This window comes from Nocardia inohanensis NBRC 100128, assembly GCF_001612945.1.
GTDB lineage: Bacteria > Actinomycetota > Actinomycetes > Mycobacteriales > Mycobacteriaceae > Nocardia > Nocardia inohanensis.
On sequence record NZ_BDBK01000007.1, the window covers coordinates 115343 to 229273 of the forward strand.

The window sequence follows — 113931 nt, forward strand, 5'->3', positions numbered from 1 at the left end:
GCGCCGCCGCCACCAGCATGACGCCCAGGATCGGGGTCAGGAAGCCGATGCCGAAGTGCTGGAAGAACCCGTCGAAGGCCTGCATGACACCGGCGGTCAGGCTCAGGTTCTTGGACGGCACCACCCAGCTGATCACCACCGCGGGCACGATGAAGATGGTCAGCACCAGGATCACGGCCAGCAGCATGGCCTTCGGGTACTCCTTGCCCGGATTCTTCAGCGAGGAGACGTGCACTGCGTTCATCTCCATGCCCGCGTAGGACAGGAAGTTGTTGACGATCAGCACCAGGCTGGCGATACCGGTCCAGGCGGGCAGCAGGTGCGCGGAGTCCATCGGCGCGGCCGAGGGATTGCCCTGCGCCAGGAACACCAGGCCCAGCGCCACCAGCAGCGCACCGGGCACCAGCGTGCCGATGATCAAACCCATACTCGACAGTCCCGCAACGGTTTTGGTGCCCTGCGCGGAGACGAACACCGCCGCCCAGTAGATGGTGATGATGACGATGGCCACGTACACCCCGTTGGCGGCCAGCGCGGGGTTGATGATGTAGGCGAAAGTGCTTGCCACATAGGCCAGCAGGCTCGGGTAATAGAAGATGGTCATGGCGAACTGGCACCAGACCGCCAGGAAGCCCATCTGCTTCGAGATGCCCTCGCCCACCCACTTGTACACCCCGCCGCTCCAGCCGGAGGCCAGCTCGGCGGCGACGAACGCGGTCGGCAGCAGGAACAGCAGCGCCGGAATCAGGTAGAGGAACACGCAGGCCAGGCCGTACACGGCCATGGTCGGCGCGGCCCGCAGGCTGGCCACCGAACTGGTGGTCATCAGCGCCAGGGTGATCCAGGAAATGTATTTGGTGGCAGTGGCTTTCGTCGCGGTGGTGGTCATAGCACCGCGGTCCCGGCCGAGAACCCGGGAACCCGGCCGGAAACAGTTCCCGCACCGACGTGTGGCGGCGTGGCGGACATCACCTGCTCTATGACATGCTGATAGCCCATAGAGCTGAATAGTAATCGTTCAGCAACCATCCTTTGATTACGAAACGGTACCTTACCCAACCAGTTTCGAGCCACGGGAAGCTGGTTACCGCCGCACAGCAAACCCTGCTTACGAGACTGGAGGCGCGATGACCGCAGACCCCGGACCAGACGACCTGTTCGCCATGCCCGGCCTCGGTCGAACCGCCCCGAAAGCCGGCTTCCCGGGCCCGGAAATGGCGCCCCAGGTGGCCTACGAGGTGGTGCACGACGAGCTGATGCTCGACGGGGTCGCCCGGATGAACCTGGCGACCTTCTGCACCACCTGGGTCGATGACCAGGCGCGGCGTCTGATGAACGAATCCCTGGACAAGAACATCGTCGACAAGGACGAATACCCGCAGACCGCCGAACTCGAGCAGCGCTGCGTGCGCATGATCGCCGACCTGTGGCACTCCCCCGACCCCGCCAAAGCCGTCGGCACCTCCACCACCGGCTCCAGCGAGGCCGCCATGCTGGCCGGGCTGGCCGCGAAGTGGCGCTGGCGCAAGCGCGGCGGCGTCGGCACCCCCAATTTCGTCTGCGGCCCGGTGCAGGTGTGCTGGGAGAAGTTCGCCCGCTACTTCGAGGTGGAGCTCCGCCAGATCCCGCTGCGCGAGGACCGGCTCACCCTGCACCCGGACGATATCGCCGCCCACTGCGACGAGAACACCATGCTGGTGGTGCCCACCTTCGGGCAGACCTTCACCGGCCTGTTCGAGGACGTGGCCGGCATCCACCAGGCGCTCGACGAGCTGGAGGAGCGGACCGAGCTCAATATCCCCATGCACGTGGACGCGGCCAGCGGCGGCTTCCTCGCCCCGTTCTGCGCACCGGATCTGGTGTGGGACTTCCGGTTACCGCGGGTGAAGTCGATCAACGCCTCGGGGCACAAGACCGGGCTGGCGCCGCTGGGCGTGGGCTGGGCGATCTGGCGCACGCCCGCGGACCTGCCCCGGGAACTCATCTTCGACGTCGACTACCTCGGCGGCTCGATGGCCACCTTCAACCTCAATTTCTCCCGGCCGGGCGGGCAGGCCATCACCCAGTACTACGACTTCATCCGCCTGGGCCGCACCGGCTACACCCGCGTGCAGAGCCGCATCTACGAGGTGGCGCGGCATCTTGCCACCGGTCTGGAGCGGATGGGGCCGTTCGAGCTGATCCACGACGGCGATCCCCGGCAGGGCATCACCGCCGTGTGCTGGCGTCTTAAGCACGAGCAGGTCTACAACCTCTACGACCTGTCGGATCGGCTGCGCAGCCGCGGCTGGCTGATCGCGGCCTACCCGCTGCCCGCCGGCCGCGAGGACGAGACCGTCATGCGCGCGGTGCTGCGGCACGGCTTCACCCACGACATGGCCGACCTGCTGCTCGCCGACGTCCGGCGGTGCATCGCACAGCTGGTGGCGCACCCCCTCGTCACCTCGCTCACGCATGCGGAGGCGGGCGGGTTCCCGCACAACGCGCATGCGGCGGTGCCGTCCGAGCAGGCCGTGCCCGCCGACGCGCAGCCGTGATCAGACGCCGGCCAGACCGACGGTGTCCAGCAGCCAGGCGAACTCGAACGAGATTTCCTTCCACTTCTCGTAGCGGCCGCTCACGCCGCCGTGCCCGGCGCTCATCTCGGTCTTCAAAAGCAGCTGCGAGTCACCGGTTTTGGTGGCGCGCAGTTTCGCCACCCACTTGGCCGGTTCCACGTACAGCACGCGGGTGTCGTTGAGCGAGGTGATGGCCAGGATGGCCGGATAGTTCTTGGCCTCGACGTTCTCGTACGGCGAGTACGACTTCATGTACTCGTAGACTTCCTTGTCCTCCAGCGGATTACCCCACTCCTCCCACTCGGTGACGGTGAGCGGCAGGGACGGATCCAGGATGGAGGTCAGCGGATCCACGAACGGCACATTGGCGATGACGCCCGCGAACAGCTCCGGCGCGAGATTGGCCACCGCGCCCACCAGCAGACCGCCCGCGCTGCCGCCGTCGGCGACCATGCGGTCCGCCGCGGTGACGCCGGTCTCCACCAGATGCCTTGCGCAGGAGACGAAGTCGGTGAAGGTGTTCTTCTTGACCAGCATCTTGCCCTCGTCGTACCAGAGCCGGCCCATCTCGCCGCCGCCGCGCACGTGCGCGACCGCGAAGATCATGCCGCGATCCAGCAGCGACAGCCGCGCCACCGAGAAATACGGGTCGATGCTGGTCTCGTAGGAGCCGTAGCCGTAGAGCAGCAACGGTTTCGGATCGCCGGGCGCGTAGCGCGGACCGGCGGTGGCGGCGCGGCCACCGTCCTTACGCCGCACGATGGAGATGGGAATCCGGGTGCCGTCCGCGGCGGTCGCCCAATCCCGGTGCTGCTCATAGTCGTTCGGGTCGTACCCGCCCAGCACCACGGTTTCCTTGCGCAGCAGCAGTTCCCCGGTGACCGGTACGTAGTCGAAGATCTGCAAGGGGGTCAGGAACGAGGTCAGGCCCATGCGCAGGGTCGGCTGCACCCATTCCGGATTCGACATCAGGCCCGCGTCGAACAGCTCCAGATCGAATTCGATCTCGCGCAGCTCGCCGTAGCCGGTATCGGTCAGCGGCCACACCGCCACCCGGGGCAGGGCATCGCGGCGGTAGCTGAGCACCAGCTTGTCGGAGAAGGCATCGATATCCAGGATGCGGGTGTCGGTGCGGTGCGGCACCAGCAGCGTCTGGTTCGCCGGATCGGCCAGCGGGGCCTCGGCGAGCACGAAGTTGACGGCCTTGACGCCGTCCACCACATCATTGTGCAGGATGAGCAGCTTGTCCTCGCCCGCGATCACCGCGTGCTCGACGCCGTACTCCACGCCCTCGCGGCGCGGCAGCACCACCCGGAATTCGCCTGCCGGATCGTCGGATTCGAGCAGCCAGATCTCGCTGGTCAGCTTGCCGGAGGTCTCGATCAGCAGGAACTTCTCGGAACGGGTGGCGGTGATGCCGACATTGAAGCGCTCGTCGGGCTCGTGGAAGATCTTGACGTCCTCGGACGCCGGCGTGCCCATGCGGTGCCGCCACACGGTGTCGGAGCGCCAGGCGTCGTTGAAGGTCTGATAGAAGACGTAGTCGCCATCCAGCGACCAGGTCGCGCCCGGGGCCACCCCCGGAATCTCGTCGGGCAGCAGCTCGCCGGTCTCCAGGTTCTTGAACCGCAGCAGGTACCGCTCGTCGCCGACGGTATCGACCGAGTAGGCCAGCACGTCGCCGGCGTGGGTCAGCGAGAACGCCCCGACCCCGATGAAATCATGCCCCTCGGCCAGCACGTTCAGATCCAGCAGCACCTGCTCGCCGGGCACCTCGGCATCGGCGTCCAGCACCGGCGGGGTCCAGTCGTCCGGATTCGCGATCGGCGCCCGGCAGGACACCCCGTACTGCTTGCCTTCGAAGCTGCGCGAGTAATACCAGTACTCGCCCATCCGGGTCGGCACCGTCAGATCGGTCTCCTGAGTGCGCGCCTTGATCTCGTCGAAGATCTTCTCCCGCAGCGACTTCAAATGCCCGGTCTGCGCCTCGGTATGGGCGTTCTCCGCCTCCAGATACGCGATGACCTCGGGATTCTCCTTCGCCCGCAGCCATTCGTACTCGTCGACGAAGACATCGCCGTGGTGGACGCGCTCGAACGGCACCCGCTCGGCGATGGGCGGCGCGTCCGTCGCGCCGAGGTCGGAGGTCGCGCTACCGCTGTCAAGAGCCATGCGTCCACGTTAGTGGTGCGCCCCGCGACCACTGCTCAACGGCCCAGCCGGACGCGCGGTTCATCTCGATCTATCGCCGATAACACCTCGGACTTCACCTGCGCCGACGTACGGCCGAGCGAACTAGCGCGCTCGCCGCTCGCGCCCTACCGGCGCGACATGCTGCTGACGGTGCTCGTAGAGATAGAAGACCGCCGCCTTGCGCCGCGCGCACTGGTCGGTCGGGCAACTTCGGTGAATCCGCAGGATGCTGTGAGCGAGCTCCGAGGTGAATCGCTCGGGAACCATCTCACAGCTATCGGAGATGGGGGCTGCTCGCTGTGGGGTCCATGGCGTGCGCACCGTACCTCCTTTCGCTGACACAAGATGGAATATCCGATCCGGACCCCGCACAAACCCTGGCATCATGATTGCGATCCACATCACCGTCCAGTACTGGCAAGCGCACAGGAGTCCGGAGTGGAAGCGAAGAACCGCGAAATCGAAACCGACGCCGTCTGGCGGCGCGGCGACGACAGTGCCGAGGGCGTCGAAATCGCCTTCCTGGCCAGCGGAAATATCGGATTACGGGATTCCCGCAATCCGGATGGGCCGGTCCTGATCTTCACCCCCGGCGAGTGGAAGGCCTTCGTCGCCGGGGCCAAGGACGGCGAATTCAACCGTCCGGGAAGCTGATTCGATTCGCGATCGGGGTTCAGGCCCCGATCGCACCCCCGATGGTCGGCCAGGACGTGTGCAGCGTGTCCTGCCAGTAGGACCAGGAGTGCGTACCCACCACGCTGCGATCGATGCGAGCCGGAATGCCGAGGCTGCTCAAGCGCGCCTCGAACGCAGCGACGCAGGCGTTCACGCCCATCTCGATCGGGCCGCCGAAGAAGATGTTCTCCGGCAGCTGCGGTTTGATCTCCAGTTCGTGCGGGCCGGGCAGGCCGCTGCCGGTGGAGAGGAAGATGGTCTTGCCGCGCAGCGCCTCGGTCAGCACCGCCGGATTGTGCGCGCTCCACGCCGGGTCGGCGGGGCCGCCCCACATATTGAGCGGATTGCCACCGCGATTGGCGACCGAGAAGAAGATGGCCGGCTGCGCGATGGAGGTGTCCGGGCAGGCGCTGTAGCCCGCGACCGCGCGATACAGGGCCGGATGGCGCACCGCCAGGGTGAAGGCCGCGCTGCCGCCCATACTCAGCCCGCCGATGGCGTTCACGCCGTTACCGCTGAAGTAGCCGTCGATGATGGGCGGAAGTTCTTCTGTCAGAAAGGTTTCCCACTTGTAGCGGCCGAAGCGCGGATCGTCGGCCACCCAGTCGGTGTAGTAGCTGGCCTGGCCGCCGATGGGGAGCACCACGTTCACATCGCGGCCCTGGAAGAAGGACTCGGCGTCGGTGGCATTGGTCCAGGTGCTCTGCGTCGCGCCGGGGTCCAGACCGTCCAGCAGGTAGTAGCTGGGGCGGGCGCCGCCGCCGGCCGGGTGCAGTACCTGGACCTGGATGGTGCGGCCCATGGCGGTCGAATCGATGAAGAGCGCCGAGCGGGTGGCGCTGAGGTCGTCGACGCGGACCACCTGTGCCGCCCGCGCGGTTTGCGGAGCTACCACCGCCGGACTCAGCAAACCTGCGGCAACCGCGAAAATCGCTGCGGCAATAACTCTTCTGCGCATGTCCCCACCTCCATCAGCCCACCACAACCGGGTTCAAAAGTAGCTCGAGAGACGCCCGCTACGAGGAAGATTTCGATTTTGGCGTGTCGCTGGCAAACCAAGCGGTTCGGATATGTTAATCCGTTTCGGCTATGACCGGCCGGAGGTTCTGGTGAGCGCGCCCTTGATCGATCCGGCCAGGTAATCGAGATCCTCGCGACGCGGACTGGTCGGTCGGCCACGAAGGCCGAAGCCGTCGCCGGGCGTGCGGGGAATCACGTGCAGATGCACGTGGAAAACCTCCTGCCCGGCCGTCACGCCGTCGGCCAGGAAGAAGTTCACGCCGTCGCAGTTCACCTCGGACTCGCGCAGCGCGGCGGCCAGCTGCTGGCCGACCTGGAACAGTTTGCCGCCGACCGCGGGATCCAGCTCGGCCAGGCTGCGCGCCTGCACCTTCGGAATCACCAGCAGATGGCCGGGCGTGAAGGGCCGAATGTCCATGAACGCCACCACATCCGCGTCCTCGTACACCTTGCTGGAGGGCGCGCGGCCGGCAACGATATCGGCGAAAATCGTGTACGGATCCATGACCGCAGCCTAAATGGCCGCCCGCGAACGCAATTCGCCCCGGCTCGACAGACGAGCCGGGGCGAAGAATACGAGAGGCGCGGTCTCGCTAGAGGATCGGCGAGGGGGTGTAGCGGGCGGCCTCCGGGTTGGCGTCGACCAGCTTCTGCACCTGGGCGATGACATCCCCGGCCTGCGCCTCGGCCGCGCCGATGAAGGCGGAGCGGTCGGCGAGGGCGATATCGAGGGCCTCGCGATCCAGCGGCATGCGGTCGTCGGCGGCCAGGCGATCCAGCAGATCGGGTTCGCGGCCCTGCTCGCGCATGGCCAGCGCCACCGCCACGGCGTGCTCCTTGATGACCTCGTGCGCGGTCTCGCGCCCCACGCCCGCGCGCACGGCCGCCATCAGGATGCGGGTGGTGGCCAGGAACGGCAGGTAGCGGTTGAGTTCGCGGTCGATGACCGCCGGGTACGCGCCGAATTCGGCGAGCACGGTCAGGAAGGTCTCCATCATGCCGTCGATGGCGAAGAAGGCGTCCGGCAGCGCGACCCGGCGCACCACCGAGCAGAACACATCACCCTCGTTCCACTGCGCGCCCGCCAGTTCCGCGGCCATGGAGGCGTAGCCGCGCAGCACCACCTGGAGGCCGTTGACGCGCTCGCACGAACGCGTGTTCATCTTGTGCGGCATCGCCGAGGAGCCGACCTGCCCCGGCTGGAAGCCCTCGGTCACCAGCTCGTGCCCGGCCATCAGCCGAATGGTGTGCGCGAACGACGACGGCCCCGCCCCGACCTGCACCAGCGCGGAGAGCACATCGTGATCCAGCGAACGCGGGTAGATCTGCCCGACGCTGGTGAACACATTGGCAAAACCCAAGTGCCGCGCCACTTTCTGCTCCAGCTGCGCCAGCTTCGCCGCATCGCCGCCGAGCAGATCGAGCATGTCCTGCGCGGTGCCCATCGGCCCCTTGATCCCGCGCAGCGGATACCGGTCGATCAGCTCGCGCAGCCGAGTGAGCGCGATCAGCAACTCGTCCGTCGCCGAAGCGAACCGCTTGCCCAGCGTGGTGGCCTGCGCCGCGACATTGTGCGACCGCCCCGCCATCACCAGCGTCTGATACTCGGCCGCGCGCTCCGCCAACCGCGCCGCGATAGCGACCCCGTGCTCGTACACGTGCTCCAGCGACAGCCGGATCTGCAATTGCTCCACGTTCTCGGTGAGATCGCGCGAAGTCATGCCCTTGTGCACATGCTCATGCCCCGCCAGCGCGTTGAACTCCTCGATCCGCGCCTTCACATCGTGCCGGGTAACCCGCTCCCGCTCGGCGATCGACTTCAGATCAACCTGGTCGACAACCCGCTCATAATCCTCGACCACCCCCGCCGGCACATCGATCCCGAGCTCGGCCTGCGCCCGCAACACCTCCAGCCACAACCGCCGCTCCAGCACGATCTTGTTCTCCGGAGACCACAGATGGACAAGCTCAGGGCTGGCATAGCGAGTGGCGAGGACGTTAGGCACAAAGGTCACGTTTGGCCAGTTTACCGGCGTGATGCTGGTCGCCCGCGAGCGCGGTCGGAGTTCCCCGCCCGCACCCCGAACTCCCTCCCCGCAGACATTTCGGCCGTGCCCCGAACTCCATCCCGTCGGCGGTTTCGAGCGCGCCCCGAACTCCATCCCGGTGGCGGTTTCGAGCGCGCCTCGATCTCCCTTGAAGTCGGCGGCTTCCCGGCGAGCCCCGGCCTTCTCGCTTGGGGTTTCAGGGGCTTGCCCCTGAGGTTCTTCCCTTCCGGGGTTTCAGGGATTTACCCCTGAGAGTCACGAGAGTTGTCTATGCCGGGGGCGCGACGATGTCGATGACCTCGAGCAGGGCGGCGCGGGCGACTCTTCGTGGCTGCGGGTCGAATTCGCAGAGGGCGGTCACCACCGCGCCGTCGACCACGGCAACCAGGCGGCGTATCTGTTCGACCCGAACCACCCGATCGGATCGGCGCAGGACGTCGGCGAGGAGTTCGTCGAGCTGGGCGCGTAGTCGGAGCTGGACCTCGCGTAGTTCGGGGTGGCGGGCCGAGGCTACGGAGCGTTCGTAGCGGGCGATCAGTTGGCCGCGGGCATCGTCGTCGGTGGCATCCGGACCGACCAGCAGGTCCAGAACCAGATCGACGGTCGCGTCGGCGCCGCGCCGGCGATGCGTCACCTCGCCGACCCGCCGCCGCATGGCATCGAGTTCGGCGTTTCCGGAGAACTCGACCGCCCGCGCGATCAAGTCCTCGAGCGATTCGAAGTAGTAGGTCGTGGACGCCAGCGGCAGATCCGCGCGCGTCGCTACCGAGCGATGCCGGACGGCTTCGAAGCCGCCCTCGAGCAACAGCTCGGCGGCCGCTGAAACCAGCGCTTGGCGACGCCGTTCGCCTTTCGGAGTCGTCGCAGTGGTCACCGTGTCATCGTGCCAGTCATCATGAGTTCATCAGTGCCAAATCTGTGCGATCTGTGGTGATTCCACTTCGGATGGGCAAACGGGAGAGCCGTGCGGGAAAGCGGTACTGCTTTTGTACCCCATCGCGGCGCGCCCGTGGGCCACTCCGGAAAGTCTTGGCAGATCACGCCATATAGCGTTCCAACCGGTCGAGTGCCTCCTCGATATCGGCACTCGCGCCGGCGAACGAGAAGCGAACGGTGTGCTGCCCGTTGACCGTATCGAAATCGATGCCCGGCGCCAGCGCGACGCCGGTCCGGTTCAGCACCTCGGTGCACCAGGCCATCGAATCATCGGTCAGGTGCGCGATATCCGCGTAGGCGTAGAACGCGCCGTCGGCCGGGGCCAAGTCGGTGATGCCGAGCTTGGGCAGGCCGGTCAGCAGCAATTGCCGATTCGCCGCATAACGCTGCACATGTCCGTCCAGTTCTTCTTTCGCCTCGGGCCCGAAGGCGTGCACCGCCGCGAACTGGGAAATAGCCGGCGGGCAGACCGTCATGTTCGAAGCCAAGCGCTGCAAAGCGGGCCGCAGGTGCTCCGGGGCGAGCATCCAGCCGAGCCGCCAGCCGGTCATGGAGAAGTATTTCGAAACCGACCCGATAACGACCGAATTTCGTGAAGTCTCCCAAGCGGACGATGTCGGCTCGGCGCTCGTGGAGAACCCGGCGTCGTAGACGATGCCGTGATAGATCTCGTCCGAAATCAGCAGCGTCCCATGCGCATCGCACCAGCGCGCCAGCGCCGCCAACTCCGCGGGCGCGATCATGGTCCCGGTCGGATTGGCCGGGCTCGCCACGATCAGCCCCGCCGGCGGCTCCGGCAGCGCCTCCAGCATGGCCACGGTCGGCTGGAACCGCGTCTCCGGCCCGCAATCCAGTTCGACCACATCGCACCCCAGCGCCGTGAGTGTGTTCCGGTACGCCGGATACCCCGGTCGCGCCACCACCACGGTGTCCCCGGCATCGAACGCCGCCAGGAACAGCAGCGTGAACGCGCCGGAGGATCCGGTCGTCACCACCACGTCCTCGGCGCTCACCCGCACCCCGTAGGTGTCCCGGTGATGCCCCGCGATGGCCTCCCGCAACTCCAGGATTCCGAATGTCTCGGTGTAGCCGAGCAATTCGCTCTCCATTGCCTGCTTGGTTGCCCGCAGGACCGCCCGCGGCGCCGGCGTGGAGGGCTGCCCCGCCGCCAGCACCAGCACATCTCCGTGTGTCCGGGCCCGTTCAGCTGCTGCTTTCCAGACGTCCATCACGTAGAAAGGTGGAATGGCCGACCGGCGAGATTCGATACGCACCCGACAGACGGTAGAGCACCCGCTCCCCCGGCTGTCCGACAATGGTCGCCGGAATGCCTGAGGAGGGGAAAGTGCCGGGGGGACGAATCGACACCGAGGAGGTCTCGGCGGCAGCCGATGCCGAGCCCGTGGACAGCGACGCCACTCCCGGCAACACCGAACTCGAACCCCAGGATCGCGACGCCGGACCGGAGAGCACCGATACCGCTGACGAGCACGACGGGCTGCGGCGAAAGACCGCGACGTACACGCCGGGGGTCCGCTCGCATCTCATGGCTCCGGCGGCGTCCTCGTCGGCGTGGGCCCGTAAGCAGCTCGATCGCGTCGGCGAGGTGTCGGCGAAGGCGGTCGCGGCGGCCCGGGAGCAGGCCCCGATCGTGCGGGACCGGGCGGCCGGGTGGTGGGAACAGCGCCCGCGCTCGCGGGCCGAGGCGGCGGCGCTCGCGAAGCAGGGGCGGGACGAATTCAAGCGGCAGGCGCCGGTCGCCAAGGCGTGGGCGATCAAGCATCGGGTGCTGATCGCCGGGATGACGGCGGTCGTGGTGTTCGCTTCGGCGGACAGCGCGCTGGGGATGATTCCGCTGGACGCGGAGGCGAGTCCCGGTGTGGCGGTGCGGGTTCCGGTTGCACACCCCTTGCAGGTGAACACCACCGCCGGCACGGCCAAGCGCTATCTGGACGCCATCAACAACGGCGAGAAGCTGCGTGAGGCGGCGGTGGTCGCGGCGGCGGCCCGCCAGACCCTGGAACGCGCCAAGGCCGAGGCCGCCGCCGCGGTGGCGGGCGAATACCAGCCGTGGATCTCGGCGACCACCCCGTACCCGGAGGGCACCCTGCCGCCCGGATACGCGCCCGGTGGTTTCGCGCTGCCCGCGAAGGGCGCGTTCACCTCCGGATTCGGTTCGCGCTGGGGCACCTTCCACGCGGGCATCGATATCGCGGGCCCGCTCGGCTCCCCCATCTACGCGGTCGCGGCGGGCACGGTCATCGACGCGGGCCCGGCGCAGGGCTTCGGCCTGTGGGTGCGCATCCGCCACGACGACGGCACCATCTCCGTCTACGGGCACATGTACGACTTCTTCGTCTCGGTCGGCGAACGCGTCCCGGCGGGCATGCAGATCGCCCGCATCGGCAACCGCGGCGACTCCACCGGCCCGCACCTGCATTTCGAGATCATCGTCGGCGGACAGCACGTGGACCCCGCCGCCTGGCTCGCCGCCCGCGGCCTCAGCCTCACCTGACCCCGACCACCGCCCGCACCCCGTCATCCCGAGGGACGAGTGCTCATACACAGAACGCCCGCCCGAGCGTGAAAGCCCGGGCGGGCGTTGAAGTTTCGAAGCCTGGGCTCAGACCGCCGAAGGCACCGTGATGCGGCCCTCGGTGGCGGCGAGCGCGATATCGGTGCGGAAGTGCCCGCCGGGCAGCTTGATTCCAGCGAGCCGGTTGTAGGCGTTCGCGCGCGCCTCGTTCAGATCCGCGCCCTGGCCGACGATGGCGAGCACCCGTCCACCGGCGGAGACCAGCGCACCGTCCTCACGCGCCGCGGTACCGGCGTGCAGCACCTCGGATTCGGTTCCGGTGCCGGAGGATTCGGCCCCGGTGATGACATCCCCGGAGCGCGGCCGCGCCGGATAGTTCTCGGCGGCGAGCACCACGGTGACGGCCGAGCCGTCCTTCCAGCGCGGCGGGTCCACCTGGTCCAGGGTGCCGGTGGCGGTGGCGTAGAGCAGCTCCCCGAGCGGGCTGTCCAGCATGGCCAGCACCGCTTGGGTCTCGGGATCGCCGAAGCGGCAATTGAATTCGACGACGGCGGGCCCGTTCTGCCCGACCGCGAGCCCGGCGTAGAGCAGCCCGGAGAACGGCACGCCCTGCCGGACCATCTCGGCCGCAACGGGTTTCACCACATCGTCGACGATGGCGTCCAGGGTTTCCTGCGGCAGCCACGGCAGCGGGGTGTACGCGCCCATGCCGCCGGTGTTCGGCCCGGTATCACCGTCGCCGACCCGCTTGTGATCCTGCGCGGGCAGCAGCGGCACCACGGTCTCACCGTCGACGAGGCAGAACAGCGACACCTCGGGACCGTCGAGGAAGGATTCCAGCAGCACCGGGTGCCCGTTCTCCAGCAGTTCGGCGCCGTGATCGCGCGCGACCGACCGGTCGGCGGTGACGACCACGCCCTTGCCCGCGGCCAGCCCGTCGTCCTTGACCACCCAGGTGGGCCCGAAGCGATCCAGCGCGGCATCGAGTTCGCCCGGATGATCCACGATCTCGCTGTGCGCGGTCTTGACCCCGGCCGCGTTCATGATGTCCTTGGCGAACGCCTTGGAGCCTTCGATGCGGGCGGCGGCCGCGGACGGCCCGAACGCCGGAATCCCGGCGGCCCGCACCGCGTCCGCCACGCCGAGCACCAGCGGCACCTCGGGCCCGATCACCACCAGATCGGCCTCCAGCTCCCGCGCCAGCGCGGTCACCTCCTCACCCGAGGAGGCATCCACCGGACGCACCTCGGCATGCTGGGCGATGCCGGCATTGCCGGGGGCGGCGTAGACCGCGGTCACCGCCGGGTCCTTGCGCAGGGCAAGAACGAGGGCATGTTCACGGGCTCCGGAACCGATCACGAGTACGCGCACGGCTGACAGCTTAGAGGGATGATGGACGGTGACCGCCGTCACCCACCACCACTGTGAGGATGTACCGGAGCATGGGTCTCATCGACGGATTGATGGGCAATGCGGGACGTATCGATCCCGCCGAAGCCCAAGGCGAATACGGCAAGCTGCTCGGCCAGGGCGAACAGATCTACGCGGCCTACCTGCTGATCCGCGACGCCATCCTGTTCACCAACCGCAGACTGATCATGGTCGACAAACAGGGCGTCACCGGCCGCAAGGTCAGCTACCACTCCATCCCCTACCGCGCGATCACCCACTTCTCGGTGGAGACCGCCGGCACCTTCGACCTGGACGCCGAACTCGCCATCTGGATCTCGGGCAATCACGAACCGATCAGCAAACGCTTCAACCGCCAGGTCGACATCTACGAAGTGCAGGGCATCTTGTCCCACTTCGTAGCCGTGTGAACGACAATCGGTCGTCGCGCGGGGCGACAACCGATTTCGAACGACCGGGGTAACTCACCGGGTACGACCACAATCGGTTCGGCCGGAACCGCCGGCACGCGTTGCCAACCGGTAACGGCTCTCTGCCGCGCGCAGAGGTTCGGGGAGGCGGGGGAGCGTAATGTCCGGGCTATGGCTTCCGTATTCTCCGCAATCATCAACGGCCAGCTGCCCGGCCGATTCGTTTGGGAGGATGACGAATTCGTCGCCTTCCTGACCATCGCACCCGTCACGCAGGGCCACACGCTGGTGGTGCCGCGCCAGGAGATCGATCAATGGCAGGACGTCGAGCCCGCCACCTTCGCCCGCATGACCGCCCTGGCACAGAAGATCGGCCAGGCGGTGCGGGCGGCCTGGGACGCGCCGCGCGCGGGCCTGCTGGTCGCCGGCCTGGAGGTGCCGCATCTGCACCTGCACGTCTTCCCGGCCTTCGAGCTCGGTGACTTCGATATCACCGGCGCGGACCCGGAACCGAGCAAGGAATCGCTCGACGAGGCGCAGGCCAAGATCAAACAGGCGCTGCGTGATCTGGGTTATGGCGCGAACGTTCCGGACTGAGCTCGACCGGCCCGTCCACGTCCCCGCGCGGTAGCCGGACGGTGAAGGTGGTGCCCACCCCGGGCGTGCTCGCCACCGTCACCGTCCCGCCGTGCGCGGCCACCAGGGCGGCCACGATCGACAGCCCCAGCCCGGTGCCGCCGCGCTCACGGCTGCGGGATTTGTCGGTCCGATAGAACCTTTCGAAGACCCGCTCGGCCTGTTCGGGCTCCAGCCCGGGGCCGGTATCCACCACCCGCAGCCACACCTCGTCGTCGGCGGGGCGCAGCCGCACCGTCACCGAGGCTTCGGGCGGGGTGTGCACCAGCGCGTTGTTGAGCAGGTTGGCCAGGATCTGGCGCAGCCGCACCTCGTCGCCGAGGATCTCCAAAGTGCCCGTGCCGGAATCGATTTCCAGCCCGATCGGCCGATGCGCCTCCGGATGCTGGGCCGCCGCCACCGCCCGCGCGCTGTGCACGGCATCGCTGGCCAGCGCCAGCAGATCCACCGGCCGCCGCTCCACCGGCCGTTGCGCGTCCAGCCGGGCCAGCATGAGCAGGTCCTCGACCAGCAACCCCATTCGGTTGGCTTCGCGTTCGATGCGATCCATCAGCATCGCCGGATCCGTGATGGCCCCTTGCCGATACAGCTCCGAGAACCCCTTGATGGTGGTCAGCGGCGTCCGCAGTTCATGGCTGGCGTCGGCCACGAACCGCCGCATCTTGGCCTCGGAGCGCCGCGCCGCCTCCTCGGAGGCCTCGGTGGCGGCGAACGCCTGCTGGATCTGGGTCAGCATGGTGTTGAGCGAGCGCGAGAGGTGATCGACCTCGGTATCGGTGCCGCGCACCGGGACTCGCCGATGCAGATCCCCGCCCGCGATGGCCGCCGCCGTCTCCTCCACCTTGCGCAGCGGCCGCAGGCTGCGCCGGATGACCAGCCGCGCCACCGCCGCCAGCACCGCCAGCACGATAGCCCCGATCACCACTTGCAGCGCGATCAGCCGATCCAGGATCGAGTAGGTCTCGTCCATCCGCAGCGCGACCGTGGTGGTGCCGAATTGGTTGCCCACCCGCACGATTCGCCACTGCTCCCCCGAATCGCCCACCGAGCCGACGGTGACCGGCCGATGCCCGAGATCCTCCGGCACCGCGGGTTTCAGCATGGTCGGCGAGAGCACCAGGGTCTCCTGGCCGCTCGAATCCACCACGCGCACATAGAAGAGATGCGGCGGCCGCTCCTGGGCCGGCGGCCGCGGCAGCGGTTCCGGCCGGGGCGCACCGGGTTTCGCCCAGCTCTCGGCCGCCCCGTACAGCTGCGCGTCGATCCGCCCGATCAGCACATTGCGCATCAGCGAGGTCACCACCAGCCCGGAGATGAGCATGCCGAGCGCGGTCAGCGAGACCAGCGCCACCATGAGCGTGGTGCGCAGCGGCACCGCCGCGAGCCGTGCCGCCACCCGGCGCCGGACGGTGCGCGCGGCGATCACTTGGCGCCCGAGCCGCCGCGCGGTTCCCGCATCACGTAGCCGACCCCGCGCAGGGTGTGGATGAGCCGTTCGGGCCCGGTATCGACCTTCTTGCGCAGATACGACACGTAGGTCTCCACCACCCCGACCTCACCGCCGAAGTCATAGCGCCACACGTGATCCAGAATGCGCGGCTTGCTCAGCACGGTGCCCGCGTTGACCATGAAATACCGCAGCAGCGTGAACTCGGTCGGCGAGAGCGGCACCGCCTCCCCCGCCTTCCACACCTCGTGCGTGTCGTCGTCCAGCTCGATATCGGCGAACTTGATCCGCGAGGTCTTCTGCTCCGGCACCGCCCGCCCGGCCCGCCGCAGGATCACCCGCAGCCGCGCCACCACCTCTTCCAGACTGAACGGCTTGGTCACGTAGTCGTCGGCCCCGAGCGTCAGCCCCGTGATCTTGTCCTCGACATCGTCCCGCGCGGTCAGGAACAACACCGGCGCATCGATCCCATCGGCCCGCAGCCGCCGCAGCAACCCGAACCCGTCCATCCCCGGCATCATCACGTCCACGATCAGCGCATCCGGCCGGAACGCCCGCGCTTTGTCCAGCCCCTCGGTCCCGCTCCCCGCGGTGGCGATCTCGAACCCCTGATACCGCAGGCTGACCGACAACAACTCCAGAATCATGGGCTCGTCATCGACGACCAGCACCTTCGCTTCGGGTTCACGCTGTCCGGGCACACCTGTCATGACAACATCCTCCGGCCGACCGCGCCGATTTCCCTGAACGTTCCCTGCGAGTTCCCTGGGAAGGGCCGGAAACGACGAACGCCTCCCCACGACCGGCAGAAGTCGCGGGGAGGCGGAGGAGAGCCCCCTGTCAGGATTGAACTGACGACCTTTCGCTTACAAGGCGAGTGCTCTACCACTGAGCTAAGGAGGCGGGTAGCGGAAGCATCATAACCAGGTGGGCCGGCTGCGCGGAAAAGCCGGCGTCCCAGTTGGTTCCGAGTACAGCCCGAGGGCAGATCCTTATGCGGCCGAGGGACTCTCGGCCGCATCAGGAAAACCGTTCCCGTGCCGTATCGGGGCTAACCGCGGTCGATCAGGACTGAGCCGCCTGACGAGCCGCGTCATCGGCGGCCATGGCATCGCGAAGGCTCTTGGGACGCATGTCCGTCCAGTTCTTCTCGACGTATTCGACGCAAGCCGCACGGCTGTCCTCGCCGAACACGACTCGCCACCCGGCCGGGACCTCGGCGAAGGCCGGCCACAGCGAATGCTGTTCCTCGTCGTTGACCAGGACGAAGAACCGGCCGTCTTCGTCGTCGAAAGGATTGGTGCTCATTTCACCTCACTGGATACTGGCGCTGTGTACGGGAACGCTGACGGATCGTAACTCCGCCCGGTGTGACCACGAGCATCGTACGAACCCCCGACGTTGATTCGACCCTAGCAAGGAGGGTGTTACGGCTGGGCGGTTACCTTCATGCCCCGGCGAAGAATTCCAGCAGGACCTTGTTGACCGCCTCGGGGCGTTCCAGGTATCCGAAATGGCCCGCATCAGGGATTTCCTGGTAGCGAGCGCCCGGAATCACCTCCGCGACCTCGCGAGACAGGTAGGGCGGGATCATCCGGTCGTCGGCGAAGCCCATGGACAGGCAGGGCACCCTGATCTGCCGATACGCGGCCAAACGGTCGAAATCATGATCCATGCGCCGCTGCGCGCGTACGCCGGGCGAGACCGGGCCGCCGGTGAACTCGAACAGGTCCAGCCAGTCGCGCGCGGCGTTGGTGTCGGCCAGGGTCGCCGGCGACAGGTTCATGATCGCGGTGAGCGCGGCGTCGTACTTGGCGGGCAGCCGGGTCCCGGCGGCGTCCAGTTCGTGTTCGCCCAGCGACAGCGTCTTCTGGAACTGGTCGAGGCGTCCGTGCCCGGCCATGAAGACGGCCTTGCGGACCAGGTCGGGGCGGGCCAGCGCGAGCTCCTGGGCGACCCGCGAGCCCATCGACTGGCCGACCACCAGGGCCGGTCCCTCACCGAGGAATTCGATCAGCGCGGCGGTGTCGCGCACCAGATCGTCGATGGTCATTCCGCCCGCGGCCTCGTAGGAGGGCGCGATGCCGCGATTGTCGAAGGTGCACACCCGGTATCCGGCGGCCACCAGCGCGGGCACCTGGTGCAGTTCCCACACCCGGCCCGGGCTGCCGGTGCCCATGATCATGACGACCAGCGGGCCCCCGCCCTTGACGTCGGTGCCCTTGGCCCGGTCACCCTTGACCTGGTAGTTCAGTGAGATTCCGTTCACCGTGGCCAACGGCATGCGTACAACCCCTTCATCGGATGAATCGACTTCAGCTTCGTCCACCGTATAGCCATTCGGCTCCGGAACGTTTCGCGGTGCGGCCCGCCCCGGGGGGTCGAGCTTGTATTCCGTTTGGGGCTCGAGCTACACCGACCGGACAGCCCCGCCGAGCCGGACAGATACGATGGACGTCATTCCGAGGCAGATTTCCCGAGAGGACATGATGATGGCCGCGAAGACCGGCGCGAACGACATCGCGGACGACGATCTGGAACCGCTCGCCGATGAAACCGCTCGTCAGGCCCAGCGCGTGGTAGCCGCCTACGCGACCGACGCCGACGAATGCCGCATGTTGCTCTCCATGCTGGGCATCGGGCCCAACGCGCGAGGCGAATGACCCGTGAACCCGGATAGCTCCGGCTCCGGTTTCGTCGTCGTCGCCAATCGGCTGCCGGTGGACCTGGAGCGACTACCCGACGGTACGACCCGCTGGAAGCGCAGCCCCGGCGGCTTGGTGACCGCCTTGGAACCGGTGCTGCGCAACAACAAAGGCGCATGGGTCGGCTGGGCGGGCGTACCCGATATGGATCTCGACCCGATCGTCGAGGACGGCCTGGAGTTGCATCCGGTGCCGTTGTCGGCCGACGAGGTCGCCGACTACTACGAAGGCTTCTCCAACGCCACGCTGTGGCCGCTCTATCACGACGTGATCGTGCGCCCGGTCTACGACCGCAATTGGTGGCAGGCGTATGTGCAGGTGAACCGCCGTTTCGCCGAGTACACCGCCAAGGTCGCCGCCGAGGGCGCGACGGTCTGGGTGCAGGACTACCAGTTGCAGCTGGTGCCCAAGATGCTGCGCATGCTGCGCCCGGATCTGACCATCGGATTCTTCCTGCACATTCCGTTCCCGCCGGTGGAACTGTTCATGCAGATGCCTTGGCGCACCGAGATCGTCGAGGGCCTGCTGGGCGCGGATCTGATCGGCTTCCATCTGCCCGGCGGTGCGCAGAACTTCCTGTATCTGGCCAGACGGCTTGCCGGACAACCGACTTCACGCGGCAATGTCGGCGTGCGCTCGAAACTCGGTGTGGTGCAGGTGGGTTTCCGCACCGTGCGGGTGGGCGCCTTCCCGATCTCGATCACCTCGACCGAGCTGGACGAGTACTCCCGGCAGCGCAATGTCCGGGAGCGGGCCGCGAAAATCCGTGCGGAACTGGGCAATCCGAAGAACATCCTGCTCGGCGTCGACCGCCTGGACTACACCAAGGGCATCGACATCCGGCTGGCCGCCCTGGAGGAACTCCTCCACGAAGGCCGGTTGGACCCCGAGGAGACGGTCATGGTCCAGCTGGCCACGCCCAGCCGGGAACGCGTCGAGTCCTACATCCAGATGCGCGGCGATATCGAACGCCAGGTGGGCCGGATCAACGGTGAGTTCTCCCGGGTCGGTTATCCGGTGGTGCACTACCTGCACCGCCCGATCCCGCGCGATGAACTGATCTCGTTCTTCGTGGCCGCCGACGTCATGGTCGTGACGCCGCTGCGGGACGGCATGAACCTGGTGGCCAAGGAGTACGTGGCCTGCCAGGGCGGCCTCACCGGCGCCCTGGTGCTGAGCGAATTCACCGGCGCCGCAGCCGAATTGCGCCAGTCCTATCTGTGCAACCCGCACGACCTGGAGAGCGTGAAGGAAGCCCTGGTGGCGGCGCTCGAGGATGACCGGGACACCCGCCGGCGCCGCATGCGCTCCATGCGCCGCCAGGTCCTGACCCACGATGTGGACCGCTGGGCCCGGGCCTTCCTGGACGCCCTCGCCCAGGACCGGGTGGCGGGCAGCGCCCTGCTCACCGACGACGACGTCGACCCGGGCCTGCGCCGCTAATTCCCCACGGCCGCTTCGAAATCGAACCGCACCCCGGTGAGCCGCTCGGACTCTGCCCAGAGCCGAGCGGCGAGCTCGGGGTCGCGGGCGGCCGCCGGCGGTTCCTCGAACACCGGAAAACCCTTCCACCGCCCCGTAGGACCGACGAACTCCCCACCGCGCACCTCCGGATCCACTGCGGCCCGCAGCGTCGGCAGCGCACCCATCTCGGTGGTCTGCTTGAACGGATCGATCACGAACCGCAGGGGCGACCGCGCCGCGCGCCGGAACACCGGTCCGAGGCTCTGATCGAAATCCGACTGCGCCACCCCCGGCCGCGCGGCCACCGACACCAGCGCGGTGCCGATCCCGTTGAGCCGCCGCTGCATTTCGAGCACGCACATCAGATTCGCCAGCTTCGACTGCGCGTAGGCGGTCAGCGCCCGATAGCGCCGCCGCTCGTAGAACAGGTCGTCCAGCTCCAATCCGGAGTTGCGCCATCCGGACGCGTTGCTGCTCACCGACACGATCCGCCCGGCGGGAGCGGCGAGCAGCCGGTCCAGCAGCAGGCCCGTGAACGCGAACGGACCGAGATGGTTGGTGGCGATGGTGGTTTCGAAGCCGTCCTCGGTCCGGCTGGGTCGCGCGCAGGCCGTTCCCGCATTGTTGATCAGCAGGTCGATGGAGCCGTATAGCTCCCGAAGCTCCTGGGCGGCAAGGCGTACCGACGCCATGGACGCGAGATCCAGTCGAACCACCCGTAATTCGGCTTCGGGCGCACTCCGCCGTATCGCTTCCGCTACGCCGCTTGCCTTCTCGACATTGCGACAGGCGAGCACGACGCGCGCCCCGTGTTCGGCGAGCAGCCGCGCGGTGGGTATTCCGATGCCGGCGCTCGCCCCCGTCACGACGGCCGTGCGGCCGCTCAGATCCGGGATGACTGCCACGGTCCACGATGTCGTTCGCTGTGCCACATCGGCCATTCTGGTTCGCCCGCCGCCGATCCGCGCGCTGGAAAACGCAAAAGGCGCACAGCATTCCGCTGTGCGCCCCCGGTGACGGACCCGATCAGATCGGGTTGACGTCCGCGACCAGCCAGCGGCTGCCCTGCTTCTCCAGCGACACCTTCAGGCGGCTCTGGATGTAGGAGCCGGTGGCGGGATCCTTGCCCACGCTCTTCTGGTTGAGGAAGACCATCACGTCGGCCTTGTCCGCGCTCGCCGACAGCACGCCGGTGGCCTGAATATTGGCGGTGACGACCAGCTCTTTCTCCTTGGCGGACTTGGAGATGTTCTCCGAGACCACCTTGTTCCAGTCCTGCTTGAAGTCCGGCGTCATATCGTCGGTGACCTTGGCCATCTGCTGATCGACCGACTGGTAGCTGTAGCCGAACATGCCGTCCACGGCCCGGCGGGCCACCACCACGGAATCGTCACGGGCGGACTCGGATTGGCGTTCCTGCCAGGCCAGGTAGCCGGTCACGCCGGCGGCGGTGAGGCTGGCGACCAGCAGCACCGCGGCGCCGATCAGCACATACAGATCGATCTTGCGCTTCACAGCACCATCTCCATTCCGGTGACCGAGAGCTTGTCGCCGTCCTTGGCGATGGTCACCCGGAAGCGGTACTGGCGCTGCTGTTCGCCCTGCACGCCGGTGTTGGTGAGCAGCTGCTTCACGCCGACCAGCACGATGGCGGAGTGATCGTCCGAGCTCTCCAGCGCGGCGCCGACGACTTCACCCTTGACCTTGACCTGGGCCTTCTGGATGAGTTCGGCGAAACCGTCCTTGCGCTTGGCCAGGTCGGCGGCGAAGTCGCCCGAGGTGACCTCGAGCGCCTTGGCGAAATCCGCGCCCGCGGTATCGCCGTTGACATTGACGATGGTCGTCATGGCCTTGGACGCGAACTGCACGTACTCGGTGCGCTGCGCCTCCAGGTCGGCGGCCTGATTGCGTTCGTGGACAAAGAATCCGGTCGCGGCCAGCGCCACCACGGCCAGCACCGCGCACGCCGTCGCGAGCACCTGCATCCACCGGGAACCGGAAGCCGAAGCGACTGCGGGCGCTTCGGTTTCCTCGGCTTCGGCGGCTTCGGCGGCGTCCCCGGCTGCCGCGGGGGCCTTCTCGAGCTTGACGGTCTCAGCCGCCGCGTCCTCATGCTGCGGCGTTGCCGCCTCCGCGGTGGCCGCCACATCGGCCGCCGCGGATTCGGTAGCGGCCGGGGCCTTCTCGGCCACCGGCACCACGGTGTCGAGCACCGGTGAGGTGGTACCCCCCTCTTCCGGCGGCGGTCCTTCCGAACGCACCGCGCGCCGCCGAGTACGGGTTGTCACCCCACTGGTTTCGCTCATTTCATCTGCTCCTGAACCATTGCCGTCAAACTTGCCGGGACCACTCCGGACCCGTCCGGACCGATATTGCCCATCCGGTACGTGCGGTTGTCCGGTCCGAGCACGGTCCCGGTCTTGGGATCGTACGACCGGGTTTCCAGCGATGCGGGTTGTGTCCCACTGGCCGCTCCGGAGGTCCCTCCGGAGTTAGCGCCCGGGTTGCTCGATGCGGCACCGGGGGCGTCCTTCTGGAAGGGTAGCGGCATATCGCCCTCGGGAACATAGCCGTTCGGGTCGCGGCACAGCTCCGGGGTGGGCGCGCGCCGGCCCGGGTACTCCATGCAGGGCGTATTGCGGATACCGCGCACCGCGTAGGGCGCGTTCTGCGGGGCCTTGCAGTAGAGATTGTCCGGGGTCGCCGGGGCATCGCGCATGGACGCGTCGCGCCGGTCGTTCGGCGAGAGGAAGCCGACGGTGCAACCGACCGGATCGTTCAGCGAGACCATGAAGTCCACCATGGCGCCGTATTCGATGGGCCCGCCCGTGGCCGCGGTCAGCAGCCCCGCGATCAACGGCGGGAACACCACGAGCAGCTGTTCGATGCTGGGGTTGTAGATCGAGCTGACCTGCCCCACGCTCACCAGATTGCGGGCCAGCAGCGGCAGCGTCGGCTGCAAGTCCTGGAACAGCTGGGTGGCGGTGGCGGCGGTGCCGGGCGTCTTGCGCACGACATTGCGCAGCGCCGGATCATGTTCGCGCAGTTGATCGGTGAGCGTCGCCAGGTCCGCGGTCCAGCTGCGGATGTTCGCGTCGGACTGCACCTGGGTGTCGAGCAGCGGGCCGATCTTCTCGATCAGATCCTTGGTGGCCTGGGTGTTGTTCTTGGCCTCCTGCACCAGCAGGCTCGCCGAGTCCAGGAACCGCTGGAGGTCCGGCCCGGCGCCGTTGAACGCCTTGAAGGCATCGTCGATGACCTGGCGCAGTTTGGTGTCCGCGACGCTGTTGAGCAGCCGGTCGGTCTGATCGAGCAGGGTGCCGACATCCTGCGGCAGCTTGGTGCGCTCGACCTCGATCACCGATCCGCCGGAGAGGTTGCCGCCCTTGGGATTCTCGGCCGGGACCAGGTCCACGTACTGCTCGCCGACGGCCGACACGCTGCGCACCCAGGCGTCGACATCCTTGGGAATCTTGTAGTCGCTGTCGATGACGAGCTCGGCGTCGACGCCCTTCGGGGTCAGCCGGACCTCTTTCACCTTGCCCACATTGGTGCCGCGGAAGGCGACATTGGCGTGCTCGTAGAGTCCGCCGGTGGCGGCCAGCTTCACGGTCACGTCGTAGACGCCCACCCCGAAGGCCGCCGGAAGTTGCACGTAGACAACGGTCATCACGGTCAGGCCGATGACGGTCAGCACGGAGAAGATTGCCAGCTGGATCTTGACGAACTTGGTGAGTTTCACTGTCCACTCCCTTGCGGCACGGTGATGCCCGGGATGGCGGGCAGGCCGGGCACCGCCCCGACGCCGGGCAGGGTCGGCGTACCGGCCGAATTGGGCTGGAACGGAGCGGTTCTCGGGTCGACGGGCGCGCCGTCGGTGCCGCCGATCTGCCCCACCACGCCTTCCACGCCGGTGCCGCGCGGACCGAGCGCGGTGCCGGTGAAGAGGTTCTTCTGGAGGCGGGCCACGGTGAGGTCGTAGACGATCTTGACGTTCAGGTAGTCGCCGCGCACCGCGCCGTCCAGCGAATGCATCGGGAACGGGAAGGTGAGCAGCATGCCCAGCGCCAGGGTCAGATTGCTGCCCGTATTGGCGATCTGCTCCAGGGTCGGCCACAGGTTGGCCAGGTTCTGCTTCAGCGCGCCGTTGTCGTCGGCGACGAACTTCGACACCACATCGCTCAGGCTCGCCAGCGAGGTCAGCGCATTGGTGATGTTCTCGCGCCGGTCCGCCAGCACGGTCAGCGCCGGATGGATATTGTCGATGGCCGAGGCCAGTTTGTCCTGCTGCTGCGCCAGGATCCCGGAGAACCGGTCCAGCCCGCCCATCGCGGCGATGATGTCCTTGGTCTGCCCATCGAGGGTGGTGACCAGGGAGTTCAACTGCGGCAACAGATCCCGGATGGCATCGGTGCGCCCGCTGAACGCCTTGTTCAGCTCGCCGGTGATGTTCTCCAGCTGGCTGATGCCGCCGCCGTTGAGCACCACCGACAGCGAGGAGAGCGTCTGCTCGGTGGTCGGGTAGGCCCCGGCCCGCTCCAGTGGAATGGTGTCCCCGGCCTTCAGCTCGCCGGTGGCCGGCGTGTCCGCGGGCGCGGCCAGTTCCAGGTGATTGGAGCCGAGCAGCGAGGTCTGGCCGATCTTGGCGGTGGCATTGGCGGGCAGCTTGACGCCCTTCTCCAGGCTCACGGTGACCAGCGCGTGCCAGCCCTCGACATCGATCCCGGAGACGGTGCCGACGGTGACGTCGTTGACGCGAACCGGCGAATTACGGGTCAGCGTGGTGACATTCGGCATCTGGATCTTGACTTCCCAAGCGCCGTCGCCGGTTCCGGCCGCACCGGGCAGGGGCAGGGAGTTGAGCCCGTCCCATTCACAGCCGGTGGTGCCGAGCGCGATGGCCACGCCGATCGCCAGTCCGGCGACCCGCTTGCGTCCCCCTACGGTTCTCATTTGTTGCCTCCCGGAACCGCCAGGTCCGCAAGGGATCCCGGCACGCTGACCTGTCCGGCCCGCTGCGCGAGCTCCGGGGTCGAGTAGGTGATCTGGTCGGGGGTCGCCCCCGCGGCGGTGGCGGGACTCAGCATGAACGGCAGGTAGTTCATGGTCATGTTGGAGAGCGCGGGCCCGAGGGTCTGCGCGCACAGGTCGGCCGACTTGTCCGAGGATTCCCGGGCCGCCGCCCGCACCGAACCGCACAGGAAGCTCAGCGGATCGGCGAAGTTGGTGAGCACCGGGTAGCCGGTGAGGCTGCCGGTATTGGGCTTGTAGAGCTGGTAGAAGTTCACCAGCGCGGTGGGGCCGGAGTGCAGCAGGCGCTCCAGCTGCGGCCGCTTCTCCACCAGGATGCCGGTGACGTCGGTGAGCTTTTGCAGGTCCTCGGTGAGCGCGCCGCCGCGGCTGTCGATGAAGCGCTTGACGTCGTCGACCGCGATATCCAGATTGTCCAGTCCCGCACCGAGATCGGCGGAGACGTTGGCCAGCACATTGGCGACCGAGGCCAGCTTGCCGCCGAAGCTCACGATCTGGTCGTTGCTCTTGGAGAGCACGTCCACGAACTGCTGGAGATTGCGGATGGTGGCGAACAGGTCGGTGCGGCCGTCCGAGAGCGTCCCGAGGGCGGCGGAGAGTTCCTTCAGCGTCGAGCGGAAGGCCTCACCGTTACCGTCGAGGTTGTTCGCGGCGGTGTCGACGAAGCGCCCGAACGAGCCCTGCTGGTCCTGGCCCACCGGGCCGAGAGTGGTTGCCAGCTTGGAGAGTTCGGCCTTGATGTCGTCCCACTCCACCGGAATGGCGGTGCGCTCGATGGGAATCGAGCCGCCGTCGTTCAGCTTGGCGCCGCCGGTGTAGGCCGGAGCCAGCTGGATGAAGCGCGCGGACACCAGCGACGGCGAGATGATCACGGCCTTGGCGTCGGCGGGCACGTCGATGCCGCGGTCCAGGGGCATCTTGACGGTGACCCGGTCCTTGCCCGGTTCCACCGAGTCGATCTTGCCGACCTTCACCCCGAGGATCCGGATGTCGTCGCCGGCGTACAGGCCGCTGGTCGAGGGGAAGTAGGCGGTCACCTGCTTGGTGCCGACCTTGGTCGCCGCGGAGTAGCCGACCGCGACCAGGATCGCGATCAGGGCCAGCGCGATGCCGATCTTGGCGCCGCGGGGCAGTTTTCCGAGGTTCGTTCGCACGGCGTTCATTTCTGCGGTCCGACCTTTCCCTGGGAGAGGCCGAGGGTGCTCAGCATGTTCTTCAGCGCGTCCGGCACGTTCTCCGGCCAGACCATGGCATCGACCAGCACCTCCAGTGACGAGGAGGAGAAGTTGGAGATGTAGGCCTGGAAGTAGGGGCCGGAGCCGACCTGTTCACCCAGCGCGCCCGCGTACGGGCCCACCGCGTCGAGCGCTTCCTTGAGGTCCTGCTGGTTGCGCTGCAAGATGCCCAGCACCGAATTCAGCTTGTCCAGAGTCGGTTTCAGCTCGGCCTCGTTGTCGTTGACGAAACCGGTGAGCTGCTTGGCCAGCCCGTTCACGTAGACGATGAGCTGGCTGAGCGCGGCCTTGCGGGCATCCAGCTCGGTGAAGAGCGAATTGCCGTCCACCAGCAGCGAATTGACCTTGGCGGCCCGGTCCGAGAGCACATGGGTGACGCCCTGCGCCTTGCTCAGCAGATCGGTCAGCGCCTGATCGCGGGTGTTGATGCTGCGCGAGAGCGCCGAAATGCCGTCCAGCGCATTGCGCAAGGGCGCGGGGGTGTCGGCGAAGGTCGCCGACAAGGTGTCCAGGGTCTTGTTGACCTGGTCCATGTCCAGGTCCTTGACCGTGTTGGACAGATCGCCGAGCGCGTCGTTGAGCGAGTACGGAGAGGTGGTGCGCTCCAGCGGAATCGGATCGTTCTTGGTGAGCGTCCCGCCGCCGTCCGGAGTCACCTCCATCGACTTGCGGCCCAGCACCGTATTGGTCTTGATGGCCGCGGAGGTCTTGGTGCCCAGCGGAATCGACTCGTCGAGGGTGAAGCGCACCTTCACCTTCGCGCCGTCCAGCTTCACCTCGTCTACGCGACCGGACTTCACGCCGGCGACCTGCACGTTGTCGCCGGCGACCAGGCCGCCGGCATCGGCGAAGTAGGCGATGTACTCGGCGCCGGAGCGCACGAACGGGAGCCGATCGAATTGCAGGGAGGCCAGCGAGACGGTCACGGCCAGCACGATGCCGAGGACGCCGATATTGGCCGTGGACAAACGGTTCGTCTTCATGACTACTTGGCGCACCTTCCGTAACCCATCTGACCACCGGGGGTGCTGACCAGGAGCGGCTTACCGTCGGGGCCGTCGATCATGATGTCGGTGCCGCAGACGTAGATGTTCAGGAACGAGCCGTAGGAGCCGATGCGGACCAGCTTCCGGTAGGACTCGGGCAGGTTCTGGATCAGCCACTCCAGCTCGTCGCCCTGATCGTCGAGAGCCGTTGCGGTGCGGCCCAATTGCTGCACGGTGCTCTTCAGATCCGGCCGGGCCGCCTGCAACAGCGCGGTGAGATCGCCGGTGGCGCCGGAGATCCGGGGAATCGCGTCGCCGATCGGGTCCTTGTCGGCGGCCAGGCCGCTGACCAGGCGCTGCAATTCGTCCAGCGTGGTGCCGAAGGCTTCGTCCCGCTCGTCGATGGTGCCGAGCACCGTCTTCAGGTTCTCGATCACGCTGCCGATCAAGGCATCTCGTTCGGCCAGGGTCTTGCCGAAGGAACCGCCGCTGTTCAGCAGCGACACCAGCGTGCCGCCCTGCCCCTGGAACACCTGCATCAACGCCTCGGTGAGATCGTTGACCTGGGTCGGATCCAGACCGCGCAGCAGCGGTTTGAACCCGCCCAGCAGCATGTCCAGATCCAGTGCGGGCTTGGTGTTGTTCGTGTCGAGGGTGCCGCCGGACTTCAGGGTCTTGGTGTCACCCGAGCCCTCCATCAGCTCCAGATACCGGTCCCCGACCAGGTTCTCGTAGCGGATGGTGGCCTTGGTGCTGGTGTAGAGCGTGTACTTGCGGTCCACGTCGAAGTCGACGTGCGCCAGCTTGTCCTTGCCCACGTAGACCTTGTTGACCGTGCCGACCGGCACCCCGGCGATGCGCACCTTGGACCCGGGCAGCATGCCCGAGGAGTTGGTGAACACCGCGTGGTAGCCGTTCTCGCGGGAGAACCGCATCTGGCTGAAGATCACCCCGAGCATGGCCAGCACGAGCACCATGACGAGGGTGAACAGACCGAGCTTGACGGTCACCGCACGCGGTTTGAACTTCACTTCTTCACCCCCGGGATGCCGCCGAACAGCCACTCGAACACATTCGAATTGAAGTGCGGGACGGTAACCGGCTGGAAGACCGTGCCCTCGGAGGTGTCGGTGACGTAGTACTTGGCGTTCTGGCCGGGCACATTGTCGAGCACGCCGGTGCAGTTCGGGCCGCCGGTGGCATTCACCTTCGGCAGATCCTGCGGGTACTTGTACGGTTCGCCGCCGGGCATGACGCCGGCGTTCATCGTGACCGCGGGGTACCGGCCGCCGAAGATGTCGTCCACGATCGGCATATTCGAGCCCAGGCCGACGATGGTGCAGAAGATGGCGGAACGGTATTCGTACAGCGTGCCCGTGGTCGGCTTCAGCAGATTGAGCGCCTGCGCCAGCGGCGCACCGGTCTCGTTCAGGATCGGCGTGGCCGTGTTCGACAACCCGGTCAGCTCCAGCAGCATGCTGTCCAGCTGCCGCTGCTCGGCCACCAGGGTGGCCGCGGTGACCTGGGCATTGTCGGTGGTACGCAGTAGATCCGGCACGGTGTCGGCGTAGGTGCCGGTGACGGCGGTGGTCTTGCGCAGATCGTCTTGCAGGGTGGGCAGGCTCGGGTTGATCTCGCGCAGCATCTCGTCGGCGTTCACCAGCGTCTGGCCGAGCTGATCACCACGGCCCTGGAGCGCCGAACCCAGCGCGGTCAGGGTGGCGTTCAGCTTCTCCGGCTCGACCTTGGCGAGCACATCGCCCAGGTGCTGGAAGATGGTGTTGAACTCGACGGTCACCGCGGCGGCCTGCACGGTCGAACCCGCGTGCAGCGAATCCTTCGAGGCGTTTTCCGGCGCAACGAAATTGATGTACTTGGCGCCGAACACGGTGGTGGATCGGATATCCACCACGGCGTTGGCCGGCACCATCTTCAATTTGTCGGGGTCGAGCGCCAATTCGATATTCGCGCCCTGGGAAGTATTGGTAATTCCCGAGACTTTCCCGATTTCGACGCCCCGGATCTTCACCTTGGCGTCGGGGTCCAGCACCAGGCCGCTGCGCGGGGCCGCGACGGTCACCTTGACGGTGTTCTCGAAACCGCCGGCGAACATCACCAGGCAGATCGCCACGGCGCCGACCAGGCCCAGCACCAGGCCGAGCCCGGCCAGCTTGACGACCCAGCCCTGTTCGAGAGTTCGCTTGGGCCTTGGTTTTTGCGCGAAGGCCGGGCCGATCTGGCCCGGGCCCATGTCACTTGAAGTCACCAGTCGCCGCCCTACCCGGAGAGATGGAAATTGCCGGAGGTGCCGTAGATGGCCAGCGAGATCAGCAAGGTCACCATGACGACCGCGATCAGAGAGGCGCGCACCGCGTTGCCGACGGCCTCACCGACGCCGACGGGGCCGCCGGCGGCGTGGTAGCCGTAATAGGTGTGGATCGCCATGACGGCCAGCGCCATGAAGATGGCCTGACCGAACGACCACAGGATGTCGCTGGGGATCAGGAAGGTCTCGAAGTAGTGGTCGTACACACCGGCCGACTGACCGTAGATGCCCACTGTCGCAAAGCGACTCGCCAGGAAGGAGGCGATCACCGCGAGCGAGTACAGCGGGATGACCGCGATCATGCCCGCCAGGATGCGGGTGCCGACCAGGAACGGCACCGGCCGGATGGCCATCACCTCGAGGGCGTCGATCTCTTCGGAGACGCGCATGGCGCCCAATTGTGCCGTCGTACCGGCGCCGAGCGTGGCCGCCAGGCCGATGCCCGAGATAACCGGCGCGGCGATGCGGACGTTGATGAAGGCGGCGAAGAAGCCGGTGAGGGCCTCGACGCCGATATTGCCGAGCGAGCTGTAGCCCTGCACGGCGATGGTGCTGCCGGCTGCCAGGGTGAGGAAGCAGACGATCACGACGGTGCCGCCGATGACCGCGAGAGCGCCTGTGCCCATGGAGATCTCGGCGATCAGCCGGATGGTCTCGGTGCGGTAGTGCACCAGCGCCTTGGGCACCGAGGCGATCGACTGCGCGTAGAAGACCGCGTGCTTGCCGATCGAGTCCAGGCGGTCCGAGAAGCGTTGAAAACGCCGGGTCACCTTGGGGAAACGAGATTGGATCACGAATGCCATCTGATCACCGCGCCGTGAACTTGATACTGATGGCGGTGACCACGACATTGATGACGAACAGGGCCATGAAGGCGAAGACGACGGTCTGGTTCACCGCGTCGCCGACGCTCTTGGGCCCGCCCTTGACGTTCAGGCCCAGGTAACAGGCGACGAGTCCGGCGACGAGTCCGAACAGCATGGCCTTGACCTCGGAGAAGACCACCTCGGGCAGATGGGTCAGCAGCGTGATGCCGTTGACGAAGGCGCCCGGGTTCACGTCCTGCAAGAAGACCGAGAACAGGAACCCGCCCAGGATGCCGATGGTGGAGACGAGGCCGTTGAGCATGGCCGCCACGAACATGGAGGCGAGCACGCGGGGAACCACCAGGCGGTGCACCGGGTCGATACCCAGCACGCGCATGGCGTCGATCTCTTCGCGGATGGTGCGCGCGCCGAGGTCGGCGCAGATGGCGGTGGCGCCCGCGCCGGCGACGATGAGCACGGTGACCATCGGGCCGATCTGGGTGATGGAGCCGAAGGCCGCGCCCGCGCCCGAGAGGTCCGCTGCGCCGATTTCGCGGAGCAGGATGTTGAGGGTGAAGCTCACCAGCACGGTGAACGGAATCGCGACCATGAGTGTCGGAAACATGGACACCCGTGCGATGAACCAAGCCTGATCGATGAATTCCCGTCGCTGAAACGGGGGCCGTACCGCGGCGCGAGCGACATCGCCGGCGAGTTCGAAGAACCCTCCGACCGCCCGCAGCGGTACGGCAAGGACTTCATTCATTCCCGCTATTCCTCCTGCCCCTGCCTAGCTATAGCACCCGAGATCAGAATGTGATCTCGGTCCCGCTCCAAGATTAGAACACGTTCTCGTGCCATCCGGGAAGGGTTCGATAGTTTTGAACAGGGAATCTTTCTGAACTTTTGACCAGTTTCCAGAACGTGTTCACCCCAGAAGCAGCGTCAGACCGGTGCCACCTTTGTGAGCCGCCACACATAGTTGATCCCCATTCCTACCAACGATCGACCGCTTGATCAACCGCAGGGGCGGGGGCACGCGCCCCCACCGACTGAAGTTAGGACGAACTAACCGAGATCCATCAGCGATGACGCGGAAAACGTGGCAGCCGAAGGACGTTCGGCGAAATAACCACCCAGCGATGCGGCCAGACCCTCGCGGGACCATTCACCCTCGGTGTCGAAACGCTGCTCGACCACCGGGGCGGCCATCAAAGCCACCATCGGACCATAGACGACGAAGAGCTGTCCGTTGATCGACTCGGCCGCAGGCGAGGCCAAATATCCCACCAAGTGGGCGACATGGTCGGGCGAGAGTGGATCGATGCCGTCCTCGGGGGCGGCCGAGAAGACCTTCTCGGTCATGGCGGTGCGGGCGCGCGGGCAGATGGCGTTGGCGCGCACGCCGAAACGCGACAGGGCGCGCGAGGCCGACAGGGTCAGCGCGGTGATACCGGCTTTGGCGGCACCGTAATTGGCCTGCCCCTCGGGACCGAGCAGACCCGCCTCGGAGGAGGTGTTGACGATGCGGCCGTAGACCGGGCCGTCGGCCGCCTTGGACTTGCCCCGCCAGTAGGCGCCCGCATTGCGGGTCAGCAGGAAGTGGCCGCGCAGGTGCACGGCGATCACCGCGTCGAAGTCCTCGTCGGACATGTTGAACAGCATCTTGTCCCGGGTGATCCCGGCATTGTTGACCACGATGTCCAAGCGGTCGAAGGTGTTCTCGGCGGCGGAGATCAGGGCGTCGGCGGTGGATCGCTCGGCAATGCTGCCGGCCACGAATTCGGCCTTCACGCCCAGCTCGCGAATATCGGCGAGGGTTGCGGAGACCGCGTCGTTCTCGGCAAGGTCGTTGACGATGACCGAGGCGCCGGCCCGGGCCAGTTCGAGGGCTTCGGCCCGGCCCAGCCCGGCGCCCGCGCCGGTGACGATCGCTACCCGGCCGGCAAGACTTACATCAGAATCGCTCACCGGCCCGACTCTAGAACGTGTTACACCCAGCGAGCAAGGCTGGCGTCAGACGATCTTCAAAGCCGCCTTCGGGCACTGGAGCACGGCATCGCGGACATCGTCCTCGAGTTCGGCCGGGACCTCCTGGCCGATGATGTGCAATTGGTCGTCATCATCGAGTTCGAACACGTCGGGGGCGTATCCGACACAGATTCCGTTCGCCTCGCACTGGTCGAGATCGACGGTGACCTTCATAGCTGACTCCTTAACCACAGGTGTTGGCCAACCCTAACAAGCGGAGGCCGCACCGGATAGGAAGTCAACCCTCATTTGCTGGCCATACTGGAACATGTTTCACCTGCTGTGTCATGATCGGCTGAACCGAGAAACGAAGGCTTGAGGTACTGCTATGCGGATCGCATACACGCCGCAACAGGAACAGCTGCGTGCTGAGCTGCGTGACTATTTCGCCAAACTGATCACTCCCGAACGGCGGCAGGCGCTTTCGGCCCAGACCGGTGAGTACGGCGAGGGCAATGTCTACCGTGAGGTCGTCGCGGAAATGGGGCGCGACGGCTGGCTCGCGCTCGGCTGGCCGAAAGAGTACGGCGGCCAGGATCGTTCGACCATGGATCAGCTGATCTTCACCGACGAGGCCGCCGTCGCGGGCGCCCCGGTGCCGTTCCTGACCATCAACTCGGTGGCGCCGACGATCATGCACTACGGCACCGAGGAGCAGAAGCAGTTCTTCCTGCCCAAGATCGCCGCGGGTGAATTGCACTTCGCCATCGGTTATTCCGAGCCGGGCGCGGGCACCGACCTGGCCTCGCTGCGCACCTCCGCGGTGCGCGACGGCGACGAGTGGGTGATCAACGGGCAGAAGATGTGGACCTCGCTGATCGCCTACGCCGACTACGTGTGGCTGGCCGCGCGCACCGATCCGAATGCCAAGAAGCACAAGGGCATTTCGATGTTCATCATGCCGACCACGGCCGCGGGCTTCTCCTGGACCCCGGTGCACACCATGGCCGGTCCGGATACCTCCGCCACCTACTACCAGGACGTGCGGGTCAAGCACTCCGACATGGTGGGGCCGGAGAACGGCGGCTGGTCGCTGGTCACCAACCAGCTCAATCACGAGCGGGTCGCGCTGACCTCGTCCGCGCCGCTGGCGCTGGCGGTCGCGCAGACCACCGAGTGGGCGCGCAATACCAAGACCGCCAACGGTTCCCGGGTCATCGATCAGGAATGGGTGCAGATCGCGCTGGCGAAGATCCACTCCAAGGTTGAGTACCTGAAGCTGCTGAACTGGGAGGTGGCCTCGCGCGCCGACGCCGGCGGGGATGCCGCGCCCCGCCCGTGGGATGCCTCCACCTGCAAGGTGTTCGGCACCGAGCTGGCCACCGAGGCCTACCGCACCCTGATGGAGATCCTGGGACCGCAGGCGTACCTGCGCCAGGATTCCGCGGGCGCACAGCTGCGGGGCCGGCTCGAGCGCATGCACCGCGCCTGCCTGATCCTCACCTTCGGCGGCGGCACCAACGAGGTGCAGCGCGACATCATCGCGATGACCGCCCTCAAGCAGCCCGCCGCGGCGCGCTGATCGAAAGCGGGTACACATCATGGATTTCACTCTCACCGAGGCCCAGCAGGATCTGGCGCGCCTCACCGCCGAAGTGACCGGCAAGCTGGTCACCGCCGATCGTCTGCGCGAACTCGACAAGAACACCGCGGCCGACGGTAACCCCACCGTCCGCTTCGACGCCCCGCTGTGGGCCTCGCTCGCCGAGACCGGCGTACTGGCCGCCGCGCTCCCGGAAACCGTGGGCGGCAGCGACTTCGGCGTGCTCGAACAAGCCGCCATCCTGCGCGAACTCGGCAAGTCCGTGGCGGCCGTGCCGTACCTGTGGTCGATCGTGCTGGGCGCGGGCGCGCTGGCGAAGTTCGGTTCCGAAGCCCAGCGGGCGCTGGCCGGTCAGGCCGCCACCGGCTCGGTCATCCTCACCGCGGCGCTGGCCGAGGAGCGCAACTGGGAGCCGGCCAAGCCGGTCACCACCGCCGCCGACGAGAACGGCTGGCGCGTCACCGGTCTCAAGACCACCGTGCCGTTCGCGGCACAGGCGTCGCGAATCCTGGTCCCCGCCACCGTCGATGGCGTGCCCGCGGTCTTCCTGGTCGATCCGTCGGACGCCACCGTGCGCGTCCAGGACCAGATCGTCACCGACCGCTCCCCCGAGGCCGAGATCGAATTCGCCGGCGCCCCGGCCGAATTGGTCGGCACCGTGGAGCAGGGCGCGGAGATCCTGACCTGGCTGCTCGAGCACGCCTGGCTCGGCCTGGCCGCCACCCAGCTCGGCACCCTGGAGAAGGGGCTCGAACTGGTCGCCGACTACGCCCGCGAACGCGAGCAGTTCAATCGCAAGATCGGCAGCTTCCAGGCCGTGGCGCAGCGCCTGGCCGACGCCTACATCGACATTCAGGGTGTGCGCCTGGCCGTCCAGCAGGCGGCTTGGCGTCTCGCGGAGGGCCTGCCCGCCGCCAACGAGGTCCACACCGCCAAGTACTGGGCCGCCGAAGCCGGTCACCGCGTCGCCCACACCGTGGTGCACGTGCACGGCGGTGTCGGCATCGACCGCGACCACATCGTCAACCAGTACTTCACCGCCGCCAAGCACAACGAGTTCGCGCTCGGCGGAGCGACCGATCACCTGCGCGCCCTGGGCGCGAGCTTCGCCGTCCAATGACCTGACGAAAGCAGCGGCGGTGGCACATAATGTGCCACCGCCGCTTTGCTTTTCGACAGCTGTCGCGCCGCTCTCAGGGCACCAGCGGCCCGGCGAGTACGCGCTCGCCTGCCGCGCGGTCGCCCTCCCAGGAGAGGGTCGGGTCGGTGGCGGGCTTGCGGCCCCAGAGGGCGAGCAGTACATCCGAGGCGGTGCCGGCGATCTCGGCGACCGGTTCGCCCGGGCCGTAGGTCCAGCCCGGGCCGGTGTCGGTGGCGCGGACCCGCAGCGCCACCTCGGGTTCGACGGCCAGGCCGCGCTGAACCATGCGCGGGGCGAAGAGTTCGAAGACCTCGGTGATGCCGTCGGCGGCCAGATCCACGTCGAACGGGTAGGGATAGCCGAGCGCGTTCTGTGCGTCCCACAGGTGCATGAGGGTCTCCTGGGCGCGGCGGCGACGCCAGAATCCGACGTTGCGCGGCATCGACCGGGTGAAGGTCCAGGCCGGGGTCTCGGGATCGGCCGACAGCGAGGTCACGATGGCGTCGGCCGTCGCGTCGAACCAGGCGCGCAGCTCGACCGGATCCTTGGGCGCGGGATCGCCCTGGTAATCGCCGCGATCCTCGGCGACCGCCGTCACCACCCACAGATTGCCCTGGCCGACATGGTCGACCAGGTCGTAGAAGGTCCAGTCGCCACAGGAGACCACCGGCGCGGCCAGCGCGACGCCGGGGGTGATGAGTTCGCCGAAAGCGGTCAGCTTGTCGCGGAGTACGGCCAGGAAATCCATGGGGTCACGGTAACCGCTCAGGAGTCGATCTCGCGTGCGGACAGCGCGCGATCATGGACCGGGTCGGGGTGATCGGGGGCGGGTTCGAGCTCACGCAGCAGGCGATCACCGAGGGCGCTGCGGCGGATGTCGTGGCCGAGGACGGCGGCGGCGCGGTAATGGACGCGATTGCGCAGTACCCGGCGCACGGCGCGGGCGATGCGTTCTGGGGATGCGGTGCGGGGCAGCGCGATTCCGGCCTTGCGCGCGTGCACGCGGGCGGCATTGTCGGCGTGATCGCGGCCGTGCGGGAGGATGACCACCGGCAGGTCGTTGGCGAACGCCTTCATCAGGGTGCCGTGACCGCCGTGGGTGATCACCAGGCTGGCGTGGCGCATGACGCGCTGATGCGCGGCGGCCGGAAGGATGGCGACGTTCGGGGCACCGCGCAGTGCGGCCGGCTCGACGGCGGGACCGGTGGTCACCACGCCCCGCACGGGTAGCAGGGCGAGGGCGTCGACAATGCGTTGCAGACAGTCGGTTTGGCGTTGGCCGGTGGTGGAGAGCGAAACCAGGATCAGCGGTTCGCCGCCGTCCGGGACCGCCCACTCGGCCTCCCGGGTCCAGTGCGGATCGTCCAGGACCGGACCCACCCAGCGCACGCCGTCCGGTTGCTCGCCCAGGAAATCGAAAGCGGCGCTGGACAATACGAGCTGCCGATGGGCCAGGCCGACCTGATCCCGATAGTGCGCGAGCCGTTCCAGGCCGAATCCGGCGCGCAGCGCATTGAGCTGCGGCAACAACTCCTGATCCCAGCGACGCTGCACCACGCCGCCGACCACCCGATCACGCAGGCGGCCGACCGGCCCCGACGCCTGCCCGAAGCCGGTGCCCGGCGGCGGCGCGCCCTCCAGCGGCAGCGGGTAGATGCCGGGGATCAGCACCACGAACGGCACCCCGCACGCCTGCGCGGCGACCATGGCTCCGAAGGCGAAGTACGAGGTCAACACCAAATCCGGCCGGTCGGAATCGATTTCGTCGGCGGTATCGCGGGCGAATCCCACCCCGGCCCGCGACCGCAGCCGGGCCCCCGTCGCCGCCACCTCGGCGGTCAAGGATTCCTCGGCGAGCACCGTCACCCGGTGGCCGCGTTCCACGAGCCGGCGCACCACGCCGAGCTCCGCCGGCACGGTTCCGCCGCTTCCGGTGAGGGCGACCAGGTAGCTGTTCATCGGGCACCTCCTGTCCGCCACTCTGTCACGACCGGCCCACCGCCGACTTCCCGATCACCAAATGAGGTGTCAGGAGGCGCCGGCCATGCCCCACCGATGAGTTTTCCGCGGCCGCCACGTCCCCACCTACGACACCTAAAGACACGCGATGGTTCGCGGATGGAAGGACGAGGCGCGATGGCCAGCAAAATGATCTTCATCAATCTCCCGGTCTCCGACCTGGAGCGCTCCAAGACCTTCTACGAATCGCTGGGCTGGCAGGTCAACCAGGACTTCACCGACTGCAATGCCGCCTGCATCGTGGTCGACGACAATATCTGCCTCATGCTGCTGACCAAGGATTTCTTCACTACCTTCGGCTCCCGTCCGATCGGCGATACGGTCGGCGCCGTGAACAGCCTCTACGCGATCGCGCTGGGCAGCGCGAACGAGGTGGACGAACTCGCCGACGCCGCCATCCGCGCCGGGGGCTCGGAAGAGGTGAACGCGGAGAAGCGAATCCAGGAGGAACAGGTCGGCATGCACGGCCGCACCTTCCTCGATCCGGACGGCCACCAGTGGGAGCCGTTCTACATGGCCTATCCCGCCTGAGCTCACCATCGCCACCCCGAGGTCCGGAAATTCGAACGGCCCGCGGGGTTTTCACCCGCGGGCCGTTCGCATGCATCGTCGCGCTGCGCCGGTACCACCCCGGCGCATCCACCTGCGCGGCGACCTGGTCTAGTCCCGCAGCTCCGGCGCGAGGCCGAAGAGCGGGAACAGCTTTTCGGTGTCGAGGAAGAAGTTGAGACCGGAGATCCGGTCGCCGTCCAGCTCGAGCACGGTGACGGACCACGGCACGTACACGCCCGGCTCGTTCGCGCTGGGCTTGTAGTGGCCGAAGGCCGGCATCCCGTTGGCACCGAGGGGAACCATACGCGAATCCTTGCAGGCCGAACCCGTACCCAGCATGAACTCGGCGACATTCTCGGGGCCGGAGATCCAGAGCGCGAACGGCGGCATGGACAGCGCCACATCGGCTTTCAGCAGCTGGGTGAGGGTGCCCATGTCATAGGCCTCGAAGGCTTTGACGAAGTCGTCGACGAGTTTGCGCTGCTGCTCGTTGGTTTCGTCGAAGGTGTCCGAAACCGTGGACACCTCCTGGACTTTCGACATGGTGGCGCGGGCGCGCTGCAACGCGCTGTTCACCGACGCCGGGGAGACGCTGAGCATCTCCGCGGTCTCGCTGGCCGAGAAGCGCAGTACTTCGCGCATGATCAGGATGGCGCGCTGGCTGGCGGGCAGATGCTGCACGGCGGCGACGAAGGCCAGCCGCAGCGTGTCCTTGGCGCTGGCGGCCTCGGCCGGGTCGGCGCCGAAGGCCAGGGCGTTCGGAATCGGCTCCACCCAAACGTAATCCGGCTCGGGGGCGGGCAGCGTCGAATCCGGTGTGGAGGGACCGCCCAGGTCCATGGGTCTGGCTCTGCGCTGCGGACCGTCCAGCATGTCCAGGCAGACATTGGTGGCGATCTTGTACAGCCAGGACCGGAGGCTGGACCGGCCCTCGAAGGCGTCGTAGGACTTCCAGGCGCGGGTGAAGGTCTCCTGCACCGCGTCCTCGGCCTCGAAGGAGGAGCCGAGCATGCGGTAGGCGTAAGCGCACAGCTCGCGCCGGTGTCCCTCGAAGGACCGCAGTACCTCGTCGGTGATGGCGGTGGAGCCTGCCTTTTCGCTCATGCCGAACACTCTTCCACACCCCACCGACAAGAATCAGCACTCCGAAAAGCCTTGTGCCCGCCTGTTTCGCAACAGGCGGGCACAAGATTCACACGAGCCCCCTGCGTTCGCGCGTACCTACCCGCGCGAGCGCCCGGAGGGGTCTACTTGGAGGAAACCTGCGCGTGGTTGTCGGCCTCGCGCTCCTGGGTCTGCGCCAGCGCCCACTTGTAGTCGGGCTTGCCGGCGGGCGAGCGCTTGATCTCGTCCACGTACCACAGGCTGCGCGGCATCTTGTACGACGAGATCTCCTGAACCAGCGTGGGGCGCAGCTCTTCCAGCGTCGGGCGGGCCCCGTCGCGGCAGTGCACCACGGCCACCACGCGCTGTCCCCAGCGCTCGTCCGGCACGCCGACGACCAGCGCGTCGAAGACCTCCGGATGCGCCTTGAGCGCGCCCTCGACCTCTTCGGGGTAGATCTTCTCGCCGCCGGAGTTGATGGAGACCGACCCGCGGCCGAGCATGGTCACGGTGCCGTCCTCCTCCACGCGGGCGTAGTCGCCCGGGATGGAGTAGCGAACCCCGTTGAAGGTCTTGAAGGTCGCCGCGGTCTTGACCGGGTCGTTGTAGTAGCCGACCGGGATATTGCCGGTGCGCGCCAGCATGCCGACCTGGCCGGAACCGGCCGCGATCTCGTTGCCCTCCTCGTCGATGACCTTGGTCGAGGCATCGATCTTCACCCGCGGGCCGCCGGTGTGGGTGGCGCCCTTGGTGGCCACGGCCAGACCGCCGAAGCCGGTCTCCGAGGAGCCGATGGAATCGGTGATGAGCGCGTTCGGGAAGCGCTCGATGAACTCGTCCTTCAGCGCGGGCGAGAACAGCGCGGCGCTGGAGGCCAGCACCCACAGCGTCGAATGCTGGTACGGCGCACCGGTTTCCGGGTTGCCCTCGTGCAGCGCGTCCAGCATCGGCCGGGCCATGGCATCGCCGGTAATGAAGATCATGTTCACGCCGTGCTTCTCGATGGCCTGCCACACGCCGTGCCCGGAGAACTCCGGCAGCATGACCGCCTTGCCGCCGTCGAACAGCGAGTGCAGGGTCGCGGTGAAGGAGCCACCGTGGATCAGCGGCGGGATCGGGTAGCGGGTCATCGGCGAGTTGCCGGAGGCGCCGCCCTTGGACTGCTCCCACTCGTCCTGGATGAATTCGCCGGTGTAGAAGTTGATGCCGCCGCCGAGCACGCGCCACCAGTCCTCCTGCCGCCACATGACGCCCTTGGGCAGGCCGGTGGTGCCGCCGGTGTAGATCATCATGATGTCGTCGGCGGAGCGCTCCTCGAAGTCGCGCTCACCGTGAGTGGAGGCGATGGCCGCCTCGTACTCCACCGCGCCGGCGGGGGCCGCGAGATCGGTGCCGTCCTCGACGGTGATCACGGTCTTGATGGCCGCGACGTTCGGCAGCACATTGCCGACCTTGTCGCTGTAGCGGCGCTCGTGAATGAGAGCAACCATGTCCGAGTTCTCGAAGATGTATTGCAACTCGTTCTCGACGTAACGGTAGTTGACGTTGATCATCACCGCGCGCGCCTTGAAGATCGCGACCATGGACTCCACGGCCTCGATGGTGTTGCGGGAGTACACGCCGACCTTGTCGCCCGGCTTCACACCCTGTTCTTGCAGGTAGTGCGCAAGACGGTTGGCCCGGTCCTCCAGTTCGGCATAGGTCACCGAACGAGTGTCATCGGCCAGCGCGACACGTTCGGGCATGAGGTCGATGGTGTGCTCGACAAGATCCGCAATGTTGTAGCTCACAGGATCAAAATAGAACGTGTTCTTGTGTGTGACAAGCCACAAATTTTTCTTGGTCGATCGACCGGATGTGTCCCCCGCCACAGATTACGGCGACTTACGCCGAATTGGAATAGCCGGGAAAGACCGCGCCCCACCGAACGGGACCCGCCCTTCCCGGCCATGCCGCCCGTGGCGTATCGCGCGGGCGGAATCTAGAACAAGTTCTACGACTCGATCAGCGGCCGGAGGCGCTCGAACTGGGCCACGTCCCGGACCCCGACCAGCAACATGGTCACACCGGCCTGCTCCCAGACCTTCAGCTGCTCACGCACGTGCGCCTCGTCGCCGATGATCGTCGTATCCAGGATCAGCTCATCCGGAACCGCGGCCGCCGCGGCGTCCTTCTGGCCGCTGCGGAACTTCCGGGTGATCTCGTCGACCGCGTCGCCGTAGCCCATTCGCCGGTAGACCTGGGCATGGAAATTCAATTCCTCCGCACCCATGCCGCCGATGTAGAGAGCCATGAACGGGCGCAGCCGATCCAATTCGGCCTTCGTGTCGTCGGTGAGGATCACCTGCGCGGTGGCCGCGATCTCGAAGTCCTCGCGCGAGCGCCGCGCGCCCGGCTTCGCGAAGCCCTCGTCGAGCCACTCGTTGTACATGTCCGCCAGCCGCGGGGTGTAGTAGATCGCCAGCCAGCCGTCGGCGATCTCGGCGGTCAGCGCGACATTCTTCGGACCCTCCGCACCGAGCCAGATCGGCAGGTCGGAGCGGAGCGGATGGGTGATGGACTTGAGCGGCTTGCCCAGACCGGTCGCCCCGGAACCGTTGTAGGGCAATGGGAAATGCGGGCCGTCGCTGGTCACCTTGCCCTCGCGCGCCAGCACCTGCCGCACGATCGAGACGTATTCGCGAGTACGGGCCAGGGGCTTGGCGAACGGCTGGCCGTACCAGCCCTCCACCACCTGCGGACCGGAGACGCCGAGCCCGAGAATGTGCCGCCCGCCACTGAGATGGTCGATGGTCAGCGCGGCCATCGCGGTCGCGGTCGGGGTGCGCGCGGACAGCTGCACGACCGAAGTCCCGAGCCGCACCCGCGAGGTGTCGGATCCGTACCAAGCCAGCGGAGTGAAGGCGTCCGAACCCCACGATTCGGCGGTGAACACGGCGTCGAAGCCGACTTCCTCGGCGGCCAGCACCAGTTCGCGCGTATTGGCGGGCGGCTGCGCGCCCCAATATCCGAGTTGCAACCCAAAGCGCATGTTCGGTTCCCTTCCGACTTGGGCTCTTGCACCCATCTTTAGAACCTGTTCTACTCGATCTCGTGACTCTGGGGAACACCGAAGTACTGTCCGCACCGCTGCGGATGCAATTCGATTACACCCGCTCCACCGGTCCGACCATCGGCCGCTTCCTCACGGGGTTGCGCAATGGCAAGGTCATCGGTGTGCGGGGTTCCGACGGGCGCGTGATCGTGCCCCCGGCCGAATTCGATCCGAAGACAGCGGAACCACTCACCGATTTCGTCGACGTCTCGGACGTGGGCACGGTGCAGAGCTGGAGCTGGGTGGCCGAGCCGCTGCCGAACCAGCCCTTCGACCGTCCCTTCGCCTACGCGCTGATCAAGCTCGACGGCGCGGACACCGCGCTGCTGCACGCCGTGGACGTGGCCTCGCCGGCCGACATCTCGACCGGGCTGCGGGTCCGGGCGCGCTGGGCCGGTGAGCGCACCGGCGACATCCACGACATCGTCGCCTTCGAGCCGGGCGAAACCTCCACCGCGCCCGCGCCTTCCGAGGACGAGGGCGAGCAGGTGACCGGCATCATCACGCCGGTCGATCTGTCGTTCAAGCACACCGCGGCCCCGCAGGAGGGCGAATTCCTCAAGGCCATCATGGAGGGCCGCCTGCTGGGCGCGCGCGCCAAGATGGACGGCAAGGTGTACTTCCCGCCGCGCGGCGCCGACCCGCGCACCGGCGAGCCGACCGACGACTACGTCGAGGTGTCCGACAAGGGCATCGTGACCACCTTCTGCATCGTGAACGTGCCGTTCATGGGTCAGCGCCTCAAGCCGCCCTACGTGGCCGCCTATGTCCTGCTGGACGGCACCGACATCCCGTTCCTGCACCTGGTGCTGGGCGTGGACGCGAGCGAGGTCCGGATGGGCATGCGCGTCGAAGCGGTCTGGAAGCCGCGCGAGGAGTGGGGCCTGTCGATGGCCAATATCGACCACTTCAAGCCCACCGGCGAACCCGACGCCGACTACGACTCGTTCGCGCACCACCTGTAGAGAGGCGCTGGATTACCTTGAGTAACAACGCAACCGACATCGCGGTGGTGGGGTTCGCCCACGCACCGCACGTGCCGGAGACCTTCGGCACCACCAACGGCGTCGAGATGCTCGCGCCCTGCTTCACCGAGCTGTACGCGAACCTCGGCATCACCAAGTCCGACATCGGCTTCTGGTGCTCGGGCTCCTCGGATTACCTTGCCGGACGCGCCTTCTCGTTCATCTCGGCGATCGACTCGATCGGCGCGGTGCCGCCGATCAACGAATCGCACGTGGAGATGGACGCGGCCTGGGCCCTGTACGAGGCGTGGGTGAAACTGCGCTCCGGACAGGCCGAGACCGCGCTGGTGTACGGCTTCGGCAAGGCCTCGGCCGGCACCCTGCGCCAGGTGCTGACCTTGCAGACCGATCCGTACCTGGTCGCGCCGCTGGGCCCGGACGCGGTGTCGATGGCCGGACTTCAGGCCCGGGCGGGCCTGGACGCCGGTAAGTGGACCGAGGCGGATATGGCAGCGGTGGCCGCGCGGAGCACCGGTGTGGATGTCGAAAAGCTTTTGGGCGCGGAGTATGTCGCCGAGCCGTTCCGGGCGCACGATATCGCCCCCATCACCGATGGCGCGGCCGCGATCGTACTGGCCGTGGGCGACCGCGCCCGCGAGCTGACCGAGCGCCCGGCCTGGCTGACCGGTATGGCGCATTACATCGACACCCCCATCCTGGGCGCTCGCGACCTGACCGTCTCGGACTCCACCTCACGCGCCGCCAAGGCCGTATTGAACGGTGCCGCGGCCGATTTCGACGTCGCCGAGCTGCACGCGCAGTACAGCCACGAGGAGTTGATCCTCAAGGAGGCCATCGGGCTGAACGGGAACACCCGGATCAATCCGTCGGGTGGTCCGCTGTCGGGCAATCCGATGTTCGCCGCCGGTCTGGAGCGCATCGGCTTCGCCGCCCGTGAAATCTTCAATGGCTCCGCGAATCGCGCACTGGCCCATGCCAGTTCCGGTCCGGCGTTGCAGCAGAACCTGGTCGCCACCCTGGAGGCACGCTCATGAGTTTCCCCGCCGCGGTGCTCGGCACCGGACAGACCCACCACGTGACCAAGCGGTCGGACGTGTCCATGGCGGGCATGTGCCGCGAGGCCATCGATCGCGCGCTCGCCGATTCCGGCCTGACCATGGCCGATATCGACGCCGTGGTGATCGGTAAGGCCCCCGACTTCTTCGAGGGCTCCATGATGCCGGAGCTGTTCCTCGCGGATGCGCTGGGCGCCACCGGGAAACCGCTGCTGCGCGTGCACACCGCCGGATCGGTGGGCGGCTCCACCGCCGTCGTGGCCGCCAATCAGGTGCAGGCCGGCGTGCACGGCAAGGTGCTCGCCATCGCCTGGGAGAAGCAGTCCGAGTCCAACGCCATGTGGGCGCTGTCGAATCCGGTGCCCTTCACCATGCCGGTCGGTGCGGGCGCGGGCGGCTACTTCGCCCCGCACGTGCGCGCCTACATCCGCCGGGCCAATGCCCCGCTGCACATCGGGGCCATGGTCGCGGTGAAGGATCGCAAGAACGGCGCGCGCAATCCCTTCGCGCACCTGCAACAGCCGGACATCACCATGGAATCGGTGATGGCGTCCCAAATGCTCTGGGACCCCATTCGTTTCGACGAGACCTGCCCGTCCTCGGACGGCGCCTGCGCCATCGTGATCGGCGACGAAGCCTCGGCGAAAGCCGCCACGGCACAGGGCAAGAAGGTCGCTTGGGTGCACGGCACCGCCATGCGCACCGAGCCGCTGGCCTACGCGGGCCGCGATCAGGTGAATCCGAAGGCCGGTCAGGCCGCCGCCGCCGCGCTGTGGCAGCAGGCCGGGATCACCAACCCCCTGGAAGAGATCGACGCGGCCGAGATCTACGTCCCGTTCTCCTGGTTCGAGCCGATGTGGCTGGAGAACCTGGGCTTCATGCCCGAGGGCGAGGGCTGGAAGCTGACCGATGCGGGCGAAACCGCCATCGGCGGAAAGCTTCCGGTGAATCCCTCCGGTGGCGTGCTCTCCTCCAACCCGATCGGCGCGTCGGGCATGATCCGCTTCGCCGAGGCCGCCAAGCAGGTCATGGGCCGCGCGGGCGACTACCAGGTGGAGAACGCCAAGAAAGCCTTCGGGCACGCGTACGGCGGTGGCTCGCAGTACTTCTCGATGTGGGTCGTCGGAAGCGAGCAGCCGTGAGCGACGAACATCCGGCCAAGGTAGCGGGTTTCGCCTCACAGGCGGCGGTACGGGCCAAGGACAAGGACGCGTGGGTGGCATTGTTCGCCGCCGACGGCATCGTGGAGGATCCGGTCGGGCCGTCCTTCTTCGATCCCGACGGCAAGGGGCATCGCGGTGCGGAGGCCATCGCGGCGTTCTGGGACAAGGCGATCGCGCCGACGGAGAACATCGATTTCCTGTTCGAGGATTCCTTCGCCTGCGGTAACGAGGTGGCCTTCACCGGTCGCATTCGCACCACCATGGGCGGGCACATCGTGGACGCGGAAGGCGTATTCACTTACAAGGTGGACGAGGCCGGGAAAATCCTTGCCCTGCGCGCTTTCTGGGAAACCGAGCGGGCCATGAAGACCTTGAAACCTGCCTGATTTTCGGCGACCACCGGATATTCGGACATACGTCCAGAATCGTCACGTGGCGGGAAAAACGCAGCGGGTGAACGGTATACCGTTCACCCGCTGGTTTTGTTTCCGGGTCAGTGCTTGACCGGGCAGCCCTGGTAATCGACCTTCAATTCCTTGACGCCGTTCAGCCAGCCCGAACGCAGCCGCTTCGGATCACCCAGCTTGGCGATATCCGGCATATGGTCGGCGATGGCATTGAAGATGATCTCGATCTCCAGCCGCGCCAGGTTCGCGCCGATGCAGTAGTGCGCGCCGGTGCCGCCGAAAGACAAGTGCGGGTTGGGATCCCGCGTGATGTCGAAGGTGTAGGGGTCCTCGAAGACGTCCTCGTCGAAGTTGGCCGAGCGGTAGGCCAGCAGCACCCGCTGCCCCTTCTTGATCTCGACGCCGCCCAGCTCCACATCCTCGAGCGCGGTGCGCTGGAAGCTGCTCACCGGGGTGGCCCAGCGAATGATCTCGTCGGCCGCGGTCTTGGGCCGCTGCGCCTTGTAGAGCTCCCACTGCTCCGGATGCTCCATGAACGCGATCATGCCGTGCGTGGTGGCATTGCGGGTGGTCTCGTTGCCGGCCACCGCCAGCATCATGACGAAGAAGCCGAATTCCTCGGGGGACAACGACTCTCCGTCGATATCGGCCTGGACCAGCGTGGTCACGATGTCCGACGCCGGGCAGGCCCGCCGCGCCTCGGCCATCTGGTAGGCGTAGCCGAGGATCTCCATCGACGCCGTCATCGGATCCACATCGGATTCCGGATCGTCGTAGCTGGTCATCTCGTTGGACCAGCGGAACAACTTCATCCGATCCTCTTGCGGCACACCGATCAATTCGGCGATGGCCTGCAAGGGCAGCTCGCTCGCGACCTGCACCACGAAGTCGCCGGTGCCACCCTCGACCGCGGCCTTCACGATCTTCTCGGCGCGCGCGGTGAGTTCGGCTCGCAGACCGTTGATCACGCGCGGGGTGAAGCCCTTGGAGATCAGTTTGCGCAGCTTGGTGTGCTCCGGCGCATCCTTGTTGAGCAGCACGAAGCGCTGCATCTCGATCTGCTCGCGGGTGATGTCGTCATTGAAACGCGGGATGGCCGTGTTCTCGTAGGTCGAGAAGACGTCGTCGCGCCGGGAGACTTCCTTCACATCCGCGTGCTTGCTCACCACCCAGAAACCGTCGTCGGCGAACCCGCCGACCTCCGGAGACTTGGGGTTCCACCAGATCGGCGCGGCCTTGCGGAGCTCGGCGAACTCCGCGGCGGGCACGCGCTCCGCCCAGATATCGGGATCCGTGACGTCGAAACCATCCGGCACATTGGGCCGGGCGTGGGTATCCACCACCAGCAGTCTCCTTTGACCAACTGAAACACGTTCTACCGTTATTGAAGCACAGGGGGTACAACAAGAGAAGGGACTAGGTACGAAGGCCGGAACAGGCCTACGTTACCCGTAGAGAACTTGTTGCAGTTCAGCTCCGGAAGGAAAGAAATGGGTACACCCGTCATCGTCGAGGCCGCGCGCACCCCGATCGGCAAGCGCAACGGCTGGCTGGCCGGCCTGCACGCCGCCGAGCTGCTCGGGGCGGCCCAGAAGGGCGTGCTCGAACGCGCCGAACTCGACCCCATGCTGGTCGAGCAGGTCGTCGGCGGCTGCGTCATGCAGGTCGGCGAGCAGAGCAACAATGTCACCCGCACCGCGTGGCTGCACGCGGGTCTGCCGTGGCAGGCCGGCGCGGTCACCATCGACAATCAGTGCGGTTCGGCGCAGCAGGCCGCGGGCCTGGTCGCGGGCCTGATCTCCACCGGCGCAATCGAAGTCGGCCTGGCGTGCGGCATCGAATCGATGAGCCACGTGCCGCTGGGCGCGAACGTCGGCACCCACGCCGGGCCGCGCCGGCCCGCGTCGTGGGACATCGATATGCCCAACCAGTTCGAGGCGGCGGAGCGAATTGCCAAGCGGCGCGGCATCACTCGCGATGACGTCGAGGAATTGGGCGAGCGTTCGCAGCGCCTGGCCGCACAGGCTTGGGCCGAAGGCCGCTTCGATCGCGAGGTGCTGACCATCGTGAACGCGCCGCAGGTCGACAAGGAGGGGAACCTCACCGGCGAGTTCGCCGACATCAACAAGGACCAGGGTCTGCGCGCCACCACCCGCGAGGCGCTGGCGAAGCTGAAGCCGGTGCTGGAGGGCGGAATTCACACCGCGGGCACCTCCTCGCAGATCTCCGACGGTGCGGCGGCGGTGCTGCTGATGGACGAAAAGGCCGCGCAGCGACAGGGTTTGAAGCCGCGCGCCCGGATCGTGTCGCAGTGCCTGGTCGGCGGCGAGCCGGAATACCACCTGGACGGTCCGGTTCAGGCGTGCCAGCGGCTGCTCGAGCGCAGCGGAATGACCATGTCGGACATCGACTTGTTCGAGATCAACGAGGCTTTCGCGTCCGTGGTGCTGTCGTGGGCCTCGGTGCACAAGCCGGACTTCGATCGGGTGAACGTGAACGGCGGCGCCATCGCGCTCGGCCATCCGGTCGGCAGCACCGGATCCCGGCTCATCACAACGGCTTTGCACGAACTGGAACGTTCCGACAAGTCCACGGCGATGATCCTGATGTGCTGCGGTGGCGCACTCGCCACCGGCACCATCATCGAGAGGATCTAGTCCACAATCGAATTCGGCCAAGGTTGAACGTTCATCTTCGGGTACCCCGAAACGTGGCGTACGCCACACAATCCCAGGTACAGACAAGAAGATGAGACGTCAGCTATCTTATGGCTACCCGTGGCCCGTCCGGGAAGACCCTTGCGACGGGCCAGAACCGGGGCTCTTAAGCCCTCCGCAAGAACCATGGGGGTGGCCCGCAAACGCCCAAGCCACGGCGGGTTCGCCGGATCACCGTCTAGAAGCTTCAAGGAAATCGCGAATCAGGCGTAGGTTTTCAGTTACTGAGCCGCTAATATCAATGATACGTATCCGAGATAACGACTGTTAGTACAGCGAAGGGAATTGGGCGGCTCACAATGGCTGATTTCGCGGCGCGGCTGAACAAGCTGTTCGAAACCGTGCATCCCCCCGGGGCGTAAGCCGCACACGAACGCAGAGGTGGCGGCCGCCTTGACGGCATCCGGCCATCCGATCTCGAAACCGTATCTGTCGCAGTTGCGGTCGGGACAGCGCACGAATCCGTCCGATGAGACGGTGGCTGCGCTGGCGAAGTTCTTCAAGGTCAAACCGGACTACTTCTTCAACGACATCTATGCGGCGAAGATCGATCACGATCTCGAGCTGCTGTCCCAGCTGCAGGGCTATGGACTTCGTCGGTTGTCGAGCAGGGCGTTCGACCTGTCCGAAGAATCTCAGAATCTGCTTACCTCCATGGCGGAGAAGTTGCGGGCAAGCGAAGGTTTGCCCGAAATTCCTCCAGACGGCACGGAATAGGCCCTGTCACAGCGCAACACAGTGCAGCCAGCTCGGAGGCCGCACTGTGTTGGTTTGTAACAGGGAATGCTCCAGGTCGTACCAAGGGCGATGCGGGGGCGCTGGTTGCAGGCCAGCGCCACTGTTTCACAAGATCTAGTACGCCTCGCCGGACCATTCGGTTCGAGTGAAGAGTGTTGCACCGGTCTCAGGGCGCTGAGGCCATGTGGCGTAGACCCCTGCGCTGGTGCAATATGCACAAACCTGGCATAACGATGCTTGCGTCCAGCAAAGCATTCAAACCAGTCTTTTTGTGCACTATGTCGTTTTGTGCGTTGTGAGCGTTTCGCCCCCATTGCACCAACCTCGACAAGCAAAGTCCCCTGCGCGTACATCGAGTGTGCCGAGACGAAACTTCGGATACGTTGTCTCGGCACGAATGCTCGCGAACAGGTCAATCAGTACGGCGACCGATTCGATGACGGATCTACCGACCGATACAAATTGACCCATGGAATGTCGCAATAGGGACCGTAGGCGTGAATGTGCCGCGGCGGACCACCCGCCGCGGCACATTCTTGTGCGGAAACTACCTTGTGCCCGATTTATCGCGCTGAAGAACTACTCGCCGCCGGCGAACCGCTCACGGCCTTCGCATCGAAGGCCCGGGCAATGGCTTGGACCCAGCCGCGCGGGCCCACGCCCGGCGGCGGCGAGATCCAGCGCGGGTCGATCACCACGTCCCCGAACGGGTTTCGGGCCCACTCGGCCACCCGTTCGGCCCGCGGAGCCACCTCGTCCGGCGGTTTGGTGGCATCGGTGAGTTCGATGCCGAAGGTGGCCAGGTCCACGCCGCCGCCGGATTGCAGGTAGAGCGCGTCCATGATCTGGGCGACCTGGTCGGAGGCCTTGAGCTGGGTGCCGGTACCGGTCTGATCCTTGGCCACCACTTCGGGGAAGCGGGCGATCAGCACCCGGTGCAGGGTGCGAATCTGCCGCAGCAGCAGGCGAGCTCGCGCCCACAGCTCGATCACGATCCAGACCGCACCGATCGCGATGAGCAGGCTCGACAGCGACCAGAGCGGCCAGAACCAGTCGCCTTTACCGGGTTCGGCCATGGGCTGATGCTGGAAGGCGCGGCGGATGGAGAGCGTCGAAAGTAGACCGACCAGAAGCGTTCCCGTGCTGTAGATCGCGATACCGCGACCCAGCGTCGTCCAGTCCAGGTTCCGCACCCCGGTGACGACGATGAAGACGCACTCCAGCACCACCACCAGCCAGCCGAAGGTGACCGACCAGAGCAGGGTCGCCAGCATGGCGATCGCGCCGACCGCGTAGATGGCCCAGGCGATCTGCCGCAGGTTCCGGCGGGAGACCACCGGCCAGGCGGCCGCGGCCACCACGGATGTCGCGGTTCCGAACAGAATCCACGCGGCGACGGTCAGCCGGTCCGACAACCACATGCCGCGTATCCCGTTGGGCACCAGATGATCCACTGCCACACCGATTTCCGGTACCGCCAAGGTCGCCGTGGCGGCCACGGCAACCACCGCGAACAGGATCGCCACCCGGGCCGTGGTCGCCGGTTTCACCAGCACCCGGCCCACTCGGGCACCGGCGGCCATCCAGACCAACAGGGCCGTCAACCAGAAGGTCATGCTGCGTCCTCTCGCGGATGCCCGAGGGGCGCTCCGTGGTTACGCACGCTGCCTCCTCCGCGCCCTGACTCGGTCATCCGAGCGCCTCATCGAATCGAAGGACCGAGACGCCGGCGCCCCGGTTGCTGAACACGCGCAGGCGCGTCATGAGCATGCTGGCGAAGGTCTCCGCCTCCCATTCGGCCTGCTCGTCCTCACCGAGATCCACCGCCGTCTGATGCGCACGTTGGCTGAGCATGTAGGCGATGAGATCGTCGTCGGCCTCCAGCACCACCTCGGCCGCCGCCTCCCCCGGATGATCGAAGACGATGTGGCCCAGCTCGTGCGCCAGCGTGTGGTCGCGGCTCGGCAGCGCCGCGGCCAGCACGATCACATCCTTCTCCGGATAGCTGCGGCGCTGACCGCAGACGCCGGGACCCAGTTGGGCACTGGCGATTTCGATGGGGCGGCGGCGCTCGGCGGAGATCGCGTGCACCACATCGTCCAGGGTGGTGGCGTCGAAGTCGGCGGCCACCGCGCACACCGCGTCCACCGCCGCCGCCACCCGGCGATAGGACCCGATGCTATGGCTCTGCGCCCGGCTCTCGGTCATCGTGGTCCCCTCACACCCTCGGTCCGAAGAACGCGGCCCGGGCGGCATCGATCCGCCCCTGCGCCGCCGACGCGCTCTGGAAGCTGACCGCGCCCGAACCCGCGCCCGCCAGGGTGAGCGCGATCAGGCCGCCGATCACCGAGAGCACCTTGATGGGCGGCAGCGGGGAGTTGGCCGAGGTGGGGCGCACCTGCGGACTCGGTTGCGCCAGTGCGGGAACCGGAGCGGGCGGGGGCGGAGGCGGCGGGGCCGCGGCGGGCGCCGGCTCCGGTTCGACCACCGCGGGCGCGACCACGGGGGCGACAACCGCCGGAGCCTGCGGGGCGGCCGGAGCCTGCGGAATCTCGATAGGCACCGACGGCGCCTCGGGTGCCGGCGCCGGGAGCGGAATCAGCAGCAAGAGCAGCGGAGAAGCACACAGCGCGGCGGAACCCGTTGCGGCGGAACCGACCCCGGCCGAGCCCACCGCAGCCGAACCGAGCGCCCCCGAACCCGTTGCCGCCGAACCGACTCCGGCCGAACCGACGGCCGCCGAGCCCACACCGGTCGAGCCGGTGGCGGCCGAACCGGCGCCGGCGGAACCGGCGCCCGAGCCCGCACCCGCCGAACCGGCAGCCGAACCCACTGCCGCCGAACCGATTCCAGCGGATCCGACAGCAGCCGAACCGGTGCAGAAGGCCAGCAGACCGGCGGAGCCGGTGGCGGCCGAGCCGACGGCGGCGGAACCGACAGCAGCGGAGCCGGTACCGAGCAGCGTCGCGAGCAGGCCGACACCGGATCCGGTGGCAGCCGAACCCACGGCGGCGGAACCGGTTCCGAGCAGCAGCGGGAGGCCGACGCCGGCGGAACCGACGGCAGAACCCGTGCCCGCGCCCGCGGAACCGACTGCGGCCGAACCAGTGCCCAGAATTGTGCCGACCCCGACGCCTGCGGAACCCACTGCGGCAGAACCCGTTCCGCCCGCGGCCGAACCGACGCCCAGCGCGGCCGAGCCGGTGCCGAGCACAGCGGAGCCGGTAGCGGCACCGGCGGAACCGACAGCAGCGGAACCGGTACCGGCGGCGGCCGATCCGGTAGCGCCCAGGATCAGTCCGAGGGCACCGAGGCCCGCTCCGGCGGAACCCGTACCGGCGGAACCGACTCCGGCCGAACCGACACCCGCGGAACCGACTCCGGCCGAACCGACACCAGCGGAACCGGCGGCGGCGGAACCCGCTGCGGCCGAACCGGCTGCGGGGAGGCCGAACAATACGGCCAGCAGATCTTGGGGTCCGGCAACGGGATTCACGGCGGCGGGGCTCGCCGCGCCGGCGCTCACCCCTGCGGGATTCCCCGAAGAGGGGCTCGTGCCGGCGGGGTCGGAACCGGGCGCCACCACGGGTTGGGGCTGTGCGGTCTGCTGCGACTGGCCGGTCCGCGGCTGGGGCACGACGGGTTCCTGGCCGGCGGGGACCGGGTCGAGGTCGATCCCATTGGGCTGCGCGAGCGCGGCAACCGGCCCGAGCAGCGCTGTACCGGCGACAGCCGCTATCGCTGCCACCAGGCGCATTGCACGACCAACGATCATGCGCCAGCCATCCCCTCATCGATACTGCGCAGTCGGCTTGTCTCCCGCACGCGGTCGGTGCGGGTAAGAGCACGCGGCCACCCCGTTAGCCGGGCCTTTGCGGAACGCGGTCATCGTACAAGGGAGTACGACACCCCGCACAAGTCCCGAATGCATTAGGGGCCGAGACAAACCGTACGCCTGCGCATCTCCCCATGTGGGGAATATCAGCAAGCGGCCCAGGCCAATTGGGTTCGGAGGGCACTTTCAGGGGGCCTCACAACCCCGGTTCGACGGCCGTGAGGCGCGAGCGAACAAGGGCAACAAGGGCAATTCAGACCTATGGGACAGCAAATCCCCTGCTCACCTCGGGTGAGCGCACGCTTCAGCAAACCAAGTGGTTTGCATCACTTCGCGATACGCGGAGCTATGGCATCGACGAAGGCGGCCTCGGTCGCGGCGGGGCCCGGACCCAGGTTGATGTGAGAGCCATCACTCCACTGCCCGAGGGTCGAATACGGGTCCCCGCCGAGCGGATCCACCGAATACTCGAGGGTGTAGTACCGGCACTCCCCCGCCTCCGGCGGCACCACGAAAGCCGCGAAATACGCCTCCGGCGGGGACGTCGGCTCCGGCAAGGTCACCAGCACGATCTTGATGCCGTCGCGTTCGATCAGCTTGCCGCTCAACCCCGTGGGCGCCAGGCGATCCGCATCGGGCAGGGTGGAGCCGAGCCCGTTCCACCAATCGGTGAGCGCCGCGGTCCAATTGTCCGCCGCCACCCGTTTCACCAGCTCCGCACCACGCGAACGCGCCATGTGCGCCAACAACCGGTGCGCGAATTGGTAGTGCTGTGCCCGCGCCATCCGAAACCTCGTTCCACTCGGCCGATCAACTTCACCGCCGAACCTACCCCGGGCACGGCGACTCGCGCCGCACCCGCACACGGCCGCAACCCCGGGTGGGTACCGGTGAGGAAACAGCCGGTGAACAGCGGATTACCTACTCCGCAAACAAAAATCGCCGACACCCGAGGGTGTCGGCGAAGCTCGCGGAGTGGAACTCAGGCGCCGTAGACCGGCTCCGGGGTGACGGCCTTGGCCAGCAGATCGCGCATGACCGGGCCCAGCTCGGCCGGCTCCCAGCGGGCGCCGCGATCGACCGAGACGCCGTGCCGCCAGCCGTCGGCCACCGTCACCTTGCCGCCCTCGACCTCGAACATGCGGCCGGTGACGCCGGCCGAATCAGCGCTGCCCAGCCAGACCACCAGCGGAGAGACGTTCTCCGGGGCCATGGCGTCGAAGCCGTCCTCGGGAGCGGCCATCATGTCGGCGAAGACGGTCTCGGTCATGCGGGTGCGCGCGGCCGGGGCGATGGCATTGACGGTGATGCCGTAGCGGGCGAACTCGGCCGACGCGGTCAGGGTCAGGCCCGCGATGCCGGACTTGGCGGCGGAGTAGTTGCCCTGGCCGACCGAACCCAGCAGGCCCGCACCGGAACTGGTGTTGATGATGCGCGCGTCCGGGGTGCGGCCCGCCTTGGCCTCGTTGCGCCAGTACTCGGCGGCGTGCCGCATGGGGGCGAAGTGGCCCTTGAGGTGGACCTTGATGACGGCGTCCCACTCGTCCTCGCCGAGGTTGACCAGCATGCGGTCACGGACGATACCGGCATTGTTGACCAGGATGTCCAGACGGCCGAAAGTCGCTACGGCAGTGGAGATCAGGCGGCGGGCGCCCTCCCAGTCGGAGACGTCGTCGCCGTTCACGACGGCTTCGCCGCCGAGGGCCTTGATCTCCTCGACGACCTGGGCGGCCGGGGAATCGGGGCTGGGAGCGCCGTCGAGCTCCGCACCCAGGTCGTTCACCACGACCTTGGCGCCGGCGGCCGCGAAAGCGAGAGCATGCGCACGACCGATGCCGCGACCGGCGCCGGTCACGATGGCGACGCGGCCTTCGCAGATCTTGTTGTCAGTCATATCGATTACCTCGCTGGAGTGTGGAAAGGGATTGTGGGGAGAGGCCGCGAAGCCGAGGCCGCCACGCCCGGAAGGAGCAGGGCCGGGGCCGGGCTAGTGGCCCGAGACCGCCGGGACATCGGCGGTGGAGGCTTGGAGGAAGGCGGGCTTTTCACCGCCGCCGTGCACCAGAAGCGAACTGCCGGTGATGTATTCGGCCAGCGGGGAAGCCAGGAAGGCGGCGGTACGGCCGATGTCCTCCGGGACGGCCATCCGCTGCATGGGAACAGTGCCGGCGACAGCCGCGATGCCGTCTTCGTCGCCGTAGTGCAGGTGCGAGGACTCGGTGTTGACCAGGCCGACGATCACCGAGTTCATCCGGACCTTGGGAGCCCATTCGACGGCGAGCGACGAAACCAGGCTGTCCACACCGGCTTTCGCGGCCCCGTAGGCGGCGGTGCCGGGCGACGGGCGGTGACCCGAGACGCTGGAGATCATCACGATCGAGCCGCCCTGCTCCTGCTGCTGCATCACCTCGTTGGCGACCTGCGAAACGAGCAGGGGCGCCAGCAGATTCAGCTGCACGATCTTGGCGTGGAAGTTGGCGCTGGCATCGGCGGCCAGGGCGAACGGCGCACCGCCCGCGTTGTTCACCACGGTGTCGAGCCGCCCGTACTTCGCCACGATCGCGTCGATCAAGCCGCGCACCGATTCGGGGTCCCGCACATCGCACGGCAGGAAGTCGATACCGCGCCCGTTCGACTCGACCGGAACATCGGCCGGACGGCGCGCGCAGGCGACCACGGTCGCGCCCGCGTCCAGGAAAACGCGGGAGATACCGGCCCCGACGCCCCGGACGCCACCGGTGACCAGGACGACCGAGCCGGAGAGGTTCACTTCGATTGCCACCGTGCTAACCTACCAAGCACTTGCTTGTTTTGCCAACGATGGGCTCTGCCCGCTTAAGGACACGCGATGGGGATCATCCGCCACACCGAAACCGAGGGCGTCGAAGTCGTCACTGTCGACTACCCCCCGGTCAACGCTCTGCCCTCCGACGGCTGGTTCGCCCTGGCCGACGCCGTCCGGGAAGCCGGGCGCGATCCCGAGACCCGCGTCGTCGTGCTGCGCGCCGAGGGGCGCGGGTTCAACGCGGGTGTGGATATCAAGGAGATGAACGCGGACGTCGGGCACACCAAGCTCATCCGCGCCAACCACGGCTGCTTCGAAGCCTTCGCCGCGGTCTACGACTGCCAGGTCCCGGTGGTCACCGCGGTCAACGGCTTCTGCCTCGGCGGCGGCATCGGCCTGGTCGGCAACTCCGATGTGATCGTCGCCTCCGACGACGCCACCTTCGGCCTGCCCGAGGTCGATCGCGGGGCGCTCGGCGCGGCCACCCATCTGGCGCGGCTGGTTCCCCAGCACCTGATGCGGACCATGTTCTACACCGCGGGCACGCTCACCGCGCAGCAGCTGCACCACTACGGTTCGGTGTTCAAGGTGGTGCCGCGCGCCGAACTCGACGCCGCCGCAATGGAAGTCGCCAAGAACATCGCGAACAAGGACGGCCGCGTCATCCGCGCCGCCAAGAAGGCTTTGAACGGCATCGACGTGCAGGACGTGCACCGGTCCTACCGCTTCGAGCAGGGCTTCACCATGGAGCTCAACCTCGCGGGCGTGGCCGACGAGATTCGCGCGCGCTTCGACGATGACATCGCGGCGCAGAAGAAGGAGAAGTAGAAGCCATGCGCGACAAGCGGATGACGCTCGACGAGATCGTCGGCGAACTGCGGAGCGGAATGACCATCGGGCTCGGCGGCTGGGGTTCCCGGCGCAAGCCGATGGCGCTGGTGCGGGCCATTCTGCGTTCGGACATCACGGATTTGACGGTCGTCACCTACGGCGGGCCGGACCTGGGGCTGCTCTGCTCGGCGGGCAAGGTGCGAAAGGCGTACTACGGCTTCGTATCCCTGGATTCCGCGCCGTTCTACGACCCGTGGTTCGCCAAGGCACGCACCGAGGGCCGGATCACCGTGCGTGAGATGGACGAGGGCATGGTGAAGTGCGGGCTCCAAGCCGCCGCCGCGCGCCTGCCGTTCCTGCCCATCCGCGCCGGATTGGGTTCTGCCGTAATCGATTTCTGGGAGGGCGAGCTGAAGACCGTGCAGTCGCCGTACCCGACCGAGGGCAAGACCGAGACCCTGGTCGCCATGCCGGCGCTGGATCTGGACGCCGCCTTCGTGCACCTGGATCTGGGCGACAAGCACGGCAATGCCGCCTACACCGGCGTCGATCCCTACTTCGATGACCTGTACGCCCTGGCCGCCGAGAAGCGCTACCTGTCGGTGGACAAGCTGGTCGAGACCGAGGAACTGGTGAAAGCCGTTCCGCACCAGTCGATCATCCTCAATCGCATGATGGTCGACGGCGTGGTCGAGGCCCCGGGTGGCGCGCACTTCACCTTCTCCGGGTCCTACGGGCGCGACGAGAAGTTCCAGCGCCACTACGTCGAGGCCGCCAAGACGCCCGAGTCGTGGGCCGAGTTCAAGGCGCGCTACCTGGATGTGTCCGAGGACGAGTACCAGGCCGCCGTTCGCGCGTTCGCCGAGGAGCAGAAGTAATGAGCGACACCACCACCATCACTCGCGCGGAGATCTGCGTGGTCGCCGCGGCCGAAATCTTCCGTGGCGCAGGCGAGATCATGGCCAGCCCGATGTCGACCGTCACCACCATCGGTGCGCGGCTGGCACGGCTGACCTTCGAACCTGACCTGCTGCTCTCCGACGGTGAAGCGCTGTTCTTCGCCGAGGTCCCGCCGATCGGCGGCAAGGCCCCGATCGAGGGCTGGATTCCGTTCTCCAAGGTCTTCGATGTGGTCGCCTCGGGTCGCCGGCACGTGGTCATGGGCGCGAACCAGCTGGACCGCTTCGGTAATCAGAACCTGTCGGCGTTCGGGCCTTTGCAGCAGCCGACCCGGCAGATGTTCGGGGTGCGCGGTGCGCCGGGCAACACCATCAACCACGCCACCAGCTACTTCGTGCCCAAGCACAACAAGCGGGTGTTCGTGGATCAGGTCGACATCGTCTCCGGAATCGGTTATGACAAGGTCGATCCCGAGAACCCGGCCTACCGGTTCCACCACCTGCATCGCGTGGTGTCGAACCTGGGCGTGTTCGACTACAACGGGCCGGACCACACCATGCGCGCGCTGTCGCTGCACCCGGGTGTGAGTGCCGACGAGGTCGCGGAGAACACCTCCTTCGAGATCGCCGGGCTGGCCGACGCGGGCGAGACCCGTCTGCCCACCGAGGAAGAGCTCACCATCATCCGGACCGTGTTGGATCCCAAGGGCTTCCGGGAGAAGGAAGTGCAGGCATGAGCGCGCAGCGGCTCCGGACTCCGCTGACCGAACTGGTCGGCATCGAGCATCCGATCGTGCAGACCGGCATGGGCTGGGTCGCCGGTCCGGGTCTGGTCGCGGCCACCGCCAACGCGGGCGGCCTCGGCATTCTGGCGTCGGCCACCATGAACCTCGACGAGCTCGAGGTGGCCATCGCCAAGACGAAAGCCAAGACGGACAAGCCCTTCGGCGTGAACATCCGCGCCGACCTGTCCGACGCCCCCGACCGGATCGAGATGATGATCCGCGAGGGCGTGAAGGTGGCGTCGTTCGCGCTGGCCCCCAAGAAGGAGCTCATCGCGCGCCTCAAGGACAACGGCGTAGTCGTGATGCCGTCCATCGGCGCGGCCAAGCACGCGGTCAAGGTCGCCTCCTGGGGCGCGGACGCCGTGATCGTGCAGGGCGGTGAAGGCGGCGGCCACACCGGTTCGGTCGCCACCACGCTGCTGCTGCCCTCGGTGCTCGATGCCGTGGACATCCCGGTCGTGGCCGGCGGCGGCTTCTTCGACGGCCGTGGCCTCGCCGCAGCGCTGTCCTACGGGGCGGCCGGCGTGGCCATGGGCACCCGCTTCCTGCTCACCCAGGACAGCTCGGTGCCGGAGTCGGTCAAGCAGGAGTACCTCAAGCGCGGACTCCAGGACACCGTCGTCTCCAGGAAGGTCGACGGCATGCCGCATCGCGTGCTGAACACCGAACTGGTCGACAAGCTGGAGCATTCCGGCCCGGCCCGCGGCTTCCTCGCGGCGGCCACCAATGCCGTCAAGTTCAAGAACATGACCGGCATGAAGTGGACGACCATCATGAAGGAGGGCCTGAACACGCGTAAGCACAAGGGCCTCACCTGGTCCCAGGTCATCATGGGCGCCAACACCCCCATGCTGCTGAAAGCCGGTCTGGTGGACGGCAATACGCAAGCCGGTGTGCTCGCCTCCGGCCAGGTCGCCGGCATCATCGACGACCTGCCGACCGTGGCCGACCTGATCGACAGCATCATCACCGATGCCGTCCTGCGCATCGACAGCCTGGCCCAGTACAAGGTGACCGACTCCGCCACCGCCTGACCTGCCCCGCCCCGAGCGCTGCGGACCGTACGCCCCGCAGCGCCCCGGACTGCGCGTCCCGACACAATCGGCCGCGCAACCCAGCGGATCCGGCCGAAATCCCGGATCCGTCTGCGCGACCGCCGAACCCCCGGTCGCGCACGAGCCGCCCCCGGATCCTCTCGCCCGGGGGCGGTTTTCGTACGTTCGCAGCCAGGTATCCAGCCCGAAAGCTGGGACCAGGACGAGGAATGGCTGGCCGACCCACACGATGTGGAGTTGGCCGTCGAGGTGATCTCGAAGTTCGGGCGCGCGGGAATTGTGCGTGACGGGAAAGCGGTGGGCTGCGACCATGTGGCCATGGGGAATGTCTTGATTGTCGGGGATATTCATGGGAACACCTCGCATGCGCTGAGCCTGATTCAGGTCGCGGTGCGGCAGGAGTGCGCCAAGGTGTTCGCCGTGGGGGATTTCGGGGCCTGGGAGCATATGCACTCGGGGCGGCGGTACTTCGATGTGGTGAACAAGGCCGCGAAGAAGGCGGGGGTGACCGTGTATTTCCTGGACGGGAACCATGACAAGAGCTCGCTGGTGCACGAGTTGTACGGGCAGCAGCGGGATGACGAAGGGTTCCTGATCTGCCGGAAGTTCCTGCGGTTCGCGCCGCGCGGGCATCGATGGGAGTGGGAGGGCACCACTTTCGCGGCCTTCGGCGGGGCGCGGTCCACCGACAAGGGGTGGCGGCTGGCCCGGGAGGCGCGCAAGCAGGAGCAGAGCGCGAAGCGGGCCTACGGGTCGGGGCGCAAGCGGATGAGCGCGGGCACGCTGTGGTTTCCCGAGGAGGAGATGACCGATGCGGAGCTGGACGCGCTGCTGATCGCGGACAGCTCGCCGGTGGATGTGCTGCTCTCGCATGACAAGCCGCGCGCCAGCACGCCGAAGTTCAATCGGAAGAGCAAGCCCGAGTGCTTCCCGAACCAGGATCGGATTCAGACCGTGCTGGAGACGCTGCGGCCGGGGCTGCACGTGCACGGGCATCTGCACTACCGGTACACCGAGATGCTGCCGTGCGGGGACGGGCAGTGGACCCGGGTGGAGGGCCTGGCCGCCGATCCGGAGGCGTCCTCGCATCCGGCGTACAGCAGCGACCAGGCTTGGCTGGTTTTGCCGCTGCCCTACGCCGCCGCGGCCGGCGAGCTGGTGAGCGAACCGGCGGCGGGCTGAATCACGGCTTGGCGCTGGGCTCGTCGTAGGAGGAGGTGCCTTCGTCCAGCAGCGGCTCCTCCGCCTTGAAATGGGCCGGCGCGAACAAGCGCAGCACGTGGTAGCCGGTGATGACGACCAGCGTGCCCAGGGCGATACCGCTGAGGGTGAAGGTGTCGGTGAACTTCATGCTCACATTGCCGATGCCGATGATCAGGCCCGCGGCCGCCGGGACCAGGTTCAGCGGATTGCGCAGGTCCACTCCGGCATTCGTCCAGATCTGCGCGCCGAGCAGGCCGATCATGCCGTACAGGATGACGGTGATGCCGCCGAGCACACCGCCCGGAATGGCGGCGACGATCGCGCCGAACTTCGGGCACAGACCGAACAGCAGCGCGAAACCGGCTGCGGCCCAATAGGCGGCGGTCGAGTAGACGCGGGTGGCGGCCATGACCCCGATGTTCTCGGAGTAGGTGGTGTTGGGCGGGCCGCCGACGGCGGTCGACAGCATGGATCCCACACCGTCCGCGGCGATGGCGGTGCCCAGCTTGTCGTCCAGATTGCGCCCGGTCATTTCGCCGACCGCCTTCACGTGGCCCGCGTTCTCGGCGACGAGAGCGATCACCACCGGCAGGGCGACCAGCATCGCCGACCATTCGAAGGACGGGGCGTGCAAGTGCGGCAGGCCGATCCAATCCGCCTTGCCGACGGCCGAAAGGTCCAGCCGCCAGTGCTCGGTCACCGTCCCGCTGCCATCGGCGGAATGGATCTTGCCGAACACCCGGTCCAGCACCCACGACAGCCCGTACCCGAAGATCAGGCCCAGGAAAATCGCTATGCGAGAGAAGAATCCGCGCAACCCGACCACAGCGAGCCCCGTGAACAGCATGACCAGCAGGGCCGTCCACTGATCCTGCGGCCAGTAGGTGGAGGCGGTCACCGGGGCCAGGTTGAATCCGATCAGCATGACCACCGCGCCGGTGACCACCGGCGGCATAGCCGCGTGAATGATTCGCGCCCCGAACTTCTGCACCGCCAGGCCGATCAGGAACAGCACCGCGCCGACCGCGAGGCAGGCTCCGGTAACCGTCGCGCTACTGCCGCCCTGCGCCCGGATCACCGCCGCCACGCCGACGAACGAGAGCGAACAGCCGAGGTAGCTCGGCACCCGCCCCTTGGTCGCCAGCAGGAAAACGACGGTCGCGACACCCGACATCATGATGGCCAGGTTGGGGTCCAAGCCCATCAGCACCGGCGCGACGAAACTCGCACCGAACATGGCAACGACGTGCTGCGCCCCCAGTCCGATGGTGCGCGGCCAGGTCAGCCGCTCGTCCGGGGTGACGACCACGCCCGGGGCGGGCGTGCGCCCGTCCCCGCCGTGTAGCTTCCAGCGGACACCCAGATCCATATCAGCCCGCTTTCTCATGAGTTCGGGAAACGATCCCGGACATCGTAGTTCGAGCAAACCCCCGGCTCCGCACTCCCGCGCTCCGAACCGCGCGGCCGATTCACGACCTCTCGTACCGTGCCCGGACCTCCCGCGGAAACGCGTACGGATTCGGCTCGGGACCCTCGTCGGAGTCAACCGGCTCGGCACCGGACGCGTACGACCGGCTCGAGCGAGCGGCGCCTTCGTCCCGGGCGAGAAAGCGGCGGATGGTGGCCGCGACGGCCGGATCAGCGGTGAAGTCGCCGCGTAGTTCCGCCTCGCGCGCCGCGACCTCGGCCAGGGCGCGCTGGTGTGCCGTCGAAATGACCTGCGCCAGTGCCGCATCCGGCAGGGACAGGGCGGTGATGCGGCCGTCTGCCGCCACTTCGACCCGCACACCGGAGGCGGACACGGTGGCGCGCAGCCCCGCTACGAGGTCTTGCAGACGCCGTGCCCGCGCCCCGATCTCGGCCAGATCCGCTTCCCCCGATATCCCCATATCCCGAGGTTACGAACGGACAGGCCGGGTCGCACCGAGTCGGCGACCTCGCGCGACCCGGGCCACCGGCGTGGCGCGGGTCCGGCTAGCCCGGCAGCACGCGGATGCGCTGCATCATGTCGTGGTCGGCGTGGTCGAGATTGTGGCAGTGCCAGACGTACCCGCGGATTTCACCGTGGCCGGACATGGCTTCGGCGGAGTGCGAAACCGTCAGCGGGGCATCGGGGTCGAAGCCCAATTCCGCGACGGACGGCCAGTGCACGATGATCCGGGTAATGGTGTCGGTCGGGCATTCGACGGTGTCTTTCCAGCCGTATTCCCAGGGCGGGGGGAGCTGTTGCGGCGTGAAGGCGTAGGCGTCCGCCGATGGGGCCCAACGGGTTCCGTAGGCGGGCGGGTAATTGTTTGCCCAATACAGCGAGGTGAGGATGGGCTGGCGGCCCAGGACGCGCAGGCGGGCCAGGTGGATGTGGATGGGGTGATCGAAAGGGGTGGTGTTGACGATGTCCCACTGTTCGACGGTGCCGGCTCGGGCGAAATCGATGTCGTCGCTGAGGAATGCGAGATTGTTGAGGGACATGAGGGTCGGGAAGACAGCCGCGGTACGGGAGTCGTCATTGAGCCCGATCAGGGTCATGGTGCGAACCGGGCCGGGCGGGTAGACCGGATCCAGCGGCGGCGGCAGTCCGGGGCCGCCGCGCAAGCGGTCCGGGACGGCGGCGGGCGGGCCGTCGCCCTGTACCGAGAAGCGCATGATGCGGCGGAGTTCGGGGGCCATGAAGACGGTGTTGCCGAGGTCGTTCTTGGCGGTGTTGATCAGCTCCAGCTGGGCGCCGTCGCCGAGGAAGCGGAAATCGACCAGGAGGTCGACTCTTTCGCCGGGGCTGACCCGGATGGAGGGAGTGGGGACCGGGGCGTCCAGCAGGCCCAGGTCACCGCCGATCGCGTAGAACGGCATGCCGTTGTCGAACTCGAAAATGTATGGGCGGGAATTGGATCCGTTGAGGACCCGAAAACGGTAGACGGTGCGGCGTACCGGGAGATAAGGCCAGACCTTGCCGTTGACGCAGCAGACGTCACCGAATTGACCGGATTGGTTGTAGCCCTCCGGAATATAGGTGGCCGTCATCGGCTGGACGGTGCCGTCGGGGTTGAACGTGCGGTCTTGCACGATCAGCGCTATCTCGAACTCCCCGGCGGGTAGACCGAGGGGATTGTCGGCCGCCCCGGTGTCGAAATCGTCTCGCACGTAATACATTCCGGCCAGCCCGGCTTGAATGTTCAGCCGGGTGATGCCCATGGCGTGGTCGTGATACCAGAGGGTGGCGGCTTCCTGGCGGTTGCCGTATTCGTAGTGCGCGTGGCCGCCGTTGCGGAAGGCGATGAGCGGATGGCCGTCGGAGTCGGGCGAGTTCTCGCCGCCGTGCAGGTGGACGGTGAAGCGCGGATCGGTGCGATCCAGTTCGGTGACGCCGTGCATGGTCAGATCGATGTGCGGGGCGAGGGGGTGTGCGCCGAGTTCGTTGCGGAAGGTGATGCGGGCGGATTGCCCTTGCCGCGCTTCGAGATTCGGCCCCAGTACGGGTTGCCCGAAGCCCCAGGTGCGGGTCTCGGGCAGGTCCCGATGGTATTTGTGCATGCCCGCCATCGCGGCCAATTCTCCTGCCGCAGCCCGGGTTTCGATGATCGGCAGCTCGTCCACGAACGGCGCCAGCACCGGTGAGTGATAGTTCAGCGGCGTGATTGGTGGCGGATCGATGGGCGGAACCGGCAGGGGGAAGGGCGGCAGCGGGGAGGGATCGGCGAAGGCTTTCGCGCCGACGCCGAGCCCGAACGCGGCGAGGGCTCCCAGCAGGAACCCTCGCCTCGGCAGGTTCTCGCCCATGATCTTGCTGATTCTCCATGGGGAATCAGCGGGGGCCGGGAGCTCTCGCCGTTTCGTTATAGAAATGGTCCATTGACCTGAAATGGCTTCAGGTCAACGGCAACTCAGCCCAGGCGCTCGATAATGGTGACGTTCGCGGTGCCGCCGCCCTCGCAGATGGTGAGCAGGCCGTAGCGGCCGTTGACCCGCTCCAGCTCATTGAGCAGCGAGGCGAACAGCTTGGCCCCGGTCGCGCCCAGCGGGTGGCCGAGCGCGATGGCGCCGCCGTTGCGGTTGACCTTCTCCGGGTCCGCGCCGGTCTCCTTGATCCAGGCCAGCACCACCGACGCGAAGGCCTCGTTGATCTCGATGACATCGATATCGTCGATGGTCAGGCCGGTCTTCTCCAGCGCCCACTTGGTGGCCGGAATCGGCGCGGTGAGCATGTAGATCGGGTCCGCGCCGCGCGCGCTCACGTGGTGGATGCGGGCGCGCGGGGTCAGCCCGTACTCGGCGACCGCCCAGTCCGAGGCGAGCAGGGTGGCCGACGCGCCGTCGGAGATCTGCGAGGCCAGTGCCGCGGTGATGCTGCTGCCCGGGGCCAGCGGCTGCAATCCGGCCATCTTCTCCAGGGTGGTCTCGCGCGGGCCCTCGTCGATCCAGAAATCGCCGACCGGCACGATCTCGCTGTCGAACTTGCCCTCCACGATGGCCTTGCGGGCGCGCTCGTGCGAACGCAGCGCCCACTCCTCCATATCGCGGCGCGAGATGCCCCACTTCTCGGCGATCATGTGCGCCGAATTGAACTGCGTCACTTCACCGGTGCCGTACCGGTGATCCCAGCCCTGCGCGCCCACGAACGGGGAATCGAAGCCGTACTGCTGACCCGCCAGCATGGCCGCCGAGATCGGGATGGCGCTCATGTTCTGCACGCCGCCCGCCACGATCACCTCGTTGGTGCCCGCCATGATGGCCTGCGCGCCGAAGCTGATGGCCTGCTGCGAGGAGCCGCACTGCCGGTCCACGGTCACGCCCGGCACGTGCTCGGGATACCCGGCCGCCAGCCACGCGGTGCGCGCGATATTGCCGGCCTGCGGTCCGATGGTGTCGCAGCAGCCGAACACCACGTCCTCGACGAACTGCGGGTCGAGCTGGGTGCGGCCCATCAGGCCGTTCAGCGCCGCCGCGCCCAGATCGGCCGGGTGCACGCCGGCGAGCGAGCCGCCGCGCTTGCCGACGGGGGTGCGCACGGAGTCGATCACGTACGCCTCCCGCATGGGCGCGTATTGGCGGCGGGACGGTGCAGACATTCTGAACTCCTACTGCTGAGCTGGAACTATGCGTGCTGTTCGGGATTGACGAGACCGTCGAGCACGATGGTGAGGTATTGCTTGGCGAGGCTGTCCACGGTGATGCGGCCGCCGGGCTGGTACCAGCGCACCGACACCCAGACGGTGTCGCGCAGGAACCGGTAGGCCAGTTCGATATCCATCTCGGGACGGAAGCTGCCGTCTTCGACGCCGGTGGTGAGCACCTGGTGCCAGAGTTCGCGGAACTCCTTGTTGTACTCGTCGATATAGCCGAATCGCGGTGTGCCGCTGAGGCGTTTGGCCTCGGCCTGGTAGATGGCGACGGCGGCGTGGAAGCGGTCGAAGGATTCGTAGGACGCGATCACCAGGGCTTCGAGGGTGTCGCGGGCGGGGAGCCCGGCGCCGACGATCTCGCGGTAGCGGCCGAAGAGGTCGTCGAGGAAGCCGCGGAGGATTTCGTCCACCATGGCTTCCTTGGAATCGAAGTGGTGATAGAGGGACCCGGATAGAATCCCGGCGGCGTCGGCAATGTCTCGAACCGTGGTCGCGCGCAGTCCTCGCTCGGCGAAGAGGTTGGCGGCAAGACCGAGCAGCTCGTTACGACGTGCTGATTTCGTCGGGTCTGGTGAGGTCACTCCGCCAATATACAACCAAGCATTTGCTTGGTCCACCAAGGTTCCCGTTCAGCGCACGGAATATCGGAGCGGCGAGGACACCGACAGGTCCGCGAGCAGGCGATCGCAGATGATGATCGGGGAGACGCCCGCTCGCGCCATCCGGGCCACCAGCGCCAATCTTCGCTCCGGACTGTCCCATTCGACGGTCAGCGGATCGCGGCCCGGTCCGGCGTCCACGGTCGCCATCACGCGCGGTGGTCCGCCGTCGTCGTTGGGTTCCTCGATTATTTTGAGCACCATCCCGCGCTGCCATGCCCGATATGTCTCCATATCCGCACCGACCACCAATTTGTCGGTGGCATCGCACAACCCCTTGGCTATGTTGTCGGCGAAGGTGAGGCGGTCGGCGTGCTGACGCTGGCTGGCTCGGACGACTTCGAGGAGATCCGCCCGTACTTCGCACAACAGCGCCGTGCGTTTGCGACGGCGCTGTTGTACTTCGGTATCGAGGTAGCCGACCTCGCGGGACAAACCCAGGCGGCGGGCCCGGTCACGATCGCGGATCATGTCGCGGCGCAGCGCTCCGCGCGGATCGCGGGCCACGTCGCTTTCGTCCACCACATGCTGTTCGAGGATCTGCGCCGCGCGCATGGCGGTGGCGCACTCGGAATCGTGGTCGAGCAGCTCGGCACCCAGGGTCAATGCCGCCATGACGGCATTGTCGAGTCTTCGCCGCGCGAGAACTACCTCGCGCACCAGCTCGAGTTCGAATTCCTCGAGGGCTTGATGTTCGGGGGTTGTTTGTTGATGGCGATCCGGACCCATGGGTCGCGCCCTTCGACTATGCGGAACCGGCCTAAACCAGGATTGCACAAGCACGCCACCGCCGCGCCAGCCATTTTTGCTCTCGGGCAAAAATAACCACTGCCGCGCCCCCTGGGGAACGCGGCAGTGAGAAAAACTGCGACCGGGCGACACAGCTTTTCGCTTTGCCCGAACGCTCTAATTCAATTGTGCGAGTGCAATTTCGAGTCAGGCGCGCTGACTGGAAATCGACACCACCTCACCGGTCAGGTAGGTGGTGTAGTCGCTCGCCAGCATGGCGATGGTCGCGGCGACCTCCCACGGCTCGGCCGCGCGGCCGAACGCCTCGCCGGCGGCCAGGCGATCGAGGAGATCGGCGGAGGTGACCTTGTCCAGGAAGGCGTGCCGGGCGATGGACGGGGCGACGGCATTGATGCGCACGCCGTACTCGGCGGCCTCCACCGCACTGCACCGGGTCAGCGCCATGACGCCCGCCTTGGCCGCGGCGTAGTGAGCCTGGCCGTGCTGGGCGCGCCAGCCGAGGACCGAGGCGTTGTTGACGATGACGCCGCCGTGGCCGGCCTCGCGGAAGTACTTGAGCACGGCGCGGGTGGCGCGGAAGGTGCCGTTCAGGGTGATGTCGAGGACCTTGTCCCACTGCTCGTCGGTCATGTCGACGACGGGCACCTCGCCGCCCAGCCCGGCATTGTTGACCATGATGTCGATGCGGCCCAGCGCGGCGACGGCCCCGGTGATCAAAGCGTCGACCTGCTCGGTGGAGCTGACGTCACACGGCACGGAAGCGATTCGGCGGTCCGGGAATTCGGCCTTCAGCGCCTCTTCGGTCTCCTTCAGCCGACGCTCGTGCCAGTCGGAGACGACGACATCGGCGCCCTCGGAGAGCAGCCGGCGCGCGGTGGCCGAACCGATGCCGGTACCGGCGGCCGCGGTGACGACCGCGGTCTTGCCCGCGAGCAGGTTGTGGCCGCCGACGATTTCGGGGGCGATGGACAGATCACTCACGGTCGAGCCTCTCGGGGAAGTCCGAGCACCCGCTCGGAGATGATGTTGCGCTGCACTTCGTTCGAGCCGCCGTAGATGGTGTCGGCCCGGCTGAAGAGGAACAGCCTTTGCCAGGCATTGAGATCGTCGTCCGCGGCGTCGGCGATGAGGCCGGGCGCGCCGAGCACATCCATGGCCAGCTCGCCCAGATCGCGATGCCAGTTGGCCCAGAGCAGTTTGGTGACCGATGCCTGACCGGCGGCGGTGCGGGCATCGACGGAGGCTCCGTCGTGACCGGATTCCAGGGTGCGCAGCACGTGCGCGCGCAGCACCCGCAGGCCGACCCACGCCTGGTCCAGGCGGGCGGCGATGACCGGATCGTCGATGGCGCCGTTGTCGCGGGCGACGACCTCGAGATCGGCGAGCTCCCGCGCGTAGCGGATCTGCTGGCCGACGGTGGAGATGCCACGCTCGAAGGTGAGCGTGCCCATGGCGACCTTCCAGCCGTCACCGGGCTGCCCGACCACGAGATCGGCTGCGGTGCGGGCGTTCTCGAAGAACACCTCGTTGAACTCCGCGGTGCCGGTGAGCTGGACGATGGGCCGCACCTCGACGCCCGGCTGCTTCATGGGAACCAGCAGGTAGGACAGGCCGTGATGGCGGCTGGAGCCCTTCTCGGTGCGGGCGACCACGAAGCACCAGTCGGACAGGTGCGCGAGGGAGGTCCAGACCTTCTGGCCGTTGATGACCCATTCGTCGCCGTCGAGGTAGGCGGAGGTCTGGACGGCGGCGAGGTCGGAGCCCGCGCCCGGTTCGGAGTAACCCTGGCACCAGAGTTCGGTGACATTGCGGATGCCCGGGAGGAAGCGCTGCTTCTGTTCCTCGGTGCCGAAGGCGATGACGGTCGGGCCGAGCAGTTCCTCACCGAGGTGCGAAACCCGGCTCGGCGCATCGGCCTTGGCGTACTCCTCGTGGAAGATGACCTGCTGCGCCAGCGTCGCGTCGCGGCCGCCCCACTCCTTGGGCCAGCCCAGACAGGTCAGACCGGCGGCGGCCAGGGCGCGGTCCCATTCGAGACGCTCCTCGAAGGCCTCGTGCTCGCGCCCGGGACCACCCAGACCGCGCAGCTCGCGGAACTGGCCGTTCAGGTTCTCGGCCAGCCAATCCCGCACTTCCGCGCGGAACTCGGCGTCTGCACGGGGCTCTGTCCCGGTGGCCGGTTCGGGGGTCTGGATCATGCTCACGTCCGTAGAGTAACCTACCAAGCACTTGCTTTGTTAGACCCATTCCCGGACGGCAGGAACACCCGTGACATCTCCTCCGCAGACCACACCGCTCGCCCTACACGCGGCCGCGGCCACCCATGGTGACGCCGCCGCTGTCGGCGATGGTGATGTCCGTCTGAGCTGGTCGCAACTGCTGGACTCGGTCCGTGAGACTGCGCGTGCGCTGCTGGCGCGCGGTATTCAGCGGGGCGACCGCATCGGCATCTGGGCTCCCAATACCCATCACTGGGTGACGGCGGTGCTCGCGACGCACTATGTCGGGGCGGCCATCGTTCCTTTGAATACGCGGTACGTCGCGGACGAGGCGGCCGATGTGCTGTCGCGAGTGGATGCCAAGGCGCTGTTCATCGCGGGCACCTTCCTCGGGCGCGACCGGTTGAGCGAATTGCGGGCGGCGGCACCGGAACTCGGGATCGAGACGGTCATCGTGATTCCGTCCGAGGTCGAGGAGCCGGTGGCCGATGCCATCGTGTGGTCCGAGCTCGCCAAGCTGGCCGAAGCGGTCAGCGTGGAAGACGTTGTGGCGCGGGCCGAATCGGTGTCGCCGGAGGACCTGTCCGACATTCTCTTCACCTCCGGGACCACCGGGCGCAGCAAGGGCACGCTGATCGCGCATCGGCAGGCCCTCGCCGGTGCGCGGGCGTGGGCCGAATGCGCGACGCTGAACGCGAGCGACCGGTACCTGGTGGTGCCGCCGTTCTTCCACAACTTCGGTTACAAGGCGGGCATTCTCGCGTGCCTGGTGACCGGTGCGAGCATCATTCCGCAGGCCACCTTCGATGTGCCGGAGACCATGCGGCTCGTTCACGACGAGGGCATCACCGTGCTGACCGGGCCGCCGACGATCTATCAGACGATCCTGGAGCATCCGGCGCGGCACGATGCCGATCTGTCGTCGCTGCGGGTCGCGGTCACCGGTGCGGCCACGGTGCCGGTCGTGCTCATCGAAAGAATGCGCGGTGAACTGCAATTCGATGTGGTGCTGACCGCGTACGGGCTGTCGGAGTCCGGTGGGTTCGGGACCATGTGCCGGCCCGAGGACGACGCGGAGACCATCGCCAACACCTGCGGGCGGGCGATCGGTGACTTCGAGATCAAGCTGGCCGACAATGGCGAGCTGCTGATCCGCGGGTCGCAGGTGATGCTGGGCTACCTCGACGATCCGCAGGCCACCGCGGACACCATCGACAAGGATGGCTGGCTGCACACCGGTGACGTCGCGATCATCGATGAGCGCGGGTATCTGAAGATCACCGACCGGCTCAAGGACATGTACATCTCCGGCGGGTTCAATGTGTACCCGGCCGAGGTGGAGCAGGCCCTGGCCCGGCTCGAAGGCGTCGCCGAGACCGCCGTCATCGGGATCGAGGACGAGCGCATGGGCGAGGTCGGCAAGGCGTTCGTGGTGCGCAAGCCGGGTTCCGATTTGACCGTCGAAGATGTTGTGGCGCATGCCAAGACGCTGCTCGCCAACTTCAAGGTGCCGCGCTTCGTGGAGTTCCGCGACGCGCTGCCCTACAGCGCCGCCGGGAAGGTACTCAAGCGGCAACTACGTGAGGAGAAGGCGTGAGCGCCCACGTGAGTGGAAATTCGACACCGGAACTGGGACCCGTTCCCGATGAGGGCGAGGTCGTCCTCTACGAGAAGCGCGGACCGATCGCGGTCGTCACGCTGAACCGTCCGGATTACCGGAACGCGCAGAACTCGGTCATGACCTACGCACTCGATGCCGCCTTCACGCGGGCGGTCGAGGATGCCGAGGTCAAGGTCATTGTATTGGCCGGGGCCGGAAAGCATTTCAGCGCCGGACACGATATCGGGACGCCGGGGCGCGATCACCACATCTCGTACGAGAACAAGGCCGCGCTGTGGTGGGACCATGTGGACCGGCCGGGCGGTGACCAGCGGTTCGCGCGCGAATCAGAGGTGTACCTGGGTATGTGCCGGCGCTGGCGGGAGATCCCCAAGCCGACCATCGCCATGGTGCAGGGCGCGTGCATCGCCGGTGCGTTGATGCTGGCCTGGTCCTGCGACATGATCGTCGCCTCCGAGGACGCGTTCTTCTCCGATCCGGTTGTGCGGATGGGCATTCCGGGCGTCGAGTACTTCGCGCACCCGTGGGTGCTGGGGCCGCGCCGCGCCAAGGAGATCCTGTTCACCGGTGAACGCTTCACCGCCGCACAGGCTTACGAGTGGGGCATGCTGAACCGCGTTGTGCCGCGCGAAGAATTGGAATCGCACACCATGGCGCTCGCCGAGAAGATCTCGGAGATGCCGCAATTCGGGTTGGCGCTGACCAAGAAGGCAGTCAACCAGTGCGAGGACCTGATGGGTATGCGCGCCGGCATGGATTCGGTGTTCGGGCTGCACCATTTCGCGCACGCGCACAATGCCGAGGTCGGAGCGGACTCGCTGGGCGGGATGAACGCCAAGTCCATGAAAGCCGCCGCGGCGAGCCGCGAATCGAGTGCAGCGACAGATATGAACGGGGCGAAGTAAGTGGATCTCGAATTCGACGCCAAGACCGAGGAATTCCGCCGCGAGGTGCGGGAATTCCTGGCCGCCAATGTGCCCGCCGAACCGCTGCCGTCCATGGACACCAAGGAAGGCTTCGAGGCGCACCGGGCGTGGGAGGCCAAGCTGGCCGAGGCCCGATTGTCCTGTGTGGCATGGCCCGCCGAGTACGGCGGCCGTGACGCCTCGCTGACCGAGTGGGTCATCTTCGAGGAGGAGTACTACGCGGCCGGTGCGCCGGGCCGGGTCTCCCAGAACGGCATCTTCCTGCTCGCGCCGACGCTGTTCGAGCACGCCACCCCGGAGCAGCTGGCGCGGTTCCTGCCGAGAATGGCGCGCGCCGACGACATCTGGGCGCAGGCGTGGTCCGAGCCGGAGGCCGGCTCCGATCTGGCCGGTATCCGCTCGACCGCCAAGCGCACCGAGGGCGGCTGGCTGCTCAACGGGCAGAAGACCTGGAGCTCGCGAGCCTCGTTCGCGGACTGGGGATTCGGGCTGTTCCGCAGCGATCCGGAGGCCGAGCGCCATCGCGGCCTCACCTACGTGATGTTCCCGCTCACCGCGGCAGGCGTCACCGTGCGCCCGATCCCGCAGCTGGACGGCGAGCCGGGTTTCGCGGAGATCTTCCTCGACAATGTGTTCGTGCCCGACTCCGATGTGATCGGCGAGGCCAATAACGGCTGGAAGGTCGCGATGGCGACCTCCAGCAACGAGCGCGGGCTCTCACTGCGCTCCCCCGGCCGGTTCAATGCCACCGTCGCCAAGCTCATCGAGCTGTGGAAGTCGGCGGCAGCCGAAACCGACACCGCCGTCAGCGATCGCGTCGTCGACGCCTGGGTCGGAGCCGAAGCGTACCGCCTCAACACCTGGGCCACCGTCACCCGCCTGGCCGAAGGCGGCCAGCTGGGCGCGGAATCCTCGGTGAACAAGGTGTTCTGGTCCGAACTGGACATCGCCATGCACGAAACCGCGCTGGATCTGCACGGTGCCGCCGCCGAACAGGAGTCCGCCTGGACCGACGGCTTCCTGTTCTCGCTGGCCGGCCCGATCTACGCGGGCACCAACGAGATTCAGCGCAATATCATCGCCGAACGCCTGCTCGGCCTGCCGCGGTAGAGGGAGACGACATGCGATTCGCATTGACCGCAGAACAGAACGACTTCGCCGCCAGCCTGCGCAAAATGGCTGAGTCCGCCAAGACCCCGGGCGTCGTCCGGGCTTGGGGCGCAGGTGATTCGGCCGCCGGGCGCGCGCTGATCGGCCAGCTGGCCGAAGCGGGCGCGCTGGGCCTGACCATCACCGAGGAGAACGGCGGCTTCGGCGCGGGCCCCGTCGAACTCATCGTGGCCTTCACCGAGATCGGCCGCGCCGCCGTGCCCGGCCCGCTGGTGGAGACCGCCGCCGTCATTCCGGCCCTGCTGCAAGCCCTTCCGGCCGCGGACCTCGCGGCCGAATGGCTCCCGGCCTTCGCCGAGGGGGCCAAGCTCGGCACGATCGCGCTGACCGCCGCCGGTGGTTCCGCCGCGGGGACGATCGCGGGTGGCGCCGCCCCGCTCGCCCTCGACGCCGACCAGGCGGACCTGGTGCTCGTCGCCGCGGGCGACAGCATCGCCACCGCCACCGCCGGTGACCTGGTCAAGTCCGTGGACGCGGCTCGCCGCCTGTACACCGTCGCCCCCGGCGACGTGCTCGCCGAGGGCGAAGGCGTAGCCGAGGCGATCGAAACCGCTTTCGACACCGGCGCTCTCGCGGCGGCAGCCCAGCTGCTCGGCGCGGGCCGTTCGCTACTCGACATCAGCGTCGAGTACGTCAAGCAGCGCCAGCAATTCGGCACCCCGATCGGCCGCTACCAGTCGATCAAACATCACCTGGCCAATGTCTCCATCGCTTTGGAAATGGCCCAGCCGCTGCTCTACCGCGCCGCCCTCACCCTCGAAGGCGACGCCGACCGGCAAACCCGCGCCCGCGACGTCTCCGCAGCCAAGCTGGCCTGCGGCGAAGCGGCGTACCAAGCGGCCCGCATCGCCCTCCAGGTACACGGCGCGATCGGCTACACCGCAGAATGCGACCTGTCCCTGTGGCTGACCAAGGTCACCGCACTGCGCTCGGCCTGGGGCACCCCGGCCGAGCACCGCGCCCGCATCGCCACCGCCCTGCGCGCCGGTAACGTGGCATGAGCATCTCGGCGGCCGGAGCGACCCGCAGGCTCGAACTCTCCTGCGCCGATGGTGAATTCACGCAGGTCTTCGCACGAGCCGTACACACGCTGCGCGCGCTCGGCAAAGCCAACGGTCTGACCGGCCGCCGGGAAGCCGGAATTTCGAGCGCTGCCGAGGGTCCCGCCGGGGCGCCGGTGCGTAGCGCCGACAATCTCTCAATCGCGCCGGATCCGTTGACCGCGCACCACTTCGATACGACGGGAGCGAATGCGTGAGCATCACCGCCGAACAGCAGGAACTCGCCACCACGGTGCGCGCGGTGCTGGCCAAGCACGGGGACAGCGCTGCCATGCGGCGTGGGCTGGAAGCCGAGCGCGGGTATGACGAGCAGCTGTGGAAGTTGCTCTGTGAGCAGGTCGGGGTGGCGGCGCTGGCTGTTCCGGAGGAATTCGGTGGGGTCGGAGTCGGGCTGACCGAATCGCTGCTGGTGGTCGAGGAGCTCGGGCGCACGCTGGCGGCTCCGCCCATGCTGGGATCGGCCGTCCTGGGTGTGCAGGCGTTGCTGCTGGCGGGGAATGCCGAGGCCAATGCGCGGCTGCTGCCGGAGGTGGCCGAAGGCGCTCGCACGCTCGCGCTGTGCTGGGCCGGGGTGCGCGGCTGGGATTCCTTCGGAGTCGCCGCCGCGGGCGAAACCCTTTCCGGCTCGGCGCATTACGTCATCGACGGGGCGCACGCGGACACACTGCTGGTACTGACCGAGGCGGGGCTGTTCGAGGTCGATGGTGATGCCGCGGGCGTCACCCGCACCACGGTGGTCACGCAGGACCCGACTCGGCGGCTGGCGCGGATCGACTTCGAGAACGCGGCCGGCCGGCCGCTCGGCGCGCTCGACGTCACTCGCCTGCGTGAAATCGCTTGGGCCGCACTGGTCGCCGAGCAGCTCGGGGCGGCCGAGCAGTGCCTCGACATGACCGTCGAGTACTCGAAATCGCGGGTGCAGTTCGGGCGGCCGATCGGCAGCTTCCAGGCCCTCAAGCACCGCATGGCCGATATGTACGTGCTGGTGGAGTCCACGCGTTCCATTGCCTACCTGGCCATTTCGGGTTTGGCGGCGGGCCATGTGGATCCGATCGACATCGCCTCGGCTCGGCTGCACGCCATCGAGACCTTCAATTCGGTGGTGTCGGAGACCGTGCAGATGCACGGCGGCATCGCCATCACCTGGGAGCATGACGCGCACCTGTTCTTCAAGCGCGCCCACGCCGACGCACAGCTGTTCGGCACCCCGGCCCGGCCGCTGGCTCGCCCGGCCTAGGGTACGAAGTTCCTGGCGACGGGAGTCCGGCAAACCGCCGGGCTCCCGTTTCTCATTGCCGGGCAACGGGCTTGCTCATACCTTGGGGAACATCGTGACCTGGGGAGGGCGGGCCTATGAGTACCTCGAGCGAAGAGATTCGCAAACTCATCACCCGCATGATCGTGCTGATCGTCGAAGCGCAGCGCCGGCCATAGCTCAGCCGGAGTGCTGCGCGATGTGCTCGCGATAGACGTGATAAGCCGGTTTGGGCGTGTAATCGTCACGCATGAGCCCGAATTGGTGGAACAGCCCCGGATTCGCGGAGTCCGCGTCGCGCAGCGAGAAGTGGTGATAGGCGCCGAGGCCGTGCTGCTCGACCACCTCCAGAATGCCCGCCAGCACCTCGGCCTGCCGGGCTTCGCGCCGGTCCGGGCCGGTGGGCCAGCCGTTCTCGGTGATATGCAACGGAATATCCACCGGCAGACCGGCATTGGTGAGCAGCTCCCGGTGCATGCCCAGCAGCCAGGACAGCGCGGCAGCGGGGTCCTCGGCGGGCATGAAAACATCGGGGAAGGCATCGAGGCCGATGTAGTCGAGAGCGGCCACGAACGACGGCCCACCCTCGGTAACCAGGTCCTGGACGAACGACGCACCGGGACCGAAGAGCGGTGTCGTATTGAACCCGACCTGGAACCCTGCCCCGAAACCGGGCGACCAGGTCGAGTTTGCGCCCCGCGTGCGCATAGCGTCCGAAGTCCGCCGGCGTGACGGTGAACTCCTCCCCCGGATCCTTGAACGCGGTGTACGCCCGCACCACCGTGACGCCCAGATCGTCCAGCGCCGCTTCGATACTCGCCGGATCATCCGGTTTCCCGGTAGCCAATCCACCGACATCGTTACCCGAGATACCGCCGGGATAGATACCGAATTCGGTCATCTTTCCCAGATTAGTGGTGCAGCACCTCGACCTCGCGGACCGGGGGTTTGCGGCCGAAGCGCTTGCGCAGCGGGTAGATCGCGGCCACGAACAGCAGGCTGACGGTGGAGGCGATGAGCTGGTTGCGTTGGTCGGGGTTGCGGGCCATGGCGATGAAGACCGTGAAGATGGCGATGATGACGGCCCAGCTCAGGTAGGGGTAGCCCCACATGCGGTAGGTGAGGGCGGAGGGGTCCTCGCGGCGCAGGCGGGCGCGTAGCCGGAGCTGGGAGGCCATGATCGCGACGTAGACGAAGGCCAGCACCACGCCGATGGAGTTGACCAGGAAGGTGAAGACCTCGTCGGGGGAGACGTAGGAGGCGATGACCGCGCCCCAGGCCGCGATGGTGCCGAGCAGCACGGCCCGGGCGGGGACGCCGCGCTTGTTGACCTTCACCAGTGCGGCCGGGGCGTCGCCGTCCCGGGTCAGCACGTAGAGCATGCGCGAGGAGACATAGATGGCCGAGTTCAGCACGGACAGCACCGCGGTGAGGATGACGACCTGCATGATGGTGCCCGCCGCGGGCACGCCCATCCGGTCCAGGGCGCTCACGAACGGGCTCTTCAGCACCTGCGCGTCGTTCCACGGCAGGATGGTCACCACCAGGAAGATCGAGGCCACGTAGAACAGGCCGACCCGCCAGAGCACATTGTTGGTGGCGCGCGCCACGGCCTGCCCGGGCTCCTTGGATTCGGCGGCCGCGACGGTCACGATCTCGGTGCCGCCGAAGGCGAACATGACCACCACGATGGCCGAGAAGATGCCCGCGATGCCGTTGGGCGCGAACCCGCCGTGACCGGTCAGATTGTGGAATCCGGCCTCCGCGTCCGGCCACAGCCCGAAGATCCAGGCCAGGCCGAGCGCCAGGAAGATGACGATGGCCACGACCTTGATCGAGGCGAACCAGAACTCGAACTCGCCGAAGGACCGGACGGACACCAGATTGACCGCGGTCATGACGATCAGCAGCCCGGCCGAGAGCATCCACTGCGGCAGGTCGATCCAGCCGGCCAGGATCGCCGCGCCCGCGACCGCCTCCGCGCCGACCAGGATGACGTAGAGGTACCAGTACAGCCAGCCGATGGTGAACCCGGCGAACGGCCCGAGCGCCATGCGGGAGTACTCGGCCAGCGAACCGGCGACCGGGCGGGCCACCACCATTTCGCCGAGCGCGCGCATGACGCACAGCACCAGCAATCCGGCGGCAGCGTAGGACAGGATCGCCGCGGGTCCGGCGGTGCCGATCACCGACCCGGAGCCGACGAACAGCCCCGCGCCGATCGCGCCGCCGATGGCCAGCATCGTCATATGACGCCGTCGCAGTCCGGTCCGCAGTCCCTGCTGCTCGACGGTGCCGGTTTCCGACATCTGACCACCTTCAGGTTTGTTGCTCGAGTGTTGCCAGCCCACCATATCCAGGCAGGTCAGCGGGTAGAAATCGCAGGTGTGCATGACTGCCCGGGCGGAACCGGCCGCACCGCGAATTCCGTTCCCGGACTGCCCCTTCCAGGCGGGAGTACCGTCGGGAGGTATGACCGAATCGAACCCCGGATTCCAGGCACGGGTCGAACCATGCGCCAAACGGGTACGCGTCTACCTGGGCGGTCACCTGGCCGCCGACTCGCTCCGACCGCGTCTGGTGTGGGAGCACCCGTACTACCCGACCTACTTTCTGCCCGCCGGCGATGTGCGCGCCAAGCTCGAACCGACCGGTCGCCCGCACGACTCGGCCGTCTTCGGCCAGGGCCTCGAATTCGATGTGGTGGTCGGTGACGTGGTCGCCCAGGGCGCGGCCGTGCGCTATCTCGAATCCGCCGTCGAAGAGGTGCGCGATCTGGTCCGGCTGAAGTTCGACGCCATGGACGAATGGTTCGAGGAGGACGAGCCCATCTACGTCCACCCGCGCGATCCCTACAGCCGGGTCGACATCCTCGGCAGCTCCCGGCACATCCGGATCGAGCTGCACGGGCAGACCCTCGCCGACTCGCACAACCCGCGCATCCTGTTCGAGACCGGTCTGCCGCCCCGCTACTACCTGCCGCTCACCGATGTCCGGCTGGACCTGCTGCGCCCTTCGGACACCAAGACGCAGTGCCCCTACAAGGGCACCGCCGAGTACTGGAACGTTCAGGTAGGCGAAGACGAGTACCCGGATCTGGTGTGGATCTACCGGACCCCGCTGCCCGAGAGCCAGAAGATCGCGGGCATGGCGTGCTTCTACAACGAGAAGCTCGACATCTATGTGGACGGCGAGCTACAGGAACGCCCGCACTCGCCGTTCAACTGAATCGGCTACTCCCCCAATATCTCCGACACCAGGCGCGGCAACGCCACCCCGATCGGATCGCGAACCACCTCGGCGGCGTACACGTCGTACGGGGTGGGTTCGGCGTTGATCACCACCAGATCGGCGCCGGCGTCCACGGCCACCGCGCACATGGAGGCGGCCGGCTCCACCTGAAGCGACGAGCCGACCGCGATGAACAGCGCGCTGGTCTCGGCGATATCGATTGCCGCGCGGATGGATTCGGGTCGCAGCTGCTGACCGAACATGATCACCCCGGCCTTCAGGATGCCGCCGCACTCGGGGCAGTCCGGATCGGGTTCACCGGCGGCCACCCGCTCCAGCGTGAGCTGCATCGAGGTCGTGAAATCGCAGTCGATGCAGACGACTTCGAACATATTGCCGTGGATCTCCACCACCGGGTCCGAGCCGGCCCGCTGATGCAGCCGGTCGATGTTCTGGGTGATGATCCCGACTTGCCGCCCCGCCCCGGCCAGCCGTACCAGCGCCTGGTGCGCCGCGTTCGGCACCGCCCGCCACGCCGGATTGTCCCGCCGCGCCAGCCAGGCCCGCCGCCGTAACTCCGGGTCGGCCACATAGTTCTGGTAGGTGGAGAGTAGTTCCGCGATCGGGTCCTCGGTCCACACTCCGCGCGGCCCACGGAAATCCGGGATGCCGGAATCGGTGGAGATGCCCGCTCCCGTGAGCACTCCGATCGGACCTTTGCGCGCACGCCAATCCGTCATTCGCCCCAGCCTAATCCGGATCAGACCGCGATGACCGCTGGTTTTTCCTCGGCCCTCCGGTATTGCCCAGGGGCCAGCCCGTATTCGCGCTTGAACGCCTTGGCGAACGCGAATTCCGACTGGTACCCGACCTTTCGGGCCACCCCGGCCAGCGGCGTATCGGTCTCCCGCAGCAGGCGCGCGGCGGTGAGCATGCGCCAGCGGGTGACATACGACAGCGGCGGCTCACCCACCGTGGCGGTGAACCGGCGGGCCAGGGTCGCCCGCGAAACCCCCGCCACCGCACTGAGTTCCGGCACCGTCCACGCCCGTTCCGGAGCATCGTGGATGGCCCGCAGCGCCACCGCGACGGCGGGATCGGTGAAGACGCCGGCCCACCCGGTCTGCGTGCCGGCCTGCTCGTCGAACCAGGCCCGCAGCAGGAACAGCAGCATGGTGTCGAGCAGCGCGGGAATCGCCGCGTCGGCGCCCGGGCGCGGTTCGGCGATCTCCCCCGCGAGCAGGTCCACGGCCGCGCGCAGCGCCGGATGCCGGCCGGGACGCGCTGGGAGATGGATGAATTCGGGCAGTTCGTCCAGGAGGGGATGGCTGCGCTGGCGGCCGAGTTCGTAGGCCCCGCACACCAGCACGGTCCGCACCCCCGGCCCGACGATCTCCCGCGGCTCGCCGGGCTGGGCCAGCTCGGTGATCGGCGTGCCGAGTTGATCGACGATCTCGTGGTCGGCTCCGCGCGGCATGAACAGCACATCCCCGGCTCCGAGCGCGATCGGCTCGCCTTCCCGCGGCAGCACCCAGCACGAACCTTGGAGCACCACATGGAAACTCGCCCCCGGCACCCGCGGATAACGCCGTCCCCACGGCGCGTGCCGCACGAACAGCCCCGAGGCGGGATTGCCGGTACGGATGGCGGCGATGGTCTCGCTGAGGATGTCCACCCCATCACCATAACGCTCCGGCTATGAGCGTCTCGGACATGCCGACCGGAGGTGGGCGCGTGCACCGGCCCGGATCCGGCCGTACGGTGAGAACGTGAGCGACAAACGACCCGAGCTGGCCGAGCAATTGGATCTGCTACCGCATCCGGAGGGCGGCTGGTATCGCGAAACCTGGCGCAGCGCGGTCGAGTTCGAGCCGAAGGGCTACGACGGATCGCGCGCGAGTGCGACGGCGATCTATTTCCTGCTGCTGCCGGGTGAGGAGTCCGCACCGCATACGGTGAAATCGGACGAATTGTGGTTGTGGCATCGGGGTGGTCCCCTGCTGCTGAACATCGGGGGTGAGGAGGTCGTCCTCGGACCCGATGTCGCGCAGGGGCAACGGCCCCAGGCGGTGGTCCCCGGTGGGGTGAGCCAGGCCGCCCGCCCGGCGGGCGACGACTACGTCTTGGTGAGTTGTGTCGTCGCACCGGGATTCGACTTCGCCGACTTCGGTTTCGATTGAGCCGGAACCGCGGCTAGTCGTCTATTTCGAGCAGCCCCTCGGCCAGTGCGTGGTCGATGGTCTTCTCGAGATTGGGGCAGGAGTCGGGCTTGCCGAAGACCGGTCCGGCCTCGGCCATCTTGGCGAAGACCGGGCAGTGGTCGGCCGGATTGACCGTCCACTGCACCGTCCGCTGCTGATTGCTGTGCTTGCGCACCAGCACCTCGGTGCCGCACGTGAGGCACGCCAGCGGAGTCAGGCCCGACTCCATGTAGTGGGCTTTGTCGATCACCGTCTGGGCGCGCACCTGCTCGCGCTGTTCCGGACGGTCCGCGAAGTCCGGTGCTTTCGCCCAGCTGGTCATCAGACGCTCGCCTCCTCCGAATCGGCTGCGGCAGCGGCGGCTTCGTCCGCTTCCCGCTTCTTGCGCAGATTCTCCTCCACCTCGAGACCCCAGGCCTCATTGGCCTTGGAGGTATCGATTTCGAATTCGAAGCGCTGCACCGACTTCGGGTCGATATCCGCGACATCCACGTAGAACTGGTCGTACCAGCGGCGCAGCTGGTAGACCGGGCCGTCCTCTTCGGTGAGCAGCGGGTTGTCGATCTTGGACTTGTGTTTCCAGATCTCGACGTCCTGGAGGAAGCCCTCGCTGACGCCCTCGGTCATCTTCTTCGCGAACCCTTCGGCCTGCTCCTCCGGCAGCCCCTTCGGCTTCTGAAGGGACACGCCCCACTGCAACACGAAGGAGTTCTGCGTGACCGGGTAGTGGCAGTTGATCAGGACCGTCTTGACCTCGAAGCCGCTGTAGATATTGAGCAGCGGGTTGATCATGTACGACGGGCCGAAGTACGACGCCTCGGACTTGAGCAGCACATCGATGCCCATCTTGGCGGCGTTGCCCATATCCGGGCGCGCCTTGGTCTCCAAGTACTGGGTGGCGATGTGGCCCTCGAGCACGTTCTTGAAGTACGTCGGGAAGGCGTAGTGGATGTAGAAGAAGTGCGCCATGTCCACGACGTTGTCGATGATCTCGCGGCAGTTGGAGCCTTCGATCAGCATCGAGTGCCAGGTCCAGTCGGTCCAGCCCTCGTTCAACGTCTCCGAGCCGCTGCCGTCCTCGTTGGTGAACGGACCCTCGATGTAGGGGATGGTCACCTCGTCCGGCGGCGGATTGCCCTCGTGGTCGTGCCAGACGAAGAGCTGGCCGTTGCGCTCGAGGGTGGTCCAGGCGCGGGTGCGGGCGAGCGGGGGCACGCGGCGCGCGTACGGGATGCCGGTGCACTTGCCGTCGCCGCCCCAGCGCCAATCGTGGAACGGGCACGCGATGGAGTCGCCCTTGACCTCGCCCATGGAGAGGTCGCCGCCCAGGTGACGGCAGTAGGAGTCGAGTACCTTCAGCTCGTCTTTGCTGTTCTTGAAAACAACGAGCTTGGTGCCGAAGACGTTGACCGAGTGCGGCTTTCCGTCGCGGAAGGTCTTCGCGAGACCCAGGCAGTGCCAGCCCCGGGCATATCGCGTGGGCATGGCGCCCACATCGATCTCACGGACCTTTCCGCGGGGCCCCTGCGGGGTTGTAGCCATCGTTCTCCTCCTCTGGAAGTACTAGAACACGTTACAAAATTGCTCGGCCAAGCGCCAGCGATACGCCCAACTACCAGGATGGGGTCGGTCTGAGCTGCGTTTGAACAGCGTTCTCGACAGGAATAAGAACGTGTTCTACTCTCAGGGGCAAACGTGAACCGCTTCCCGAGCAATCGGGAACACACGCAGGCAGGAGCATCTGGCGAGATGACGCAAGAAGTAGTTGAGCGGGTCGAGGCGCTGCTGCCCACCCTCCGCGAACGTGCCCAAGAAGCCGAGGACCTGCGCCGACTCCCCGAAGAGACGGTCAAGGACCTACAGGAGACCGGGTTCTTCAAACTGCTGCAACCGCGCCAGTGGGGCGGCCACGCCGCCGATCCGGTCGTCTTCTACGACACCGTCCGCAAGATCGCGAGCGCGTGCGGCTCCACCGGCTGGGTCTCCGGCATCATCGGCGTCCACAACTGGCACCTGGCGCTGTTCGATCAGCGTGCGCAGGAAGAGGTCTGGGGCGAGGACACCGACGTCCGCATCTCCTCGTCGTACGCGCCGATGGGCGCCGGCGTGGTGACCGAGGACGCCGACGGTTACCTCGTCAACGGCAAGTGGGCCTGGTCCTCCGGCTCCGATCACGCCACCTGGGTGGTGGTGGGCGGTCCGGTGATCAAGAACGGCAAGCCGGTCGACTTCGGCTCGTTCCTCATCCCCCGCACCGAGTACAAGATCGATGACGTGTGGAACGTGGTCGGGCTGCGCGGCACCGGCTCCAACACCGTCGTCGTCGAGAACGTCTTCGTGCCCCGCCACCGCTTCCTCAGCTTCCGCGCCATGAGCGAGCTGAGCGCTCCGGGCCTGGAGCAGAACACCGACCCGGTCTACAAGATGCCGTGGGGCACCATCCATCCCACCACCATCTCGACCCCGATCGTGGGCATGGCCTACGGCGCGCTCGAGGCGCACATCGAGCACCAGGGCAAGCGCGTACGCGCCGCCTACGCCGGTGAGAACGCCAAGGACGATCCGTTCGGCAAGGTCCGCATCGCCGAGGCCGCCAGCGATATCGACGCCGCCTGGCGTCAACTGTCGGGCAACGTGGCCGACGAATACGCCTACCTCGTCGCGGGCAAGGACGTTCCGTTCGAGGTGCGGGCCGCCGCGCGCCGCGACCAGGTGCGCGCGACCGGCCGCGCCATCGCCTCGGTCGACCGGCTCTTCGAGGCCGCCGGCGCCACCGCGCTGACCAATGGCACTCCGTTGCAGCGCTTCTGGCGGGACGCGCACGCCGGCCGCGTGCACGCCGCCAACGATGCCGAACGCGCGTACGTCATGTACGGCACGCACGCGTTCGGTCTCCCTATCACCGACACGATGGTGTAATCCATGACCGCAGTGGAAGAAATCACCTACGAGTCCACGTCGCGGTTCGCGCAGGTGCGGCCGGACCTGAAGCTGCACTATCACGAGGCGGGCGTCGGCAACGGCCCCACCATCGTGCTGCTGCACGGCGGCGGTCCGGGCGCGTCCTCGTGGTCGAACTTCGCGAAGAACATTCCGGTGCTGGCCAAGGACTTTCACGTGCTGGCCGTCGATCAGCCCGGGTTCGGCCAGTCGGACAAGCCGACCGAGCATCCGCAGTACTTCGTGCACAGTTCGTCGGCGCTGAAGGATCTGCTGGATCACCTCGAGATCACCGAACGCGTGCACCTGCTGGGCAATTCGCTCGGCGGCGGCGCGGCCACCCGGTTCGCCCTGGACTACCCGGATCGCGCGGGCAAGCTGGTGCTGATGGGTCCCGGCGGGTTGTCCACCAACCTGTTCGCGCCCGATCCCACCGAGGGCGTGAAGCTGTTGTCCAAGTTCAACTTCGAACCGACGAAGGAGAACCTGGAGGCGTTCCTGCGCATCATGGTGTTCGATCAGAAGCTGATCACGCCGGAGCTGGTCGAGGAGCGGTTCGCCTCGGCGTCGCAGCCGGAGTCGCTGGCCGCCACCCGCGCCATGGGCAAATCGTTCGCGGGCGCGGACTTCGCCAAGGGCATGATCTGGCGCGATGCCTTCAAGCTGCGGCAGCCGGTGCTGATGATCTGGGGCCGCGAAGATCGGGTGAACCCGATCGACGGCGCGCTCGTAGCCTTGAAGATGGTCCCGCGCGTGCAGTTGCATGTCTTCGGCGGTTGCGGGCACTGGGCGCAGTTGGAGAAGTTCGACGAATTCAACCGCCTGGCAACGGACTTCCTGCTCGGCGTCAAGGAGAAGTAAGCATGGGGATCAAAGCCCTCGGCTACATGCGCATCGAGGCCACCGATATGGCGGCCTGGCGCGAATACGGGCTCAAAGTGCTCGGCATGATGGAGGGCTCGGGGAACAATCCCGACGCGCTCTACCTGCGCATGGACGACTTCGCGGCCCGCCTGGTGATCGTGCCGGGCGAGAAGGACCGGCTGCTGGTCTCCGGCTGGGAGGTCACCGATGCGCCTGCGCTGCAAGATCTTCGGGACGCGCTGTCCAAGGCCGGGGTCGCCTTCGTCGAGGGCACCAAGGAGGAGAAGCTCGAGCGGCGCGTCGAGGGCCTGATCCGCTTCGACGATCCCTCCGGCAACACCCTCGAGGCGTTCCACGGTGCGCAGTACCTGGGCCGCCGCTTCGTCAGCCCCTACGGCCACAAGTTCGTCACCGCCGAACAGGGCCTCGGCCACGTCGTGCTCACCTGCACCGATGATGCCGCGGCACAGGCGTTCTACCAGGACGTGCTCGGCTTCCGCCTGCGCGATTCCATGCGCCTGCCCCCGCAGATGGTGGGGCGTCCCGCCGACGGTGACCCGGCCTGGCTGCGCTTCTACGGCTGCAACCCGCGCCATCACGCGCTGGCGTTCCTGCCGCTGCCCAATCCGACCGGCATCGTGCACCTGATGGTCGAGGTGGAGAACTCCGACGACGTCGGGCTCTGCCTGGATCGCGCCAACCGCAAGAAGGTCAAGATGTCGGCCACCCTGGGTCGCCACATCAACGACAAGATGCTCTCCTTCTACATGAAGACGCCGGGCGGATTCGATATCGAATTCGGTTGCGAGGGCCTCGAAGTCGAGGACGAGTCCTGGATCGCCCGCGAATCCACCGCGGTCAGCCTGTGGGGCCACGACTTCACCGTCGGATTCAAGTAAGCGAGCGACAGGGTGGACATGACCACTGACGAATACCCCGCCATCGACGGACGGCAGTTCCGGAATGTGCTGGGCAGCTTCTGCACCGGCATCACCGTGATCACCACCTTCGACGACGATGCCGAGGGCGGCCCCGCCCCCATCGGCTTCGCCTGCCAGTCCTTCGCCGCCCTGTCCCTCGATCCCCCGCTGGTCCTCTTCTGCCCCACCAAAGCCTCGCGCTCCTGGGCGGCCATCGAGAAGTCCGGCATGTTCTGCGTCAATATCCTCGCCGAGGAACAACAGCCCGTCTGCGCCCGCTTCGGCTCCCGCGAACCCGACAAGTTCGCCGGCGTCCCCTGGCACACAACGGATCTGAAGCTCCCGGTCCTGGACGGCGCGTTGGCCACACTCCAGTGCAAAGTGGACAACGTGCTGGACGGGGGCGACCACTACATAGTGGTCGGCCGCGTCCTGGCCCTGTCGGAGTCCACGGGCTCCGACAGGCCACTCCTCTTCTACCGCGGCCAATACACCGCCATCGAACCCGAGAAGTCCACCCCGGCGCCCTGGCGAGCCGACCTCGAACACTTCCTCACCACAACCACCCTCGACACCTGGTTGTAGACGAACTACGAAGGCCCCCGCGTAATCCGCAGGGGGCCTTCGTCATTCGCGGGGTCAGGCCGCGGTGCGGGCTTGGCGGCGGTATTGGCCGGGGGCTTGGCCGTATTCGCGTTTGAAGGCCTTGCCGAAGGCGAACTCGGAGCTGTAACCGGCTCGGGCGGCTACCTTTTCGATGGGCAGGTCGTCTTCGCGCAGGAGGCGGGCGGCGGTGGTGAGACGCCAGCGGGTGAGGTAGGCGAGTGGGGGTTCGCCGACCATGGTGGTGAATTTGCGGGCGAAAGCGGCTCGGGACAGGCCCGCGTGGTCGGCCAGGGATTGGACGGTCCAGGCGGCGGCGGGGTCGGTGTGCATGGCTTGCAGGGCCGGGGCGACGGCCGGATCGCGCAGGGCCGCAGCCCATCCCACTGCTTCCGATTGCGGCTGGTCTTCTATCCAGGCTCGGAGGATGTAGAGCAGGAGGGAGTCGATGAGGGCGGGGACTATGCCGTGGGAGCCGATGCGGGGGTTGTCGAGTTCGGCGGCCAGGAGTTGGACGGCGGCATTGAGTTCGGGGTGGCGGCCGTGGCGGGCGGGGAGGTGGATCACCTCGGGGAGCTGGCGGAGCAGGGGGTGGGGGCGTTTGCCGTCGAGGTGGTAGTTGCCGCAGAGCAGGGCGGCGGTGGGCGGACCCGCCACGCCCATGCGCAGCACACCGATCGGCGGGCACACGATGTACTGGTCGGGGCGGGGGTCGGCGGCCGGTGTGTCGGGATGGTCCGCCAGCACATGCCCCGCTCCATGGCGCACGAACACCAGGTCGCCCTGGCCGAGCGGAATCGGCTCGGCATCCGCGGCGGGATAGAACCAGCAATTCCCGTGCAGCACAATGTGAAAGCCCGCGCCGAGGACGTCCGGCAGGCGCATCGCCCATGGCGCACGCCCCTCGGTGCGCACCGAATGCGGTGCGCCGGTGCGCATGGAGGCCAGGGCCTCGCTGAGGACGTCCATCGCGGCTCTCCTTCGTTTCGATATCAGTCGACGGTGAGTACAACCTTGCCGACCGTCTGCCCGGAGGCAACCAGGTCGTGCGCCTTGCCCGCTTCGGTCAACGGCAGCGTCTCGGCAATGGTCGGACGCAGTTTGCCCGCCTCCACCAATTCCGTGATCGCTTCCAGCGCAGCGTAATCCGGTTCCACCGAGACTCCGGCGAAGCGGCGGCCGGCGGCCTGCACGGCTGCGGCGGCTTCGGGGTTCGCGTGCTCGAGAATGCTCACCAGCACCCCACCGGGCTTGAGCACCAGTACATTTCGTGCGGCGTCGGCGACCGAGTCGAAGACGATATCGACATCCCGCACCGCCTCGGTGAAATCCGTGGTGCGGTAATCGATCACCTCGTCCGCACCGAGGCTCTTCACGAAATCATGCTTGGCGGCACTGGCCAGCGCGATCACGTACGCGCCCCGCGCCTTGGCGATCTGCACGGCCAGATGACCGACCCCACCCGCGGCGCGATGGATGAGAACCCGATCCCCCTCCTGCACCCCGGCGCGATCGACCAGCCCCTGCCAGGCGGTGAGCACCGCCAGCGGAAGCGCGGCGGCTTCGACGTGGCTGAGCGACTTGGGCTTCCGCGCCACCTGACGCGACGGCGTCGCCACGTACTCGGCGTAACCGGTCGCGGCGCGCGGGAAGAACGGCATCCCGTACACCTCCTCGCCGACCTCGTACCGCGCCCCCGGACCGACCTCCTCGACCACACCGGAGATATCCCAGCCGACACCGAACGGCGGCTGACCGAGCAGCGGGAAGGCGCCCGAACGAACCGCCACGTCGACCGGGTTCACCGCGCTGGCATGCACCCGCACGAGTACCTCACCGGAGCGCAGTTCGGGCTTCTCGACCTCGACCACCTCGAGGACCTCGGGACCACCGAAGGACTTCTGGATTACCGCACGCATCGTCTTCTCCTCCTGAACGCTGTGTCGCCGGTTGCTCTGTCGAACCGAACAAGGACAACGTTAGGCAGTATCAGCAAGACGATGAATAGCTTACAGTCTCCTGTTTTTATCCATGCGTATACATCGGAAGACTGGTTCGGAAACGACGCTGGGCCGCGACCGATCGCGGTCGCGGCCCAGCGGGTCGTGCGAGGTCAGCTGTAGGTGAGGACCACGTCGGCCAGGACGGGAGCGTCGTCGCGCTCGACGGCGGTGACGGCGATGCGGAGTTCGCCGTCCTGCTGCCAGATGCGGGAGCGGAGGGTCTCGCCCGGGTAGAGGACGCCGGCGAAGCGGGTGCGGATGCCCTTGACGCGGGCGGCATCGGAGCCGAGGACGGTGTCGGTGGCGGCCTTGCAGACCAGGCCGTAGGTGCCCAGGCCGTGCATGATCGGGTTGGGGAAGCCGGCGTTGCGGGCGAATTCGGGATCCGAGTGCAGGGGGTTGCGGTCGCCGCACATGCGGTACAGCAGGGCCTGCTGCGGCAGCGTCGGCGTCAGCACCTCGAAATCCGGTGCGCGGTCGGGGAGTTCGGTTTTGGAACTGGGGCCGCGGTCGCCGCCGAAGCCGCCTTCGCCCTTGGCGAAGATGGAAGAGCGTGCGGTCCAGAGGAGTTCGCCGTCGGAGCTGGTGGCGGTGTGCTCCTGCCAGATGACGGCGGCGGAGCCCTTGTCCCAGATCTCGCTGATGCGGCGTTCGAAGGTGGCCTTGCCGGAGGCGGGGATCGGACGGTGGACGACGATCTCCTGGCTGCCGTGCACGACCTTGGCCAGGTCGATGTCGATGCCGGGGAACTGCACCTTGGGCGGCTCGGTCTCGTGGAAGAACGGGGCGACGGTGGCGAAGGTGGGCAGCACCTGCGGTTCGCGGTCATCGAGGTAGCGCAGTTCGGCCGGGTCGGTCCAGCGCGCGCCCGCACCCAGGGCGAGGTGGTAGTGCTGCACATCGGTTGGCGTCCAGCTGAATTCGACGGACGGCAGCTGTGCGCCGAGCGCGATATTCGGATCGATGGCCATGAAGTCTCCTCGTGATCGGTGGGCGCTCACCCTCCGCGTGAATCCGGGTCCGATGGTGCGGCGCGCACCCGGTTCCGATGGTGCGGCGTGCCGCGGGGCCCGCGCAAGCAGCGCGTCCGCTCGGCGGGACGGCCCGCCGGACAACCACGGCGGGCGGTGGGAACAGGGGATCCCACCGCCCCCGTGCAGTGTGATTATTCAGTTGAGCTCGCGGCACCGGGTGAGAGATCCGATGACGCGAGGGGTGGGTTGGGCGCGGGCTCGACGTGACCCGGACTCGCGCCCAACCCGATCCTGAACCGGGTTGGGACGGTTCAGGAGGCTTTCTCGGCGACCGGCGCGCTGTTCTTCGCCTTGGCGGCGATATCCAGCGCGGCCAGGTAGCCGAAGGTGATGGCGGGTCCGATGGTCGCGCCGGGCCCGGCGTAGGTGTGCCCCATGACCGGCGACGAGTTGTTGCCCGCCGCGTACAGCCCCTCGATAACCGACCCGTCGGCCCGCAGCACGCGCGCGTCGTTGTCGGTGACCAGGCCACCCTTGGTGCCGAGGTCGCCGGGGACCATCTTGACCGCATAGAACGGGCCGACCTCGAGCTTGTTCAGGCACGGGTTCGGCTTGATGGTCGGGTCGCCGTAGTACCGGTCGTAGGCGCTGTCGCCGCGCTTGTAGTCGAGGTCCTTGCCGGTCTCGGCGAACCCGTTGAAGCGCTCGATGGTGGCGGCCAGGTTATCGGCCGGCACACCGATCTTCTCGGCCAGTTCGGCCGCGGTGGGGGCGACGACGATCAGGTCGTTTTCCATCCAGCGGGACGGAATCCGCTGGCCAGGCTGCAAACCGGCGAAGATGTAGCGACTCCGGTAGCGATTGTCGAAGACGAGCCAGCACGGCACGTTCTCGCCCGGACCCTCACCCTGCCCGTACTCGCCGCCGTACATGGTGTGCACAGCTTCCACGTAAGGAGCGGACTCATTACCGAATCGCTCGCCCTGCGTGTTGATCATGATGCTGCCGGGCAGATTACGTTCCGCGAGCGCGAACCACGGCTTGCCCTCACCCTTGAACGTGGTGGGTCCCCACCAGGCGTCCTCCATGAAGTCGAGGTCCGCCCCGACCGCGATGCCGGCCTGGATGCCGTCGCCCTCATTGGCTTTGGCGCCGGTGGTCCACTCGGTGGTGATGGGCTCGCGCTGGTACTTGTGCCGCATTTCGGCGTTGTGCTCGAATCCGCCGGCGGCCAGGATCACGCCGTGCTTGGCGGTGAACCGCACGGTCTCGCCCTCGTGGGTGGCTTCGACGCCGGTGACCACACCGTCCTCGACGATCAGCCCGGTGAGCGGAGTGTTCAGCAGCACCGGCACATTCGCGTCCATGAGCCCCTTGCGCATGCCCGCGATGATCGCCTGACCCATGCCGACCAGGGCCTTACCGGTCACCTTGCCCCACGCCCAGCGGGTGCCGACGCGCAGTACGCGGGCCATGCCGGAGGGGTGGCGGCGAATCAGGTTGAGCTTCTTGAAGTCGGCCTGGGTGACGACCACGTTCAGCGGCGCCTTGGAGTAGGGGGGTTCCAGCTTGAACCGCTCGTCGCCGAGGATCTTGGTGTTGAAGGGCTTGGGTTCGCAGCTGCGGCCGTCCGCCTTGCCGCCCGGTGCCTCCGGGTAGTAGTCGGAGTAGCCCGGCACCCAGGTCATCTTCAGCGGCGAGTGCTCCAGCACGAAGTCGAACGCCTCGGCCCCGCGATCGAGGTAGGTGTCGATCTTCTCCTTGGGCACCACGTCGCCGATGATGCTGTACAGGTAGGTGCGCGCCTCGTCGAGGTCGTCGCCGCGGCCCGCGGCCTTGAGCACTTTGTTTCCGGGAATCCAGACGCCACCACCCGAGCGCGCGGTAGAACCGCCGTAATGAGCGGCCTTTTCGATGAGCACCGTGCGGAGACCGCGGTGCGCGGCGGCGAGGGCGGCGGTCATACCGGCGGCACCGCTGCCGACCACCACCACGTCGTAATCCCGATCAGTCATGTAGAACACGTTATAGAATCAATCCTGGTTTGGTCTATGTTGGTCTGGCAGATGGGACTGCTGAAGCGATGTTCTTCACAAAAACTCGTTTCAGTTTCTAGTCTCGTAAGGTCGTGGCCACCGGCCGGTACCCCCGATGAGAGGAACACAGCGTGCTGACCGACGCGCTACGGAAGGAACTGGCGGAAGAACTAGCCGTCGCAGAGCGGGATCGCGTTGCCCTCGACCCACTGGTCGCACGGCATCCGGACATCGATGTGGTCGATGCCTACGAGATCCAGCTGATCAATATGCGCCGGCGGTTCGCGGGCGGCGCCAAAGTCGTAGGCCACAAGGTCGGGCTTTCGTCCAAGGCCATGCAGCAGATGATGGGCGTCGACGAACCGGACTACGGGCATCTGCTCGCGGAAATGGAAGTCCACGAAGACGTTCCGGTCGATACCGCCAAGTACCTGTACCCGCGCGTCGAGGTCGAGGTCGGCTTCATCCTGGGCGCGGACCTGCCGGGCGAGGACTGCACCGAAGAAGACGTGCTGAAAGCGACCGTGGCATACGCGCCTTCGATCGAGTTGATCGATACCCGGATCAAGGACTGGAAGATCGGCCTCTGCGACACCATCGCCGATAACGCCTCCTCCGCCGGGTTCGTCCTCGGGAAGCAGCGCGTCGCGCCGGATCAGTTGGATATCAAGGCGATCGACGCGGTGCTGACCCGCAACGGCGAGGTCATCGCCGAGGGCCGTTCCGATGCCGTGCTGGGCGATCCCACGATCGCCGTGGCGTGGCTGGCCCGCAAGGTCGCCTCGTTCGGCGTGCGGCTCAAGGCGGGCGACATCATCCTGCCCGGATCCTGCACCCGCGCCATCGACGCCCGTCCGGGTGACGAGTTCATCGCCGAGTTCACCGGGCTCGGCAACGTCCACCTGTCTTTCAGCTGAGCTCACCGAGTAGGAGAAAGCCGTGACCGCAAGCAAAGTCACCGCCGCGATCGTCGGGTCCGGCAATATCAGTACCGATCTGCTGTACAAGCTGCTGCGTTCGGACAAGATCGAACCGCGCTGGATGATCGGTATCGATCCGGACTCCGAGGGGCTCAAGCGCGCCCGGGGCCTGGGCCTGGAAACCTCCGCCGAAGGCGCGGATTGGCTACTGGCACTTGACGAGAAGCCGGATCTGCTGTTCGAGGCCACCTCGGCGTATGTGCACCGGGCGTACGCGCCCAAGTACGCGGAGGCGGGTATCCGCGCCGTCGACCTCACCCCCGCCGCTGTCGGCCCCGCCGTCATTCCGCCGGTGAACCTGGATTCGCTGTCCGACGCTCCGAACGTCAACATGATCACCTGTGGTGGTCAGGCGACGATCCCGATGGTAGCCGCCGTGTCGCGGGTCGTCCCGGTCGAGTACGCCGAGATCGTGGCGTCGGTGTCTTCCGAGTCCGCCGGACCCGGAACCCGCGCCAATATCGACGAATTCACCAAGACCACCTCCAAAGGCGTTGAGACCATCGGCGGTGCCAAGCGCGGCAAGGCCATCATCATCCTGAACCCGGCCGAGCCGCCGATGATCATGCGCGACACCATCTTCTGCGCCATCCCCGAGGATGCCGATCACGATGCCATCGCCGACTCCATCTACCGCATGGAGAAGTCGATCCAGGAGTACGTGCCCGGCTACCGCCTGCTCAACGAGCCGCAGTTCGACGAGCCGTCGGTGATCTCCGGTGGCATGGCGAAGGTTTCGATCTTCGTCGAGGTCGAGGGCGCCGGCGACTTCCTGCCCCCGTACGCGGGCAACCTCGACATCATGACGGCCGCCGCCACCAAGGTCGGCGACGTGATGGCGTCCCAGATCCTCTCGACTCGGGTGTAAGGAGTTCCGACAGTGAGCAATCCGAACGTTCTCAAGAAGTTCTCGGCGGATCTCGACATCCGCGTCACCGACACGTCGCTGCGTGACGGTTCGCACCACAAGCGCCACCAGTTCACCGTGAACGAGGTGCGTGACATCGTGGCCGCCCTCGACGCGTCCGGCGTGCCGGTCCTGGAGGTCACCCACGGCGACGGCCTCGGCGGTTCCTCGTTCAACTACGGGTTCTCCAAAACCCCGGAGCAGGAACTGATCAAGGTCGCGGCCGAGACCGCCAAGCAGGCCAAGATCGCCTTCTTGATGCTGCCCGGCGTGGGCGTCAAGGAAGACATCAAGATCTCGCAGGACAATGGCGCGAGCATCTGCCGCATCGCCACCCACTGCACCGAGGCCGACGTCTCCATCCAGCACTTCGGGCTCGCCCGCGACCTGGGCCTGGAGACTGTGGGCTTCCTGATGATGGCGCACTCCACCACCCCGGAGAAGCTGGCCAAGCAGGCGCGCATCATGGCCGACGCCGGCTGCCAGTGCGTGTACGTCGTGGACTCCGCGGGCGCCCTTGTGCTGGAGCAGGTTTCGGACCGCGTCTCCGCGCTGGTCGCCGAACTCGGCGACGACGCGCAGGTCGGCTTCCACGGCCACGAGAACCTCGGCCTGGCCGTGGCCAACTCGGTGTACGCGGTGCGCGCGGGCGCCACCCAGATCGACGGCAGCGCACGCCGTTTCGGCGCGGGCGCGGGCAACCTGCCCGTCGAAGCCTTCATCGGCGTCTGCGACAAACTCGACATCAAGACCGGCGTCGATTTCTTCGCCGTCACCGATGCCGCGGAAGACGTTGTCCGCCCGGCCATGCCGTCCGAATGCCTGCTGGACCGTCAGGCCCTCATGATGGGCTACGCGGGCGTGTACTCCTCCTTCCTGCGCCACGCCGAACGCCAGGCCGAGCGCTACGGCGTCTCGGCGGCCGAGATGCTCGTTCGCGCCGGTCAGCGCAAGCTCGTCGGCGGCCAGGAGGATCAGCTCATCGATATCGCCCTGGAACTCCAGCGGGAGCAGCAGACCGTCACCGCCTGAGCTCGGAGGGACAACCGTCTCCGGGGGTGACAAAGCTGGGCCGCGACCGATCAGGTCGCGGCCCAGTCCCGTTCCCGCACCGCGAGTTCCGGTGATCGGCTGGCCGGCATGGAGCGGCGGGGCGTTGCCGTCAGGCGGGTGTGGTCACGGACGGGATCGCCGCTGATACACGGAGCCGGCGATGCGGGTGGAGGCATCCGGAGTGCATGCCGGGGTGGCGGAGGGCCGGCGCCGGGGCGAGGGCGCGCCTCCCGTCGGCGGTGTCGAGGGTCGCGTATTCGAGGACGGCGACCAGGTCTTCCCGCTCGAGTTCGGGATGGTCGGCGAGGATCTCGGCGGGCGGGATGCCCGCCGCTAGCAGGCCGAGCAGCAGATCCACCGGGAAGCGGCGACCGCGCAGGACCGGGACGCCGTGGCAGATGGTCGGGTCTTGGGTAATGCGGTCCAGATAGGCCATGTAGGAAACGGTACGAGGCGACTGTGATCCGGCGGTGTGGCGTGTTTGGCGGGGTTCTGTGGATTGCCGGACCAACCGGTTCGACCCGATAGCCCCCGGGTAGCTCCGCGCGGCCGGTGCGCCGGATGTGGCAGAGTCGGGCATATGGACGAAAACGTGCGCATGTACGGCGCGGACTGGTGCGGCGACTGCCGTCGCGCGAAGACGTGGCTACGCGAGCAGGGCGTGGCGTTCACCGAGATCGACGTGGAGCACGACGAGGTCGCGCGCAACGAGGCGATCCGGCTCGCGGGCGGGCGCAAGAACATCCCGGTGGTCGTGGTGCCGAGCGGGGCGGTGCTCGTGGAGCCCACCAATTCGGAGCTGGCGGCGGCGCTCGGGCGCTGATCGGACGGCTATCGCGTGCGACCGGTCCGATGCGGCTAGTTGCGCGCTGAGACTCGCCCGCGGTTCTCGCGGGCGAATTGGCCCGGGGACTGGCCCTTCCAAGAGCGGAAGGCGGAGGTGAAGGCGGAGACGCTGGCGTAGCCGAGGCGGGTCGCGGCCTGTTCCACCGTCATTCCGGTGGTCAGGAGTTCCTCGGCGAGCAAACCGACTGTCTCGGTTGCCAGTTCGCGAAATGTGGTGCCCTCGTCGGCGAGGCGGCGGCGCAGGGTGCGGACGCTGACATCGAGGTCGGAGGCGACGCGGGATTGATCGGCCACGCCGCCGTTGCTGATCAGCAGCTGGCGGACGCGACCGGCCAGGCCCTGCCGGCGTTTGCGGCGCTGCATCAGGTCCGCGCATTGCTGTTCATAGAAGCGGGCGGTGGCCGAATTGGCCTGCGGCAGCGGCATTTCCTGGAAGCTGAGCGGACCGGTCACGACCGAGCGGGGTGCGTTGAAGACGACCTCCTCGACGCCGAGCATGGCGCCGAACATCTCGTAGACCGGATGCGGCGGGAAGGCCACCGCGACCCGGCTGAGCGGGGTGCGTACGGGCAGCACGTCCTGCTGGATGGTCCAGATGGCCGCCACATCGCGTTCGACCGCGAAGCGGCGCAGGTGGGCGGGTACGGCGCTGTCGTCGCGCACGATGGAGGCTTCCGTACCGTCGATGACCAGTTGATGGCGCGCCACGGTGAAGGTGAGATCGGCGTAGCGCAGCGCCAGGTCGACCGCCTCGCGCACGGTGGGGCAGCTCATCAGCGCGAAGCCGAGGACGCCCAGACTCGGTGGGTGACAGAGCAATCCGGCCATCAGGCCCATGCCGGGTTCGTCGCCGACGCCGGTCACCACATTGTGCATGAGGGCCAGTTCCTGGCTCATGGTGATCTCGGCGGTCGAGTCCAATAGGTCCGATTCGCGAATTCCGGTCCGGCGCAGCATATCCGCCCGCTCCAGGCCGCGGCCGATGGCGAACTCGACCAGCAGCGCCGCACTGGTGATGGAGCGCAGTTGGCCCTGCCCATCGGTCACCCTACGAATCGTCGCAAACTTTCGGCGTGATCGGAGCGGAACCAGCAGGTAAGTTGCTGAAAGAGGCCGAAATTCATCTGTTTCTGACCGATTCGGTACTGGCACAAGTAACACCGAAAGCCGTACGGTGAATATCTAGCGAACCATTACTACCGATTGACGACGGAGAAGGTGAGCCAATGGCCGGCTGGCAAGTGTTCACGGCCACTCTCGCAATGCTGACGGTCACCGCTGCGGTGCTGCTGAGCTTGCATCACTACCCACATCGCATTCCGGACGACAGACTGTCCGTGGACCGGATACGCGAGCGAATCAACAACGAGCACAACATTTCCCCCGATCCGGTGATCGCCTCCTCGGCGTGGTCCCATGTGGCGCCGGATCACCCGCTCGGGGTGCAGGAGGCCCACCGGACCATGCAGCAGCATCGCCGCTGTGTGGTGACGGAGTGCGCACGCAAGGCTGCGGCCTTCAAAGTGCTGATCGACGCCGGGCGAATCAAACCGACCAGAATGCCACCGGCGCTTCAGTAGCGGGTTCCCCCGCCCGCAGGGGTTTCGGGGGCTCGGGCCCCGAAACCACGGCAATGCCCGGACCTTTGGTTCGGGCATTCCGGGCAATTCAGCCAAAGGCGCACGCGGGCCGAGTCGTTCAGTAGCCGGTGAGATAGTCCGCGGGCACCGCCGCGACCAGCCAGACGCCGTTCGTGCTCACCCGGAATTCGTGTCCGTCGCGGTGCATAGCCGCGGCGTCCACGGTGAGAATCACCGGCTTGCCGCGCCGCGCGCCCACCTTGGTCGCGGTCTCGATATCCGCCGAGAGGTGAACGGCATGCCGGGCCATGGGTTTCAGGCCCTCCGCGGCGATGGCGGGCAGCACCGCGGCGACCGTGCCGTGATAGAGCACATCCGGCGGCACGGTGACCGCGTACTCGAGCTCGACCGCCACCGTATGCCCTTGGCTGGCACGGATTCTGGTCCGGGTGCCGTCGAACTCGAAGCGGCGCTTGTTGTTCCGCGCCACCACCTCGTCCAGTTCGGCGGGCGTGACCCGGCGGCCGTGGCTGTCCAGCGCGGCCAGCAGCTCGCTGACCGGCACCCAGCCCGCGGCATCGAGCGCGATGCCGATCTCCTCCGGCGCGTGACGCAGATGCCGCGACAACCGCTTCGAGGTGCGCACCAACTGCTTCTCGTCCATGCCGACAGTGAACCAGGACGGGCACCGGGCCGGAAGAGATTATTCGGCGAGCCCGCGAATTACCGAGGCGTACAGCAGGATCACCGCGATCGGCGCGGCGATCGGCAGCCAGGCCAGGCCGGTGGGCAGCAGGGTGGCGGCGCCGGCGGCCACGGTGAAGACCAGCGCGCCCGCCACGGACGGGATGGTGGTCGGCACCACGCCGATCGGGGCCGAAACCGTGGCCGTATTCAGCAGGTAGGTGGTGGCGACCAGGCCGATGGATCCCGCCACCAGCGCCCCGGTGTCCACGAAGGCCAGCACGGCCAGCGCCACCAGCACCGCGCCGACCGCGGCGATCCGCCAGCGCCAGCCCAGTACGGCCAGGATCAGCACCGGGGCGGCCGCCCACGGCTGCACCAGGGCCACGGCCAAGGCCAGCAGCAGGCCGGCGAGCACGGCGAGGAATCTGGTCATCGGCGCACCCGCACGGTCCGGCGATGCTCGGGCACCAGGCGCATGGCCTGATCCAGCCGGGTGTCTTCGGGCCAGGAGACGATATCCACGCCGACGGTCCCCATATCGCGATACATGGACGCCCGCTCCAGCTGCCACATGCGGGCCAGGGTCGGGTCGAGCTCGGTGAAGGGCGGGCCGCGCAGCACATCCACCACCACGACCACGTGACCGCGCTTGCGCAGATCGATGAGCGAGAGCGCGAACTGGGTGTCGAGCAGCGTGGAGAAGGCCACCACCACCGCGCCGATCGGCACCGCCGCGTGCGGGGCCAGCGTGCCGGAGGTGTCGATGTGCTCGTCGCCGACATCGAGCACGGTGTCGACGATGCGGTAGAACTGGCGGCGGCCGATGTCCGGGCGCAGCCAGCGCGGCGAACGGCCCAGGCAGACCACCGCCGTCCGATCCCCGGATTGCAGCGCGGACTGGGCCACCTGAGCGGCGCCGCGCACCGAACGCTCCAGGGCATCGGTGGCCGGACCGGGGGCTTGCAGCGAAGTGTCCACCAGCACAACCACATCCGCCGCACGGTTGGTGAACCGCTCGGTGACGAACAACCGTCCGCGCCGGGCGCTCACCGCCCAGTTCACGGTGCGCAGTTGATCGCCGGGCGCATAGGCGCGCACATCCGCGAACTCCACGCCGGGACCGTGCCGCCGGGTCAGATGCGCGCCGATGCGTTCCGGAAGTTCGGTGCGCGGCAGGCGCATTCGCTGCGGATCGGTGATCGGGTACACGTACACCTCACCCGCGGGCAACCGCACCGACGCCACCGCCAGCCCGGCCGGGCTCAAGGCCGTCACCCGCAGCGGAATCGGATACCGGCCCCACCGATCCGCCGACAGCGACAGCCGCAGCCCGGCGGGCGCGGACCCGGAATCGATCGTCTCCTCGACCCGTAAATCCATGCCCGGCACCGATTCCTGATGCAGCCGCAGCAGCGCGTGCCCACTCTCCACATACGCGGCCGCGTTCAGCTCCACCTCTTCGGTCTCGAAACACCGCAGCACGCCCGCGCCGTCCACCTGAATCTTGGTGCGCGACATCTGCAATGGCGCGGTCGCCAGCACCCCGAGCATCGGCGCGGCGAAAACCACCAGCTGCCACTGCGCCAGCAAAACCGCCAGCACCAGCGCCGGCGCCGACACGGCCGCCAGCATGAACACCAATGGCGCCGGCCGCCACCGCAATTCGGCCTCGGACGCCGTCGTCGTATCGCGATGTCTCATGCGTGCCTCACCGAACACCCTCGACAGACGGGGAGCGGCGGGGGCTGGTGGTGCGGCATGACTCGGCTCACGCGGTGGTGGCGCGCGGGACCGGGAGGCGGCGCAGCAGTTCGGAGATCACGTCCTCGCCGCGGATACGGCGGACCCACATTTCCGGGCGGAGGGTGATGCGGTGCGCCATGGCGGAGACCGCGAGGGCCTTCACGTCTTCGGGGACTACGAAGTCGCGGCCGTTGAGAAGCGCCCGGGCGCGGGCCATTTGGACCAGGTCGAGTTCGGCGCGGGGACTCGCGCCCACCTCGACCTGGGGGTGGCCGCGGGTGGCGGCGGCGAGCGAGACGACGTAACCGACGACATCGGGGTGGACGGTGACGAACTCGACGCTCTGGCGCATCTCCAGCAGGCCCTCGGCGTCCACCACCTGGCCGACCTGAGCGGGGGTGGAACCGCGTTCCAGGCGGCGGCGGATCATGTTCATCTCATCGGATTCCGAGAGATAGCCCAGGCGCAGCTGCATGGCGAAACGGTCCAGCTGGGCCTCCGGCAGCGGGTAGGTGCCCTCGTATTCGATGGGGTTGTCGGTGGCGAAGACGATGAAAGGGTCCGGGAGCGGGAAGGTTTCACCGTCGATGGACACCTGCCCCTCGGCCATCGCCTCCAGCAGCGCGGCCTGGGTCTTGGGCGGGGTGCGGTTCACCTCGTCGGCCAGCAGCATGTTCGTGAACACCGGACCGCGCCGGAAACTGAAACGGCCCGAATGCATGTCGTAGATGGTGGAGCCGATCAGATCGGCGGGCAGCAGGTCCGGCGTGAACTGCACGCGGGTGAAGTTCAGCCCGAGCGCCGCCGCGAACGAGCGCGCGATCAGGGTTTTACCCAAGCCGGGCAGGTCCTCGATCAGAATGTGCCCGCCGGACAGCACCGAGATCATGATGAGTTGCAGTTCGTCCCGCTTGCCCACCACCACCCGGCCCACCTCGCGGAGCACGGCGTCGGTGCGCTTGACGGTCACGTCCATCGGTGAAGTCATTTCTCAAATCCCGGTGTCGAAGTCACATGGTCTGGAGGCGGCGCAGGATCTCGTCCAGCGCCGCCCGCCCGGGCGCGCGGTTGACGGTATCGCGCAGGGCCGAATTCGCCGGATCCACCCAGCGCCATAATTCCGGCCCGAATTGCAGCTGCCCGGCGATCTCCAGCGCTCGCCGGTTCTTGGCCATGCGATGGCCGCTGGTCAGCTCGAATTCCTTGGCCAGCAGGGGGCGTAGATGGCGGTCCCAGTCCGCGCGGGTGCCCTCGGAGCGGTCGGCGAGCATGGTGGCGCGGGCCTGCCAGCGGGTCAGCATCTCGGCGGGGCCGTTGTCGATCTCGTTGTCGGCGGGTGAGACCTCCAGCCGCCGGGTGCGTTCCACCAGCGACCAGATCAGCAGGGCCAGCGCGCCGGCCACCGGAATCGCGGTCACCATGAGCAGGCTGTCGCGCCGATTGCCGACCGCCAGCAGTTCGAGGAATCCGGCCAGGATCAGCGCGCCCACCACGATCGCGACGCGGTTCATCGCCGGACCTCCGTCCGGTAGCGGGAAAGGCGCGGTGCGCCAAGGGTTTTCATACCGCCTGCCGTTGCAGATCGGCCAGCACGATGCGGAGCAGCTGCTCGGCTCGCATACGCTGCCACTCCAGCATGGCGTGCGGGCTGAACCGCGCCTCCTCGAACAGCGCCACCAGCTCCCGCGCCGAGGCATCGTGCAGGAAGCCGCGGTCGAAGGCGCGCGCCAGCACTTCCGAGGGGGTGTCGGAGATCAGCGGGGCCACCTCCCGCGCCGTCGCCAGACCGCTCTCCATCGCCACATAGCAGGCGATGATGGCGGTGCGCGGGTCCTGACCGGGCGCGATCATGGCCGCCAGGCCCATCGCCGCCACCTTGGCCAGCGATACCGCCTCCTTCGGGGTGGGCGGCGCGTTCGGGGTCCGGGCCAGCGGCACCCGGCGGCTGGAGCCCAGCGCGACCACCACCAGTCCGGCCATGGCCACCGCCACCAGCAGCCCCGCGCCGATCGCCACCAGCAAGAGCGCGGTGCCGCTCAGCGCGGGCGCGGAGATCGGATCAGCGGGCGGCGCAGGCGGTTCCACCGTCTCGACCACGGACGTGGACGGCGCCCGGGTGGGCGTGGACTCCGCCGACTCCTCACGCCCCGGCCCCACCAGATACACCGACACGATCGCGGTGGCCAGCAAAGCCACGGCGGCCGCGCCGATGAGCAGCAGCAAACCGAGCGCACCGAACCGAACCGAGCGCTTGTCCGGATCCCGTTCCGGTTCCGGCATCGACAACGGCAGCCGATGCTGGCTGTTGATCACCCCCGCGGCCAGGATCACGATCGACACCAGCAGCAGCACCGGCATGAGCGCGATGGTCACCGCCGACGGCGGATGCGGCGAGGTCGGACCCCCGGTCCCCGGAATATGCCCGCGCAGAGCGACGACCGCCAGCACCAGCAGCGCGATCAACCCGATCGCGCGCGTAGCCACCGTCCCCGCCCCAGTCATATTCACCCCCAACCGGAGTCCAGCAGAAAATCAGGCACATAGTTACATGCCGAGCGGTCCGTCGGGCCGGTTTCACAAACACCGAAGTCATACGCTTCCAGCATGAATCGCCGCCCCGCACGCGGGCAACCGTTCAGCCGCCGAACGCCAGAGTGAGAGCGACCGGCAGGCGAACGCATTCCGCGCGTGCTGCGCCGCGGGGTCGCGCTGGGAAGCTCAGGCGCTGCGGCGGACCCGAGCGCGCAGGCGGTTGAGTGGGGACACCGCGAGGGTAGGTGCGGGGTCCGGCTGCGGCACCGGGCGGCCGGCGCTGGTGGCGAGGGTCGGGTAGGTGAGTGCGGGTGCGGGGGTGCGGGGTTCGATGAGGCGGCCGAGGGCGCGGAAGTCCCAGCCGGCGGCGAGCCAGGGGTCCGGGGTGAGGGTGTTGCGGGCGTCGAGGATTACGCGGCCGCGGGCTACCGTGCGGAGGAAGACCGGGTCCAGGTCGCGGAATTCGCTCCACTCGGTGAGGTGCAGGACGATGTCGGCCTCGTGGAGAGCGGCGGCGGGGGTGGCGGCGTAGGTGAGCTGGGGGGCTACGGCGCGGGCGGTTTCGGTGGCGGCGGGGTCGAAGACCGCTACCTCGAGACCGGCGGCGTGCAGGCGGGTGGCCACGTCCAGGGCCGGGGAGTCGCGGACGTCGTCGGAGAGGGGTTTGAAGGCCGCGCCGAGGATGCCGACGCGGGCGGGGCTGAAGCTTGCCGGGCCGTCCGCATCGGAGGACGATGCGCCGGCTGGGTAGAGCGCGCCGGTGGTGAGGGATCCATTGGCGCGCAGGATGTTCAAGGTCTGGCTGACCACGCGATCGCGGCGGCGCAGGTTGACGGCGTCGATATCGCGGAGGAAGGCGACGGAGTCGTCGGCGCCGAGTTCACCGGCGCGGGCGATCAAGGCGCGGATGTCCTTGGGGAGGCAGCCGCCGCCGTAACCCAGTCCGGCGCCGAGGAATTTGCGGCCGATGCGATCGTCGTGACCGAGTGCGTCGGCCAGCTGGGTGACGTCGGCTCCGGTCAGTTCGCACAGTTCCGCCATCGCGTTGATGAACGAAATCTTCGTGGCGAGAAAGGCATTGGCCGAGACTTTGATCAGTTCGGCGGTGGGCAGGTTGGTCACCACCACCGGCGACCCGGCCGCGATCGGGGTCGAATAGACCTGGCGCAGCGCCCATTCCGCGTCCGGGCTGGTGACGCCGAAGACCAGGCGATTCGGGTGCAGGGTGTCGTAGACGGCGTGCCCCTCGCGCAGGAACTCCGGATTCCAGGCCAGATCGACCGAAATGCCCTCGGGCGCGAGCTCGGCGATGCGAGCGGTGAGCGCCTCGGCGGTGCCGACCGGCACCGTGGACTTGCCGACGATGAGACAGTTGCGGGTCAGGTGCGGCACCAAGCCGTCCAGCACCGAGTACAGCTGCGACAGGTCGGCCGCGCCGTTCGGGGTGGGAGGCGTTCCCACGCAGAGGAAATGGACGTCGGCGAAGCGTGCGGCCTCGGCGAGCGAGGTGCCGAAGCGCAGCCGGCCGCCGGCGACGTGACCGGCCAGCAGCTCCGGCAGCCCGGGTTCGTGGAACGGCACCCGGCCGGCGGACAAGGCCGCCGCCTTCTCCGGATTGTTGTCCACGCCGAGCACTTCGAAGCCCAGTTCGGCCATGCCCGCGGCATGGGTGGCGCCCAGATATCCGGTGCCGATGACGGAGATGCGGAGCATCACGATGCCTCCTTGGTGCGCGGGAGCTCACCCGGAACCGGGTGCAGCCGTTCCGCGATCACCTCGCGGTAGTGGCGGACGAGCAGATCGTTGACGGCCGCCCAGGAGCGGGATTGAACACTGCGCTGGGCGATATCGGCGGTCTGCTCGCGCAGCTGCCGGTCCTCGACCAGGCGGCGCACCAGCGTCACCATGGCCTCGGCATCGCCCGGGGGGTAAAGGAATCCGGCGCCGGGCGCGACCACGTCGATCGGCCCGCCGGAGCGGGGCGCGACCACGGGCACGCCGGAGGCCAGGGCCTCCTGCGCTGCCTGGCAATAGGTTTCGTGTCGTCCGGTGTGCACGAAGACATCGAGCGAGGCGTAGGCCGCACCCAGCTCCGCACCGTGCAGCACTCCGAGGAACGCCGCATCCGGCAGCAGCTTGCGCAGCCGCTTCTCCTCCGGCCCGCCGCCGACGATGACCAGGCGGATGCCCGGCACGTCCCGCAGGTGGGCGAGGAGTTCGAGTTCCTTCTCCGGCGCCAAGCGGCCGATGTAGCCGATCAGCGTTTCACCGTTGGGGGCCAGGCGTTTTCGCAGTTCCTCCGACCGCCGGAACGGCCCGAACTGTTGCAGGTCCACCCCGCGCGGCCAGCGCGCCAGCCCGGGCACGCCCATCAGCTCCAGCTGCCGCAGGCTCGCGGTGGACGGGGCCAGGGTGCGATCGACCTGTAAATGAATGCGCCGGGTGAGTGCGGCCATGGTCCGCACCCCACCCGGCAGGTCGTAGCGCTCCGCGAAACCGACCAGATCGGTTTGGTAGATGGCCACCGTCGGAACATCCAGCTCCGCCGCCACTCTCGCGGCTTGATAACCCAGCGTCGCGGGTGAGGCGATGTGCACGACATCGGGCCGGAACTCCCGCATGATCCTGCGGAGCCGCCGCCGGGTCTCGAGCCCGATCCGGAAGTCCCGATAGAACGGCAAGCGCGCCCCGCGCACCACGTGCACCCGGAAGCCGGCGTACCTGGCGGGCCCGGTGGGGGCCATCAACTCGGCTTCGTGCCCCTTGGCCGCGAGATGGTCCAGCACCCGCCGCACCGAATTGGTGACGCCATTGACCTGGGGAAGAAAGGATTCGGCGACGACCAGCACCCGCAATCGGGTGCCGGGGACGCTCGCATCGCGCGGCCCGGAACCCCGTGCCCACTCGGGTTCGCCTGCCTTGTCGAGGTTTCGCATCGGTTCCCCTCCGGTTCGGTGCTACCTCCTCCCTGCACGGTAGAAAGCGGCCCGCAACACCCGACCGCGTCCGTGTGGACGGCAAATGAATCTCGCGCGTCGATCAAGTCGGCGCGTTCACACACCTGTCGCTCACCGGACGCCCGGAGCTATCCGACCGGTTCGGTGCGCCGCACCCGCAGTTCGCCGAGTCGGCTCAGCGTGCGGTACAGATCCGGCACCCGCCGCACCTCTTTGCCCAGTTCGTCACGGCTGCGCTCGGCCCAGATCGAGAGTTCCAGGTCCGCGTCGTAGAGCACGTCCACGAGGTTCACGAAACGCATGACCCAATCCGGGGGCACGGTGGTGAGGTCCGGAACGCCGCACACGGTCCAGCGCCGGTATTCGCCGAGCAGGGCCAGGAAGTCGGCCGCCGACACCGGGATTCCGCAGATCTCGGCGAAATCGACGGTCAATTCGCCGTTCCCGGCCGCGCGGGCGTACATGAGCCGGTGCGCGATCGGCACCTCGGCGCGGCCGCGGACCGGGCACTCGCCGACCGTGTACTCCCCCGCCGCGAATCCGGTGTGGCGACCGTGAATCTCGCGGTAGTCGAGTGGTCCGTCGACGGCCACCACCTCCAGATGCGCGACGATCTCGGCGATGGCGGGCTCGAACATGGGGTGGAACAACGGGTTCGGCAGCAGCTGCTCCGGCGGGTAGTTCGAGGTCACCACCAGCGTGATGCGCCGGGCGAAGAGCCGATCCAGCAGCCGCTCCACCAGCCGTGCGTCCCCGGCGTCATGCACGTGGAATTCGTCGAAGCAGAGCAGTTCGGCATCGCCCAGCAGCGCGTCGGCCGAGGCATCGATGGAGCCGTATTCGTGCACGCCCGCGTTCAATCGGGCGAAGAAGCCGTGGAAGTGGAAGCGCCGCTTGCGCTTCGACGGCACGGCCGCGAAGAACCGATCCATCAGCATGGTCTTGCCCCGCCCCGGTCCGCCGTAGAGGTACAGCCCGCGCGGCCGCCGCCACCGCTTGCCCACCCGCCCCGCGATCTCGGCCAGCCGGTCCGCGGCCGCCTGCTGGTCCGCGTCGAGCACCACGGCCTGCGTATCCATGACCAACCTCCCGCCGTCTCTACATCCGTAGAGCTTCCTCTATAGTTGTAGAGGATTTCGCAGCCGCAAAGGAACAAAGGTGACCACTCTTACACCGGACCGCCGCACCCTGATCGTCGAGTGCGCCATCGATCTGATTGCCGCCCAAGGACTCCGGGCGCTCACCCACCGCGCCCTCGACACCGCCCTGGATCTCCCCGCGGGCTCGACGTCCTATTACTTCCGCACCAAACGCGCCCTCATCGAAGCCGTGGTCGATCGCATAGCCACCCGCTCGCGCACCGATTTCGCCGCCGCCCAGGCCGACGGCACCACCCCACCTCCCACCGGCCTCGAACCCCGCGAAATCGCACAGGGCATGGCGGTCTGGCTGGATCGCCTACTGGCGCAACGCCGCAACCACCTGATCGCCCGTCACGCCCTCATCGTCGAACTGCTCGCCGATCCGGACCTGCACGCAAAGCTCGTCGGCTGCCTGTTCTCCCACCGGCACGCCACCGACCTGTTCCGCGCCCTGAAGTCCTCCGACCCGGAGACGGCGGCGGCCGACCTCATAGCGGTCATCGAAGGTCTGATCTTCGATCGATTCGCCGGAGCCAGAACGACTCTCGCGCCCGGCACCGCCACCAGCGTCGCTCAGCTGGCGGCAGTGCTCACCGCCCAGCTCGGACCCGCTTCGTAAGCTCCTGCGAGATCCTGACATCCGGCCACGGCGGCCGCTTCAATACCGCCGCCGTCGCGAACGCCGCCGCCACGAACCCGGTCAGCACCCCGATGATCGCCACCCGCCCGGCGTCCACCGCCGACTCGAACTGGACCTCACCCCCGTGCACCACGAACACCCCGATCGGCCGCTGCCCCAGCAACCCGCTCGCGGTGACCGTGATGATGACCGTCCCATCCGCCGTCTCGTGCGGCTCGCTGAACGCCATCCCCCCACCGACCACCGGATACTCACGCAATCGACTCGGCAGTTTCATGCCCGGCCCTCCCGACCTAGTCCTGCGGCCCAATCTACGCCGCCGCACCGACGCCACTCGTGAATTCCGTTTCAGGCCATGCCATCAAGGAATATCCGGACACAGTGTCCAGTTGATCCCGGCATGGTCACCACATCCGAAATCGGCATCGTCTTCGGCAGCCTCACGCCTCCCGAAGCGCTTCCCGGCGGCGCCGCTCTCGCCGAACGGCTCGGCTTCGGCGCACTCTGGTTCTCCGAGGACTGCTTCTTCACCGGCGGCCTCTCGGGCCTCACCCAGCTCCTCGCCGCCACCGAGACGATCCCCGCGGGCCTCGGCCTTGCGGGCATCATGACCCGGCATCCCGCGATCCTCGCCATGGAGGTCTCGGCTCTCGCCCGCACCTATCCCGGCCGGGTCCGCGCCGGAATCGGCCTCGGCAATACCGGCTGGCTCGACCAGATGGGACTGCGCCCCGACCGCCCGCTCACCGCACTCGCCGAAACCACCGACGCCCTGCGAGACCTGCTGAGCGGCAAAACGGTCAACCGCAAGACCACCGCCCACACCTTCAACGACATCCGCTTGGACTTCCCACCCGATCGAACCCCGGAAATCTGGCTCGGAGCGGTGAACCCCCGCGCACTGCGGCTGGCAGGCGAAAAAGCCGACGGCATCCTGCTTTCCGCCCTGACAGGCACCTCCTACCTACACTGGGCGCGGACCCTGCTACCCATCCCCGCCCCGCCGATCACCGCCTTCGCCCTGACCGCCATCGACGACGACCCGGCCGCCGCACGCGAGGCCGTACGACCTGCCGTCAGCTTCTTCCTACAGGCCGAAGCCCACACCGCACTCGTCGGAAAATCCCACCACGGCACCGCGGTTCGCGCCCGCCTGGCCACCCTCGCCCCCGGCGAACCGCTCCCCATCGAAGACCCCTGGATCGACGAGTACGCCATCGCCGGCACCCCAGCCCAAGTCCGCGCGAAACTCCGCGGCCTCCTCGACGCCGGCGCCACCTCGATCGCCCTCTGGCTCTTCCCACCCGACCGCCAACCGGAACAACTGCACCGACTGGCAACCGAGGTCCTCGACACGTAGAACGCCCCGATCCGCGTCGTGACCGATCCGATCTCGGTCCGGTGCCGGTATTCAGTCCGCCTGCGGCACGAGCACGACTTTGCCGGTGACAGTGCGGGATTCGGCCAGGGTCAGGGCCTCGCCGGCCGCGGTGAGTGGGAAACGAGCCGCGATCTGGGCGTGCAGGGCGCCGCTCGCGGCCAGGTCCAGGACCGCGGTCAGATCGGTGGCCAGGCGGGTGCGGAACGCGGCGAGGCGGCGACGGTCCGCCCAGATGTTGTAGAAGTGCGCGGAACGCTTGTTGGGCAAGGCATTCCAGAGCGTCAAGCGGGCGAAGAGAGTCAGGACCGGGAGGCGGGAGTTGCCTGCTTCGTTCTTGGTGGAGGCGCTGCCGTAGGCGATGAGGGTGCCGCCGGGAGCCAGCAGGCGGAAGGAGTCGACGATGCCGGGGCCGCCGACGTGGTCGAAGACCGCGTCCACGCCGTTCGGGGCGAGGGCGCGGACCTGGGCGGTGACGTCGCCGCGGTAGTCGACCGGGGTCGCGCCGAGGGCGGCGACGGCTTCGGCATTGCGGGCCGAGGCGGTGCCGATCACCTGGACACCGGCCAGGCGGGCCAGCTGGACCAGGGTCGAGCCCACGCCCCCGTTCGCGCCGTGCACCAGGATGGTCTGCCCGGCACGGACTTTCGCGTAGCGGTGGAGCATCTGCCAGGCGGTGATGCCGTTGACGACGAAGGTTTCGGCGGCTGCCGGATCCAGGCCCTCGGGGATCGGGACCAGGTCGGCGGCGTCGAGGAGGACGCGGGTGGCCCAGCCGCCGGTCTTGGTGAGGGCGGCGACGCGGCGGCCGCGGAGGGCGGGATCGGTTCCGGGGCCGAGGGATTCGACGGTGCCGACCAGGTCGTAGCCGGGGACGAAGGGGAAGGCGGGCTGGTCGTAGTACTTGCCGCGGCGCATCTGCTGTTCGGCGAAGGAGACGCCGGTGGCCTCGACTCGGACGATGGCTTGGCCCGTGCCGGGCTCCGGCAGTTCGCGCTGGGTGGTGCGCAGTTCGTGCGGTTCGACCAGGCCGGGGAGCACGATCTCGGTGGTGGTGGACATGATTGCCTCTGTTCGGTGAGTGAGTGACTACTCAGTCACTAGATGGGTGAAAGAAAGGCCCCGGGGCTCGGGGCCGAGTGAAATCAAGCAGAAGGTAGCGAGGACTCGACGCTCGCTTGCGGCGGAACACTTTCGCCCGCAGGCACTTCCGGGTAGTGGCGGATTCCGGCGGTGAGCACCGTCGCCCAGCCGCCTTCGTCGCCGTCGAGCCCGAGGGTGGTGATGAGATGGCACAGCTGGCCGTAGGCCATGAAGCGCTGCACCGCTTCGTCCGACCCACCCGAACGGGTCTTGGCGTAGTCGGTGACCCGGGCCAGCCCACGCCGGACCGCAGCGCCGATATCCGCGATCTCGGCCGCCGACTGGGCGTGCACCTGGAGCATGAGCAGCCGCTTGTCGGCGATGAGTTCGGCGTACGCCCCGCCCATTTCGTGCAGGATCGCCTCCGGCTCCGCGCCCGCCACCCGTGCGGCTCCGGCAGCGAGGGACCGCTCCACTAGTTCGAAGCAGCGGTCGAGGGCGGCCACGAACAACTCCACCTTGCTCGGGAACAGCTTGAACACGTACGCGGTGGAGATGCCGGCGCTGGTGGCGACGGCGGTGGTCGGCGTGCCATGGTACCCGGTCCGGGCGAACTCGGTGATCGCCGCATCGACTACCGCTTCGCGTCGAACATCCGAGGTAGAGAGGGTGACCCCGCGCTTTGCCATGTGAGTGACTGTACACTCACTCTCATCGGCGCGGCAATCCCCGGGATGTGAAACATCCCCGAGCGCGGTCCGAAGCGCTCGGGGATGTCGGCGAATCACATTGCGGGTGAAACTAGTTCGAGGTCAGCACCAGACCCGAGGTCGGCACGCCGGTACCGGCGGTGACCACGATGTTCTCCAGGCCCTCGACCTGGTTCACCGAGGTGCCGCGAATCTGGCGGACGCCCTCGGCAATGCCGTTCATGCCGTGGATGTACGCCTCGCCGAGCTGACCACCGTGGGTGTTCAACGGCAGCTTGCCGCCGATCTCGATGGCCCCGTCCTTGATGAAGTCCTTGGCCTCGCCGCGACCGCAGAAGCCCAGTTCCTCGAGCTGCATGAGCACGAAGGGGGTGAAGTGGTCGTACAGGATGGCGGCTTGCATATCGGCCGGGGTGAGCCCGCTCTGCGCCCAGAGCTGGTCGCCGACCAGGCCCATTTCCGGCAGGCCGCTCATGCCGTCGCGGTAGTAGCTGGTCATGACGTACTGGTCCGCGCCGGATCCCTGTGCGGCACCGGCGATCAGCGCCGCCTTGTTCGGCAGATCCTGGGCCCGCTCGGCACTGGTGACCACGATGGCCACGCCGCCGTCGGTCTCCTGGCAGCAATCCAGCAGGTGCAGCGGTTCGGCGATCCACCGGGAAGCCTGATGCTCTTCGAGGGTGATCGGCTTGCCGTAGAAGTGCGCGGCCGGATTCACCGCGGCGTGCTTGCGATCGGCGACCGCGATCCGGCCGAAATCCTCACTGCGCGCGCCGTATACGTGCATGTAGCGCCGCGCCACCATGGCGACCTGCGCGGCGGGGGTGCCGAGGCCGTGGGTGTAGGAGAAGGCATTGTCGACGCCCGAGGAGCTCGGATTGCCGGTGGCGAGATGAGTTGCGAACTGGCCGAAGCGATTTCCGGAGCGCTCGTTGAACGCGCGGTACGCCACCACGACATCCGCGACGCCGGTCGCGACGGCCATGGCGGCCTGCTGCACCGTGGCCGCGGCCGCACCGCCACCGAACGGGATGTTGGAGAAGAACTTCAGGCTCGGAATACCCGCGGCCCGGGCCACGGCGGCCTGGGTGTTGGTGTCCATGGTGAAGGTCGTCAGACCGTCCACATCGGCCGGAGTCAGCCCCGCGTCGGCCAGCGCCGCGGTCACCGCCTCCGCGGCCAAACGCAATTCACTGCGCCCGGAGTCCTTGGAGAAATCGGTCGCGCCGATGCCGACGATGGCGGCCTGGCGGCTGAGTCCCGTCACTTGCGGTCCTCCTGAAGAGAGATAACGGCTTTCGCCACGATGTGATCGCCGAGGCTGTCCTTGCCGGTGACCTGGATGGTGACGTCGGATCCCTCGATCTCGGTCACGGTGCCTGACAGGGTCAGCGTGTCGCCGGCGTACAGCGGCACGCCCAGACGCAGCGAGATCGCCTTCACCCGTGCGGCCGGACCGGCCCAATCGGTGACGAAGCGCTGCACCAGACCGGTGTCGGTGAGGATATTGACGAAGATGTCCTTGGACCCGCGCGCCACCGCCTTGTCGCGGTCGTGGTGCACGTCCTGGAAGTCGCGGGTGGCCAGCGCCGAGGCGATGATGAAGGTCGGATCGGCGTGAATCGCCAACTCCGGCAATACGGTTCCGACGGCGACGGTGGCCGGTTCGATGGTGGAGGTCATCGGGCAGCCTTCCAATAGGGCACGGTGTTGTCGTCGTCGATCTTCAGGAAGGCGGCCTCGACCGGCAGCCCGATCTCGACGTCAGCCGGGTCGATGCCGGTCAGCTCACCGAGCATGCGGACGCCTTCCTCCAGCTCGACCAGCGCGATCACATACGGCAGCTGCCGCCCCGGCACCTTGGGCGCGTGATGCACCACGAAGCTGAAGACGGTGCCGCGCCCGGAGGCCACGACGTAATCGCTCTGCTCCGAATGGTCCTTCCACAGCGCCGGCACCGGCGGATGCTGAAGCGAACCGTCGGGCCGCCGCTGAATCCGCAGCTCGCCGAGTTTGGTTCCCTCCCAGAAGAATTCGGTGTCCTTGGAGACGGTCGGACGGACCCGCTTGGCCAGATCCTCCGCCGAAACCTCGCCGGATTCCTTGGGAGCAGCGGTTTTTCCGGTTCCGGGCGCGAACTTCAGCATCCGGAACTTCATCTCGGTGACGAGCTCGTCGCCGACGTACCAGTTGGTGAGGTAGGTGGTGAACCAGCCGTCCCCGAGTCCGGTCTTCTTGGGCCCCACGATGTCACCGATGCTGGTGCGCACCGTCACCTGCTCACCGAGCTCCAGGTACCGGTGGTAGACCTGATCGCAGTTGGTGGCCACCACCGAGGTGAACCCGGCCGCGTCGAACAGCTCGTTGGTGCGGGTCATCGGGTCGTCGTCGGCGCGCACGCCGCCCAGCCCCAGCATGGTCCACACCTGCGCCATGGCCGGCGGCGCCACGATCCCGGGATGCCCGGCGGACTTGGCGGCGGCCTCGTCCACGTAGATCGGGTTGGCGTCGCCCATCGCCTCGACCCAGTTGTTGATCATGGGCTGATTGATCGGATCCCGCCCCGCGCGCGGCGCGGACTCCCCGTCGGCCTTGATCTTCTCCAGGCCCGCGCGGATCTCGTCGGCCGTGAAACTCGTTGTCACGCTGAAACTCCTATCGCGGCACGCGCGGGAGACGAAGGCCCATCTGGGCGATCAGCTCGCGCATGATCTCGTTGACGCCGCCGCCGAAGGTCACCACCAGGTTCTGCTTGGTGCGGCGATCCAGCCACACCAGCAGTTCGGCGGTGGCCGGATCGGCGGGATCGCCGTAGCGGCCCACGATCTCCTCGGCCAAGCGGCCGGCCTCCTGCAACGCCTCGGTGGAGAACACCTTGGTGGCGGAGGCATCGGAGATGACATCGGCCGGATCGGCGTCGGGGCGCTCCATATTGGAGGCCACCTGCCAGTTCAGCAGTTCGTTCAAGCGCACCATGGCGTGCAGGCGGCCCAGCGAACGGCGCACCTCCTGCTCACCCAGCACGCCCTGCTTCTGCGCCCATTCCCGCACCCGCTCGTAGAGCTGCTCGATCTTGCCCGACGGGCCGAGGGAGACGCGCTCGTGGTTGAGCTGGGTGGTGATGAGCTTCCAGCCGCCGTTCTCCTCGCCGACGATCATGTTCGCGGGCACGCGCACATTGTCGAAGTAGGTGGCGTTGGTGTGGTGCGCGCCGTCGGCGGTGATGATCGGCGTCCAGGAGTAGCCCGGATCCTTGGTGTCCACGATGAGGATCGTGATGCCCTTGTGCCGGGACTCCACCGTCCCGGTGCGCACCGCCAGCCAGATGAAATCGGCCTCGTGCGCACCGGTGGTGAAGATCTTCTGCCCGTTGACGATCCAGTCGCCGTTCGCGTCCCGGACCGCGCTGGTGCGCAGCGCGGCCAGGTCGGTGCCGGCGTCCGGCTCGGAGTACCCGATGGCGAAATGCACGTCACCGGTGAGGATTCCGGGCAGGAACTTCTTCTTCTGCTCGTCGGTGCCGAAGCTCTGCAACGCCGGGCCGACGGTCAAGAGCGTGACCAGCGGCACCGGCACGTCCGCGCGCACGGCCTCGTTGTAGAAGATCTGCTGCTCGAGCGGGCCGAAACCCTGCCCGCCGTATTCGACGGGCCAGCCGAGCCCGAGCTTGCCGTCCGCGCCCATCCGCTTCACCACCGCGCGGTAGGCATCGCCGTGGCGGTTCACCAGCATCTCGGCCTCCTCGTCGGGAGTCACGAGACCGGTGAAGTACGAACGCAATTCGTCGCGCAGCTGCCGCTGTTCCGCGGTCAGTTCGATGAACATCTGGCTCCCAGCCGATCCAGCCGGAACGATTCGCCGCCGAGCCAGCGCGCGATGTCCTTGGCTTGTGAGTAGTAGCGATGCAGCGGATGGGTCATATCGACGCCGAGACCACCGTGCAGGTGATGACACTTCTGCATGGCCGCGGGCAGCTCGGAGGCCACCGTGTAGGCCAGCACGTCCAGGTCGTCGTCGGTGCGCTCCAGATGCTCGGCGGAGTCGTCGTCCTGCGCGAGCGCCCAGTTGGCCGAGGTGGCGGCCGCGTGCAGCGTCCGCGAGACCACGTAGACGTCGGCGATCTGCTGTGCGACGGCCTGGAATTCGGCCAGCGCGCGGCCGAACTGCTGCCGGGTGCGGACATGCTCGGCGGTCAGCGCGATAACGCCCTTGAGCAGGCCGTCGGCCACCGCGCCGATACCGGCCAGCGCGTAGCGATGCAGTTCGGTGAGACCGCCCGGAAGCAATTGCTCGGCCGGGATCTGCACGCCCTCGAAGGCGACCGAAAACTCCGGCACGCCATCGGAAGTCGGGCTCGCGGTCTTGGTGATGCCGGGGGCGTCACCGTCGACCACCGCGATACCGCTGTCCGTGGGCACCAGCATCCAGCGCGCGGTGTCCGCGTACGGCACCGCCACCTTCCGGCCGGTGATACGCACGGTGACACCGTCCGGCGTCGCCGTGGTCTCGGGCTTCACCGTGAACGGCGAGCCGGTCTCGTGCAGAGCGGCGGTGAGCACCGCACCCTCGGCGACGGCGGGAAAAACCTTCTCCGCCAACGCATCCGGCACACCGATGGCCAGCAACGGCAGCACACCGAAGGCCAGGGTGCTCAGCGCCGGGGTCTGCACGGCATCGGTCGCCAGCTCGGTGAGCAGCGTCGAGACCTCCAGCAGGCCCATCTCGTCACCGCCGAAGCGCTCGGGCAGCGGCAGGGCCAGCAGTCCAGACTCGGCGAT

At 67.5% G+C, this 113931-nt stretch carries 113 protein-coding genes, 1 tRNA gene and 1 pseudogene (2 of these 115 only partly in view); 40 read left to right on the forward strand and 75 right to left on the reverse strand.

Features of this window, described 5'->3' with window-relative positions:
• Positions 1-889, reverse strand: the 5' portion of a protein-coding gene (gene gadC / locus NI1_RS14615; protein ID WP_067819992.1) for a glutamate/gamma-aminobutyrate antiporter GadC. Its footprint begins 533 nt before the window's first position; only the first 889 of its 1422 coding nucleotides appear in the window; its start codon is at positions 887-889; the stop codon falls past the left edge of the window.
• Positions 890-1127: 238 nt separating this feature from the next.
• Here gadC and gad point away from each other — a divergent pair, with 238 nt between their 5' ends.
• The gene (gad, locus tag NI1_RS14620) at positions 1128-2537 is read left to right on the forward strand and encodes a glutamate decarboxylase (RefSeq protein WP_067819995.1); all 1410 of its coding nucleotides are present in this window, start codon (positions 1128-1130) and stop codon (positions 2535-2537) included.
• On the opposite strand, the gene NI1_RS14625 is transcribed toward gad, so the two are convergent.
• Positions 2538-4730: a S9 family peptidase gene (locus NI1_RS14625; RefSeq protein ID WP_067819998.1), complete on the reverse strand. Its 2193-nt coding sequence runs from the start codon at positions 4728-4730 to the stop codon at positions 2538-2540.
• A 459-nt stretch (positions 4731-5189) separates the two neighbouring features.
• Here NI1_RS14625 and NI1_RS14630 point away from each other — a divergent pair, with 459 nt between their 5' ends.
• A complete protein-coding gene (locus NI1_RS14630) occupies positions 5190-5405 on the forward strand; it encodes a DUF397 domain-containing protein (RefSeq protein ID WP_067820001.1) in 216 nt (71 codons plus the stop codon).
• Between the two features lie 19 nt (positions 5406-5424).
• Here the strand turns inward: NI1_RS14630 and NI1_RS14635 are convergent, their stop codons facing one another.
• From NI1_RS14635 to NI1_RS14655, 5 genes are all read right to left on the reverse strand, one after another.
• Positions 5425-6384, reverse strand: coding sequence for an alpha/beta hydrolase (locus NI1_RS14635; RefSeq protein WP_067820004.1), 960 nt, complete (start codon positions 6382-6384; stop codon positions 5425-5427).
• A gap of 129 nt (positions 6385-6513) precedes the next feature.
• Positions 6514-6951, reverse strand: a complete 438-nt coding sequence (locus NI1_RS14640) for an HIT family protein (RefSeq protein WP_067820007.1) — start codon at positions 6949-6951, stop codon at positions 6514-6516.
• Between the two features lie 88 nt (positions 6952-7039).
• The gene (gene purB, locus NI1_RS14645; RefSeq protein ID WP_067820010.1) at positions 7040-8461 is read right to left on the reverse strand and encodes an adenylosuccinate lyase; all 1422 of its coding nucleotides are present in this window, start codon (positions 8459-8461) and stop codon (positions 7040-7042) included.
• 301 nt (positions 8462-8762) lie between these two features.
• A complete protein-coding gene (locus tag NI1_RS14650) occupies positions 8763-9368 on the reverse strand; it encodes a TetR/AcrR family transcriptional regulator (RefSeq protein WP_067820013.1) in 606 nt (201 codons plus the stop codon).
• A gap of 163 nt (positions 9369-9531) precedes the next feature.
• Complete coding sequence (locus tag NI1_RS14655; protein ID WP_218026747.1) at positions 9532-10704, reverse strand: pyridoxal phosphate-dependent aminotransferase; 1173 nt, start codon at positions 10702-10704, stop codon at positions 9532-9534.
• Between the two features lie 71 nt (positions 10705-10775).
• Here NI1_RS14655 and NI1_RS14660 point away from each other — a divergent pair, with 71 nt between their 5' ends.
• On the forward strand, positions 10776-11945 hold the full coding sequence (locus NI1_RS14660; protein WP_369690138.1) for a M23 family metallopeptidase: 1170 nt from the start codon (positions 10776-10778) through the stop codon (positions 11943-11945).
• 108 nt (positions 11946-12053) lie between these two features.
• Here the strand turns inward: NI1_RS14660 and purD are convergent, their stop codons facing one another.
• Positions 12054-13337 carry a phosphoribosylamine--glycine ligase gene (gene purD / locus NI1_RS14665; RefSeq protein ID WP_067820015.1) on the reverse strand — a complete coding sequence of 428 codons (1284 nt, stop codon included), beginning with the start codon at positions 13335-13337 and terminating at the stop codon, positions 12054-12056.
• A 71-nt stretch (positions 13338-13408) separates the two neighbouring features.
• Between purD and NI1_RS14670 the strand changes: the two genes are divergently transcribed.
• Together NI1_RS14670 and NI1_RS14675 are read left to right on the forward strand one after the other, a co-directional pair.
• A complete protein-coding gene (locus tag NI1_RS14670) occupies positions 13409-13786 on the forward strand; it encodes a PH domain-containing protein (RefSeq protein ID WP_067820548.1) in 378 nt (125 codons plus the stop codon).
• 171 nt (positions 13787-13957) lie between these two features.
• Positions 13958-14383 (forward strand): HIT family protein, encoded by a 426-nt coding sequence (locus NI1_RS14675; protein ID WP_067820018.1) that lies wholly within the window; start codon positions 13958-13960, stop codon positions 14381-14383.
• Here the strand turns inward: NI1_RS14675 and NI1_RS14680 are convergent.
• From NI1_RS14680 to NI1_RS14700, 5 genes are all read right to left on the reverse strand, one after another.
• Positions 14334-15776 carry a sensor histidine kinase gene (locus tag NI1_RS14680; RefSeq protein WP_067820551.1) on the reverse strand — a complete coding sequence of 481 codons (1443 nt, stop codon included), beginning with the start codon at positions 15774-15776 and terminating at the stop codon, positions 14334-14336. The two genes, NI1_RS14675 and NI1_RS14680, sit on opposite strands and share 50 nt — an antisense overlap.
• 68 nt (positions 15777-15844) lie before the next feature.
• A complete protein-coding gene (locus tag NI1_RS14685; protein WP_067820021.1) occupies positions 15845-16579 on the reverse strand; it encodes a response regulator transcription factor in 735 nt (244 codons plus the stop codon).
• A gap of 121 nt (positions 16580-16700) precedes the next feature.
• Positions 16701-16772, reverse strand: a tRNA-Thr gene (locus NI1_RS14690).
• Positions 16773-16934: 162 nt separating this feature from the next.
• Complete coding sequence (locus tag NI1_RS14695; protein ID WP_019931522.1) at positions 16935-17177, reverse strand: MbtH family protein; 243 nt, start codon at positions 17175-17177, stop codon at positions 16935-16937.
• A gap of 139 nt (positions 17178-17316) precedes the next feature.
• Positions 17317-18153, reverse strand: coding sequence for an alpha/beta fold hydrolase (locus NI1_RS14700; protein WP_067820022.1), 837 nt, complete (start codon positions 18151-18153; stop codon positions 17317-17319).
• A 208-nt stretch (positions 18154-18361) separates the two neighbouring features.
• Here NI1_RS14700 and NI1_RS38495 point away from each other — a divergent pair, with 208 nt between their 5' ends.
• Together NI1_RS38495 and NI1_RS14705 are read left to right on the forward strand one after the other, a co-directional pair.
• On the forward strand, positions 18362-18532 hold the full coding sequence (locus NI1_RS38495; protein ID WP_169815427.1) for a hypothetical protein: 171 nt from the start codon (positions 18362-18364) through the stop codon (positions 18530-18532).
• Positions 18533-18535: 3 nt separating this feature from the next.
• Positions 18536-20017, forward strand: a complete 1482-nt coding sequence (locus NI1_RS14705) for an alpha,alpha-trehalose-phosphate synthase (UDP-forming) (RefSeq protein WP_067820025.1) — start codon at positions 18536-18538, stop codon at positions 20015-20017.
• Here the strand turns inward: NI1_RS14705 and NI1_RS14710 are convergent.
• From NI1_RS14710 to NI1_RS14770, 13 genes are all read right to left on the reverse strand, one after another.
• Positions 20014-20970 carry an oxidoreductase gene (locus NI1_RS14710; RefSeq protein WP_245663225.1) on the reverse strand — a complete coding sequence of 319 codons (957 nt, stop codon included), beginning with the start codon at positions 20968-20970 and terminating at the stop codon, positions 20014-20016. The genes NI1_RS14705 and NI1_RS14710 overlap by 4 nt on opposite strands.
• 94 nt (positions 20971-21064) lie before the next feature.
• A complete protein-coding gene (locus tag NI1_RS14715) occupies positions 21065-21553 on the reverse strand; it encodes an Rv1363c family protein (RefSeq protein ID WP_067820031.1) in 489 nt (162 codons plus the stop codon).
• Positions 21550-22344 carry an Rv1363c family protein gene (locus NI1_RS14720; RefSeq protein ID WP_157535124.1) on the reverse strand — a complete coding sequence of 265 codons (795 nt, stop codon included), beginning with the start codon at positions 22342-22344 and terminating at the stop codon, positions 21550-21552. The genes NI1_RS14715 and NI1_RS14720 overlap by 4 nt, the downstream gene beginning before the upstream one ends.
• Entirely contained in the window at positions 22341-23780 is a 1440-nt protein-coding gene (locus NI1_RS14725) for an MCE family protein (protein ID WP_067820037.1), read from the reverse strand. Before NI1_RS14725 ends, NI1_RS14720 begins: the two co-directional genes overlap by 4 nt.
• The gene (locus NI1_RS14730) at positions 23777-24991 is read right to left on the reverse strand and encodes an MCE family protein (protein ID WP_067820040.1); all 1215 of its coding nucleotides are present in this window, start codon (positions 24989-24991) and stop codon (positions 23777-23779) included. The genes NI1_RS14725 and NI1_RS14730 overlap by 4 nt, the downstream gene beginning before the upstream one ends.
• On the reverse strand, positions 24988-26232 hold the full coding sequence (locus NI1_RS14735) for an MCE family protein (protein ID WP_067820043.1): 1245 nt from the start codon (positions 26230-26232) through the stop codon (positions 24988-24990). Before NI1_RS14735 ends, NI1_RS14730 begins: the two co-directional genes overlap by 4 nt.
• Complete coding sequence (locus NI1_RS14740; RefSeq protein ID WP_067820046.1) at positions 26229-27287, reverse strand: MCE family protein; 1059 nt, start codon at positions 27285-27287, stop codon at positions 26229-26231. The genes NI1_RS14735 and NI1_RS14740 overlap by 4 nt, the downstream gene beginning before the upstream one ends.
• Positions 27288-27289: 2 nt before the next feature.
• A complete protein-coding gene (locus NI1_RS14745) occupies positions 27290-28321 on the reverse strand; it encodes an MCE family protein (RefSeq protein WP_084523214.1) in 1032 nt (343 codons plus the stop codon).
• Positions 28318-29556, reverse strand: a complete 1239-nt coding sequence (locus NI1_RS14750) for an MCE family protein (RefSeq protein ID WP_245663226.1) — start codon at positions 29554-29556, stop codon at positions 28318-28320. Before NI1_RS14750 ends, NI1_RS14745 begins: the two co-directional genes overlap by 4 nt.
• Positions 29557-29567: 11 nt before the next feature.
• Positions 29568-30419, reverse strand: coding sequence for an MlaE family ABC transporter permease (locus NI1_RS14755; RefSeq protein WP_067820049.1), 852 nt, complete (start codon positions 30417-30419; stop codon positions 29568-29570).
• Between the two features lie 4 nt (positions 30420-30423).
• On the reverse strand, positions 30424-31188 hold the full coding sequence (locus tag NI1_RS14760) for an MlaE family ABC transporter permease (RefSeq protein WP_067820052.1): 765 nt from the start codon (positions 31186-31188) through the stop codon (positions 30424-30426).
• A 302-nt stretch (positions 31189-31490) separates the two neighbouring features.
• Entirely contained in the window at positions 31491-32393 is a 903-nt protein-coding gene (locus tag NI1_RS14765; RefSeq protein WP_218026748.1) for a 3-oxoacyl-ACP reductase, read from the reverse strand.
• Between the two features lie 45 nt (positions 32394-32438).
• Complete coding sequence (locus tag NI1_RS14770; RefSeq protein WP_067820057.1) at positions 32439-32627, reverse strand: ferredoxin; 189 nt, start codon at positions 32625-32627, stop codon at positions 32439-32441.
• A gap of 154 nt (positions 32628-32781) precedes the next feature.
• Here NI1_RS14770 and NI1_RS14775 point away from each other — a divergent pair, with 154 nt between their 5' ends.
• Both NI1_RS14775 and NI1_RS14780 read left to right on the forward strand, forming a co-directional pair.
• Positions 32782-33975, forward strand: a complete 1194-nt coding sequence (locus tag NI1_RS14775) for an acyl-CoA dehydrogenase family protein (protein ID WP_067820059.1) — start codon at positions 32782-32784, stop codon at positions 33973-33975.
• A gap of 19 nt (positions 33976-33994) precedes the next feature.
• Positions 33995-35116, forward strand: coding sequence for an acyl-CoA dehydrogenase family protein (locus NI1_RS14780; RefSeq protein WP_067820062.1), 1122 nt, complete (start codon positions 33995-33997; stop codon positions 35114-35116).
• 73 nt (positions 35117-35189) lie between these two features.
• On the opposite strand, the gene NI1_RS14785 is transcribed toward NI1_RS14780, so the two are convergent.
• Positions 35190-35885 carry a maleylpyruvate isomerase family mycothiol-dependent enzyme gene (locus NI1_RS14785; RefSeq protein ID WP_067820065.1) on the reverse strand — a complete coding sequence of 232 codons (696 nt, stop codon included), beginning with the start codon at positions 35883-35885 and terminating at the stop codon, positions 35190-35192.
• Between the two features lie 17 nt (positions 35886-35902).
• Positions 35903-37096: a glycosyltransferase gene (locus tag NI1_RS14790; RefSeq protein WP_067820068.1), complete on the reverse strand. Its 1194-nt coding sequence runs from the start codon at positions 37094-37096 to the stop codon at positions 35903-35905.
• Between the two features lie 177 nt (positions 37097-37273).
• Between NI1_RS14790 and NI1_RS14795 the strand changes: the two genes are divergently transcribed.
• Positions 37274-37687, forward strand: a complete 414-nt coding sequence (locus NI1_RS14795; RefSeq protein WP_067820071.1) for a VOC family protein — start codon at positions 37274-37276, stop codon at positions 37685-37687.
• 129 nt (positions 37688-37816) lie between these two features.
• Here the strand turns inward: NI1_RS14795 and NI1_RS14800 are convergent, their stop codons facing one another.
• From NI1_RS14800 to NI1_RS14810, 3 genes are all read right to left on the reverse strand, one after another.
• A complete protein-coding gene (locus NI1_RS14800; protein WP_067820559.1) occupies positions 37817-38812 on the reverse strand; it encodes a sigma-70 family RNA polymerase sigma factor in 996 nt (331 codons plus the stop codon).
• Positions 38813-38955: 143 nt separating this feature from the next.
• Positions 38956-40602, reverse strand: coding sequence for an acyl-CoA synthetase (locus NI1_RS14805; RefSeq protein ID WP_067820073.1), 1647 nt, complete (start codon positions 40600-40602; stop codon positions 38956-38958).
• A gap of 203 nt (positions 40603-40805) precedes the next feature.
• Positions 40806-41843, reverse strand: a complete 1038-nt coding sequence (locus NI1_RS14810; RefSeq protein ID WP_067820076.1) for an LLM class F420-dependent oxidoreductase — start codon at positions 41841-41843, stop codon at positions 40806-40808.
• 62 nt (positions 41844-41905) lie between these two features.
• On the opposite strand from NI1_RS14810, the gene NI1_RS14815 reads away from it, so the two are divergent.
• The 4 genes from NI1_RS14815 to NI1_RS14830 are packed head-to-tail and all read left to right on the forward strand — an operon-like array spanning position 41906 to position 45496.
• Positions 41906-42871 (forward strand): Zn-ribbon domain-containing OB-fold protein, encoded by a 966-nt coding sequence (locus NI1_RS14815; protein ID WP_067820079.1) that lies wholly within the window; start codon positions 41906-41908, stop codon positions 42869-42871.
• A gap of 17 nt (positions 42872-42888) precedes the next feature.
• Positions 42889-43926, forward strand: coding sequence for a thiolase family protein (locus NI1_RS14820; protein ID WP_067820082.1), 1038 nt, complete (start codon positions 42889-42891; stop codon positions 43924-43926).
• Positions 43923-45089 carry a thiolase family protein gene (locus NI1_RS14825; RefSeq protein WP_067820085.1) on the forward strand — a complete coding sequence of 389 codons (1167 nt, stop codon included), beginning with the start codon at positions 43923-43925 and terminating at the stop codon, positions 45087-45089. Before NI1_RS14820 ends, NI1_RS14825 begins: the two co-directional genes overlap by 4 nt.
• Positions 45086-45496 carry a nuclear transport factor 2 family protein gene (locus tag NI1_RS14830; protein WP_067820087.1) on the forward strand — a complete coding sequence of 137 codons (411 nt, stop codon included), beginning with the start codon at positions 45086-45088 and terminating at the stop codon, positions 45494-45496. The genes NI1_RS14825 and NI1_RS14830 overlap by 4 nt, the downstream gene beginning before the upstream one ends.
• 107 nt (positions 45497-45603) lie before the next feature.
• On the opposite strand, the gene NI1_RS14835 is transcribed toward NI1_RS14830, so the two are convergent.
• Positions 45604-46863: a cytochrome P450 gene (locus NI1_RS14835; RefSeq protein WP_067820090.1), complete on the reverse strand. Its 1260-nt coding sequence runs from the start codon at positions 46861-46863 to the stop codon at positions 45604-45606.
• A 144-nt stretch (positions 46864-47007) separates the two neighbouring features.
• Between NI1_RS14835 and NI1_RS14840 the strand changes: the two genes are divergently transcribed.
• Both NI1_RS14840 and NI1_RS14845 read left to right on the forward strand, forming a co-directional pair.
• On the forward strand, positions 47008-48174 hold the full coding sequence (locus NI1_RS14840) for a steroid 3-ketoacyl-CoA thiolase (protein WP_067820093.1): 1167 nt from the start codon (positions 47008-47010) through the stop codon (positions 48172-48174).
• Positions 48175-48533: 359 nt separating this feature from the next.
• Positions 48534-48951: pseudogene (locus NI1_RS14845) on the forward strand (helix-turn-helix domain-containing protein).
• Between the two features lie 584 nt (positions 48952-49535).
• Here the strand turns inward: NI1_RS14845 and NI1_RS14850 are convergent.
• The 6 genes from NI1_RS14850 to NI1_RS14875 form a co-directional block, all read right to left on the reverse strand.
• Positions 49536-50588, reverse strand: coding sequence for a hypothetical protein (locus tag NI1_RS14850; RefSeq protein ID WP_067820096.1), 1053 nt, complete (start codon positions 50586-50588; stop codon positions 49536-49538).
• 73 nt (positions 50589-50661) lie between these two features.
• Entirely contained in the window at positions 50662-51180 is a 519-nt protein-coding gene (locus NI1_RS14855; protein ID WP_067820099.1) for an ImmA/IrrE family metallo-endopeptidase, read from the reverse strand.
• 10 nt (positions 51181-51190) lie between these two features.
• Positions 51191-52720 (reverse strand): hypothetical protein, encoded by a 1530-nt coding sequence (locus tag NI1_RS14860; RefSeq protein WP_157535125.1) that lies wholly within the window; start codon positions 52718-52720, stop codon positions 51191-51193.
• A 413-nt stretch (positions 52721-53133) separates the two neighbouring features.
• A complete protein-coding gene (locus NI1_RS14865) occupies positions 53134-53592 on the reverse strand; it encodes a hypothetical protein (RefSeq protein WP_067820105.1) in 459 nt (152 codons plus the stop codon).
• Between the two features lie 197 nt (positions 53593-53789).
• A complete protein-coding gene (locus NI1_RS14870) occupies positions 53790-54701 on the reverse strand; it encodes an SDR family oxidoreductase (RefSeq protein ID WP_067820107.1) in 912 nt (303 codons plus the stop codon).
• A 93-nt stretch (positions 54702-54794) separates the two neighbouring features.
• Positions 54795-55589: an SDR family oxidoreductase gene (locus NI1_RS14875; RefSeq protein WP_439957259.1), complete on the reverse strand. Its 795-nt coding sequence runs from the start codon at positions 55587-55589 to the stop codon at positions 54795-54797.
• Positions 55590-55655: 66 nt separating this feature from the next.
• On the opposite strand from NI1_RS14875, the gene NI1_RS14880 reads away from it, so the two are divergent.
• The 5 genes from NI1_RS14880 (at position 55656) to NI1_RS38670 (ending at position 60344) form a co-directional block, all read left to right on the forward strand.
• The gene (locus NI1_RS14880) at positions 55656-56420 is read left to right on the forward strand and encodes an enoyl-CoA hydratase family protein (protein WP_067820110.1); all 765 of its coding nucleotides are present in this window, start codon (positions 55656-55658) and stop codon (positions 56418-56420) included.
• 5 nt (positions 56421-56425) lie between these two features.
• Positions 56426-57301 carry a CoA transferase subunit A gene (locus tag NI1_RS14885; RefSeq protein ID WP_174564493.1) on the forward strand — a complete coding sequence of 292 codons (876 nt, stop codon included), beginning with the start codon at positions 56426-56428 and terminating at the stop codon, positions 57299-57301.
• The gene (locus tag NI1_RS14890) at positions 57301-58059 is read left to right on the forward strand and encodes a CoA-transferase subunit beta (protein ID WP_067820112.1); all 759 of its coding nucleotides are present in this window, start codon (positions 57301-57303) and stop codon (positions 58057-58059) included. The genes NI1_RS14885 and NI1_RS14890 overlap by 1 nt, the downstream gene beginning before the upstream one ends.
• Positions 58056-59141 carry an NAD(P)H-dependent flavin oxidoreductase gene (locus NI1_RS14895; RefSeq protein ID WP_067820115.1) on the forward strand — a complete coding sequence of 362 codons (1086 nt, stop codon included), beginning with the start codon at positions 58056-58058 and terminating at the stop codon, positions 59139-59141. The genes NI1_RS14890 and NI1_RS14895 overlap by 4 nt, the downstream gene beginning before the upstream one ends.
• Positions 59142-59393: 252 nt before the next feature.
• Positions 59394-60344, forward strand: a complete 951-nt coding sequence (locus NI1_RS38670) for a metallophosphoesterase family protein (RefSeq protein ID WP_067820118.1) — start codon at positions 59394-59396, stop codon at positions 60342-60344.
• A gap of 1 nt (position 60345) precedes the next feature.
• Here the strand turns inward: NI1_RS38670 and NI1_RS14905 are convergent, their stop codons facing one another.
• The 8 genes from NI1_RS14905 to NI1_RS14940 form a co-directional block, all read right to left on the reverse strand.
• On the reverse strand, positions 60346-61752 hold the full coding sequence (locus tag NI1_RS14905; protein ID WP_439957260.1) for a uracil-xanthine permease family protein: 1407 nt from the start codon (positions 61750-61752) through the stop codon (positions 60346-60348).
• A gap of 82 nt (positions 61753-61834) precedes the next feature.
• Entirely contained in the window at positions 61835-62254 is a 420-nt protein-coding gene (locus tag NI1_RS14910) for a hypothetical protein (protein ID WP_067820123.1), read from the reverse strand.
• Positions 62255-62339: 85 nt separating this feature from the next.
• The gene (locus NI1_RS14915) at positions 62340-64139 is read right to left on the reverse strand and encodes a multicopper oxidase family protein (protein ID WP_067820126.1); all 1800 of its coding nucleotides are present in this window, start codon (positions 64137-64139) and stop codon (positions 62340-62342) included.
• A 104-nt stretch (positions 64140-64243) separates the two neighbouring features.
• Positions 64244-65395, reverse strand: a complete 1152-nt coding sequence (locus NI1_RS14920) for an acetyl-CoA C-acetyltransferase (RefSeq protein ID WP_067820129.1) — start codon at positions 65393-65395, stop codon at positions 64244-64246.
• Between the two features lie 59 nt (positions 65396-65454).
• Entirely contained in the window at positions 65455-66063 is a 609-nt protein-coding gene (locus NI1_RS14925; RefSeq protein ID WP_067820132.1) for a TetR/AcrR family transcriptional regulator, read from the reverse strand.
• A 48-nt stretch (positions 66064-66111) separates the two neighbouring features.
• Positions 66112-66870: a hypothetical protein gene (locus NI1_RS14930; protein WP_067820135.1), complete on the reverse strand. Its 759-nt coding sequence runs from the start codon at positions 66868-66870 to the stop codon at positions 66112-66114.
• A 207-nt stretch (positions 66871-67077) separates the two neighbouring features.
• The gene (locus NI1_RS14935; RefSeq protein WP_067820138.1) at positions 67078-67872 is read right to left on the reverse strand and encodes an SDR family oxidoreductase; all 795 of its coding nucleotides are present in this window, start codon (positions 67870-67872) and stop codon (positions 67078-67080) included.
• The gene (locus tag NI1_RS14940; protein WP_067820141.1) at positions 67869-69089 is read right to left on the reverse strand and encodes an acyl-CoA dehydrogenase family protein; all 1221 of its coding nucleotides are present in this window, start codon (positions 69087-69089) and stop codon (positions 67869-67871) included. The genes NI1_RS14935 and NI1_RS14940 overlap by 4 nt, the downstream gene beginning before the upstream one ends.
• A gap of 70 nt (positions 69090-69159) precedes the next feature.
• Between NI1_RS14940 and NI1_RS14945 the strand changes: the two genes are divergently transcribed.
• Genes NI1_RS14945 through NI1_RS14970 form a run of 6 tightly spaced genes read left to right on the forward strand, consistent with a single transcriptional unit; the run spans position 69160 to position 75125 of the window.
• Positions 69160-70707 (forward strand): FadD3 family acyl-CoA ligase, encoded by a 1548-nt coding sequence (locus tag NI1_RS14945; RefSeq protein WP_067820145.1) that lies wholly within the window; start codon positions 69160-69162, stop codon positions 70705-70707.
• On the forward strand, positions 70704-71636 hold the full coding sequence (locus tag NI1_RS14950; RefSeq protein ID WP_245663228.1) for an enoyl-CoA hydratase: 933 nt from the start codon (positions 70704-70706) through the stop codon (positions 71634-71636). Before NI1_RS14945 ends, NI1_RS14950 begins: the two co-directional genes overlap by 4 nt.
• Complete coding sequence (locus NI1_RS14955) at positions 71637-72767, forward strand: acyl-CoA dehydrogenase family protein (RefSeq protein WP_067820147.1); 1131 nt, start codon at positions 71637-71639, stop codon at positions 72765-72767. It abuts the gene before it with no gap.
• An 11-nt stretch (positions 72768-72778) separates the two neighbouring features.
• Positions 72779-73828, forward strand: a complete 1050-nt coding sequence (locus NI1_RS14960) for an acyl-CoA dehydrogenase family protein (protein WP_067820150.1) — start codon at positions 72779-72781, stop codon at positions 73826-73828.
• A complete protein-coding gene (locus NI1_RS14965; RefSeq protein WP_067820152.1) occupies positions 73825-74085 on the forward strand; it encodes a hypothetical protein in 261 nt (86 codons plus the stop codon). Before NI1_RS14960 ends, NI1_RS14965 begins: the two co-directional genes overlap by 4 nt.
• The gene (locus NI1_RS14970) at positions 74082-75125 is read left to right on the forward strand and encodes an acyl-CoA dehydrogenase family protein (RefSeq protein WP_067820155.1); all 1044 of its coding nucleotides are present in this window, start codon (positions 74082-74084) and stop codon (positions 75123-75125) included. The genes NI1_RS14965 and NI1_RS14970 overlap by 4 nt, the downstream gene beginning before the upstream one ends.
• A 198-nt stretch (positions 75126-75323) precedes the next feature.
• On the opposite strand, the gene NI1_RS14975 is transcribed toward NI1_RS14970, so the two are convergent.
• Both NI1_RS14975 and NI1_RS14980 read right to left on the reverse strand, forming a co-directional pair.
• Complete coding sequence (locus NI1_RS14975; protein ID WP_218026749.1) at positions 75324-75851, reverse strand: hypothetical protein; 528 nt, start codon at positions 75849-75851, stop codon at positions 75324-75326.
• A gap of 203 nt (positions 75852-76054) precedes the next feature.
• The gene (locus tag NI1_RS14980) at positions 76055-77452 is read right to left on the reverse strand and encodes an amino acid permease (protein WP_067820570.1); all 1398 of its coding nucleotides are present in this window, start codon (positions 77450-77452) and stop codon (positions 76055-76057) included.
• A 163-nt stretch (positions 77453-77615) separates the two neighbouring features.
• On the opposite strand from NI1_RS14980, the gene NI1_RS14985 reads away from it, so the two are divergent.
• Positions 77616-78371, forward strand: coding sequence for a DUF427 domain-containing protein (locus NI1_RS14985; protein WP_067820158.1), 756 nt, complete (start codon positions 77616-77618; stop codon positions 78369-78371).
• Between the two features lie 5 nt (positions 78372-78376).
• Here the strand turns inward: NI1_RS14985 and NI1_RS14990 are convergent, their stop codons facing one another.
• Together NI1_RS14990 and NI1_RS14995 are read right to left on the reverse strand one after the other, a co-directional pair.
• Positions 78377-79114: an SIR2 family NAD-dependent protein deacylase gene (locus NI1_RS14990; protein WP_067820161.1), complete on the reverse strand. Its 738-nt coding sequence runs from the start codon at positions 79112-79114 to the stop codon at positions 78377-78379.
• Between the two features lie 20 nt (positions 79115-79134).
• Complete coding sequence (locus NI1_RS14995) at positions 79135-80049, reverse strand: AraC family transcriptional regulator (RefSeq protein WP_067820164.1); 915 nt, start codon at positions 80047-80049, stop codon at positions 79135-79137.
• A 94-nt stretch (positions 80050-80143) separates the two neighbouring features.
• Here NI1_RS14995 and NI1_RS15000 point away from each other — a divergent pair, with 94 nt between their 5' ends.
• Positions 80144-80554, forward strand: a complete 411-nt coding sequence (locus NI1_RS15000) for a cupin domain-containing protein (RefSeq protein ID WP_067820167.1) — start codon at positions 80144-80146, stop codon at positions 80552-80554.
• A 13-nt stretch (positions 80555-80567) separates the two neighbouring features.
• Here the strand turns inward: NI1_RS15000 and NI1_RS15005 are convergent, their stop codons facing one another.
• Positions 80568-80897 (reverse strand): hypothetical protein, encoded by a 330-nt coding sequence (locus NI1_RS15005; RefSeq protein ID WP_067820170.1) that lies wholly within the window; start codon positions 80895-80897, stop codon positions 80568-80570.
• Complete coding sequence (locus NI1_RS15010) at positions 80897-82117, reverse strand: 3-ketosteroid-9-alpha-monooxygenase, oxygenase component (RefSeq protein ID WP_067820173.1); 1221 nt, start codon at positions 82115-82117, stop codon at positions 80897-80899. The genes NI1_RS15005 and NI1_RS15010 overlap by 1 nt, the downstream gene beginning before the upstream one ends.
• A gap of 207 nt (positions 82118-82324) precedes the next feature.
• Between NI1_RS15010 and hsaA the strand changes: the two genes are divergently transcribed.
• The 4 genes from hsaA to hsaB are packed head-to-tail and all read left to right on the forward strand — an operon-like array spanning position 82325 to position 85884.
• Complete coding sequence (hsaA, locus tag NI1_RS15015) at positions 82325-83494, forward strand: 3-hydroxy-9,10-secoandrosta-1,3,5(10)-triene-9,17-dione monooxygenase oxygenase subunit (protein WP_067820176.1); 1170 nt, start codon at positions 82325-82327, stop codon at positions 83492-83494.
• Between the two features lie 3 nt (positions 83495-83497).
• Complete coding sequence (hsaD, locus tag NI1_RS15020; protein WP_067820179.1) at positions 83498-84376, forward strand: 4,5:9,10-diseco-3-hydroxy-5,9,17-trioxoandrosta-1(10),2-diene-4-oate hydrolase; 879 nt, start codon at positions 83498-83500, stop codon at positions 84374-84376.
• Positions 84377-84378: 2 nt separating this feature from the next.
• On the forward strand, positions 84379-85278 hold the full coding sequence (hsaC, locus tag NI1_RS15025) for an iron-dependent extradiol dioxygenase HsaC (protein WP_067820181.1): 900 nt from the start codon (positions 84379-84381) through the stop codon (positions 85276-85278).
• Positions 85279-85296: 18 nt separating this feature from the next.
• The gene (gene hsaB / locus NI1_RS15030) at positions 85297-85884 is read left to right on the forward strand and encodes a 3-hydroxy-9,10-secoandrosta-1,3,5(10)-triene-9,17-dione monooxygenase reductase subunit (RefSeq protein ID WP_067820184.1); all 588 of its coding nucleotides are present in this window, start codon (positions 85297-85299) and stop codon (positions 85882-85884) included.
• 54 nt (positions 85885-85938) lie between these two features.
• On the opposite strand, the gene NI1_RS15035 is transcribed toward hsaB, so the two are convergent.
• From NI1_RS15035 to kstD, 4 genes are all read right to left on the reverse strand, one after another.
• Entirely contained in the window at positions 85939-86871 is a 933-nt protein-coding gene (locus tag NI1_RS15035; RefSeq protein WP_067820187.1) for an AraC family transcriptional regulator, read from the reverse strand.
• A gap of 23 nt (positions 86872-86894) precedes the next feature.
• The gene (locus NI1_RS15040) at positions 86895-87821 is read right to left on the reverse strand and encodes an NADP-dependent oxidoreductase (RefSeq protein ID WP_067820190.1); all 927 of its coding nucleotides are present in this window, start codon (positions 87819-87821) and stop codon (positions 86895-86897) included.
• A gap of 194 nt (positions 87822-88015) precedes the next feature.
• Positions 88016-88876, reverse strand: coding sequence for an enoyl-CoA hydratase ChsH3 (chsH3, locus tag NI1_RS15045; protein ID WP_067820193.1), 861 nt, complete (start codon positions 88874-88876; stop codon positions 88016-88018).
• A gap of 314 nt (positions 88877-89190) precedes the next feature.
• Complete coding sequence (kstD, locus tag NI1_RS15050; protein WP_067820196.1) at positions 89191-90903, reverse strand: 3-oxosteroid 1-dehydrogenase; 1713 nt, start codon at positions 90901-90903, stop codon at positions 89191-89193.
• A gap of 143 nt (positions 90904-91046) precedes the next feature.
• Here kstD and NI1_RS15055 point away from each other — a divergent pair, with 143 nt between their 5' ends.
• The 3 genes from NI1_RS15055 to dmpG are packed head-to-tail and all read left to right on the forward strand — an operon-like array spanning position 91047 to position 93834.
• On the forward strand, positions 91047-91832 hold the full coding sequence (locus NI1_RS15055; RefSeq protein ID WP_067820199.1) for a 2-keto-4-pentenoate hydratase: 786 nt from the start codon (positions 91047-91049) through the stop codon (positions 91830-91832).
• A gap of 22 nt (positions 91833-91854) precedes the next feature.
• The gene (locus NI1_RS15060; protein WP_067820203.1) at positions 91855-92763 is read left to right on the forward strand and encodes an acetaldehyde dehydrogenase (acetylating); all 909 of its coding nucleotides are present in this window, start codon (positions 91855-91857) and stop codon (positions 92761-92763) included.
• A gap of 12 nt (positions 92764-92775) precedes the next feature.
• Positions 92776-93834, forward strand: a complete 1059-nt coding sequence (gene dmpG, locus NI1_RS15065; RefSeq protein ID WP_067820206.1) for a 4-hydroxy-2-oxovalerate aldolase — start codon at positions 92776-92778, stop codon at positions 93832-93834.
• Between the two features lie 130 nt (positions 93835-93964).
• Here the strand turns inward: dmpG and NI1_RS15070 are convergent, their stop codons facing one another.
• Positions 93965-94291 (reverse strand): DUF433 domain-containing protein, encoded by a 327-nt coding sequence (locus NI1_RS15070; RefSeq protein WP_067820209.1) that lies wholly within the window; start codon positions 94289-94291, stop codon positions 93965-93967.
• A 144-nt stretch (positions 94292-94435) separates the two neighbouring features.
• Between NI1_RS15070 and NI1_RS15075 the strand changes: the two genes are divergently transcribed.
• Positions 94436-94678, forward strand: a complete 243-nt coding sequence (locus NI1_RS15075) for a glutaredoxin family protein (RefSeq protein WP_067820212.1) — start codon at positions 94436-94438, stop codon at positions 94676-94678.
• A gap of 35 nt (positions 94679-94713) precedes the next feature.
• Here NI1_RS15075 and NI1_RS15080 read toward each other — a convergent pair whose 3' ends face one another.
• Positions 94714-95748 carry an AraC family transcriptional regulator gene (locus NI1_RS15080; protein WP_067820214.1) on the reverse strand — a complete coding sequence of 345 codons (1035 nt, stop codon included), beginning with the start codon at positions 95746-95748 and terminating at the stop codon, positions 94714-94716.
• A 179-nt stretch (positions 95749-95927) separates the two neighbouring features.
• Here NI1_RS15080 and NI1_RS15085 point away from each other — a divergent pair, with 179 nt between their 5' ends.
• Positions 95928-96281: a hypothetical protein gene (locus tag NI1_RS15085; RefSeq protein ID WP_067820218.1), complete on the forward strand. Its 354-nt coding sequence runs from the start codon at positions 95928-95930 to the stop codon at positions 96279-96281.
• 118 nt (positions 96282-96399) lie between these two features.
• Here NI1_RS15085 and NI1_RS15090 read toward each other — a convergent pair whose 3' ends face one another.
• From NI1_RS15090 to zapE, 9 genes are all read right to left on the reverse strand, one after another.
• Positions 96400-96945, reverse strand: a complete 546-nt coding sequence (locus NI1_RS15090) for an RNA 2'-phosphotransferase (RefSeq protein ID WP_067820221.1) — start codon at positions 96943-96945, stop codon at positions 96400-96402.
• A 39-nt stretch (positions 96946-96984) separates the two neighbouring features.
• Positions 96985-97401: a hypothetical protein gene (locus NI1_RS37930; RefSeq protein ID WP_067820224.1), complete on the reverse strand. Its 417-nt coding sequence runs from the start codon at positions 97399-97401 to the stop codon at positions 96985-96987.
• Positions 97398-98669 carry a DUF58 domain-containing protein gene (locus NI1_RS15100; RefSeq protein ID WP_067820227.1) on the reverse strand — a complete coding sequence of 424 codons (1272 nt, stop codon included), beginning with the start codon at positions 98667-98669 and terminating at the stop codon, positions 97398-97400. The genes NI1_RS37930 and NI1_RS15100 overlap by 4 nt, the downstream gene beginning before the upstream one ends.
• Positions 98670-98736: 67 nt before the next feature.
• The gene (locus NI1_RS15105) at positions 98737-99699 is read right to left on the reverse strand and encodes an AAA family ATPase (protein WP_067820230.1); all 963 of its coding nucleotides are present in this window, start codon (positions 99697-99699) and stop codon (positions 98737-98739) included.
• Between the two features lie 22 nt (positions 99700-99721).
• Positions 99722-100222 (reverse strand): hypothetical protein, encoded by a 501-nt coding sequence (locus tag NI1_RS15110; RefSeq protein WP_067820234.1) that lies wholly within the window; start codon positions 100220-100222, stop codon positions 99722-99724.
• Positions 100223-100271: 49 nt separating this feature from the next.
• Positions 100272-101195, reverse strand: a complete 924-nt coding sequence (locus NI1_RS39860) for a DUF4129 domain-containing protein (RefSeq protein WP_281179496.1) — start codon at positions 101193-101195, stop codon at positions 100272-100274.
• 234 nt (positions 101196-101429) lie between these two features.
• Positions 101430-102956: a UDP-glucose dehydrogenase family protein gene (locus NI1_RS15120; protein WP_067820240.1), complete on the reverse strand. Its 1527-nt coding sequence runs from the start codon at positions 102954-102956 to the stop codon at positions 101430-101432.
• The gene (locus NI1_RS15125) at positions 102956-104179 is read right to left on the reverse strand and encodes a glycosyltransferase family 4 protein (protein WP_084523222.1); all 1224 of its coding nucleotides are present in this window, start codon (positions 104177-104179) and stop codon (positions 102956-102958) included. The genes NI1_RS15120 and NI1_RS15125 overlap by 1 nt, the downstream gene beginning before the upstream one ends.
• A 149-nt stretch (positions 104180-104328) precedes the next feature.
• Positions 104329-105279, reverse strand: coding sequence for a cell division protein ZapE (zapE, locus tag NI1_RS15130; RefSeq protein ID WP_067820243.1), 951 nt, complete (start codon positions 105277-105279; stop codon positions 104329-104331).
• Positions 105280-105358: 79 nt separating this feature from the next.
• Here zapE and NI1_RS15135 point away from each other — a divergent pair, with 79 nt between their 5' ends.
• A complete protein-coding gene (locus tag NI1_RS15135) occupies positions 105359-105961 on the forward strand; it encodes a TetR/AcrR family transcriptional regulator (RefSeq protein WP_067820246.1) in 603 nt (200 codons plus the stop codon).
• Here NI1_RS15135 and NI1_RS15140 read toward each other — a convergent pair.
• A complete protein-coding gene (locus NI1_RS15140; protein ID WP_067820249.1) occupies positions 105933-106259 on the reverse strand; it encodes a hypothetical protein in 327 nt (108 codons plus the stop codon). The two genes, NI1_RS15135 and NI1_RS15140, sit on opposite strands and share 29 nt — an antisense overlap.
• A 123-nt stretch (positions 106260-106382) precedes the next feature.
• Here NI1_RS15140 and NI1_RS15145 point away from each other — a divergent pair, with 123 nt between their 5' ends.
• Positions 106383-107342 (forward strand): LLM class flavin-dependent oxidoreductase, encoded by a 960-nt coding sequence (locus NI1_RS15145; RefSeq protein WP_067820252.1) that lies wholly within the window; start codon positions 106383-106385, stop codon positions 107340-107342.
• Positions 107343-107393: 51 nt separating this feature from the next.
• Here NI1_RS15145 and NI1_RS15150 read toward each other — a convergent pair whose 3' ends face one another.
• The 7 genes from NI1_RS15150 to NI1_RS15180 form a co-directional block, all read right to left on the reverse strand.
• Positions 107394-108422, reverse strand: a complete 1029-nt coding sequence (locus NI1_RS15150; protein WP_067820255.1) for a medium chain dehydrogenase/reductase family protein — start codon at positions 108420-108422, stop codon at positions 107394-107396.
• An 83-nt stretch (positions 108423-108505) separates the two neighbouring features.
• Entirely contained in the window at positions 108506-109132 is a 627-nt protein-coding gene (locus NI1_RS15155) for a TetR/AcrR family transcriptional regulator (RefSeq protein WP_067820257.1), read from the reverse strand.
• A gap of 112 nt (positions 109133-109244) precedes the next feature.
• Entirely contained in the window at positions 109245-110420 is a 1176-nt protein-coding gene (locus NI1_RS15160; RefSeq protein ID WP_067820260.1) for a lipid-transfer protein, read from the reverse strand.
• On the reverse strand, positions 110417-110836 hold the full coding sequence (locus NI1_RS15165) for a MaoC family dehydratase (RefSeq protein WP_067820263.1): 420 nt from the start codon (positions 110834-110836) through the stop codon (positions 110417-110419). The genes NI1_RS15160 and NI1_RS15165 overlap by 4 nt, the downstream gene beginning before the upstream one ends.
• A complete protein-coding gene (locus tag NI1_RS15170; RefSeq protein WP_067820266.1) occupies positions 110833-111798 on the reverse strand; it encodes a bifunctional MaoC family dehydratase N-terminal/OB-fold nucleic acid binding domain-containing protein in 966 nt (321 codons plus the stop codon). Before NI1_RS15170 ends, NI1_RS15165 begins: the two co-directional genes overlap by 4 nt.
• Positions 111799-111808: 10 nt before the next feature.
• Positions 111809-112978 (reverse strand): acyl-CoA dehydrogenase family protein, encoded by a 1170-nt coding sequence (locus tag NI1_RS15175; RefSeq protein WP_067820268.1) that lies wholly within the window; start codon positions 112976-112978, stop codon positions 111809-111811.
• On the reverse strand, positions 112963-113931 hold the 3' portion of the coding sequence (locus NI1_RS15180) for an acyl-CoA dehydrogenase family protein (protein WP_067820576.1). 99 nt of this gene lie beyond the right edge of the window; the window shows 969 of its 1068 coding nt (coding positions 100-1068); its start codon lies off the right edge, out of view — the gene reads right to left on this strand; it ends in the stop codon at positions 112963-112965. Before NI1_RS15180 ends, NI1_RS15175 begins: the two co-directional genes overlap by 16 nt.

Bases quoted from the DNA above. Each gene is read 5' to 3' on its own strand.
- gad (WP_067819995.1), top strand. From the start codon at position 1,128: ATGACCGCAGACCCCGGACCAGACGACCTGTTCGCCATGCCCGGCCTC.
- NI1_RS14625 (WP_067819998.1), bottom strand. From the start codon at position 4,730: ATGGCTCTTGACAGCGGTAGCGCGACCTCCGACCTCGGCGCGACGGAC.
- NI1_RS14635 (WP_067820004.1), bottom strand. From the start codon at position 6,384: ATGCGCAGAAGAGTTATTGCCGCAGCGATTTTCGCGGTTGCCGCAGGT.
- NI1_RS14640 (WP_067820007.1), bottom strand. From the start codon at position 6,951: ATGGATCCGTACACGATTTTCGCCGATATCGTTGCCGGCCGCGCGCCC.
- NI1_RS14670 (WP_067820548.1), top strand. From the start codon at position 13,409: ATGGGTCTCATCGACGGATTGATGGGCAATGCGGGACGTATCGATCCC.
- NI1_RS14675 (WP_067820018.1), top strand. From the start codon at position 13,958: ATGGCTTCCGTATTCTCCGCAATCATCAACGGCCAGCTGCCCGGCCGA.
- NI1_RS14680 (WP_067820551.1), bottom strand. From the start codon at position 15,776: ATGGTGGCGCTGGTCTCGCTGACCGCGCTCGGCATGCTCATCTCCGGG.
- NI1_RS14685 (WP_067820021.1), bottom strand. From the start codon at position 16,579: ATGACAGGTGTGCCCGGACAGCGTGAACCCGAAGCGAAGGTGCTGGTC.
- NI1_RS14695 (WP_019931522.1), bottom strand. From the start codon at position 17,177: ATGAGCACCAATCCTTTCGACGACGAAGACGGCCGGTTCTTCGTCCTG.
- NI1_RS14700 (WP_067820022.1), bottom strand. From the start codon at position 18,153: ATGCCGTTGGCCACGGTGAACGGAATCTCACTGAACTACCAGGTCAAG.
- NI1_RS38495 (WP_169815427.1), top strand. From the start codon at position 18,362: ATGGCCGCGAAGACCGGCGCGAACGACATCGCGGACGACGATCTGGAA.
- NI1_RS14720 (WP_157535124.1), bottom strand. From the start codon at position 22,344: ATGAGCGAAACCAGTGGGGTGACAACCCGTACTCGGCGGCGCGCGGTG.
- NI1_RS14730 (WP_067820040.1), bottom strand. From the start codon at position 24,991: ATGAGAACCGTAGGGGGACGCAAGCGGGTCGCCGGACTGGCGATCGGC.
- NI1_RS14735 (WP_067820043.1), bottom strand. From the start codon at position 26,232: ATGAACGCCGTGCGAACGAACCTCGGAAAACTGCCCCGCGGCGCCAAG.
- NI1_RS14740 (WP_067820046.1), bottom strand. From the start codon at position 27,287: ATGAAGACGAACCGTTTGTCCACGGCCAATATCGGCGTCCTCGGCATC.
- NI1_RS14755 (WP_067820049.1), bottom strand. From the start codon at position 30,419: ATGGCATTCGTGATCCAATCTCGTTTCCCCAAGGTGACCCGGCGTTTT.
- NI1_RS14760 (WP_067820052.1), bottom strand. From the start codon at position 31,188: ATGAATGAAGTCCTTGCCGTACCGCTGCGGGCGGTCGGAGGGTTCTTC.
- NI1_RS14770 (WP_067820057.1), bottom strand. From the start codon at position 32,627: ATGAAGGTCACCGTCGATCTCGACCAGTGCGAGGCGAACGGAATCTGT.
- NI1_RS14775 (WP_067820059.1), top strand. From the start codon at position 32,782: ATGCGGATCGCATACACGCCGCAACAGGAACAGCTGCGTGCTGAGCTG.
- NI1_RS14780 (WP_067820062.1), top strand. From the start codon at position 33,995: ATGGATTTCACTCTCACCGAGGCCCAGCAGGATCTGGCGCGCCTCACC.
- NI1_RS14785 (WP_067820065.1), bottom strand. From the start codon at position 35,885: ATGGATTTCCTGGCCGTACTCCGCGACAAGCTGACCGCTTTCGGCGAA.
- NI1_RS14790 (WP_067820068.1), bottom strand. From the start codon at position 37,096: ATGAACAGCTACCTGGTCGCCCTCACCGGAAGCGGCGGAACCGTGCCG.
- NI1_RS14795 (WP_067820071.1), top strand. From the start codon at position 37,274: ATGGCCAGCAAAATGATCTTCATCAATCTCCCGGTCTCCGACCTGGAG.
- NI1_RS14800 (WP_067820559.1), bottom strand. From the start codon at position 38,812: ATGAGCGAAAAGGCAGGCTCCACCGCCATCACCGACGAGGTACTGCGG.
- NI1_RS14810 (WP_067820076.1), bottom strand. From the start codon at position 41,843: ATGCGCTTTGGGTTGCAACTCGGATATTGGGGCGCGCAGCCGCCCGCC.
- NI1_RS14825 (WP_067820085.1), top strand. From the start codon at position 43,923: ATGAGTTTCCCCGCCGCGGTGCTCGGCACCGGACAGACCCACCACGTG.
- NI1_RS14840 (WP_067820093.1), top strand. From the start codon at position 47,008: ATGGGTACACCCGTCATCGTCGAGGCCGCGCGCACCCCGATCGGCAAG.
- NI1_RS14850 (WP_067820096.1), bottom strand. From the start codon at position 50,588: ATGACCTTCTGGTTGACGGCCCTGTTGGTCTGGATGGCCGCCGGTGCC.
- NI1_RS14855 (WP_067820099.1), bottom strand. From the start codon at position 51,180: ATGACCGAGAGCCGGGCGCAGAGCCATAGCATCGGGTCCTATCGCCGG.
- NI1_RS14865 (WP_067820105.1), bottom strand. From the start codon at position 53,592: ATGGCGCGGGCACAGCACTACCAATTCGCGCACCGGTTGTTGGCGCAC.
- NI1_RS14870 (WP_067820107.1), bottom strand. From the start codon at position 54,701: ATGACTGACAACAAGATCTGCGAAGGCCGCGTCGCCATCGTGACCGGC.
- NI1_RS14880 (WP_067820110.1), top strand. From the start codon at position 55,656: ATGGGGATCATCCGCCACACCGAAACCGAGGGCGTCGAAGTCGTCACT.
- NI1_RS14885 (WP_174564493.1), top strand. From the start codon at position 56,426: ATGCGCGACAAGCGGATGACGCTCGACGAGATCGTCGGCGAACTGCGG.
- NI1_RS14890 (WP_067820112.1), top strand. From the start codon at position 57,301: ATGAGCGACACCACCACCATCACTCGCGCGGAGATCTGCGTGGTCGCC.
- NI1_RS14895 (WP_067820115.1), top strand. From the start codon at position 58,056: ATGAGCGCGCAGCGGCTCCGGACTCCGCTGACCGAACTGGTCGGCATC.
- NI1_RS14905 (WP_439957260.1), bottom strand. From the start codon at position 61,752: ATGAGAAAGCGGGCTGATATGGATCTGGGTGTCCGCTGGAAGCTACAC.
- NI1_RS14910 (WP_067820123.1), bottom strand. From the start codon at position 62,254: ATGGGGATATCGGGGGAAGCGGATCTGGCCGAGATCGGGGCGCGGGCA.
- NI1_RS14915 (WP_067820126.1), bottom strand. From the start codon at position 64,139: ATGGGCGAGAACCTGCCGAGGCGAGGGTTCCTGCTGGGAGCCCTCGCC.
- NI1_RS14920 (WP_067820129.1), bottom strand. From the start codon at position 65,395: ATGCGGGAGGCGTACGTGATCGACTCCGTGCGCACCCCCGTCGGCAAG.
- NI1_RS14930 (WP_067820135.1), bottom strand. From the start codon at position 66,870: ATGGGTCCGGATCGCCATCAACAAACAACCCCCGAACATCAAGCCCTC.
- NI1_RS14940 (WP_067820141.1), bottom strand. From the start codon at position 69,089: ATGATCCAGACCCCCGAACCGGCCACCGGGACAGAGCCCCGTGCAGAC.
- NI1_RS14960 (WP_067820150.1), top strand. From the start codon at position 72,779: ATGCGATTCGCATTGACCGCAGAACAGAACGACTTCGCCGCCAGCCTG.
- NI1_RS14965 (WP_067820152.1), top strand. From the start codon at position 73,825: ATGAGCATCTCGGCGGCCGGAGCGACCCGCAGGCTCGAACTCTCCTGC.
- NI1_RS14975 (WP_218026749.1), bottom strand. From the start codon at position 75,851: ATGCGCACGCGGGGCGCAAACTCGACCTGGTCGCCCGGTTTCGGGGCA.
- NI1_RS14980 (WP_067820570.1), bottom strand. From the start codon at position 77,452: ATGTCGGAAACCGGCACCGTCGAGCAGCAGGGACTGCGGACCGGACTG.
- NI1_RS14985 (WP_067820158.1), top strand. From the start codon at position 77,616: ATGACCGAATCGAACCCCGGATTCCAGGCACGGGTCGAACCATGCGCC.
- NI1_RS14990 (WP_067820161.1), bottom strand. From the start codon at position 79,114: ATGACGGATTGGCGTGCGCGCAAAGGTCCGATCGGAGTGCTCACGGGA.
- NI1_RS15005 (WP_067820170.1), bottom strand. From the start codon at position 80,897: ATGACCAGCTGGGCGAAAGCACCGGACTTCGCGGACCGTCCGGAACAG.
- NI1_RS15010 (WP_067820173.1), bottom strand. From the start codon at position 82,117: ATGGCTACAACCCCGCAGGGGCCCCGCGGAAAGGTCCGTGAGATCGAT.
- hsaA (WP_067820176.1), top strand. From the start codon at position 82,325: ATGACGCAAGAAGTAGTTGAGCGGGTCGAGGCGCTGCTGCCCACCCTC.
- hsaD (WP_067820179.1), top strand. From the start codon at position 83,498: ATGACCGCAGTGGAAGAAATCACCTACGAGTCCACGTCGCGGTTCGCG.
- hsaC (WP_067820181.1), top strand. From the start codon at position 84,379: ATGGGGATCAAAGCCCTCGGCTACATGCGCATCGAGGCCACCGATATG.
- hsaB (WP_067820184.1), top strand. From the start codon at position 85,297: ATGACCACTGACGAATACCCCGCCATCGACGGACGGCAGTTCCGGAAT.
- NI1_RS15035 (WP_067820187.1), bottom strand. From the start codon at position 86,871: ATGGACGTCCTCAGCGAGGCCCTGGCCTCCATGCGCACCGGCGCACCG.
- NI1_RS15040 (WP_067820190.1), bottom strand. From the start codon at position 87,821: ATGCGTGCGGTAATCCAGAAGTCCTTCGGTGGTCCCGAGGTCCTCGAG.
- chsH3 (WP_067820193.1), bottom strand. From the start codon at position 88,876: ATGGCCATCGATCCGAATATCGCGCTCGGCGCACAGCTGCCGTCCGTC.
- NI1_RS15070 (WP_067820209.1), bottom strand. From the start codon at position 94,291: ATGGCCTATCTGGACCGCATTACCCAAGACCCGACCATCTGCCACGGC.
- NI1_RS15075 (WP_067820212.1), top strand. From the start codon at position 94,436: ATGGACGAAAACGTGCGCATGTACGGCGCGGACTGGTGCGGCGACTGC.
- NI1_RS15085 (WP_067820218.1), top strand. From the start codon at position 95,928: ATGGCCGGCTGGCAAGTGTTCACGGCCACTCTCGCAATGCTGACGGTC.
- NI1_RS15090 (WP_067820221.1), bottom strand. From the start codon at position 96,945: ATGGACGAGAAGCAGTTGGTGCGCACCTCGAAGCGGTTGTCGCGGCAT.
- NI1_RS37930 (WP_067820224.1), bottom strand. From the start codon at position 97,401: ATGACCAGATTCCTCGCCGTGCTCGCCGGCCTGCTGCTGGCCTTGGCC.
- NI1_RS15100 (WP_067820227.1), bottom strand. From the start codon at position 98,669: ATGAGACATCGCGATACGACGACGGCGTCCGAGGCCGAATTGCGGTGG.
- NI1_RS15105 (WP_067820230.1), bottom strand. From the start codon at position 99,699: ATGACTTCACCGATGGACGTGACCGTCAAGCGCACCGACGCCGTGCTC.
- NI1_RS15110 (WP_067820234.1), bottom strand. From the start codon at position 100,222: ATGAACCGCGTCGCGATCGTGGTGGGCGCGCTGATCCTGGCCGGATTC.
- NI1_RS15120 (WP_067820240.1), bottom strand. From the start codon at position 102,956: ATGCTCCGCATCTCCGTCATCGGCACCGGATATCTGGGCGCCACCCAT.
- NI1_RS15125 (WP_084523222.1), bottom strand. From the start codon at position 104,179: ATGCGAAACCTCGACAAGGCAGGCGAACCCGAGTGGGCACGGGGTTCC.
- zapE (WP_067820243.1), bottom strand. From the start codon at position 105,279: ATGGATACGCAGGCCGTGGTGCTCGACGCGGACCAGCAGGCGGCCGCG.
- NI1_RS15140 (WP_067820249.1), bottom strand. From the start codon at position 106,259: ATGAAACTGCCGAGTCGATTGCGTGAGTATCCGGTGGTCGGTGGGGGG.
- NI1_RS15145 (WP_067820252.1), top strand. From the start codon at position 106,383: ATGGTCACCACATCCGAAATCGGCATCGTCTTCGGCAGCCTCACGCCT.
- NI1_RS15150 (WP_067820255.1), bottom strand. From the start codon at position 108,422: ATGTCCACCACCACCGAGATCGTGCTCCCCGGCCTGGTCGAACCGCAC.
- NI1_RS15155 (WP_067820257.1), bottom strand. From the start codon at position 109,132: ATGGCAAAGCGCGGGGTCACCCTCTCTACCTCGGATGTTCGACGCGAA.
- NI1_RS15165 (WP_067820263.1), bottom strand. From the start codon at position 110,836: ATGACCTCCACCATCGAACCGGCCACCGTCGCCGTCGGAACCGTATTG.
- NI1_RS15175 (WP_067820268.1), bottom strand. From the start codon at position 112,978: ATGTTCATCGAACTGACCGCGGAACAGCGGCAGCTGCGCGACGAATTG.